Source organism: Pseudoalteromonas sp. APC 3250 (genome assembly GCF_030407915.1).
GTDB lineage: Bacteria > Pseudomonadota > Gammaproteobacteria > Enterobacterales > Alteromonadaceae > Pseudoalteromonas > Pseudoalteromonas tetraodonis.
The window spans coordinates 115,344-230,686 of sequence record NZ_JASDCM010000003.1; the positions used below are offsets into that span (position 1 = coordinate 115,344).

Sequence of the window (115,343 nt, forward strand, 5' to 3'; positions counted from 1 at the left end):
AATTTACACACCACTACTTGATATCGATGGTACCTTGGTTATTGTTGGCCAAGTAGGCCCAGTAGATGAGCTAAACACAGTTCCTCTTTTAATGGGTCGTCGTCGTGTGGCTGGTTCGTTAATTGGCGGCATTGCAGAAACACAGCAAATGCTTGATTTTTGTGGTGAGCACAACGTACTGCCAGAGTGTGAAATGATCAACATAGACGAAATTAACACCGCTTATGAGCGTATGGAACGCTCTGATGTGCGATACCGTTTTGTTATTGATATGTCATCTATTAGCGTTTAATACGCTAAAGAGTAAAATGTAAAAAGAGCCGCTTAGCGGCTCTTTTTGTTTTTATTAACAAGGCTGTGCCTGTTTAGTTTTGTTGCCGCTAATTTGTATATAACTAAGCAGCCACATTAACAGCCCACCTAAAAATAAAGCCGCAGCAACATAGCCTGTTTGATTTGGCGCTGCCCCTTTTGCAATAGCAATGCCGCCAACCCAAGGGCCAATAGCATTTGCAATATTAAACGCACACTGCACTAATGCCCCAATCATGGCGTGGCCGTCAGGTGATACATCCATTAACAGCGTTTGCACTAAGGTTGATAGCCCTAAGCTGCAGCCAATAAAAAATATAACCGCATACAGCAGATAAATATTATAGCTGGCACTGACATATGCAAATGCAAAAACAATGGTAGAGGCAAGCGTAAATCCGGTGGTTTTTATCGCTGATTTATCGGCAGCTTTACCAAGTACGTAGTTACCGAGCGTAGAGCCAATACCAAACATCACCATAGCAATTGAAATTGTATAGGGCGCGCTCTGAGTGACCTCTAAGATCGTATCGGCTACATAGGTATAAATACAAAATACGCCACCAAAGCCAATAATAACAATCCCTAATATTGACCAAACCAGTTTGTTTTTTAGCACCCCTAATTCGTTGAGTAAGTTAGATGTATGGGTGTTTTTAACATTAGGCACCACGTTATACACAAAAATAAAGGCAATAAACGCCAACACCCCAGCCGCAGCGAGGCAATAACGCCAACTAAGATTTTGCCCAACCAATGTCACCACCGGCACACCAACGATAGTGGCTATGGTTAAGCCCATAAACACTTTTGACATAAAGCTAGCGCGTTTTCCTTGCGGTGCTATATCAGAGGCCAGTAATAACGCGGCACCAAAATAAGCGCCATGGGGAAGGCCACTTAAAAACCTAAACAGCACCAGTTGTTCTAACGAGGTCGCTAATGCACTTAAACTGTTTGAAATACACATTAAGCTTAAAAATAATAATAGCGCTCGTCGTTTTCGCATATTTGCCGTTGCCAACATTAAAATGGGTGCGCCAACCACCACCCCAAGAGCATAAGCACTAATAGCATAACCACTTTGTGACGGGGTACTGCCAAATGCCTCACTAATTAATGGCAACATAGGCATCATAGAAAATTCAGATAACCCCAAAATAAAAGTACCCAACGCCAGCACAATTAAAATAGCGGTTCTATTGGGCTGACCCGACGGCGATGTAGTATCAACGGCCATATAAAATCCTTGAAGATAATAAATAAAATTTAATAACAAACTAAATGCCAGTGCGTTTAAAAATAAAGCACACACGCTTATTTAGTTGAATGTGGAAATGAGGAGTAAAGAGGCGTGCATTTTAAATTAAAAGCTCTCTTTCGTCATGGACTAAACCATAATTTAAGATGAATAAAATTTAACTTAAGCCAACCAAAGGATGGTTAAGTAAGTTCAGCAAAGTATTAACGCAATCAAAAATAAGCAGTGTTAAATTTAAAATGTAATGTTAACTTGACTTTTTGTAAGGTATGAATGATATTTGTAAAGTAAGCATTACTTTTAAAAACAGGATAAAGGCAATGAAAGCAGAATTAAATTTAAAACAACGCCAAATTAAAAATACCAGTTACCTAGCTAAATGGACCTTAATATGGCTTTTTACTTTAGCTATTTGCAGCTTTGGCCCCACTTTAATCTGGGATCGTTCAGCGCTAATTAGTGGCTTTTTTATTATTATAAATTTGGCTGCTGGCGTAGGGATGATTTTAGCCAACAAGCGCTATTTGCAAGGCATGGATGAATTAATGCAAAAAATACATCTCAGTGCCATGGGGTTTACCTTAGGTGCAGTGTTAGTAGGCGGGCTGGCATACACCAATTTACAATTGAGTGGTTTAATTGATTTTAAAGCGCAAATACCCGACTTAATGTTTTTAATGGGGGCGGTGTATTTAATTAGTGTGTATGTGCTTAATAAACACTATTGCGCAGGTGATGAATGAAAAATAGATTAAAAGTGTTAAGAGCCGAGCATAATTTCACTCAAGCAAAGTTGGCCGAGCTGTTGGATGTATCGCGCCAAACGATTAATGCCATTGAAAAGGGCAAGTTCGATCCCAGCTTGCCACTGGCTTTTAAGGCCGCTAGGTTGTTTAAACTTAAAATAGAAGACATTTTTGATGACGAACAGGGTTAAAAATTAACAAAGTGCGACAATATGTCGCGCTTTTTAACTTGCCGCAGCACGTATAATTTACCCACAAAATTTTTGTGGTAAATCAATAATGACTGATAAAAAAAATCCCCTAACCTCCTATTTAGTATCGCCTTTGGCACTTGTTATAAGTGGCGTACTATCGCCTGTTGCCTTTGCAGATGACGCCTCAATTGAAGTGATTGAAGTACACGGTCAAGCACAAAACAAACACCTATCGTTAGGTTCATCTGAATCGTTATTAACTGATTTAGGTGTGGACTTTTCAGCCGCCGGTGGCATGGCTAACTTACCTGTTTTAAATGGTTTAATGGGCGATAGAGTGGCGGTACTGGTCGATGGAGCGCAAATCACCGCCGCCTGTGCCAATCAAATGAACCCGCCACTGTCGTATATTTCAGCCAATCAAATTAGTAGCTACAAAGTGGTTGCAGGTATTTCTCCGGTAAGCGCGGGAGGCGATAATATTGCAGGGGTGATCGCGGTTAATTCTATTTCACCTCAGTACAGTGAAAGCAAGCAACTTGGCTGGCACTCTGGCTACGTATCAGCCCAATACAATACGCTAGATAACGCCAAAAAGGTAGGCGCGGGCATGCGCATTGCCAGCGACGTATTCAGTTTTAATTATCAAGGTGCGTTTAGCGATGCTAACAGTTATGAAGATGGTAACGGCGATTTAGTGCTCGATACCCTGTACCGCGCGCAAAACCATAGTTTAAGTGCTGCCATGCGCGATGATAAGCAACAATTAGTTGTTAAGCTAAGCCATCAAAAAATACCCTATCAAGGCTTTGCTAACCAATATATGGATATGACAGATAACACCAGCTATGGCGCTGTTGCCCAGTATAAGCGTGCTTTTACAAACAGTGAGCTTGAAGCGCAGTTAAATTGGCATAGCGTAAAGCATGAAATGGGCTTTTTCAGCGCAGAAAAAACCGGAAAAATGCCAATGAAAACCGACGCCGAAGATATAAGCACTCAGTTAAAATGGCGATTAGCGCTTGATAACAACAGCCAGTTATTACTCGCCCAAGAGTACCATTATATGAATATTGATGATTGGTGGCCTGCGGTTGAAGGCTCAATGATGATGGGGCCAAATGACTACAACAATATTAATAACGGCCGGCGTCAGCGTATTGCCCTGCTTGCTGAATATGAAAGCCAACTAAATACTCGCTGGTGGTTAAATGCAGGCGTTCGATTTGAAAATGTAATAACCAATACCGACGATGTACAAGCATACAACGCAGGTATGGCCGCTATGAGTGCGATGGCCATGGCGATGCCAAGCGATGCAATGGCCGCTAAAGAGTTTAATGGTCAGAACAAAAAACAAACAGACAACCTAGTCGATGCAAACGTGCTGATTAACTATCAACTAAGCAATAATGACGAATTACAAATTGGTTTAGCTCGTAAAAATCGCGCACCTAATTTATACGAACGTTACAGTTGGGGTGTGGGCAATATGGCCACCACCATGATAGGTTGGTACGGCGATGGTAATGGCTATATTGGTAACATTGCCCTTAAACCTGAAACCGCACATACGCTTAGCACTACGTATACCCGTATGGCTAAAGACGACAGCTGGCGTATCAGTGCTAATGCGTGGGTGAGCGATGTAAATGATTATATTGACGTCAACAGAGTAAGAAGCTTTAACCGCACAGCGCTTGCTGCCAATACTCGTAATGTACTTATGTTTAATAACGTAGATGCCACGCTTTATGGAGTAAAGCTAGATGCGGTTGCTATTCTGCACGAGTCTAAGCAGTATGGTAATTGGTCGTTAAAAGCTAACATTACCAATACCCGTGGTAAGCGCGACGATACCAATCAGCCGCTTTATCAAATTAAGCCACTGCAAACCTACTTTGCGATTAACCAGCAAATAGGCCGCTTTGAAAACGCACTCACGTGGCAGTGGGTCGATAGTAAAACCCGCGTAGATAGCAACCGCCTAGAAAACCAAACCGAGCAGTATCATTTACTTAATTTAAGCTCAAAAGCCAGTTGGGATGCATTGACTGTGAGTGTTGATATTACCAACCTGCTTGATGAGTATTATGAATTACCACTGGGCGGCGTAAGCATTGCTGAGTTTAAACAAGATTCAACGCAGGGGTTCAATCAATTAGCAGGACAGGGTCGTTCTATTAATTTGGCTATGAGTTACGCGTTTTAAGATGAGAGAGTAAGTTAGTGTGAGCTGTCAGATTCGATTTTTGGTTAATCGAATCTGACAGTTAATGACTATTAATTTTTTAATTCTGCTTGTGACAAAAATCTATAAACTGCGTTAGCAGCGGATTTTTGTATTTGTCTTTATGCATCACTAACCAAAACTGTCTTTGCATGGAGTGGTTTAAGTTAAGCTGCGTAACGCGGCCATCGTTTAAAGCGTACTGTGCCGCGAGTGACGATAAACATCCCAGTCCTAACCCTTCTGCAACGCTGTTGATCAATGCCTCTGTGGTATTGAGCTCAAAGCTTTGGCTCCAATTATCGATATGCGTAGCAAGGTTTTGTAAAAAGAATGAGCGTGAGCCAGAGCCGGTCTCTCTTAATACCCATTGACTGTTTGCTAAGTCATTAAAACTAAGCTGTGGTTTTTTAGCTAAAGGGTGGGATGGCGGCGTAATTATGCACATGGTGTCTTGACTAAACACGGTTGAGACTAAGTCACTTTGCTGGGCATGGCCTTCTATTAATGCAATGTCGAGTTCAAAGTCGCGCAGTTTTTGACAAATAAGCTCAGAATTTGAAATAAAAACCTGCTGAGAATAATGCTGCTGTTGTTGGCGAAATCCACTGAGTATAGAGGGTAACACATGATTACCAATGGTATCGCTGGCACCTATTTTTAACGTGCCGCTGGCTTTTGCGTGGGACGAAAAAAGCGTATTAATATCATTTGCTCTGTGCAGTAATTCATCTGCCAAGGGCAGTAATTTTTGCCCTTCTTGATTTAAAATTAAGCGATGATTTACCCGATCAAACAATGGGTGACCTAACTGCTTTTCAAGCTCGCTAAGCGCCATACTGAGTGCCGCTTTAGACAAGTAAAGTCGCTCTGAGGCTGCGCTAAGCGTTGTATGCTGGGTAATACCTACAAACACTTTAAGTTGTTTAAGAGAAATATTCATGAGCTTGGTGTTTAGTTTTTCTGAACGTGTGTTCTATATAATTAGATTTAACTAAACAAAATGCAAGGTTAAACTTCTTTATAAGATAAACAGTGAGAGTGGAGTATAAACATGTTTAATTATATAAAAGCCAAAGTAATAACCGCACCCACCCCAATGGGCGGATTAGCATTAGGCATAGCCAGCCTTGGTTGGGCTTGGGAAAATATGTTCAATGTAAATGGCGCAGCGCAATACACTGGGGCGGCAATTGCAAGCGTATTATTGTTAATACTTGGCTTAAAATTTTTACTGCACCCGCAATTACTAAAAGCCGACTTAGCGCACCCTGTTGTAGGCAGTGTGGTGCCTACTTTTGCTATGGCAACGTTGGTGGTATCTAATTCGTTAGAGCACGTTAATCCATTAGCAGGGGATGTGCTTTGGGTAGGCGCATTTTTATTGCATTTGGGATTTTTACTGAGCTTTATTATTCATCGTGTTCGTGAGTTTAAAATTGAACACATGGTGCCAAGTTGGTTTGTACCACCGGTGGGGATTATTGTTGCCGATGTCGCGTTCTCGGGTAATCCTGCACTGCTATTTTTAGCGCAAGGGGCACTTTATTTTGGCATGTTAATGTACGCAGTTATGCTGCCGATAATGATTTATCGGATAATATTTGCTGAGCAAATTCCTGATGCTGCACAGCCTACACTGGCTATTTTAGCGGCGCCAGCAAGTTTATCGTTAGCGGGGTATTTCACTGTGGTGACCCAACCGTCACCAGTGATTATTGGGGGGTTATTTGGTATTGCCATACTAATGACACTCATTATTTACACTGCCTTTTTTAAATTACTGCGCCGCACATTTTGCCCAGGGTTTGCTGCATTTACCTTTCCCATGGTTATTGGTGCTACGGCGTTATTTAAACTTGCAGATTGGATGCAAACGATGAATATTGATATGCAGTTTATAAATCAAATACACCATTTAGCGGTATTTGAATTGCTAGTAGCAAGCGCTGTGGTTGGCTATGTAGCGATCCGTTATACGCATTATTTTAACCCTTTGGCTTCAAAGTGGCTTGAATATAAAACGAATAGGTAATTATCAGGTTTTTGTTTATTTAATTATTATTTTTGCGACAGTTAAAAAAGAGCCCAAAGGGCTCTTAACTGGGGGGATTAATAAGGATTGATAGGGGAGTAGAAGTTGTTGTTATTACCATTAATGCTCACGTCTAGTTGCATACCATTATGAGTGTGGCTAACCACATTGTAATTATCACCAGGTAGTAGCTTTACTCTATTAATATTTTGATAGTTAACAGCACTGCCACATTGCAATGTCACTCTTTGCGTATTAGCGGTTTCTTTGAAGATGTAAACTTCATTGCTGCCGTCAACAACACCTGTACCAGAGGCCTCGATGAACAGTGAGGTTGCCTCACTGGCTGCAATAGAAAAGTACTGATTGCTGTGATGGCCTAAAGACACGATGGCGCGCCCCATTCTGTCTCGTTCTTGGAAGTGCGTATCGGTTAAGCTATTGTCTAAAACAGGCACATCAATAAAGCGACTGCTGAAGTTAAGTGTCTCATGGCAAAAGTCAGTGACTACTTCATCGGATACTGCACCAGCAACACCATCCGGGTCGTACACGCTGTTTGCCATTAATGCCATGCCTGCAGACGTTCCGCCAACGACACCGCCCTTATCAAAAACGTGTTGCACAGCGGTTTGTACTTTTGTACCTTGCCATTGATTAAGGTAATCAGATTGGTCACCGCCTGCAATCCATACAAATTCGGCACTGCGGATAGCCCAGTCAACATAGTCATCATTTGCTTTGTTGCGAGTATCAATGATCAGTGTTTCTACTGAGTCGGCATTAATTAAGTTCAGTAAATAATCGTTGTAGGCGTCAGTACCTGAGGTTCTAAGCACAACAACATCGGCACCGCTGCCAACATGGTTGGCAACGCGATTACTAAATGCTTGATCAACATCGCTGCCACCACCCATAAGTAATACAGCACCTTGATCAGCTGTTAATGTGCTACATGAATCAGCACTGCCACCTTGTAAATATGCTTGTAATGAACCTGGTTTTGCAGGGCGAGAACTATAGCCACAATCACCGTTACCACTTCCGCCACCGGTGTTACTACCTTCACCAAAATTGACTGTTAGATCGTACCAACCTGTACCCGAGTAACGCGTTACTTTTACATAATAAGTACCCGTTGATTGCGCGTTATAACTGCCTGTTTCTGGTACATTACTGGTCGCTCCTTCGGCTAGGGCCGAACCCGTTTCTTGATATAATGCCCAGTCAAAGTCATCACGAGTATGATGATCAAGATTAACTTCAATAGGTCCGGTTTGCGTTAGTTCGAATCTAAACCAATCAGTATCATTTCGACTCAACGAGCCTGCAACGGCGGTATTACTACAAAGTGGGGAATTTGCATTGCTTTCAGTGTCGTTTGATTCAACTTCGTTTATTAAACAAGCATTACTTGCAAACGAAAAAAACATGCATGCGGCTAGTGATCCATTAAGAATTGAGAGTTTTCTTTTCATTATTGTTACCTGAATTTTAATTACATAGAAGCCTTCCTACTGCGAGGCATTATTGCTTTTAAATTATTCAGGTTTTTTTATTCGTCGAACCATTCACTTAAATGATAGTTGACAGAACATTCTTGAGGAGCACTAGGAGTGATAATAAATAGTTTGTTCATTTATGCCTCCTAAGTGATTATTGGTGTGTTTCAGCATTATTGCTGAATGTTCAATATTACAGTTAGGTGTTTAGTTTGCAACTATTTATTAACTTTTATTTCACTTTTGTTCCAGGCTTTTGTTTTTATTGATTTATAAACATGTTTCATCGTTTATAGACTCTATTTGCTGTTCTTGAGCCAGTAATGCTAATTTTTCACGTTCAGCTTTAGACACATAAGCAGGTTTATTACTTTTATGTAATTTTGCATTTGCGCGCTTATCTTTGTTATTAAACTTTGTAATGATCTTTTTTCTGCGATTCATGATTAACCCCGTAATTTTAAGGTGCGCATTATACAGGCATCTTTAGTAAAGCTGTTAGATAAATATAGTGGCGGTTTTACGCTCTGTCGCAAAGCGTTGTTTGTTATTAAACAAGGGCGTTATAATTATGGTTCTTAGTTGTTAATTAAATGGGATTTGTTTTGAAAAAGTTAGCTTTAGCTAGTATCGCTTTATTGGCCTTTAATACTCATGCACAATTAAATAAAATTAATGACAGCGTGGCTGATTACGCTGTAAATACCTACCAAAGTGCGCAAGTACATACACTAACAAATTTGGTGTCTTTTCCAACGGTCAATAAAAGTGATGTTTGCGCACCACAAAATCCCGACTTTATTGGCTTTAAAGCGTTACTAAAAATGAAAGCGGCTGAGCTTGGTTTTGATTATCAAGATTTAGGTTACACCGTACTTATTGGTATGGGGCAACAAACTGAAAAGGTAACCATAGTAACTCATGGCGATGTACAACCTGCTAATGCCAGCAAATGGAAGCAAAGCCCATTTATTATTGACACCTCAGAGGTGGGTAAGTTGGTTGGCCGTGGTACCGAAGACGACAAAGGCGCTATTGCGACTGCAATGTACGCCATGAAGGCGATAAAAGATAAAGGCATAGCGCTTGATAATCGTATTGAATTAATGATTTACCTAGCGGAGGAGTCTGACTGGGGGCCGTTAACTGAGTTTATGAAAACTTATCAGCAACCAAAGTATGCGGTAACCATTGATGCCTCATACCCTGTAGTGGTTGCTGAAAAAGGCTGGAGCTTAATTGCGCCAACATTTGATGCAACATCACCACAAACAGGTGTGTATGTCAGTGATGTAACCGGCGGCGCATTTGCCAGTCAAATCCCTGAAGATGCCAGCCTATTACTACATAACGCCAACGAAACATTAATTAATCAATTAAAAGCAAAAGCTAACACACTTAAGCAAGTTGAATTTAATTTTACAGAGCAAAATAACGCGCTGGCCATAAGTGTTAAAGGCATGTCGGCTCACTCATCTGAACCGGAATCAGGCGTTAACGCCATTGCTTATTTAGCTGAAATATTTAAAAACGTTGAGCTTGAAAACAATAGTGATGGCCAGCTCATTGATTTTGTTAATCAGCTTATTGGTTTAGATATTCACGGTAAACAGTTTGGCGAAATTGCTTATGAACATGACTTTATGGGGCCAATGACCGTAGCGCCTACGGTTATTGAACGTGAGGGTAATGCGCTTACTTTAGCGGTCAATGCTCGCCGTCCGGTTGGTAAAGATGAGACGTTACTTAAACAACAAATTGATACTGCGCTTGCTAATTGGCAAACGGTTAATCAGGTTACGTTAGCTAACATTAAAACCACCATTGGTACGCCCATGCTTTTAGATAGCGCACCCCATGCGCAAAAGCTACTTGATATTTTTAAGCATTATACGGGTGATAAAAACGCTGATTTTGTTTCAATAGGGGGCGGTACAAATGCCAAGCTATTTGATAATGCCGTGTCGTTTGGCCCATCTATGCCGGGCAAACGCTACACCGGGCACTCAGAACATGAGTTTATTACCCTTGAGCAATTAGCACTTAATTTACGTATGTACACCGCAATGATGATAGAGCTGGGGAATATGTAATTTTGGATATATAACCTATATCTAATACGAAAAAACCGCCGTAACGGCGGTTTTTTTTATAGCAACGGTGTGCTATTGAAAATCAACTTCTGGCAAGCATTCAAATCCAGGTTTTGCAAATAAATAACCTTGCATTAGCTCAATACCTGCGTGTTTTAACCACTGATATTCTTCAACGGTTTCAATGCCTTCAGCCAGAGCTGTAACATTTAGCGCGCTAAACATGTTTAAACAGTGAGTTACGATTGCCTGGCGATTTTTATCTTTGTCGATATCTCTGATCAGCGCCATATCAAGCTTGATAATATCAGTTTGAAAATCGGCTAATAGGTTTAATCCAGAATAGCCTGAACCAAAGTCATCGGTGGCTGTTTTAAAGCCTAATTCTTGGTAATAGCTCACAACACGTTTTACATGTGCGCTGTCTTCTATTTTTTCGACTTCTGTAAATTCAAACATAATATTTGTTGTAGGGAAGTTATACTTTTTAGCGGCTTCTAGGGTGGTACGAATACAACGCTCTGGCTTGTAGATAGCGTTTGGTAAAAAGTTAATACTAAGCATCGAATCTACACCTAGCTTTGATGCAAGTGCAATCGCTTTAATTCTGCATAACTGATCAAACGTATAGCGGTTAGTATCGTTAACACGAGAAATAATAGAGTAGGCCGATTCATTATTTAAACCACGGACAAGTGCTTCATATCCAAAAATAGTATTATTTTGACAATTTACAATAGGCTGAAATGCCATGGTAAAGTCAAAATCTAGTTCATTCGAATCAACGCAATTGCTACAAGATACTTTTTCGCAATTTAGTGATTTATCATTCATTCATCGTACCCTTTGTTTTAACCTACAAAATAAGGTGTGGTTAAGCCTGCCCTTAATCCTAACAAAGTATTGATATTTTACATAATCTATTTAACTGTTTTTGTTTAACCTTTTTGTAACTCACTGCGATTAAACAGTGCCTTTATTTCTATGATTAATGAAAAAGTAGCAATAAGGTTATGGCTTTTTTACATGCGCATAACCTTACTTTTCATGAGCTTTAAGCGCTTTGCGCCTAGCTTAATACACTAGGTATTTACTTAAGTGTGGCGTTAAGCGAAATCTCAGTATTTAATAATTTTGAGATAGGGCAGCCTTTTTTGGTTTGTTCGCACAATGCTTGAAATTGCTCATTTGAAATATCTGCAATGGTTGCATTTACTTCAAGGGCAATGTGCGTCACGGCAAAGCCATCATCCACTTCGTCTAAACTAACCACTGCTTCGGTGTTTATGTTCTCAGCGGTAAAGCCCGCTTCACCAAGTGCCAGCGATAAAGCCATACCAAAACAGGCACTATGTGCTGCACCCACTAATTCCTCAGGGTTTGAGCCTGGCTTATCTTCAAAGCGGGTATTAAACCCATACGGCTGGTTATCTAATGCGCCACTTTGCGTTGAGATATAACCTTTCCCTTTTTTAATATCACCAGACCATGTTGAACTTGCAGATTTTTTAATCGTCATTATGTTCTCCTTGTTGAGGGTGTAGGCTTTTTAGGTTAATTAGTCATACCGTGTAGTGTTTGCAATACGTTGTAAACACTACACGGTAAAACAGCTAAAAAGCGTTATTTACATAGATAGTTGCAAAATAGAAGCCAAATAATTGAATAAACAAGGTTCACGTTATGTTTGGGATTATTTATTATCCCGAATTTAGGTTATATCAGCTATTTGCAGGTGATAAGGCGGGGCGCTTTCACGGTTTTGAAACGCTAAAATAGCGTTGTTTTTAATTATTCCGTGTTCAATATTGATAGCGCGGCGAATGGTTTCGTCTTTTTGCCATTGCTCTGGACCGGCTAAAACAGTTGGCAAGTATACAATGAGCGCGGCAGAAATAGAGCGCGTTGCACTTTCCCATAAGTAGCTAGGGGTATGATCAACCGCGTAATAATCCGTGGTTTTATAGCTAAACATCGGGTGTTTAAATGTTGTTGGCTTTGCAAAAAAGAATCCCATTCCTTCATCACAACTTACATCTATTATAAGGCTATTGGGTTTTAAGCAATCGGCTTCAGATTCAATCACAAAATTGACGGGGTTTGCGGTTTCTTGGTAGGTGCCATTAACAATAATGTCAGCTTCGCTAATAAGCTCAGTAAGCGGGCGCTGCGACCCATCGTGCTCAACCACTATCATACGAGCTTCGCCTTCAATGCCTGGGCGTACTTTAACATAATGACAATCAAGTACTTCTTCACGCACTTGATGATCGGGGCGCTGTATACAAATTGTAATATCTCTAAAACCATGAGCTTTTAATGCATAAATAGCGCCTCGGCTAACAGCGCCAAAACTAAAAATAATGGTTTTACGTTGATTACCGTAATGGCCATCAATGCCTTTTAGTTGCAGAGCATGTAACACCGCACAATAACCAGCCATTTCATTGTTTTTATAAAAAGTATGACGGCCCACATTCCCCTGTGGTGACCATACAAACATGTCTTCAAAGGCAATAAGAGTAAGCTTTCTATCAAGGGCAGCTTGGGTAATTGCTTGTTGTTGTACGCAATGTACATAGCCCCAAATTGTGCCGCCTTCTTTAAGCTCTTGTAAATCAGCAAGCACTGGTTTGGCAATAATGACGGTGCCTAATTGGGTTAAAATATCACTGCGGGTGGCAATGCCGCCTGTCAGTGCTGCAATTTCTTCGTCGCTCATATTAAATGCCGCGCCATAACCTTGCTCAAAAATCATTTTTTTTCTGAGTTTTTCAGGTATACGCATTAAATGCGCAGGATGAATAGGGTAGCGTCTTTCATATGTTTTACGTGATGTTCCAATTACGCCAATAGTTAATTCACTCATGCTATATCCTTGATTAAAGTATGCTGAGTTTATAAACGAATAATGCTACATCGCTAACAAACAAAGAGGGGTTTTACAGGCAAGCTCACGCCATGGCTGTAAAATAAGGCTTGGTAAAGGGTGTTCTTTTAATTAGCTGTGCTAGGTATAATGAATGTTGAGCAGGCAGAGGGTAGAGTGTTAACTTGCATTGAATAACAAGTTGAAACGTTAACCACTATAACAGCTATGTAAGATATAAAGTGAGATTAAAGCGAATATGCGTGTATTGGTTTTTATAAGCGGCTATTTGCTGCGTTTGCACCGCTCTGAGCAATAAATAACGTTATCCCAATCTCGTTGCCACTTTTTACGCCACGCAAACGGCTTATTGCATACTGGGCAAATTTTTTGCGGTAAGTTAAGTTTTTTGTGCGCCATAATTAGGTGTTCTCTTTATTGCTGTTACTGCGAGTTTTGCGTTTTACACGGGTGATTTTTTGAGTCGGAGCTACGTGTTTTTTAAGAATTTTACCTATGGCGCGTTTTACATCGGGCCGCTCTCGGTATTGCCATAGCCGTTCGCGGGCTTCTTTTGAGGCGGTGGTTAAATCAAGCATCGGCTCAGGGTAGTCTTCACCTAGTTTAAAGTCGTTAAATAGCGCTTCCATGGGCGTTTGCTCCCAAGGTTGATGTAAATATTCAATGGGGAGCTTTTCAAGTTCAGGGCACCATTTTTTTATAAACGCACCGGTTGGGTCTTGATCCTCCGATTGCTTTATTGGGTTGTAATGACGAATAGTATTAATACCGGTGACAGAGGCTTGCATTTGAATTTGTGGGTAATGAATTCCCGGTTCAAAGTCTAAAAAGTAATTAGCCAGCGGAAAACTTGCTTGTTGCCAGCTGATGTTTAAATGATGCGTTACAAAGCTAACTAGCATAGCGCGCATTCTAAAATTAATATAACCGGTGGCTTTTAAACAGCGTATGCAGGCATCAATAATAGGAATACCAGTTTGCCCCTGTGCCCAGCGTTCAATATCGCTAGTAACCTGGGCGTCATCACGATACGGAAATGCATGGTAACCCGGATTTAGCGCTTTAAATTCCATGGTGCATTCGCTTTCAAACTTTTGCATAAAATGGCAATGCCAATGCAAGCGCGATACAAACGCGGCAAGTGGGCGCTTCCAGCCTTTTTTATCAGCAGAAGTGCTATGGTATGCGTCAATCGCCATTTGATACACTTGCCTCAGGCTGATATTTCCCCACGCTAAATAGGGCGATAACCTAGAGCAATGCGTACGGCTTAAGCTTGGGCTGGATATTCCTTTTTGATAACTCTTACCGCGTTCAGCAAAAAAGCTTTGCATTACTTCACGGGCAAGTCGAGGGCCCCCGTGCTGAAAATGTTCATTATCTTGCGTGTAGGCGCTCGGCAGTATAGGTGCTTGATAATCAGTAAGGGTAAGTGGTTTTATTTGCTTCCAATTAGGTATAGCAATAGGTGCTTGCATGGTTTGTTGCCAGCGCTCGTTCCAATTACTGCGATTTCTTTTGCCACGTATCACAGCCCCCGTTGGCGACTCTAACCAGTTAATGTGATGGTGTTGGCACCAGGCTTTAATTGCTATGTCACGCTCAAAGGTATTGTTTAGCCCTATTTCTTGGTGGCTAAAGAGGTTTGTGATTTCAAACTGCGAGTGAAGCGATTCAAGCAAGGTTTGCATATCTTCATTAAATATATATACGCGGCTGTTAAAGCGATCCAACTGAGTGTTTAAGTCGCAAATAGATTGATATACAAAGCGCCAATGCCGCTCGTTGTAATGCGCATCGTTAAGCAGTAAAGGTTCGAAATTATAAATTAAGAGGGTAGGCAGGCCGTTACTAAACGCATTTTTTAAAGGCTGATGATCGCTTAGGCGTAAGTCACGTTTAAACCAGACTATGTTTATTTTTATGCGCATGGATTCAATGTATTATTTAAAAATGCTATGAAGTAATTATTTAACTTGTACGCAGCGTAGCGATTTTCCGATTTAGTTTTTTAAGATTAAAAGTGAGAAACCATGTTTTTAGATTTAACCGATAATAGCAATCACTCTGTTTATAGCTACTTAGTGGGCGGTATAAGCCCAAGACCGATTGCGTGGGTAAGTACGTTAAGTGAGGAGGGGGTTGCTAATATTGCGCCTTATTCGTTTTTTACTGTTGCTAGTTGTAACCCGCCGGTTTTAAGCGTCACGCAGGTAAACCCTCGCGATAATGCAAATAAAGATACGTTAAATAATTTACTCGCTACCAAAGAGTGCGTAGTTAATATTGTTAGCCATTCGCTTGTTGATCAAATGAACCAAAGCTGCGCTAACTATCCACGTGACGTGAGTGAATTTGATGCTGCAAATATACAGCGTACCCCCAGCCAATTAGTCAGTGTGCCAAGTGCTGCTGCGTCAAAAGTGCGCTATGAATGTAAGTTGCGAGAGGTGATTACTATTTCAGATGAGCCAAGCGGTGGGCAAATGATGCTGTTAGATGTGGTGGGTATTTTCCTCGACGACACCGTTTTAGTGAACGGATATATTGATCCAACGCGTTTAGATGCGGTGGGTAAAATGGGCGGCGATTATTTTAGTACCACGAAAGACAAATTTGCACTAAAGCGCCCACAGTTATAAAGCAATGTTGGTAACCTATTATTCGGTTTGTGGTAAAAAGAATGCACTTATAGCACCTAAAAAACCAAGGGTGCTGTAAAGTAAAATTAGCTCAGCGGTTGATAAAAAAGCCTCGAGTAAACCTATACTACCCAGAAGTAGTAATAACACCCCAATTACCGTGTTACTTACCGATACATAATCGGTGCGTTTATTGCCCTCAGCCATATCAACAAGGTAAGTTTTTCGCCCTAAACGCACGCCTTGGTGTGCGACTGAGAGTAAAAAATACAATATAGGCATAACCCACCAATTTAGCAGTAGTGCGCTATACCAAGTGGCAATAACAAATACGGCTAAGCCATTAAATGTGACTAATATAGCGCTAAGCACTAAAACACGCTGGCTAGATAAATCACTGAGCCTGCCCCAAATAGGCGCCGAGACTAAACTAGCAAAGCCAGAAACGGCAATAAAAGTGGCAAGCAGAGAAAATTCAAAAGACTGTTTACTGGCTAAAACTATATAAAAAGGGGCACTTAGAGCTGAGCATAAAAGTAGCGCACGGGTAACAACAAAATGGGCAAATTGTTTATCTTTATAAAGCAGCTTAAGTTTAGAAAACGCATGAAGCAAGCCATTTTCACCGCCATCGGTTGCCCCTTTATATTCATTTATTTTGCTGTAAAAAAAAGCCGCGATCACCCACATTATTGCACCGAGTGCTAAGGCTATAATGACGGTGTTTTGATCTTTTTGTTGTGAAAAAAACCACATGAGCAAGCCAAACGTTAAGGTGGCAAAACCGGCAATACTGGCAGCTAAGCCACTAATATTACCGCGCTGTTGCTTAGGAATAACTTTTCCAAGCACATCTTTTGCGGCCACCGAGTTAAACCCTCTAGCTAAGCTAAATAAAATTAATAAACCAATAATGGCGTAACCCGCAAGCTTGCCCTCAAGTGTAAACGCGATACCAACCATAGCCAAAATACATAAAGACTGCACAATAGCGCCAATAACCCACACCCATTTACGAATAGGCAATTGGCGGATAAAGCCAGCAATGGCCAACTGCGGCAGTAGTGAACCCGACTCTCTAATAGGTACTAGCCAAGCAATAAAACTCGCTGGCACGTTTAAGCTTTGCATTAACCACGGCAGCGTTACTTTGGGGTTGAGTAGCGCATCAGCAAACTTACTAAACAGTTGGCTTAGCAGTAAAGTAATAAAATTACCGGGGACTTCTTGGCATGCGTTATCGTCAATGGCCTTACACGCGCGAGCATCTTCTTCGTTATTTAAGCGTTTATAAATTTGCTCTTTTGTTAGTTTTTTCACACTATTTTACCGCTGTATAAGTACAAATATTTATATATATTAAGATGATATGGTTAACATATCTACTTTACTCATTGTTTTTAAGCTCATATGGCAACCATTTTAGGAGTTTTTTAAATAATATGTCTTGCGCAATGGGCTTAGAAATATAGTCGTTCATTCCAACCTGTAAGCACTTAGCTTTATCGCCCACCATAGCGTTTGCTGTCATAGCAATAATAGTAATTGGAGGATTTTTACTTCCAGCTTCATTTACTCTTATATGGGTTGTGGCTTGGTAACCATCCATCACTGGCATTTGGCAATCCATTAAAATGAGTGAGTACGGGTTATGGGAAGTTGTTTGTTTTAAATATTCGAGCGCGTGCTGGCCATTTTCTGCAATATCAATGCTATTAATTCCTATCTTTTTAAGCGTGGTAGAGGCGACGATTTGATTAATGTTGTTATCTTCAACCAGTAAAATACGAATACTTTTGTCCCACACAATATCATCGCTCGACAAAGGCAGAGTGTCAGATAAATCCTCAGTAATGAGGCTGCTATTACTTTGCTGTTTATCGCTAAAGCAGGTCGATAGCATCTTAAAAAGATTTTGTGTGATTATGGGCTTTGTAACAATGGCTGAAAACCGAGGCGCTTGATATAAATCGCGCTGTTTATTTAGCTCACTCGTGGTCATTAAAACAACATGCGCAGCCATAAGATCTACTTCTTTATCAAGGGTTTTACTTAAGGTTAAAGCATCGCCGTCACTTAGCTGCATATCAATCATAATTAAATCAAAACAAAGGTTTTGTTTTTCGATATATTGCTGACATATTTGCACAGCCTGCTTTGCGGATGGGCTGATTACGGCTGTTGCTCTCCATTTAGTAAACTGCTTGTGTAAAATAGAAGATTGAGTTTGATTGCTGCACACAATTAAAATATTTAACGATGACATATCTACAGGAGGTAATACTTTTTGTGGGTTTTTACTGCGTTTTAGAACAACATTAAAGCTAAAGTTACTGCCCTTATTTTCTTTAGATTGTACCTGTATATCACCTTCCATTAGGTGGCATAACTTTTTAACAATCGCTAAGCCTAAGCCCGTGCCTCCATATTTTCGTGTTGTTGAAGAGTCAACTTGAGAGAATGATTTAAATAGCTTGGCTTGTTGGGCTGCAGAAATACCAATGCCAGAGTCTATTACTTGGCAGTTAAAACGCATTTGATTATTGTTAATCGGTGTGAGTTTAGCAATAACTTGCACTTCGCCTTTATGAGTAAATTTAAGCGCATTATTTACTAAGTTTGTTAAAATTTGTTTGAGGCGTCCGGCGTCACCAATGACAAAAGCGTATTCAAGATGCTCTATATCTAGCATTAACGGAATATTTTTACTGTGGGCATGAATTGCTATTGTTTCGATAAAATCGTCGAGCATGTTACAAAGGTTAAACTCTAACTCCTCAAGCTCAAGCTTACCGGCATCCACTTTTGAAAAGTCTAAAATATCGTTAATAATATTTAATAAGGAGTTTGCACTATTGAGTGCAATGCTTACCTGATGGTGTTGTTTTTCATTTAATGAGCTATCTAAAATCAAATTAAGCATGCCTAATACGCCATTCATAGGCGTGCGAATTTCATGACTCATTGCTGCTAAAAACTCGCTTTTGGCAATGTTAGCCTGTTCAGCCGAAGCTTTTGCTTCAATTAATAATTGATTCGCTGCTTTTTGCTCAGTGATATCTTGCTGAATTCCCACATAAGCTGTGAGTTGTTGCTGCTCGTTAAAAACAGGCGAGATTTGTAGGCTATTCCAAAATTCCGTGCCATCTTTTTTATAATTTAGTATTTCTATACGTTGAGTTTTTAATGTTTTTATTGCATTAGTAATAATATCTATTGCGTTCTTATCGGTGTTTGGCCCTTGAAGTAAGCTGCAATTTATTCCTAGCATTTCCTCTTTACTATAGCCTGTTATTTTTTCAAATTCAGAGTTTAAAAAGACTAAAGGAAAGCCTTGCACACTCGCATCGGCTATAGAAATACCCACATTACACGATTCGATTGCCTGCGCTAATAAATCATTTTGCTCTTTTGCTTGTTTTAATGCTTTTTGAGAACGTTTTTGCTCAGTAATGTCAGTTACAGAGCCTGCCATTCTAATTGCTTTATTATGCTCATTGCGCAGTGCCATCCCTTTTACTGTAAAATAACGATAAGCGCCTGATTTAGTCTTTAATCTATAATCGTAATTAAAGGGAATGTTGCTAATTAAGTGATTTGCTATTTGCTTTTTATGCTTGGTTATATCATCAGGGTGAAGTAACTTATAAAGTGCATCAGCACAGTGAGGCAAAGCGTTTTTATCGTTTTCGTCGTAGCCAAGCAATACGCTAATACGGGGAGAAAAATATACTTCATTTGTAACAATATCCCAATCCCAAATACCATCATTACTGCCCTTAACCGCCAGTTCGTAACGCGCTTCACTTTGCTTTATAGCTTCTCTTGAGGATTCTAAAAGCTTAAACGGGTTTAGTAGTAAGTGCCGACCAAATACAAACAGGAATAACGACGATAAAGCCATACTTACAATAATTGATATAGCAATATCGATTATGAAGCGAGTAGTTTTAGCAGCAATTAAATTGGCAGTAATGTAGTAGTTTAATGTTATATCTGTATTGCCAATGAGGTTTTGGTTAATACTGACATACTCGTCACCTTGATTTAAATTAGAATAATAAACCCATGGGCCTGCTAAAGTCAGTCCATGGCTTTCACGGTCAAAGTCGGTCGGTAGTAACTGGGTCATTGGCGTATTAAATTGCACCATAAGCACGCCCTCAGTAAAGTTATTATATTTTATAGGCACCGCAATGGTGAATAGGTCGGTATTGGTTGGCTTATTTAATATCACCGCCTTTTCTGTTTGCTCTTCAAGTAAGCTATTTATCCATGGTTGCTCAATTATACTCAGCTCGTTAAGCGAAGGGTCGTTACTAAAAACCACCTCTTTTAATACGTTTATAATCGTTATTTTTTCGGTGCTACCCATTATTTTATATTGAAAAAGGTAATCTTGGAGTAGCGCTTTTGAGGTGTCTGAACCCATTATGGCGTTAGATAAAATAGGTTGACGAGCAAGGTCATTAAGAATTTGTGTTCTTGTTTCTAAAAATAGTGTGAGGTAGCTGGTGGTGAGTTTAGATTCAATCTCAAGACTTTTACTTTGCAAATCATAGATAGCTGTATTTGCACGATGACCAACAAACAGTAAAGAAATAGTCACTGATAATATTAAGCTCAATGCTAAAAAAGTATAAAAAGCATTATTTGTTGAGAGCTTAAATTTTTTATTTATTAATGCTCGCATTACTCAATATTGCCTATTGGGTTTTCGATAATGTGTATTTTTCCATCTGGCTGATAATTTGCCATGCATAAATCGTCAAAACCAAGTGCTTCGTGGGCATCAATATTATTAGCTGACCACACAGCAAAAGGACGTTGGTATTGTTTTATTAAGCCATTAACTGGCATGGTTAAGTTCTCAAGCGCATTTTTAATTTTTGCTCTGTTGTGCTCTGTATTATCGGTTAAAGTTATTTGTGATATGCCCTGTAACAATAGTTTTGTTAAGTCGTAGGCATGAATAAATCCAGCCGGAGAAATTAACTCAGTGGGTGCTACAGGGGTAGGCTTGAGGGATAAGCTTTGTGCTATAACATTTTTAGTTAAAGCGGTTTGCGGCGTTTTTAAAAATGAAAAACAGCTTTGTATAAAATGTAAGCTCAAGTTTGATTTTATGGCTTGCTCAACGTTGGCAAAAATACCCCCACCCGTTATTCCCCAATGACTAACAATAGGAAGGCGTTCATTTTTGGCAAAACTTGCCATCGCATTTATAAATACAGCCCCCTCAATGGCATTTCCAACAAATAAAATACACTCTGCAGGTGTATTTTTTATTTGATGTAGCATTAATTTGGCGTTATTTATTTTTGTGTTCCAGTTAAACCATTTTACTTGTGGTTTTATATCACCAAAGGCCTTAAGCATGGTGTTGTTGTTTGATTTTCCCCATGGCGTGTCTTCTAAAAGTAAGAGCGGATTTTTGCAATTTAGAGTTTGCGTTGCAAATTGGGCCATTCTATAACCGGCTTTTGTATCATCTACCGAGAGCCTAAATACCCAGTTATCATCGCTAGGGTATCGGGTAATAGACCCTCCGGCAGCCCAAGGCAGTAGTAGTAATAGTTTGTTTTTATTGATGAACTCTCTATTTTTTATATAGGGCGGGGAGTGCAATCCACCAATAAAAACCAGTGCATTGGGGTCTTTTAGAAACTGCTGCATGTGCAATAAGCTGCGATTCGCATTACCTCGGTTGTCTTTTTCAATCAGTGTGAGCTGATAATCTTGCACGTTATTATTAATCTCTGCTAAAGCAGTCAGCACCCCCATCTTCATTGCATAGGCCGATTCGTAATGGTTTGAATAGTCTGAGTCATGGTAGAGCGTTAATGTTTTCAGATCTTCGCTGCGTGCACTTAAAGGAAATGCTGCAATATAAAGTACACTTAAGAGGAGTACACAAACCAAAGATCGCATAATAAACTTTATGTTAGTAATTTTTATTAAAGTTAGTCCATTTTGGCGTGTTTTCCTGTTTTAAAAGGAAATTATTTAATTTTTTATAAAATATGAAACTGAAATATGATTCAGTATTTTTTTAATAATGGACATAAAAAAGCCAGCTAAGCAGCTGGCTTATTGAACTGTTTTGACTTTTATTTAAAGTCTTGGGCCGTGTGGCGCTCTGCCATTTGCTCTTCTTCCGGGCCCCACGTACGATTAACGCGACGACCTCGTTTTACGCCTGGGCGTGCAGCCACTTGTTTAGCCCAACGAACCACATGGGTATAAGATGCAACATCTAAAAACTCTGCCGCGTCGTATAGGTCACCTAAAACCAGTGAGCCATACCACGGCCAAATAGCAATGTCGGCAATTGAATATTCACTGCCTGCCATGTATTCATTGTCACTTAAATGGCGGTTTAGTACATCAAGCTGGCGCTTAGTTTCCATGGTAAAGCGGTCAATCGGGTATTGCATTTTACTCGGTGCATAACTGTAAAAGTGGCCAAACCCACCGCCTAAGTAAGGTGCTGAGCCCATTTGCCAAAATAGCCAGTTACGACACTCTGTTTTGGCTTTGAGATCGTTAGGAATAAAGGCATCAAATTTTTCGCCTAAGTATTGTAAAATAGCACCTGACTCAAATATGCGTGTTGGCGGTATGGTTGAATGATCCATCAGCGCGGGTATTTTTGAGTTCGGGTTGATATCAACAAAGTCAGAGCCAAACTGATCGCCTTCACCAATATTAATTAAATACGCATCGTATTCGGCATCGGTTAAGCCAAGCTCTAAAAGCTCTTCAAACATAATACTAACTTTTTGGCCATTGGGTGTTGCCAGCGAATAAAGCTGAAATAGATGTTCGCCAATCGGTAATGTTTTGTCATGAGTAGCGCCTGCAATGGGGCGATTTATACTAGCAAATTTACCACCACTTTCATTGTCCCATGTCCATACTTTAGGCGGGATGTATTTGTTGTTTTCACTCATAAATAACCTCTATCTTTATTAAACGCGTGTTTTAGTTGTTGCTTGCTGATTTTTTAATTTATCTGCTTTTGCTAGTTTATAACCTAAAAACAATCCACTTAATGCACCAAAAAAATGGCTCTCAAACGAGATATGAAAACGCTGCGGTAATACGCCCCAGATAAAGCCACTGTATAAAAATGCTACGATAACAGCGATAAAAATCGATTTAAATGAACGTCTTACAATGCCATAGCATAAAATAAAGCCCCACAAACCATAGATGACACCGCTTAGACCCACATGAATATTACTGCGGGCAAACATCCAAACTAATAAGCCACCTACTAAAGCGGTGAATATAAATACACTATAAAAGCGCTGTACGCTGTACTGGCAAACTAACCAGCTTAATACAGCAAATGGCAACATATTACTGGCAAAATGCCACCAGCTACCGTGTAAAAAGGGAGCACAAAGAATACCAACCAACCCTTGAATACTTCTGGGATAAATACCTAAACCGTTTAAATTAATGCCAGGTAGGCTATTAATAAGCTGCAATACAAAACAAATAATAATAATGCTAAAAATAGCAAAACGGGTACTGGTAATAAGTGAAAGCGTGTTTGGTTTAGTGGCCATAGTGTGATCCTAATTTACCGAAAGTGTTGCCAGTATAGGAATTGTATAAGGTAATGAAAAGCAATTAAAAAAGCACAGCATAAAATGCTGTGCTGATTTGAGTTGTTGGCTGCTATTAACCTAGTTTAGTTAATAGCTTTTTAGCTGCAAGTTCTGAGCTTGCTGGGTTTTGACCGGTGATCAATAAACCATCTTCTAGAGCAAGTACGCCCCAGTCATCGGTTTTTTGGTAATCGCCACCTTTTTTGATAAGTTCGTCTTCAACTAAAAATGGAACTATGTCAGTAAGTTGTACAGCAGCTTCTTCGCTGTTAGTAAAGCCCGTTACTTTTTTACCGGCGACTAATGCATTGCCATCAGCGTCTTTAACATTTAAAAATACCGCACTTGCATGACACACGCCAGCGACTGGTTTTTGCTCTTTAATAAAGCTTTCAATGAGCGATACAGAATCGGTGTTATCGACTAAATCCCATAAAGGGCCGTGACCACCAGGGTAAAATACGGCGTCGTAATCAGAAGAGTTTACTTCGCTTAAAACCTTGGTATTTGCCATCAGTGTTTGTGCACCACTGTCTGCATCGTAACGTTTGGTTGCCTCAGTTTGAAAATCATCAAGTGTACTAGTTGGGTCAATCGGTGGCTGACCGCCGTTTGGAGAAGCCAATGTTACTTCAATACCTGCATCAACAAATGCGTAATAAGGGGCTGCAAATTCTTCTACCCAAAAACCAGTTTTTTCGCCTGTGTTACCAAGCTCTGCATGTGATGTAAGAACCATTAGTATTTTTTTAGCCATGTAAGGTATTCCTTATGATGATTTAAATTAATTAATCTTGCTTGGTAAATACTATATGCACTAAGAGAGCTTTAAACAACGATGATAAATTTAACTTAATTGATTCAATAATTGATACAATAAGAGGGTTGAAGTTAAAACCGCATTGGAGCACCTATGAAAGTCTCGTTTGAACAGTTAAAAAGCATGGTGGTATTTGCACAAATTGTAGAGCAGGGCAGCTTAACTGCAGCGGCAAAACAATTAGGGCTGACCCGTGCCGTAGCGAGTTATCACTTAAAAAAATTAGAAACACAGCTCGAAGTGACGCTACTTAACCGTTCTACCCGCACTATGGCGTTAACCGAAGCCGGAATGGCCTATTATGAGCGTTGCCGTGTTATTACAGAGCAAGCTAATGCCGCTAATCAGCAAATAGAAAATATAAAAAGTGAACCTCAAGGGCTATTAAAAATAAGTTGCCCAGTAAATGTAGGGATGCAGTTAATTGTACCGGCAATAAATACCTTTAAACGTCAGTACCCTAAAATTGATATAGATTTACAGCTAACTGATGATGTGGTGGATATTATTAAGCACGGGTTTGATTTTGCAATTAGAGGGGTTGCACTGCGCGATTCGAACTTACAAGCCACTAAGCTCACCACTATGAGTACCTGTATTTGTGGTGCGCCCGATTATTTTGCGCATTTTGGTAAACCCACTACACCCGATGAGTTGGCAAAGCATCAATGGGTGGTTTATCAATTAGGCAGTAAAACGCTGACCTTACAAAAAGAAGGAAAAAAGGTCGATATTACAATGCAAGGTAGTTTAAGCACCAATAACGCTGCTGCACGCACTGCGTTTGTAGAGGCGGGGCATGGTATTGGTCGTATTCCACTTTATGATGCATGGCCAAAAGTACAAGCGGGTTTGCTGCAAATTATACTCGATGATTATAAAAGCAAAGACATTGAGCTTTATGGGGTGTTCCCGCCTGGGGCGGCGGGCTCTAAAAAACTGCGTTTGTTTATTGATTATTTAAAAGCGTATTTTGTAAAGCAACATACCGCATTAGGTATGCTTAAATAATAGCGCTTAAAGCACTCGGTTAAACAAAGCAACGGCTTGCTGATACATGGTGATAGCAAGTGCTGCATCGTACCGCTCGCCTTCATCACGCATAAAGGCATGTTGCGCGTTCACTTCTTGCCATTGGTAATTAATACCCGTACTAACCGCTTGTTGATAAATTTTGTCGCGACCTTGTTGTGGCACATGAGGGTCTTGTTTTCCCCAAATAAAGTGGATTTCACCTTGTATATCGGCCATACGTTCAAATGAATTATTCCCTTTTTGTGCGGGAAGTGTATCGCTATGAATATCAGTGGCATATAAGCAAAAAGCAGCTTTTATTGCGGGGTTTAATGCGGCCCTATACGCTAAATGCCCACCAATACAAACACCCATTGCACCCACAGAGCCAGTACAGTAATCGTGTGTTTGCACAAAGTCGATTAACGCTTGGGTATCGCTGTCGTGAGATTCAAGCGGTTTTGCCCATTTATCGTTATTGCCTTTATCTTTACCCGCATCATCATAAGCAAGCACTGTCCCGATAGGGTTAAGCTCATGAAATACTTCTGGCACAAGTACCACAAAACCATGACTTGCTAAAATAGCGGCGCTGCGAGCAATAGGCGCGGTTTGCTGAAAAATCTCAGAGTAAAAAATAATGGCTGGGAATTGCCCGTGAGCGTGTGGGCGATAAACCGTAGTGCGCATTAACCCCGTTGGGGTAGGCAAGTCAGCATGGTGATGTTGGATGATCATAAAAGTGCTCAGTTAAATAATATATAAAATATATGGTAACTGAGCGCGATAAAATAAACACGCCTTAAAGTTTAAATACTTGCAGGCATGTTATTACAACTAGCATAGTAACTTACGGTTGCAGGCCAATCGGAAAAGATACCCATTACACCTACGTCTTGCGCTAACACATCAACCACAGTGAACATATCGCCATCGTTATCTATAACATCACTAATTGACTGATAATAATAACCGCCACCTTGATTTAGAGGGCCTGAGCGCTCAAGACTCCATGCAATGATATTAAGCCCCGCGGCTTTAGCGTCAATGGCATACTGTGAGGGGACAATATTACTGTTGTTATCTATGCTTAATAGCATCCATATGGGTGGCGCAATAATTTTAACGCCGTCGTTTACGAGCTCTGCCATAGATGGCTGCCATGTTGCAGCGTTGTTTGGATCAAACCCTGCATTGCTGTCGCGCCCATCTAAATAGACACTCTGCGCTGCAAATTCAGGATTAGTATTAATCCAATATTCTACGTCGGCTAAATTAAATGATTGCGGATACACTCGCGAGGCGGGTACATCCATTTGCGTGTATTCATCCAGCATTTTTTGTGCGTATTGCGTTTGGGTCATACCGTTAAAAGGCATACTTACTTGAGGGGATTTAAGCTCTGGGGTCATTTTTACTCCCAGCTCTTTAAAGAGTGCAATACTTTGTTTGTGGGTCATGAGTGTACCAGAGGTGGCGTATAAGTCAGTGCGCCAACTGGGTGTACCTTTCATGTAATCGCTAACATTGGTGGCACTGGTGTTTGCGCCATCCATCTTGCCCTCAAGAGTTAAAAATTCTGCCAAACTAATATCACTGGTACAACATTTAGCTGAAGCAGGCGTGCCACTGTTAGAGTTTGCTGGGGTAAATGGCTCACTACATTTAGCAGCCAATGTTGGAATGGCTAAAATATTGGTGGTGGTGTGCAAGTCGCACTGAGAATGACGACATACTAGCTCTTTATCATTGGTAAAGGTTACATCGCATTCGACAACACCTGCTCCCATGCGAGCGGCTGCAATATAAGATTCTTTAGTGTGTTCTGGGTATTGCATTGGAGCACCGCGGTGACCAATTGAAAAATCAGTACGATAAAAAGGACCATCCTTGCACGATTCTAATTTTGTTTTTAGTGCGCTGCTAGCCATATCGTCAACTAGGTAGTCTGGGCGAGTACCTAGTTGAATATTAGTGCCTTGTGCTACTTCAACAATAACCGGGGTAGGTACTTCAACAATTTCAACGTCAGTGTTGGTAACAACCACTTCTTTTTCGACTATTTTTACATCGTCATCACAGCCAGTAAGTGAGCTTAATAATAAAAAAGTTGTTAGAAAAGGTATGCGCTTCATTATTTGTCCTTAAAAATAAAAGTGGACGCTACCTTACTAATTATTAATGACAATTTCACTACAGAGTGATTAATTTGCTGATTTAGTCATTATTTGGTTTACCACTAAGGCAACCAGCATCACTCCCCCGCCAATGCTTAATCTAAGTAGGTCAGCGTCTCGATTCCAAATAAGCACATTAACAATTATACCGGCAGGAATAAGTAAGTTGTTCATCACCGCCAGCGCACCAACATTGACAAGCGTCGTGCCTTTATTCCACATAAAGTAGCCTAAACCAGAGGCCACAATACCTAAATAAATCAGTATACTCCATTGAGTTGAGGTACTTGGTAATTTGTTAAGATCACCAAATAAGGCGTAACAGGCGCTTGCAACAATTAGTGCGCCAATAAAAAACCAACCAAATACGGTTTTATCATCGAGTTGTTTATTAAGCATTAATCGTTTGTAGGTTACTTGGCCGATGGCAAAACTAATATTAGCGCCTTGAACCAGTAATAATCCGACTAAAAAGTTACTGTCTAAGTTTTCATAACGAATGGTAATAGCCCCTAACACGGCAATAAACGCGACGATAAAAAACTGCGGATTAAACTGTTTATTTAGCGCATCGTTTAAAAGCGTAATGTAAAGCGGGGTCATTACAGTAAATAATAGCACTTCAGGCACACTTAAAAACAAAAATGAGTGGTAATAAAAGCCATACATAACCCCCAGTTGCAGTGCGCCTATCAGCATGAGTTTACATGCAAGCGGGGTGGGGATTTTCTTTAAAAAAGGCAAAAATACTAACGCTGCTAAAGCCACACGAATTAGCACACTAAACCACGCATCAACTTGGCCTGCTAAATACACACCAATTAAACTAAACGAAAACGCCCAAAGAAGGGTAACTGCAAATAAATAGCCCATAACACTCATCTTGTCTTAAGTAAGGGTGTCAGTTTATCTGTTATATATTGTTCTATAAACAATAAAAGCCCGCAAGCGGGCTTTTATATCAGTTGATTAAAAATATTAATTAATCAACTAAACCACGGCGCTTAAGCAATGCATCAGTCGTTGGTTTTTGGCCTCTAAACTCAATGTAGCTTTGCATTAAGTCACGGCTATTACCTTTTGATAGGATCTCTTTACGGAACTTATCGCCATTTTCGCGCGTTAAGCCACCGTTGTTTTCCATGTGAGCAAACGCATCGGCTGCAAATACTTCAGTCCACAGGTAAGCGTAGTAACCTGCTGAGTAACCACCTGCAAAAGTATGGCTAAAGTAGTTTGATTTATAACGCGGCGGAACAGGGTAGTAATCAATACCATGTGCCTTTAATGCGTCACTTTCAAACTGCTGTACGTCAGTTATTTTCTTATCAGAACCAAATGAATGCCATTCCATATCCAGTAGTGCTGCTGCTAAATATTCAGTGGTACCAAAACCTTGGTTGAACTTTTGCGACTCAAGTACTTTATCAAGTAGTGCTTGAGGAATTGGCTCTCCAGTTTTGTAATGTTTAGCGTAGTTAGCAAGTACCGTTGGTTCAATCATCCAATCTTCGTGTGCTTGTGATGGAAATTCAACAAAGTCACGTGCTGTTGCAGTACCTGCTAGGCTTGGGTATTTAACGTCAGAGAATAAACCGTGTGCCGCATGACCAAACTCGTGGAACATAGTTGATACTTCGTCAAACGTCATGAGCGTTGGCTCGCCTTCAGCCGGCTTTGGAATGTTTTGTGCGTTGTAAATAACAGGTTTAGTGCCTTTTAAGCCGCTTTGGCTTACGTATGCACTCATCCATGCACCACCACGCTTACCTTCACGTGCATATGGGTCCATGTAAAATAAACCAATGGCGCTGCCATCGGCGTTAAATACTTCAAATGCCATTACATCGTCGTGGTAAACCGGCAGGTCTTTACGCTCTTTAAAGGTAATACCGTAAAGTTTTTCCATAGCGAAGAACAAGCCGTTATGGATAACCGACTGCATTTCAAAATAAGGCTTAACTAAGGCTGGATCTAGGTCGTATTTCTCAGCGCGTACTTTTTCTGCGTAGAAAGACCAATCCCATGGTTTAAGTTCAAAGTTTTCACCCGAATCATTAATTACTTTTTGAATTGCTTGTGCTTCTGCTTTCGCTTTTTCAACGGCTTTTGGCGCTAGGTCATCTAAAATACCGTACACGTTATCAGTAGTTTGCGCCATGCGTGAAGTCATTACATAAGAAGCCCAATCTTTAAAGCCTAACAGTTCTGCTTTTTGTGCGCGCAGGTTAGTTTCTTTAATAATGATAGGGCCATTTGTTTTAGCAGCACGATTGGTTGATGCTTTAAAAATTTGCTCACGTAGTTCGCGATTTTCAAGGCTTGCTAAAATAGGTTGTTGCGTGGTGTTAACTAAGGTGATCATGTAGCCATCTTTGCCTGCTTTTTTAGCAGCGGCTGCAAGACCGGCAATTTCACCTTCAGATAAACCCGCTAATTTGCTTTTATCTGTTACTAAAATGACATCTTCTTTAAACGATTTTAATACGTTTTGAGAAAACTCAGTTGATAGTTTTGCAAGCTCTGCGTTGATTTCACGCATTTTTGCTTTTTCAGCATCGTTTAATTTTGCACCGGCTTTTACAAACTGTTTGTAGTAAAAATCGACTAGGCGTTGATCTTCAGCGCTTAACTTATCCTTATTGTCGTATACCGTTTGTACACGTTTAAACAATGCACCATTTAAATAAATGTCATCAGAGTGAGCCGAGAACACAGGCGCCATTTTTTTATCAATGCGTTGGTACTCATCGTTAGAGATAAGACCTGATAAGTTGTAGAATGCAGCTGATGCGCGGTTTAATAACTCACCAGCAAGTTCCATTTCTACCAAGGTATTTTCAAAAGTAGCTGGTTCTGGATTATTGGCAATTGCCAAAATTTCTGCATTATGTTGTGCAATACCTGCATCAAATGCAGCTTCGTATTCAGTGGTACCAAACTTATCAAACTCAGGAGCCATGTATTGTAATGGGCTTGGTTTAAATAATACATTGCTTGCGTTGATATCTTGCACTTGTGCTGTGCTTTGTTGTTTTGTTTCTTGGGTGCTTTCAGAAGAACAGGCAGATAATAAAAGTGCACTAGCAATCGTAGTGGCAATCAGTGTTTTACGCATAATAACTCCATAAAAAATAGTAGCCGAAATAGGCTTTTCGAGTCGAAAACCCAGTTAACTTACCAAATTTTGACTTATATACAACAAAGTTTATCGATTTAAAGCGGGATTTAAACGCAAATTAGGTGATAAAAACTCGGTATGTAAATAAAAAAGTAGAAAAATACAGCAATTATGCAATTAGCTTTAAATTTGTTGCTGCGTATTTAAGCTAACCGCATGCTAAACTTGGGGTATTATTAGCGCATAAAAATAATCGTTTGTGTGCGACCTTACACATGGAAAATCAATGAACTTAGAACAAATTAATCACATTCTCGCCTTTGTATTGTTTAGCTACAACGACATTCACATTACCGTGGCAAAAGTAATTCAAGTGCCGCTAATTTTGTTTACTATGTGGGTTGTGGTGACTCAGATTGGCAAGTTAATTAAAAAGTCATTACTTGCACGAAAAATGAGCCCAGATGCAGTGCATTTATTCACGCGTTTTTATTTTATTTTAAGTATTGCGATTTTACTTTTTACCTCCCTTGAGGTGCTCAACATTCCACTAACCGCATTTGCCTTTGTATCGGGTGCTATTGCCATTGGTGTAGGGTTCGGTGCACAAAATATTATTAATAACTTTATTAGTGGCTGGATATTAATGTGGGAGCGGCCAATCCGTATTGGTGACTTTTTAGAGGTTGGCACTGCAAAAGGGGTGGTTGAAACCATTAATACTCGCTCTACTCGTATTCGCAGGAACGACGGTGTTCATATGCTAATACCCAATAGCCAGTTATTAGAAAACACTGTAACCAACTGGACGCTTATTGACGGTAATGCGCGCTCATCTGTGAGCGTAGGCGTAGCTTATGGCTCTGATGTATTACTGGTTAAAAAGTTAATTCAGCAAGTATTAGATGAACATGAGGCAATATTGGCAACGCCTCAATCAACCGTATTGTTTGATGACTTTGCCGACAGCTCGCTGGTCTTTAATGCTATTTTTTGGGTGTGCGCTGAATCTGAAACTCGCTTAAGACAAGTGCGCAGTGATATTCGCTTTAGTATTTATGAAGTGTTTGAACAACACGATGTGGTGATTGCATTCCCGCAGCGAGATATTCATATTGATGGTGAAATTGCACTGACGCGTTCTTTAGTGAAAAAGTAGTATCTAGAAAGTACCGCTTTATTTATCTATATTTTTTAACAATTCATTGTAAGGACATATGTCCGCTTTTGGCTGTTTAGTTGCTAAAAGTACACTAAAAGTCGGGATAGTGCGCTTAAGTGTTAAAAATAAGTTTATATTTTTAACGCTCAGTATGCGGTAAATTAATTACAGCATGGTATAATCTCGCGCATTCAGTCAGCCTTATTTATGCCGTTTTTGTACTCTCGGTAATAAGGTCCGCGCCGCATAGAGCAAGTCGCGAAAAATTGACTGAATCCGTAATTATGTAATTGCGCAACACATCAACCGTTGAACAAGAGTGCACTAAAAAGGTTAACCCCGACATGAAAGCAATGAAAAGATCTACGTTAGCAACCCTTATCAATGCAACGTTGTTCTCTGCCGTAGCAGGTACTTCAATTTCAGCCCTAGCTGCTGAGCAAGAAACTACTGCTAAGAAGAACCAACTAGAAGTTATTCAAGTAACTGCTCGTAAACGAGTAGAAAACGCTCAAGAAGTACCTGTTGCTGTTTCAGCCCTGCAAGGCGACAGTTTAGATGCTTACAGCTCAGCTGGTATGGATATTCGTTTTATGAATGCGAAAATCCCAAGTTTATCTATTGAATCTTCATTTGGTCGTTCATTCCCACGCTTTTATGTACGTGGTTTAGGTAACACTGATTTCGATTTGAATGCTTCACAGCCTGTGTCACTTGTGGTTGATGAAATTGTACAAGAAAATGCTATTTTAAAAGGTTTTCCTGTATTTGACGTAGCGCGTGTTGAAGTGCTTCGTGGCCCACAAGGTACGTTGTTCGGCCGTAATACGCCTGCTGGTCTAGTTAAATTTGATACCGTTAAACCAAGTCAAGAATTTGAAGGTTATGGCTCTGTATCATACGGTAGCCGTGGCGCAGTTGATTTTGAAGGTGCTGTTGGTGGTTCATTAACAGACCGTTTATCAACGCGTGTTTCAGTACTTTGGCAAGACAAAGACGATTATATTGATAATCGTGCACCGGGCTTTGAACAAAAAGATGCCTTAGGTGGTTACACTGAACAAGCTGCACGTATTCAATTTTTATATGAAGGTGACGATTTCACTGGATTATTTAACTACCATGTCCGTGATTTAGATGGCTCTCCAATTGCCTTTCGTGCCAATACTATCAAACCTGGCACTAACGACTTAGTTGATGATTTTGAAAATGATGTGGTTTACCACGATGCCGCATCGCGTGCGACGCAACAAGTGGAATCACAAGGTGCAAGCCTTAAACTTGAGTGGGACTTAGCTAACCACACAGTAACGTCAATCTCTGGTTGGGAAAGTGCAGAAATTTACTCTCGTGCTGACATTGATGGTGGTTACGGTGGATTCTCTATCAATGATGTTCCAGTAGCTATGGGTCCTGGTTTTATTCCTTTTTCTTCAGAAAGTGCTGATGGTATTCCAGACCAAGACCAATACACGCAAGAGTTACGTTTATCAAGCAACTTTGCTGGCGATGTAAATTACCAGGTGGGTGTTTTTTACTTCGACGAAGCATTAACGATTGAAAACTTTAGCTATGATACGGCTAATAATGGCGTATTAAATGGGTTTGTTAGCCAACAGCAAGACACTAAAGCATGGGCTGTGTTTGGCTCAGTTGATTACACCATTACTGATGATTTAAAAGTAACCGCGGGCCTTCGTTACTCTGACGATGAGAAAGAGTTCTCAGCAAATCGTACGCTTAGCCCTGTAGGTGGTGCTGCTACTTACATTGAAAAAAATGTAAGCGATGATCACGTAAGCTGGGATTTATCGGCTAACTACAAAGTCAATGATGACGTAAACTGGTATGGCCGCATTGCTAACAGTTTCCGTGCACCGAGTCTTCAAGGTCGCATCTTATTTGGTGATGAAGTAACCGTTGCTGATTCAGAGACTGTTACTTCGTTTGAAACAGGTATTAAATCTGATGTATTAGATGGCCAAGGCCGTGTTAACGCAACGGTATTTTATTACACCATGGACGACCAACAGCTAACGGCTGTAGGTGGTGGTGCTAACTTTAACCGCTTATTAAATGCTGATAAAACAACTGGCTACGGTTTCGAAATTGATTCTGAGTGGGTGTTAACGGATGAGCTAAATGCCACGTTTAACTTAAGCTACAACAAAACCGAGCTTAAAGACAAAGATTTAGCCGTTGCTGTGTGTGCACAATGTACTGTTACTGATCCTACGTTCCAAGTACCAGGTGCATTTGGTCCTGAAGACCGTGCTATTTTAGATGGTAACAGCTTACCGCATGCTCCAGAGTGGATCTCTAACATCACACTTCGTTACACTAAAGAACTCGCTGAAGGTGAATTCTTCACTTACGCTGATGTGTCGTACCGTAGTGAAATTGACTTTTTCTTATATGAATCAGTTGAGTTTGAAGGTAAGCCACTAACAGAAGTAGGCCTACGTGCTGGTTATGCATGGGCGCAAGGCGACTACGAATATGAAGTATCGGCATTCGTGCGTAACCTATTTGACGAGCAACAAGCAATTGGTGGTGTTGACTTCAACAACAACACAGCAATGGTTAACGAAGAGCGTTACATTGGTGCTGAATTTAAAGTTAACTTTTTCTAATCGAAAAATTTAACGTTAAATTGTAATTTTTGATAAAAGCCTGCCTAGTGCAGGCTTTTTTATTTTTGTAGAGCTGCTAAAGTAGCGCTCATATGTTTATTAAAGAGAAAAAGTAATGGCTGGATTTTGGAATTATCGTGTAATTTTTTGTGAAGCAACCAAAGATGAAGCGGCGCAATATCAAATACATGAAGTGGAATACAACCTAAATGGTAAAGTAACTAACTGGTCAGAAACGGGGGCAGCGCCGTTTGGTACCACGTTAGATGAGCTAAAAGATGATGCTGAGCGCTTAAAAACCGCATTTGAAAAACCCGTACTTAAAGTGATGCGCAAAGCCCGTGGTTACGAGTTAGTTGATGTAGACACAGGTGAAGACGCTTATGCTGAGCCACCAGCAGGCTTGACCGAGTAACATAAATTAATTAAAGGTGCTTAGGCACCTTTTTTATTATTCAGAGCATAGGCTGATTAGCTAAACAGCTAAACAGCTAAACAACAAGGAGAAAGTATGTCTATTGAAGCGGTATTATTTGATATGGATGGCACGTTAGTTGATTCTGAAAGTGTGCATTATATCTGCTGGAGCCAATTACTTGCGCCTTTTGGTGTGCGTTATGACGAAGATGATTTTTGCCAGCGCTTTTCAGGGCGCCCCACGATTGACGCCGCAAAGGAAATAAAACAAACCCATAACTTGTCTGTGAGTAGTCGCTATTTAGCGGATGAAAAATACCGTTTGTTTAGCAAATTCGTTAAAACCAATTTACCGCCTTTAATGCCTTATGCTGCAGATATTTTATTCGCGGTTAAAGAGCAAGGCTTAAAAATGGCGTTAGTAACAGGCAGCGCACGCCATGAAGCTGAGCCAATACTAAAAGGATTAGGGTTTTATGATTTATTTGATACGGTGGTTACAAAAGACGATGTAACCAATCCAAAGCCTGCCGGTGATCCCTATTTATTAGCACTTAAAAATATGCAGGTCGCTGCAAAAAATGCGATTGCTGTTGAAGATACCTTCACTGGCGTAACAGCAGCAAATAATGCAGCCTTAGCCGTTGTAGCGATTGCTAATAAGCACACCGAGCAGCACGACTTCAGTAAAGCAACACAGCAAATGCATAACCTTGAAGAATTTTGGCAATGGCTTCAATCTCAACTATAGTTTAAGCCATATTTAAATTTGCAAGGATGCAGTAATGGTGATGATTAAAACAACGCTATTTATTTTTTTAACGCTTTTTAGTGCGAGTTTATTAGCGCAATTGCCGCAGGTGCAACTCGCTGATGTTTATGATGAAACTAAGCATAACGATATTCGCCAATATTTGGTGAGTGAAAAGTTTGACGGCGTTAGAGCAATATGGACGGGGAAACAATTTGTTACCCGCCAAGGTAATCCAATTAATCCTCCTAAGTGGTTTACCGCCCCTTTGCCTGATGTTTGGTTAGACGGTGAGTTATGGACCCAGCGGGGTCAATTTTCTGTTCTCAGTGGTATTGTTAGAACAAAAATACCCAACGACTTACTCTGGCAAACAGTGACTTATCAAGTATTTGATATGCCAGATACAAGCACGCCTTTTCATCGTCGCTATCAAAATTACCTGTCACTCATTACTAAGTTAAATAGCTCACATATTAAGGCGGTTAAGCAATATCAATTTAGCGACAATCAGCAACTAAGTGATTACTTTAATGAGATCACCAAACAAGGTGGCGAGGGCGTTATGCTTCATTTAGCAGAGGCTAAGCATACGAGTGGTCGCTCTAGTGCATTGTTAAAACTCAAACCTTATTTGGATGCTGAAGCGCTAGTTATTGAATATTTACCAGGTAAAGGTAAATACACAGGTATGCTCGGGGCATTGCGAGTGCAAACCAAGCAAGGCGTAACCTTTTCTATTGGCACGGGCTTTAGTGATGAAGAACGCAAGCGTCCGCCAGCCATTGGTTCAACAATCACTTATCGATACCACGGATACACTAAAAATGGTTTACCGCGTTTTGCTAGCTTTTTGCGAGAAAGACCCGAAAAATAAAGAGTTTAGGCCAATTCAGTATATATTTTTTAGCAATTATGCTAAATTGCGCGGCCTTTTTGGTAATGTTTGGTGATCTATGTTTGTTGGTTTTGATTATGGTAGTTCTAATTGTGCTATGGGTGTTTTAAACGAAGAGCGTGTTCAGCTTATCCCTTTAGAGCAAGGCAAACATTATCTTCCATCAACTTTATACACTCATCATAGCGCCTTAGTCGTTGATTTTGTTGCGCAGCATTTGCAGGGCTCAGAGCATGAGCATGCCTATAAAACCGCGCGCCAACCCTTGCTTAATACGCTCCCGCGAATTAAATCAGACCTAGACTTACAAGCCGGCGACGACACTCTATTTATTGGCCGTGAGGCAATTAGTGAATATGTACAATTTCCTGAAGAGGGTTATTTTGTAAAATCCCCTAAATCATTTTTTGGCGCAACGGGCTTAAAGCAAGGGCAAATCAATTTTTTTGAAGATATTGCCACAGCAATGATTTTAAAAATAAAACAACGTGCTGAATTATCGTTAGGGTATACGCTGAGCCAAACTGTTATTGGGCGCCCAGTGAATTTTCAAGCGGTCGGTGGTGAGCAGTCAAACCAACAAGCCGTGGGTATTTTAACACGCGCAGCAAACCGAGCAGGCTTTAAAGATGTTGAGTTTTTATATGAGCCACTCGCGGCTGGGATTGATTATGAAAGTGATTTAAAGCAAGACCAAAAAGTATTGGTGATTGATATTGGCGGTGGTACCAGTGACTGCTCATTTGTACAAATGGGGCCAAGCTTTAGAGGAAATAGCCAGCGAGATGCAGACTTTTTAGCACATAGTGGTAAACGTGTTGGCGGAAACGATTTAGATATTGCTTTGAGCTACCATGGTTTAATGCCGTTACTCGGGCTTGGCAGTACGTTTAAATCAGGTTTACCGCTACCTAATCAACCATTTTGGCAAGCTTGTAAAATTAACGATGTGAATTTACAGAGCCAGTTTTATAGTGCTCAGCATTATCGTGAACTCAGTGCGCAGTTACGCGATGTCAGCGCCCCTGAACTTTACAAACGACTTATTCACTTACAGCAAAATAAGCAAGGTCACCAATTAGTTCAACAAGCTGAAGCGGCTAAAATTGCATTAACATCCGCAAATAGTTTTAATTGTGATTTAGCCTTTTTAGATAACTCATTAAGCAAAGATATTTCAGTCGCTGATTTAGCGCTTGCTGTTGACGATAGCATTAGTCAGATTGTTACCTTGGCTAAACAGGCAATTACTGATGCCAATACCACTCCCGATGTGATTTACTTAACGGGAGGAAGTGCACAGTCTCCATTAATTAAAGCAGCGTTGAGTGAGCATTTAGGCAACATAAAAATGGTGAACGGTGATCACTTTGGTAGTGTAACTGCTGGCCTTACTAAATGGGCCAGCATACTTTATAAGTAAGCTACTATAGAGATATTTGTCGGGTTGCGAGGTATTTTTCGTAATCTGGCAATGTTCGCTCAAGCTCTATATCCATTAATGGTGAGCTAAGTAGCATATCGGCACTCACTTCATTACACGCCACAGGAATATTCCACACAGCAGCTAAACGTAGCAGAGCTTTAACATCGGGATCATGAGGTTGCGAGGCTAAAGGGTCCCAAAAAAAGACTAATACATGTATTTCATGCTCCGCTATTTTCGCCCCGAGTTGTTGATCGCCGCCCATAGGGCCACTTAATAATTGAATAACATCAAGCCCTGTTGTTTTCTCTATTAAATGCCCAGTAGTCCCTGTGCCATATAAAGTGTGTTTACTTAGAATGGCCTTATGTTTTTCGCACCATAACTTAAGCGCGGCTTTTTTTCCGTCATGTGCTACTAAGGCTATATTTTTTTGCGCAGGTAGAGATTGTATTTTTTGATCCATGCTGATTCTTATTAGTTAGAGTAATAAATTGATAGCCAAGGCAATAAATACAATGCCTGTGAACCTATCAATCCAAAGCTGGCTATTTGGGTGATTTCTAAAAAATTGAGCTATTTTATCGCCGAAATAAATATACGTGCAGTCAATCGGAAAAGCAAAGATTGGATAAAGTAGCCCAAAAAATGCCAGCTGAAAGGTTGCAGATGACAAGCTAGGGTCAACAAATTGTGGGATAAAAGCAATAAAAAACAAAGCCACCTTAGGATTAAGCACTTCTGTCATCATGGCTTGAAACATGACATTTTTGTTTTTATTGGTTGTAACATGCGGTTTATCGCTTTGCTCACAAGATGGTGGCATAAACGTGCCTTTAAGCATCATAAAACCTAAGTAACATAAATAGGCTGCACCTGCATATTGTACGCTGGCATAGGCTGTTTCAGAGGCTTTTAAAATAGCACTTAAACCGACAACCGCAAAAAATGTATGTACTACGCCACCTAAGGCAAAGCCAAAAGCACTTTGCATACCTGCTTTTCGCCCGTTAGCAAATGTTTGTGCCATTAAAAACGCGTTTGATGGCCCAGGCGCAACGGCCATGAGAAAACTGGCGAGTAAAAATGAGAGCAAAAAGTCAGGGTTGATCATTAAACAGTACGAGAAAGAAGTGATGAGTGATTTTATCAAGCAAATACAAAAATAAAAAGCGGGCATATTGCCCGCTAAGTTGAGGATACTAAGTTGTTATAAAACTAGCCGTTATGCTTTTAAACATAACGAAGTGCTAAATTTATTAAAAACTAACGGTGATATTATTTGAGCACACCGTAGTGCTCAGCGCTTCACATACTTGATATGTATAGATGCCACCCCCTTTAGTATTAATGCTGTCGGTGTAGGCATTATTATTTGCAGTGGTAATGACTTTGCTACCATTGCGGTAGATATCAACTTGGCTTGTTGCTGCGCCATTCCAACTTAAATCAACAAATTTAGTGCCTTTTGATTTGTAACTTGAAGCGCTAAGAGAGATATCATCTACGCCTGGCTCTGGATCAACACCACCAGTATCGCCACCCGCACAGCCGTTTGCTGTAAGGTAAGCATCAGCGTCTGCCGCTTATACAATACCATAGCCAAAGTAATCATCACGACCAGCAGCCCTTTGATCTTGCGCTGTTGCTTTTAACGCATCGCGAATTTCTGTGCCTGTACAGCCGCTATGGTTAGACCATACTAGCGCAGCAATACCTGAAACCGCAGGCGTTGCCATTGACGTTCCACTCATAAAACCATAATCAGTTGCGCCAATATTAATTGTCACGTTTGTACTAGCAACTAATGCGCTACGATCTTCAAATGCAGCGCCTACAGCAGGAATTGAAGTATTGTTGGTATCACCTAGTGTTCGTATAACATGCCGGCTTCATTGTTAATAATAACCGCACCTAAACCGCCTGAGTTTTCACAGTTAGCAACTTTGTCGTAAAATGAAACAACGCCGCGGTCAATCATACATACTTTACCAGCCGCTGCTGGATCAACTGTTTCGCCGGTCCCCATAAAGTAGACACTCGCCGTGACTTGACCTGCATTTTCCATTGCTGATGAATTTTATGCTGTGCCATCGGCTGACATACTCGCTGCTGTAGCCATACCTGCAGGGTAGGTTGATAGCGTATCAACACCACCGGCTGTTACTTCTACACAAATGGTTTCATCGTTTGTTGCACGTTTACCACGACCTGATGAACAACTTGGGAATTGTGAAAAATCAGCAATTTGATTATTGGCATCATTAGCACCAACCATCATTACCCGCGGCAGCAACAACAAGGCCGCCTGCATTAGTAAAGTTAGCAAACGCATTTGATTCTGTACTGTTTGAGTCGCCGCCCCCTAAGCTCATACTAATAATGTTCGCACCTGCTTGAGAACATAAATCTGCTGCTTGAGCCAAGTCAGATGAGTAACCCCAGCCTGATTCGTTAAATACTTTAATAATGTGCATTGCCACACCCGGTGCCATACCTACCACACCAAGGACGTTGTCTGCAGCACCAATTGTACCGGCTACGTGAGTACCATGTGGGCCGCCATTATCAAACCAATTACCGGTGCCACTGTCGTTATCACCGGTGATGTTGCCCCAAATAAAGTCAGGGTTTGATCTATCTAAGCCGGAATCGATAACACAGACTTTCATGCCTGCATTGGCATCAAAAGTTACTTGATCAACCTGTGATTGATAAACGGCATAAGGCGTAATTTGCTGCTGCATTGCATCGCCTACATCATCGTTAAATAATGACATAGGTACACGCTTATGATCTTCTTCAATGAGTTTAATATGTGGGTTGTTGAGTAGGCCTTTTAAGCTACTTAAATCTTGACCAGTAAATTTTGCGGCAATAAATCAATTACCATCTACTTTAATCTCACCACCTAGTTTTTTAGTAAGCGCTTTAACAACACCTTTTTTATTATTATCAACTTGAATGATGAAGCGATCGTTTGCAGCATGGGCAGTTCCGGCTGCACAAATACCAGTAAGAACTAATGCTAAGGCGAGTTTATTCTTTTTCATATTATAATATCCTAGAATTAATTGGTTAACTTTATGTTAACTTAAGCCGGCATTAAAATAATAAAAAGCAAAAAACAAGGTATTTTATCTACAAAAACGAAATTGTTTAACTAAAAATTAATTATTTTCAAACAAAAAATATATACTTTGTTTGGATTAGGGGCGGCTAATCAAGTAGCACCTGAATTAGCCAAAATGAGAGAAGTATTGAAAATGCGTTAGTGGCTAAGCATATTTAGCATAACGAAACAGTAAATAACAAAAAGGAATTAATAATAGAAAGTGCGTACCAATAAGCTCTGGGGTTGATAAGTTTAAGTATTGAGTAATAAAAACCAATAAGCTTGCTCCACTCATTTGCATTGCTCCCAAAAGAGCAGAGGCGGTGCCTGCTTGTTTAGGAAATAAACTCAAAGCACGCCCAGCGGCAGAGCCAAGTGTCAAGGCAAAACCAAATGCTGCAATGAACATAGGGATCATTAATGCCAATGGCGTTTTATATTGGCTTAATAACAACATAAGTAAGCCGGCACTCACTAGCACTAAAAGGCCTATTTTTAAGGCTCTTTTAGGTTGACGTTTAATGTAAATAGGCATAATAAAACTAGCAAGAATACTAAGCACTGCATTGAGCGAGAACCAAAAGGTAAAGTCGGCTACGCTGCCACCTAATTCAGTAATGAGCCAACCGGGAGCCAGTGTTACAAACACCAATATGGCTGACATAGTGACCATACATAACAAGCTATTAAATAAAAATAATGGAGTTGAAATGATGGGGAAAAAGCGTCTTAAATCTAAAATATGCCCCTGGTAATGACTGTCTGCTGGTCGTGTTTCCCTAAACAAGAATAAGGTGACAATAAACCCCAGTAATGCAAAACCGGTTAAAAATAGAAAGTTCATTTGCCAACCAAACTGTACGGTTAGCCAAGCACCTAAAATGGGCGCTAATGCTGGAATAAAGCAAACGATACCGTTTAGATAGGTAATTATTTGGCCACTGCGTTCACTACCAAACTTATCTCTTACTATTGCAAAAGCGACAACAAAGGTAGCGCACGCGCCTAACCCTTGAATAGCACGAGCAAACATCAGTACTAAAAAGCTAGGAGCATAATATGCACCCAATGCCGCCAGTCCATACAAAGCGACCCCAGTTAAGGCAACGGGCTTTCTGCCAAAACGATCAGCGAGTGGACCTGCAATTAATTGCCCTAAACCAACAGTAAGCATAAAAATAGCCACCGTTTGCTGTACTTGCTTTTCGCTCACTGAGAATTGCTCTGCGATAGTGGGAAAGGCAGGCAGGTAAATATCAATGCCCATCGGACAAAAAATGACGAGTAACGCTAAGATAAGTAATAAAGTAAAATTGGGTTTAGCGGGCTGTGTATGCATCAGGTCTCCTTTTGTCGGTATTTTAAGTGGCGACTGATGAAAAAGAAAGGGCTTATGGCCGATGTATCAGCCAAGTTACCTACTTTTAACCTTATTATGATTATTTTTGTTTAAGTATCACACTTCTTTAAACTGATCCGATGTGTTAATTTGCTTTTTAAGCAAAGACAATGGAAAAATAATAATGAGTAATGAGTCTGCATTAATTAAAACATGGCATAAATTTAAAAAGTGGCCATGCGGTAACTGGCTTTTCAGTAAAGCCGTGTGTTTCAAGGCACCTTATTTTGGCTCTATGAAACCCACTATTTTAGATTTAAAAGCAGGGCACTGTAGTGCTGTGGTTAAAAACACACGCCGTGTACATAATCATATTGGAACAATTCATGCGATTGCTCAATGTAATTTGGCTGAGCTGTGTGCGGGAGTGATGGTGGATGCGACGGTACCGTATAAAACACACCGTTGGATACCTAAAGGTATGACAGTACAATATTTAGCTAAAGTAGACACAGACGTTACCGCGATTGCTGAAATTGAGTTACCTCATCAATGGATTGATAAAGAAGATTTAGTGGTGCCGGTAAAGCTTTACAATACCCGAAATGAGTTGGTGTTTACTGCAGATATAACCATGTACATCACAAAGAAGAAGTAATTGCTAAATTATATTTTTTATATAAAGCATTAAAAACAATGGTTTAGTTTATTGACTAAACCATTTTTTGTTCAGGTTTAACTTTTTGCAGTAGACGACTTGTTTACAAACGAAAGGCCACTGTCTTCATTATCAACAATGGCTTTTACATCGTTAACCGGTTTTGGTTTATCTTTAGCATGCTCAATGACTTCTTTTTCAAAGCGCTGCTTTAAACTACCTTCAATAATCGCACCGGCTTCTATGCTTAGTGTGTCATGAAAAATATCGCCAAGTACATGGGCATTATTTTCGATCTTCACTTCGCTTGCATTTAAAGAGCCTATGATTTTACCTTTAACAACAACGCTGCTCGCCTCAACAACGCCTTCAACAACACCGGAGGAGCCGATAACTAAATGCTCAGCTTTAATATCACCGTCAATACGTCCATCGAGTTGCACTTCACCTTGGCTAACTAAAGAGCCTGTAATACGCACATCGTTAGAAATAATTGAGGGAGTATGACTCACTCGCTTGATTGATGAGTCCGTTTTTGCTTGTTTATTTTTACCAAACACGAGAAAGCGCCTTTGTTATTTTTAGTGGATTGACATGCTTGTCGTCTATTAATACTTCATAGTGTAAATGAGTACTTGTACTTCTTCCGGTACTGCCCATTAAACCAATGACATCATGCTTTGCAACAACTTGGCCTTTTTTAACATTAACTTTGTTTAAGTGACCAAAGCGCGTTACAACGCCATTTTTATGTTCTAATTCAATAAAGTTACCATAACCACCATTGCGCCCAGCTCGGCGTACCGTTGCATCGGCAGGGGCAAAAATTTCTGTTTTATGCCAGCCAGCTAAATCAACGCCTTTATGAAATGCGCGTCTTTTATTCATGGGATCTTTTCGAAGCCCAAAGTTGCTCGAAATATAATATTTTGCGGCAGGTAAGGGTAATGTGTTCGGCAAGTCGGTTAAAAAGTTTTCTAGCTGATTTAAAACAAGCAACTTATCGGCAATAGCTAAAAATGTATTGGGTATTTTACTTTCATCAAGTATGTCCAGCGGGCCACCTTGCGCCGTTGTTTGTGCCGCTAATGCGAGGTGCTGTGCAAGTGCATTTTCGAGACCTGTGTCTTGCAATATCTCTAAAATAGCGTCGTGCCGTTGATTAATTTGCGCAGCTAATAAGGTAAAATTAGTATCGTATTGCTGATTTAGTAAAGTATAGCGCTGCTCAAAACTGGTGGCGCTATTATGGGCATGTTTGTTTTGTGACTTGTCATCTTCGAGCGGCTCATGGAATTCGCTCTCACTCTCATTTATAGGGGAGGAGTCAAGCTCACCCTCTAATTTAATGGCGTCTTTGCTAATAGAAGCAGGCAATGATTCAATCATACCTTGTAATAAAGCTTGTTTTTGTTCTAGTTCAGCTAACTGTTCTTGTTGTAATGCATAGCGTTGCTGCTGCTGCTTTACTTTTTGTTGCCACTGCGCTTGCTTATCAAGTTGAGTTTGTTCGATATGAGATATTTGGTGTGTTTGCATATACACACGAATACTAGAGACACTCATCCACACAATAGCGGTGATAATAATAGCGAGTACAGAAACTTGTAACCATGGTGCCAAAACCACATGCTTTACTTCGCCATTTTGGCGAATAAGCAGCTGGCGAGCTGGGAAGTTTTTATGAAAAAAAGATTTTATGAATACAAACATGTCACATATTTACTGGCTATTAACGGATTCAAGATAGCAATTTCAACTAAAAAAGCCAGAAAAAAATTGTAACTATGGCTTAATTAATAAAAAAGGGCGGCTTATTCGGCCACCCTTTTTTACTAGTTTATTGATTTTACAATTATTTTGCTGGCAATACCGTACTCTCTACGCAGCCGAAGCCAATACGTGCAAAACCTTCTTTTTCACACCAGCCACGCATTATCACGTTGTCGCCGTCTTCCAAGAAGCTACGCTGTTCGCCGTTGCTTAAGGTGATTTTTTCTTTACCACCACGAGAAAGCTCAAGTAATGAACCGGCTTCTTCATGAGTTGGGCCTGATTGCGTTCCAGAGCCCAGCATGTCGCCTGGCATAAAGTTACAACCGTTTACCGTATGGTGAGTCACCATTTGTGCCACAGTCCAGTAAGAATGCTTAAAGCTAGATTTAGACACTTGTGTTGGGTTGTAGCCTTCATCACGCATTTTTTGCGTTTGAATTTTAACATCCATTTGAATATCAAATGCGCCTTGATCACGGTTAGCCGTTGATTCTAAATATTCCAATGGTTGCGGATCATTTTCATCACGCGTCCAGCTTGTTCTAAATGGTGCAAGTGCTTCGGTAGTTACAATCCATGGTGACACGGTTGATGCAAAGTTTTTTGCTAAAAATGGACCAAGCGGTTGGTATTCCCATGCTTGTAAATCACGTGCTGACCAATCGTTGAAAACACAAAAGCCAAACACATGTTTTTCAGCATTTTCAATGGCAATAGCATCACCCAGCTCATTACCCTTACCCAAGTAAATACCCAGTTCAAGCTCGTAATCAAGACGCTTACACGGACCAAATGAAGGTACTTCTGCGTCTGGCGCTTTAGTTTGTCCTTTAGGGCGATGGAACTGCTGACCAGATACGCCAATAGATGACGAACGACCGTGATAACCAATCGGTACCCACTTGTAATTCGGTAGCAGTGGGTTATCAGGGCGGAATAAACTACCTACGGCCGTAGCATGATAAATCGAGGTGTAAAAGTCGGTGTAATCGCCAATGCGACATGGCAGAGCAAATTCAATCTCGCTTTGCGCAATAAGTGCGTGTGTAAGTTGTTCTTGATGCTCAGAACCTTCACGTAATGCTTTCGATAATGCTAAACGTAGGGCTGACCAATATTGCTCACCCAGACCCATAAACTCATTTAGTGTAGGATTACTTGCTGCAGCAATGGCGACTTGAGCATCGCCACTAAAAATAGCGAGTTCATTTACTTTTGCTAAATCAATAACCTGATCGCCAATGGCAACCGCGCCACGGAAAGCTTCGTTGCTATTTTTGCGACGTACTTCGGCAAAAGGTAGATTTTGGATAGGGAAGTCACATTGTGCATCATTTGCTGATGCAACCCAGCTAGTTAAATTTATATCATGGGTTTCGTTAATTAAACTCATTACATTTCCTTTGGTTTAGTTGGTCGCGCATATCAATTTATTAAATAAGAACATCGCACCAGCAAGTTTTAAATATCTACTAGTTATATGGTGATGAAAAGCGCGATTTAAACACGCAAAGAGAGATAAGCTCTCTTAGCTACGATTAAACGACAAAAAGCAGCGAAATACGCTGCTTTTTAGAGTCATAATTTTAATTATAAAACGCCGCGGCGTTCTTGATCTCGCTCGATTGATTCGAACAGCGCTTGGAAGTTACCTTCACCAAAGCCACCATCGTCAACACGTTGAATCATCTCAATGAAGATTGGGCCAAATAAGTTTTTAGAGAAAATTTGCAATAAGTAGCAATCTTCGCTTTGGCTATCAACCAGGATTTGATGCTCACGAATCTTTTCTTTGTCTTCTTTAACCCATGGTACACGGTCAAAAATAGTATCGTAGTACTCAGGGATAATATCTAAAGTGGCGATAGTTGATTTATCTAACTTATCAAGTGAGCTCACTAAGTCATCAGTTAAAAAGGCTAAATGCTGTACACCTGGGCCATTGTATTCGCCTAGGTATTCATCAATTTGGTTATTGTCGTTACCTTTACCTTCATTGATTGGAATAGAGAAAGTGCCACAAGGTGATTTTAACGCATAAGAGAGTAAGGCTGTTTTTTGGCCTTTAATATCAAAGTAGCGCACTTCGGTAAAACCAAACACGTCTTTATAAAAGTTAGCCCATGTTTCCATTGTGCCTTTATAAACGTTGTTAGTTAAGTGGTCTATACGTAAGAACCCTTTATCATTGACGACGTTTTGCTCAGCTAAATCTTCAAAGTCGTTTGCGTAGATAGAGCCTTTATCGCCAAACTGTTCAATAAAGTATATTAAGCTGTCGCCAATGCCGTAAATGGCAGGGTACGGTAAGTCTTTATTTGCTGCATCAGTAGCAGGCTTAGCGCCACGCTCAACCGCTGCTTCAAAAGCCGCTTGAGCGTTCTCTACGCGCCAACCCATAGAACAAATTGCTGGGCCATGATTTTTAGCAAATTCAGCTGAAAAACCATCGCGTTCATTATTTAGTAAAAAATGAATATCGTTTTGGTTGTAATAAACAATGTCTTTACCTTTGAATTTTTTTAACTTTGAAAAACCAAAATCGGTAAACACTTTATCCATGTAATCGGCATCGGGTGTTGCGTACTCGGTAAATTCAATACCAACCAAACCTAAAGGGTTATTTACTTCACTCATTATAATTACTCCCGCAATTAAGCACTGCGATTATTAGTTATCGTATTGCCTGCATGATTAACCAGATTGGTGTTTTGGGGAAGAGGGTGTTGTTATTTAGTAAATAGCGCGTGTGTAAATTTTACGAGACGGTTATCAAAGTATGTTGTTTATTTACATACGAGCAGGTGAAAGTAAAAATTAGGTAGCGAGATAAAAGTGTAGGTTTTCTTGTTAAATTATTGATTGTTAATAGTTTAATTTAATTTATTTATATGTGTTTTTAGTTTTTTTGCGCTTAAAAAAGTGCAGTTTTTGTATTTTATTATTTACACTTTTAATGAGTTTGGTTAGCTGCGATATATATAAAAACAAAGAGTATTGATGGTTTGCTGCTATAAACTCGTTTATGCACAGTGATGAGGTATAAATAATAAACGGCTGAATGTAAAAATTGTGGGGTTTAATCAAGCGGCCATAAAAATACCCCCTGCAGTTAACTACAGGAGGTATTTGATATCATTTATCAAAGCTCATAATTATGCGTGTGATAAATCTAAATTATTGTGTTGGTGCGGTTTGTTCTAAACCTTGTTTTTCCCATATTTTAGCTTTAAAACTCATCAGTACTAAGATGATACCTACACCGATACTAAATAAGGCAATTTGTAGGTAAAGGTTCGGGATTTCTTCAACATTGTTAGGATCAAAGTTACCAGCAAGTAATCCTGAAATAACGTTACCGATAGAGTATGTAAGTACGAATACCCCCATCATTTGACCAGTAAAGCGGCGAGGCGATAACTTACTTACAGCGCTCAATGCAACTGGGCTTAAACAAAGCTCACCCACTGTGTGTAAGAAATACGTAGTAACAAGCCAATAAGGTGCTACTTTTAAGCCTTCAGCGGCATAGTGTGCTGCCATAAACATTACTAAAAAGCCTGAAGCCATAATAACGAGGCCCAACGCACATTTTACGCTGTAAGTAGGCGAGACCATTTTTTTAGATAAATTAATCCAAAAAGCGGCAAAGAATGGTGATAGCGCAATAATGAACAATGAATTTAGAGATTGGAACCAGGTCGTTGGAATTTCAAATGTGCCAACCAGACGGTCTGTGTAGTCACGAGCAAACAGATTTAATGAAGAACCGGCTTGTTCAAAGCCAGACCAAAAACAGGCTGAAGCGACACAGACTAAAAATAGCGCCCACATTCTTTGTTTTTCAGCATCGGTTAGTTTGCCTTTGAAGTATATAAGGCCAAAGTAAACGAAAAAGATAACAGTAAATATAACTGCGGTGTACCCTGCAACAATCGATGGGTTAATGACAATAGCACCTGTCATCGCAGCAGCGGTAACACCGGCGGTCGCGATAACAAATGCAGCAATACCACCCCATGCGCGCGAAGTACCTTTAGGACTTAATGGGTTAGCAGGTAAGGCGCTGTGATCTGGTAAGTTTTTAAGTGTACGCTTGTATTGAATTAAACCAATACCCATACCAACAGCCGCGGCACCAAATGCCCAGTGCCAACCTACGTTTTCCATAAAGTAACCACACACGTAGTAACCAATTAAAGAACCTAAGTTAATACCCATGTAGTAAATAGCGAAACCACCATCACGGCGCTCATCTTCGTCAGTATAAAGCTGACCAACCATGGCACTTATATTAGGTTTAAGTAAACCAGTACCTGTTGCAACAAAGATCAAACCAATGAAAAATGAATATTCATGTGGCACGGCTAAAATAATATGGCCACACATGATAATAATACCGCCATACCATACTGCTTTTTGGCCACCAAACAATCTATCTGCTAACCAACCACCAGGTAAACCTAAAAAGTATACTGAACCTGTGTATAAGCCATAAATTGCAGCAGCAGAAGCAACGGTAAATCCTAGGCCTTCTTGTTGTAAACTTGCTGTCATAAATAATACGAGCATCGCTCGCATACCGTAGTAACTCATTCGTTCCCACATTTCTGTGAAAAACAGGGTTGAAAGTCCTTTAGGGTGACCAAACCAGCCACTGTCAGAATTTGAACTCATATTTACTTCCTAATTCATTATTGTTTTGATGACCTTGTGGTTTTTTATTTAGCTAAATTTTTACTCATAAAAAGTATAATAAATGCTCGATCATCAGTGTTTTTATGCAGCTAAGGTAATGGTTTGCTAAACGCAGCTATACGTTTAGGTAAGAGTCACACCCTTATCCTAGTTACAATTGCGCCTAAGTATACATAGACCTTTGTGCGAGGGGAAGCGTTGAGCGCGCTATCATACATCGGTTATGTAATTGTTAAATACCAGTGTGTGAACCCCTATTTGCTGCAGTAAACACCTAAACTTATCAAAAAATATCTTTAACATCATAGGTAACATTGTCATACCAACGTTATCTTTAACACTGTTTAAATACAGCTTGAAAAATAAATAAAAGCTTTGTTTTACGGGTAGTTACAGCTACTAAATTTTTAATAATAGTTAACCTTTACTACTTTAATTTAATAATCACCACTTAGATTAAACATGAGCGAATATTGGCGTATGGACAGTAATGATTCGCTCATTGCAGCATATAATTTATACAAGGCCAGCTTGACTAAATTGAGTTGCAATAACCCCGACTTTTAGTGAACAGCCAAGCTTGAATGCGTTAAGTGCTTGAAAAAGCCCTCTAGTTAGTAAAAAAACATTTTTTCGTCCAAATTTCTTTACAATAAACTATGCTCGTAAACAGAGTTAGCGTATTATTCACGCCAACTAGTTTTTCCTTACCTGAGGGTGTATGCGTTTAGATATTCACTGTGCAGACCGAGTTGGTATTGCTCAAGAGATTCTTAATATTTTAGTTAGCTACAATGTTGACTTAAAGGGGATTGAAGTCGACTCAGTAAATTGTCGTATGTATGTGAGTTTTCCTGAGATTGAATTTGAACAATTTCAAAAAATCATGCCGTCTATTCGCTTAATCGATGGTGTACATGATGTACGCACAACCGCGTTTTTACCGTCTGAACGTGAGCACAACGAACTTAACACCTTATTAAGAGCACTTCCTGATGGCGTTATATCTATTGATGCTAAAGGGTGGGTGCGCCTGTGTAACGACGCAGCCTGCAAAGATTTACAACTCACAGAAAAAGAAGTCACCGGTGCTAATATTAATAATTTGCTCAAAGGCTTTAACTTTACGCGTTGGTTAGAGGGCAAAGAAGTACTGGGGCAAACCACGCGTGTTGAAGTAGCAGGTGAAGATTTTATTGCTGATATTCTGCCTATTGCGGTCCCTCAAGGCAGCGAAGGCGATGTGTTAGCGGGCGCGGTAATTAATATAAAATCGCAAAGCCGTTTAGGTCAGCAAGTGAGTGCTTTTAGGCGTTATGGCCAAGAAAGCTTCGCGACTATTCATAACTTTAGCACGGCGATGCGCCGTGTGGTTCGCGAAGCGCGAAAAATGGCGCAACTTGAAGCTCCCATTCTTATTACGGGTGAAACGGGGACGGGTAAAGAGTTGCTAGCACGAGCTTGTCACTATGCATCTAACCGCTCAGTAAAACCATTTATTGCTTTATCGTGTGCCTCGTTACCAGATGATGTTGCTGAGTCCGAACTATTCGGTTATGCCGGGTATGAAGAAAACGCAGCGCCTAAACGTGGTGTACTCGAACAAGCGGATGGTGGAACGGTATTTTTAGATGAAGTAGGTGAAATGTCGACGCAGCTACAAACTAAATTGCTACGTTTTTTACAAGACGGTACATTTAGAAAAGTTGGCGACGAAAACGAAGTTAAAGTGAACGTGCGTATTATTGCTGCCACGCAAAAAGATTTACCAGCAATGGTTCAAGAGGGCGTATTTAGAGAAGATTTATACTACCGAATTAATGTATTAACACTGGAAATTGCGCCGCTTAGAGATCGTAAAGCGGATGTTGGGCCACTTGCTGAACACTTTATTCAAAAATATGCGCAGCAAAATGGCCATACAGTCCCCGAGTTATCTGAAGAATGTTTAACGTTTTTACAAGATTACCCATGGCCTGGCAATGTACGCCAATTAGAAAACGCGATTTACCGTGCGGTATCGTTGTTAGAAGACAGTGAACTGCGCGTTGAACATTTACAGTTACCTACGTTTACCCATGATTTAGGCTATTTAGAGTCTGATTTTGAGGGCTCGCTTGATCAAGCGGTTAAGCGTTTTGAAGCCACCTTACTGCGTAAGCTTTATCCTGCCTATCCTAGCTCTCGTCAGTTAGCTAAACGCTTGGGACTGAGTCATACTGCTGTGGCTAATAAATTGCGTGATTACGGCATTAACCGCAAAACGGTTAAAGTTTAAAAATAGATACCCAAATATCCTCATTTAGTGATTGATTCCTTGGTTTAAAAACAACCAAAGGAGTCAATCGCTATGATACACTGATAAAAACTCAACTGGTAAGACCTCTACTGTGAACTTATATTTTAGACTACTGCTGTTATTTTTTAAAATTAAACGTAATCGTGACTATCAATCGTTGTTAGATACGGTTGATATAGACTACAAAGCATTACCAAGTGACTGCGATATTAATTTGCATTTAACCAATTCACGCTATTTGGCGATGATGGATTTATCGCGTACCTGGATGACTGAACGGGTTGGTTTGCTTAAGCAAATAATGAAACGTCGTTGGTTTCCTATTGTTAATGCGACAGCTATTACCTACATCCGCGATATTAAGCCAATGCAACGTTTTACTATTAGTACGCGTTTGGTTGGCTGGGATCATAAATACTTTTACATTGAACAAAAGTTTCATTCAGAACGTGGCTTACATGCCATTGCTTATGTGCGCGGCGTGTTTAAAAGTAAGAAAGGGGTGGTCAGTGTTGAGCATATGCTCGAGGTTGCAGGCTTTGACGGGGTTGCCCCCATTTTACCGGCTGAAATAATTCACTGGAAAGAAATGCTTGAGCAAAAAAAAGTAAATAACTTACCTCGCTAAACACAGGCAAAAAAAAAGGCCTAACGGCCTTTTTAACACACACATAAACGTTATTAAAACGAGTATTTAAGACCAAACATGGCAACAACAGGGTCAAGTGACACGGTTGATGTTAATGCTTTTGCGCCATTAGCATAAACAGTCGCATCAGTATCAATATCCATGATAGATACCATAGCGTGTAGGCCCCATTTTTCATCAATCTTGTAGTTAGCACCTACTTGAGCAACAAAACCAAATGAATCATCTAGTTTTACTTCTACATCGTTAGTTCCTAACGTTGCTTTAAGTGCTGCAGAAGGCTGTTCGTCAAAGAACGTCGTATAGTTAATTCCCACACCTACAAACGGACGAAGTGCATAGCTGCTATCTAAAAAGTGGTATTGTGCAACCAGTGATGGTGGTAAATGTTTAATATCAGCAATTTTATTACCAGCTAAACCACCAGTACCTTCTACATCATGAGAAAACGGCGTTGCTGCAATAAGCTCTAATACCCATTGGTCGTTAAATGCGTAATCTACAGTAATACCTAACTGAGTATCTGAGTCGCCTTTTAAGCCTAGAGTAGGTGCTTCGTTAATTTTTGAACCATCGTTATCTGGATTAACATTAATTGCGCCAACATTAACACTAAAGTTAGCGTGTGCTGCAGGAGAAAGAGCCAGTAAAGAAGTAAGTATTGCAATGCTTAGTTTAGTTTTCATGTTGTTCTCCGTGAACTACTGTGTGACTATTTGTTGATTGAGGCTATTATTGCTCGAGGTTAAAAATAAAAACCTGTTCTAGATCAAAGTTTCAAAAGCGGATGAGTAAAGAGCCTCTATTTATTGATTTAGATTAAACTTTTACTTAATTAGTGCTTAAAAATTATTGACTGATCACTTAAATACAAGCCGCAAACGAAGTATTCATAATATAATCAGCTAGTTTTGTTAAACTAAGGCTATGTTCACGGTTTAATAAAAGAAAGCGACCTCATGACTCCCTCTGGTCAACTATTTCTTCAAGGCTCCATTGCTAAAGCGCTGTTGAAATTAGGTATTCCTATTATCCTCATTAATATATTGCAGTCGGCTTATCAGCTTACGGATGCATTTTGGGTTGGGCGATTAGGAGCAACCCAAGTCGCTGCAGTGTCTATTAGTACCCCGATCACTTTTTTAGTCATTGCTATAGGCTCTGGGCTTGCAATGGCCGGTGCTATTTTATCGGCGCAATACATGGGCGCAGGTCAGCAAGATAAAGTGAACCATGTTGCAGCGCAAACGGTGTTAATGGTTGCATTTACCGCCTTAGTGTTAGGGCTACTTGGTTATGTACTTTCCCCATACTTTTTAAAACTGCTAGGCGTTGAGCAGGCGGTTTACAGTGATGCGCTTAAGTTTATGCATGTGTCCTTTATTGGCGTTATTTTTGTGTTTATTTACGCCATGTTCCAATCACTAATGCGGGGCATTGGGCAAACTAAAGTACCTTTAATCATAGTTAGCACCACCGTGTTACTTAATTTTATTCTCGATCCGCTATTTATTTTTGGTTATGGCCGTTTTGAAGGGCTTGGCGTTATGGGCGCTGCGCTGGCGACTTTGGTTACACAAAGTTTAGCGGCGCTGGCGGGAATTATTATATTTTTACGCGGTCGCCATGGCATTCAATTACAGCTAAAAAGCTTCTATCCCGATTGGCAATATATGAAACGGGCTTTTTTCTTAGGAGCGCCTGGTTCTATTGAATTATCAACACGTGCTTTTGGCTTGATCATCATGTCATTTTTAGTGGCAAGCTTTGGAACCGTTACCATTGCGGCTTATGGCGTGGGCTCTAATATTTTGCAAATGGTGATGATCCCTGCCATGGGTTTATCAATGGCGGTATCAACCTTGGTGGGGCAAAATATGGGCGCCGGCAATATTAAACGGGCTGAGCAAATAACGAAGCTTGCCAGTATGTGGGGATTAATAGGCCTTTCTTTTGTTGGGGGCATTGCTTACTTGTATGCTGATACGCTGGTAGCATTTTTTATTCCCGAAGATAACAGTGTAATAAATAAAGGCGCGCAGTTTGTTCAAGTGATGTGTTTAAGCTGGGGGGGAATTGGTGTTCAGCTTTGTATTGTTGCTGCTTTTCGTGCCTCTGGGAATATGCTTAATGCCATGATTATCGCGTTATTATCCCAATGCGTGGTGCAGTTTCCTGCCGCTTATATTCTTTCTAATCACACTTTGCTTGGCGATCAGGGAATATGGTATTCGTTTGCAATTACGAACATAACCATCGCACTGATAGCGTTCGCTTGGTTTATGCGTGGCGCATGGAAAAAAACCAGATTAACCAAAGAAGATAAACACATTGTGCAGGTGACACGAGAAACATTAATAGAAGAGGGCACACGTTAGCCTGTACTTTCATAATGCGGTCATAAAAAGTCGTTGTAATAAATACACTGCTAAAACGAGGTGTGTTTATTATGACAAAAGCTATCAACAAAAAAGTACCCGCGCCGTACTTAACTATTCCACAGTTAAAAACGCTCAGTCACTTACAAACGCTGATCCGATTTAAGTCAATTACGCCTAATTCGGCAGGTGGTATTGAGTGGCTGGCACATCAGCTAACTGATTTAGGTTTTAGCATTGAGCAGTTTAGTGCCCATAATGTCACTAATTTAATTGCTAAAATATCTTTTGGAGCAGGCCCTGTGGTGGCATTTTCTGGTCATATTGATGTGGTCCCTGCTGCGCAAGGTGGCTGGTTAGCTGATCCGTTTGATGGAAAAATAATTAATGATGCGATTTATGGGCGTGGTGCAGCTGATATGAAAGGAGGCATTGCAGCCATGCTCAGTGCAACGCAGTCGCTAATACATAGTGCGCAGCAAAAGCAGGGCTCCTTGTATTGGTTAATCACCTCTGATGAAGAAGGTGAAGCAGAGCATGGCTCAGTGTTGATTGCGAAACGCCTAGCGCAACAAGGTGTTGTACTTGATGGCTGTATTGTTGGTGAGCCTACAAGTCATTTGCAAGTGGGCGACACCATAAAAAATGGCCGACGTGGCGCGCTGTCAGCGCGTTTAACTATTCAAGGAAAAGCAGGACACGTGGCCTATCCTGAAAATACCATCAATGCTGCGCATATCAGCGCTGAAGTAGTGAATAGATTAACCCAAATTGATTGGCTTTTAGATGAGCCAAGCTCAAAAACAAGCTTGCAAGTTACCGGTATTAATATTGATAACGTGCTTGATAATTTAGTGCCTGCTCAATGTGATATTACGTTTAATATTCGCTACAGCCATGGGTATAAAAGTACAGATGTGAAACAGCTGGTACTTACTGCACTGAATGATTTAAACGAATATTTAACGGTGCAATGGGAGCGTCCATGTGAGCCTTATTATACAAGCCATAGGGCAGAGCGCTGCTTACTCGCCCAGCTAGAGCAGGCAATATTTAACGTGACCGGAAGCTATCCAGTACTTAGTACCAGCGGCGGGACTTCAGATGGGCGGTTTTTTGCAAGTAAAAACACGCAAGTGATAGAGTGCGGGGTTTTAAACCAGACTATTCATCAAGTAAATGAACATGTGCCCATTAGCGACTTGTTACAAATAGAGAAAATATACACCCAACTATTAGTACATATATTTAGCCAATCTAATAATGAGGAGATTAGATAAATATTAAATTGCCTAAGTTTAAGTATTTAAGTTTAAGCGCCCAAGCTTAGGCGCTTAAGTTAATATTTTAACGGCAAAGCTTAGTTTATTGAGGCGGTGTCTTGCGCTCCCAAATAGCGTTTTGCTTTACTCGGTTTTACTTTCTCAAGGTCGACCAATACCAATCCATCAATACAATTATTAAATTGCGGATCAATACTAAAACTTAAAAACGTTACCCCATTTGGCTCACATAGCTCGGTGTATTGTTTAAATAGTGTGGGTACATGGGTGCCCATATTAGCCAGTATGTGTTTAAGTTCTACAAAGTCTTCTTTGATGTTGTTACCCATAAACAAATTAGTGCATTGAATCTGTTGCTCACGGGTGTGACGAAATGCATTGTTAGGCGTTGCGAGTGACTTTTCAGAGCCATAATAGTGCTGATAATAATGCACCAGTAAGGATTTTGCTTGCTCTGGCAGTGCGTTTGACACACTCACTGCACCAAATAAGTAACGATACTGAGGGTAGCGATTAATAAAAGCACCAATGCCATACCATAAATAGTCGAGGCTTTTTCTGCCCCAGTATTTGGGTTGTACAAAACTACGGCCTAATTCTATGCCTTGCTTGAAGTATGGCGTCATCTCTTGGGTATAATTAAATAAGCTATCGGTATAAAGCCCACGTTGAGAGTGCTGTTCAATTACATCCTGCGCGCAGGCTAATCTGTAAGCGCCAACTAGTTCGAGTGATTGTGCATCCCATAAGACTAAGTGTTGATAATGCATGTCGTATTTGTCTATATCACGGCGATTGCCACTGCCTTCACCTACTGCACGAAAGGCAATTTCCCGTAAGCGACCCAGTTCACGAAATAACGGTGAGCTGCCTTGGTATTGGTATAAATAAATAACCATGCCATCACTGGTTTTACCTAAATGTTCACAGCTTTCGATGGCTTTTTTTAATTCTTTTTTACACTCTGGTGAGGCAATAGGGGCATGAGTTTTTAGTGGCAGTGTTTTTTTAGTGGTTAAACGGTACAGCTGTTTTCGTATAAGCTCGACCACTTCCTTGTCTTTTAAATCGGGTATTAAATAAGATTCAGGAGCAATGGAGGCGCCTATTTCAAATTCGAGCGATTTTTGGCGCTGTTTAAACATTTCTTTGACTAGTAATAAACTGGCAAGCGGTTTATATAGCATAGAGGCACCGTAAAAAAGCGGGCTGTTTCTGGCTTTTATATGTATGGGTAAAATTGGGCTATTGGCTTTTTTAGCGATACGTAAAAACCCGCTGTTCCATTTACAGTCTTTGATCCCTGTTGGTCGAAGTCGAGAAACTTCACCCGCAGGGAAAATAAGTAATGCTCCTTCATTTTTTAAATGCTGGTGGATATTACTAAGCTCTTGTTTTTTACTTTGCCCCGACAAATTATCAACGGGTAGTAATAATGAATGCATTGCATCAACGGTCATTAGCATTCGGTTAGCCACGACTTTTAAATCGGCACGCACCGTCGATAACACATTAATTAATGCAAGCGCATCTAAGGATCCAATTGGATGATTAGCAATAATGACAATTTTCCCTTCACTGGGAATATTTTCTATTTGTTTTGCTTTGTATCGAGTGTCAAAATCAAGTTCATCAAGTACTTGCTCGACAAATTCTATTCCTTGAAGATGGGGATAAGTTGTTGCAAAGTTTGTAAACTCTTGTTCATGTAATAAGTAGCTAAGGCTCTTTTTTACCAGTTTTTTTATTTTAAATGAGTTAGTTAACTGTGGTAAGTTAGTCGCAATTACTTTATCTACACTGATCATACGCACCTCTTTTTTATACTAGGCTAAAGCCAATATGTTTAGCTTAGAGTGCGGATATGACAATACGCGGTCAGTTGTGTGACTTTTTAAAACCGTTTACATACTATTGAATTGAACCATATCAGTACTATTATTCAGGGTTACTTTTTAAGGAATCATCATGTCAGTTTTGGTGGCTATAACAGGCCGGGACAACACAAAATTAATAGCAAAAATGCAATCACGATTGCCTAGTATTCGAATTGAAGAACTTGATGATTGCCAAAATTTAGAGAGTGTAGAGTTCGTTTTAGCGTGGAATGCGCCTGCATCACTGTGGCCCACGTTACCAAACCTAAAGGCTGTGTCATCATTTGGCGCTGGCGTTGATAGCATTGATTTAAGTTTATTACCTGCGGATGTAGAGGTCGTGCGTATTGTTGATAAACAGTTAGCCAACGATATGGCTGAATACGTACTTACCCATGTATTAGCACAAAAATTGCGATTAAAAGAATATGCAATAAAGCAACAGCAAAGTATATGGAAACCTAAAAGAGCGCATAAACATAATCAAGTAAGCATTTTAGGGTTTGGCGAACTAGGTCAAGCATGTGCACATAGGCTGGTTAATAACGGTTTTAACGTAAATGCTTGGAGCCGAAGCCCTAAAACATCAAACATTGCGACACTCTATCATGGTGATGACGGCTTAACACAGATGCTTGCGCAAACCGATTATTTAGTATGTTTATTACCGCTTACCAGCAGTACCCAAGGCATTATTAATAAACAGTTACTTGAGCAACTGCCTGAACATGCTGTGGTGATTAATGTGGCCAGAGGTGGGCATATAGTAGAAGCTGATTTACTTGATGCACTTAACAATACACGTATACGCGCAGCAACGCTTGATGTGTTTGCCAGTGAACCACTGCCAAGCGAACACCCTTATTGGTTGCATCCAGGTATTACTTTAACACCGCACTGTGCTGCGTTGTCAGATCTGGATAGTGTTATTGAACAAATAGCAGAAAACATTTTGCGTTTAAAAGCGAAACAGCCATTAATAAATTGCATTGATAAGCAGCAAGGTTATTAATTGGCAGTTGTTGGCCTTCAAGGATTAAAATTTGTTTAATTTTTAACAGAAACAGCTTGTTAACATTTGTAATTTTTATTATTGTTAAAAACAGTTCTAACAATAATAAAAAAATAGGATGAATTATGAAACCCAATCAAGGGGGCGCAAAAATTAGCATCGTGGTTGTATCTATCATTATATTAGGAATATCTGCCTGGTTTAATCAAGCCAATGCGGCAGCGCTGCTGATCTGACCCTTATTTTCACAGCAAGATTTAGCTACGCTTGCTGTGTATTTCTCTGTTTTGATGCTTTTTATCATCACTTTTCTTCAATAAAACATACGTCGCACCACTTCCTCCATGCTGCCTAAGTGCAGTATGAAACGCTAAAACGCATGGAATTGTTTGTAACCACTGATTTACGTAACTTTTTAATATCCCTGGCTTGGTTTTATTTTTAATACCTATGCCATGGCGAACGAGTACCATTCTTATATTTCGCTGATGGCAGTCTTGAACAAAGGCTAATAATGATGCGTGTGCATTTTTTAAAAGTTGCCCATGTAAATCAAGCGTCGCATCAAGCTGATATTTCGCTAATCTTACATTTTTAAAAACCGCGCTTTGTACGCCCTCTTTTTTAAAGCTTAATATGGCAAGTGGATCGAGTAATTCAAGTGGTTCATCCAACGGATTGAACTGTTCAGAGACTAAATCTGATTGTGCTGCTTTATTTTTTTCTTGCTGGGCGATGACCGCTTTATGGTTTTTAGGTGGTAAGGTCACAGTGTCATGCGTTATGGGGGTAACATCTTCCATAGAAGTTAAGAATAAATCGAAATCTGACAATGGCATGGGCTTATCTCAAATTAGGCAAGGGTCTGTTGACCTTTGCGGATTAAAATTTGTTCAAGCTAGGGGCGGTTTAATCGCGGCGCGAGGTTTGTAACCTAGTGGGCTAAGTAAAAACCGAGCAACAAAGAGTAAATCGCCCCTAGGTAGAACCCAAAGGGCAGCGCCTGTTTGGCATTGATGCTGCGTTATCACCTATCTATGGGGAATAACCACACCACATAGGCTCTGCCTTGCCTAAATACCAAACAGACTGCTGCAAATTTAACCTTGAAAGGTCAACAGACCCTATTACGAGATAAATTTTAACTTAGTTCAAACTAAGACCCAAGATCTTTAAAGCTGCAGCAAAAAAAAGCCCAGAAAAACTGGGCTATAAAATATTCTAAGGGGAAGTAATTAATGCTGAGATACGCTAAATTGCCCAAACGTATAAACTTTGAACAAGTAAAATGTGTTGATCAACACTAAACTCATATTTGAAATAATACTCGACGACATAAGATCTAAGCTAAATGATAGGAATAACAAACCACACGCACTAATCGCAGCAACGCGAAGCAGTGTCAGTTGGTTGATAAAGAATGCACCTAAACCTAGTGCAAGTAGTAATGTATTTAAAAGCCAATCTAGCTCGTTTAGCATGGTCGTTTCAATAGTTCAGTTGTTGAAAAAAGGAGCGCCATTATGTTGATCTTTTGCACAGCTTTCAACCAAGTAATTTTAAATTTTCAGATTAGTTTTTTTAATGCTAAAGGTGGGTCATTAATACCGAAAATAATCCCTCTTCAGCAATAACATGATATTTTTGGCAGCTTTGTGGTTGCTGAAGATCTACACAGAGGTATAGTGTTCTGCGATGCTTATCTAGTCTAGGGTGCAGCGTTGAATCCAGTAGCTTTGGTTTATTGGCAAATAGCCCTGGCCAATAAATACTTTTGCTAACCATGGCTGATTTTTTATAGGTGAGTAAACTAGGCTTTGGCGCTAAAACAAATATAAGTAATAATATCGTGAAAATAAAAAATGCGGTTAGTTTGGCGCCACGTTTTACACTTACTGCGCGCGGGTTTAATTGTAAGCCAAGGTTTGCAGGCTTGTTACTAGGTATTGGTTTAACATAGGCCGCTTTATTTTTTTTGCGACGACTCTTTTTTGTGTTTTTCGACATAAAGCAAATCTGGCCTTTTTGGCTTAGCTCTCTATAATAAAGTAAATATTTGTATTTTAAGCAAATCACCAATTTCGCAGACACGGCTTTTAGCCTATAAGGATTATATATGAATACGCAGCTATCTATTTTAATAGTTGATGATGTTAGCACGGTGCGTAGCTTTCTAAGTCAAACATTGATGCATTTAGGGATAGAGAATGTAAAAGAAGCGTCTACGGCCGCGCAGTGCATAAGTGAATGCCGTGCAGCAAACTTTAACATTATATTTTTAGATATAGAGCTACCTGACGGTGATGGTAAAGAGCTTATTGCGCAGATAAATGAGTTATCACCAGAGACAAACGTGGTGATGGTGTCGGCGCATTCAGGCGTTGAAAATGTGAAGGATGCAATAGATAGAGGGGCAAAAGGATTTGTGGTTAAGCCATTTTCTCCGAAGAAAATTGCGGCGATGCTGAAAAAGTTTTATCCAGAGCTCGATAACGTTTAAAAAGCGTATTTATTTTGGGCAAAAAAAAACCGGCAAAAGCCGGTTTTTTTAATCTTGCAAAAACAAATTATAGCGCTTTAATTTTAGCAGCTAAACGGCTCTTATGACGAGCAGCTTTGTTTTTGTGGATTAGACCCTTAGTTGCGTAACGGTCTAGGATAGGTGTAGCAACAGAAAAAGCTTGCTGTGCAGCTTCTTTATCGCCAGCTTCAATAGCTACGATTACTTTTTTGAAGTAAGTACGCATCATTGAACGACGGCTTGCGTTGTGCTGACGGTTTTTTTCGCTTGTGATAGCGCGTTTTTTTGCAGACTTGATGTTAGCCAAGGTTTGCTCCTAACAATCTTAAATAAAGCTTAAATTAAAGGCCGTGGAATATGCCTGTTTTTATCATGAATGTCAATTTAATTTTAACAATCCAAGAAAAACTGCTCCTTATAACGAACATCAATTTGCCGCTTTAGCAGTTAATGGCGCTATTGTAACAAAGCAAGGGGTTCGAGCCTAGTGCTTTAAAGCGATTTATAAAAAAGACTATGGCATAATTAACTTAATTGCTGATTTTTAATATGGATTTATAGTGTCAAAAGGTTTGTTTCGTTCCGGGATGATTGTAAGTGCAATGACAATGATCTCGCGTATTTTAGGGCTAGTGCGTGATGCTGTTGTTGCTAACTTGTTGGGGGCAGGGGCTGCTGCCGATGTGTTTTTATTTGCAAACCGTATTCCTAATTTTTTACGCCGTTTATTTGCTGAAGGGGCTTTTGCACAGGCGTTTGTACCTGTATTAAGTGAAATCAAAGAACAACAAGGCGATGATAAAGTCAGAATATTTGTTGCGCAGGCGGCAGGTACACTCGGCACAATTTTACTACTCGTTACGCTTTTTGGTGTTGTGGCATCCCCCGTTATCGCCGCTTTATTTGGTACTGGTTGGTTTATTGATTGGTGGCAAGGTGGCCCTGACGCAGAAAAGTTTGAGCTTGCCAGTTCACTATTAAAGCTGACCTTTCCTTATTTATTTTTTGTAAGCTTAGTGGCGCTTAGTGGCGCAGTAATGAATGTGTACAACCGTTTTGCAGTTGCCGCATTTACTCCCGTATTACTTAATGTTTCTATTATTGGTTGTGCCATTTTATTGCATGACCAATTTTCTGTTGGTGCATATGCATTAGCAATAGGCGTATTTTTAGGGGGCGTGGTACAGCTATTATTTCAACTGCCGTTTTTATATAAAGCAAAAATGTTGGCGCGCCCGCGATGGGGTTGGCAAGACGAAAATGTTAAAAAAGTGCGTAAATTAATGCTCCCAGCGTTATTTGGTGTATCAATTAGTCAAATTAACTTATTACTCGATACGGTAATAGCTTCATTATTGATGACAGGCTCTATCGCTTGGCTGTATTACTCAGATAGACTGATTGAATTCCCACTTGGTTTATTTGGTATTGGTATTGCGACGGTTATTTTACCTGCGCTATCAAAATTACACAGCAGTAAAAAAAGTAGCGACTTTCAACATACCCTAGATTGGGGAGTGCGATTTGTGATTTTTTTAGGGCTCCCGGCCATGATAGGGTTGATGATTATTAGCCCGTTGATTATTACCGTGCTGTTTGATCACGGCGCGTTTAAAGAGGCTGGCATTGATCACGTTAAGGCAGTGAGCTTAGGGGTGGTTGCCTACTCGGTGGGATTAGTCAGTTTTATGTTAATTAAAGTGTTGGCGCCTGGGTTTTATTCTCGCCAAGATACGAAAACACCGGTGCGCATTGGTATTGTCACTTTAGTGCTTAACATGGTGTTTAATATTATGCTGGCGCCCTTTATTGGCTATTTAGGCTTAGCCCTGGCAACCTCTATGTCGGCTAGTTGTAATGCCTACTTACTGTACCGACAGCTTAAAAAAGAGAATGTTTACCAGTTCTCCAGCATGAGTGGCTACTTCACTTTGAAGTGTTTGCTGGCGAGTGTGACGATGGGCGCACTAGTGTGGTTTACCAGTAGACATTATGATTGGGCTAGCTGGCACTTTAGTGAACAAGTTATGTTGTTGGTTGTGTTATTAATTATTGCGGTTGTTAGTTACTTTTTTATGTTGTTTTTGATGGGCGTTAGACTAAATACGATAAAAAGTGTAGCAATTACTGAATCAAATTAAAAAAAAGATTATAATCGGACACTCTGCGACCCAAGGTCGCATTTTATCGCTCGCTGAAAAAGGCATTAGGTGGCATGGAGTTAATTAGAGGTATACACAATATACGCCCACAACACTTTGGTTGTGTGCTAACCATTGGTAATTTTGATGGTGTTCATTTGGGTCATGCTGCCGTATTAAAAGGGCTGTTAGCGGATGCCAAAGAAAATAATTTACCCAGCACTGTAATGTTATTTGAGCCTCAGCCACAAGAGTTTTTTGCAAAAAACAATGCCCCGGCTAGGCTTACTCGACTGCGTGATAAACTTCGTCTATTGAGTAACTTGGGGATTGAGCGCGTTATTTGTATTAGCTTTAATCAAGCGTTTGCAAATATGCATGCAGAGCAGTTTGTGAGCGATATTTTAATTAAAAAGCTGGGCGTTAAAGCATTAACGGTTGGCGATGATTTTAGATTTGGTAAACAGCGCCAAGGAAATTTTAGCCTATTGGCTAATATGGGTACTCAAGCGGGAATGAGTGTTAAAAGCACTGCCAGCTTTAGGCAATTAAATGCTAGAGTAAGCAGTACCTTAATACGAGAAGCGCTTGCTGAGGGTGACTTGGTTAGTGCAAAAGTCATGCTTGGGCATAATTATGCGATATCTGGGCGAGTTATTCACGGCTGGAAAAAAGGCCGAGAACTAGGTTTTAGAACGGCAAATATTGCGCTAAAGCGTCAAGTTTGTCCGGTTAATGGCGTATTTGCGGTTCAAGTAATGATCGCAGGGAAACACGTTTTTGGGGTAGCTAACATTGGAAACAAACCCACATTTAATGGAACTCGTGCCTTATTAGAAGTACACCTTTTTGATTTTGCACAAGATATTTATGGACAATTTATGCATGTGGAGTTGATTGAAAAACTCCGCAACGAGAAAAAATTCGAGACATTAACACAACTGACGGCACAAATAGCAACCGATGTTGCCGCCGCTAAGCAGTGTTTTGGTTTAAATTAGGTAGCCGATAGAGACGGAAAGTAGGATTAATGAGCGACTACAAACATACTTTGAATTTACCGGAAACAATGTTTCCAATGCGTGGCAATTTGGCACAACGTGAACCAAAAATGCTTAAAGCATGGTATGAAGACGACCTGTATGGTCAAATTCGCAGCGCAAAGAAAGGTAAAAAAACTTTCATTTTGCATGACGGCCCTCCGTATGCAAACGGCGATATCCATTTAGGCCATTCAGTAAATAAAATATTAAAAGATATTATTGTTAAGTCTAAAACCTTATCAGACTTCGATGCGCCATACGTACCGGGTTGGGACTGTCATGGTTTACCAATCGAGTTAATGGTTGAGAAAAAAGTCGGTAAACCCGGTGTTAAGGTAACTGCTGCAGAATTTCGCGAAAAATGTCGTGCCTATGCTAAAAAGCAAGTGGAAGGTCAAAAAGTAGACTTTAAACGTTTAGGCGTTTTTGGTGATTGGGATAAGCCTTACCTAACCATGAACTTTGACTTTGAAGCCAATGCAATTCGTGTACTAGGTCGCATTATAAAAAATGGCCATCTACATAAAGGCGCAAAACCTGTGCATTGGTGTACAGATTGTGGCTCTGCATTAGCAGAAGCAGAAGTTGAATACCAAGATAAACAATCGCCAGCTATCGATGTACGTTTTACTTTTGCTGATCAAGACGCAGTAGTAAATGCGTTTAACTTAGCTGATGGCCATCAAGGCACTGGCAGTGTAGGGACTGTTATTTGGACTACGACACCGTGGACTTTGCCAGCTAACCGTGCGGTTGCTGTGCATGCTGATTTAGAATACGCGCTAGTACAAGTAGACGATGAAGGTGCTCAGCAGCGTCTGATTTTAGGTTCTGAGCTTGTTAAAGATGCGATGGATCGTTTTGGCTTTAACCACTTCCATATCCTTGGCTATGTTAAAGGTGCAGCACTTGAAAACTTAATCGTTGCACACCCATTTTATGACTTTAACGTACCGGTTATTGTAGCTGAACACGTAACCACAGATTCTGGTACGGGTGTTGTACATACTGCACCTGGTCATGGTCAAGAAGATTTCGTGGCAGGCCTTGAGTATAATCTTGAAGTAGCTAACCCAGTTGGCGCAAACGGAGTGTACTTACCTGACACTGAATTATTTGCCGGTCAACATGTGTTTAAAGCCAATGCGAGTGTAATTGAGGTATTAAAAGAAAATAATGCCTTAATGCATCATCATGCATTAACTCATAGCTACCCACATTGTTGGCGCCATAAAACGCCTATTATCTTCCGTGCCACACCACAATGGTTTGTTAGCATGGATCAGGCTAACTTACGCAAAGATTCACTGGCTGAAATTAAAAATACTCAATGGTTACCTGAATGGGGCGAAAGCCGTATTGCCAACATGGTTGAAGGCCGCCCTGATTGGTGTATTTCGCGTCAACGTACGTGGGGTGTACCTATTGCATTGTTTGTTGATAAAGACACGGGTGCATTACACCCAAATACTCAAGAGCTGATTGAACAAGCTGCAGTACTTGTGGAAAAATCAGGTATTCAAGCATGGTATGACCTAGAGCCTGCTACTTTGCTAGGTGAAGAAGACGCTAAACAGTACATGAAAGTACAAGACACGCTAGATGTGTGGTTTGACTCAGGTGTGACTCATGCTTGTGTAGTTGATGCGCGTGAAGATTTAGTTGGTCCTGCAGATTTATACCTTGAAGGTTCTGATCAACACCGTGGTTGGTTTATGTCATCAATGATGACTTCAGTGGCAATTAATGGTCATGCACCATACAAGCAAGTGCTTACGCATGGCTTTACGGTTGATGAAAACGGCCGCAAAATGTCTAAGTCATTAGGCAATGTTATTTCGCCACAAAATGTGATGAATAAACTGGGCGCTGATATTTTACGTTTATGGGTAGCATCAACTGATTACACGGCAGAAATGACTGTATCCGATGAAATATTCAAACGTTCGGCAGATCGTTACCGTCGTATTCGTAACACCAGCCGTTACTTACTTGCTAACCTAAGTGGTTTTGATCCAAAAACGGATCAAGTTGCTGTTGATGATATGGTTGAGCTTGATAAGTGGATTGTAGGGCGCGCAGCACAGTTACAAGATGATATTTTAGCGGCTTACGATAGCTACCAAATGCTATTAGTAACGCAAAAGCTAATGAACTTCTGTACCGGTGAGCTTGGTTCGTTCTACTTAGACGTTATAAAAGACCGTCAGTACACGGCAAAAAGCGACAGCCATGCACGTCGTTCTTGTCAAACAGCGCTTTATCATATTGCTGAAGCAATGACGCGTTGGATGGCACCAATCATGAGCTTTACAGCGCAAGAAATTTGGGAAGCACTTCCAGGTGAGCGCAGTGACTACGTGTTTACTTCAACATGGTATGAGGGATTACAAGCACCAACAACGACCAAGTTTAGTAATGAAGACTGGCAAGCTATTTTAAATGTGCGTGACGAAGTGAACCGTCTGTTAGAAGCTGCACGTAAAGAAGAAGTGATTGGCGCAACATTACAAGCAACCGTAAACCTGTTTGCCAACAAAGAGCTTGCAGCAAAACTTGCGGCGTTAGGCGATGAGCTACGTTTTGTGTTGTTAACCTCTGCGGTTAACGTTACCGAGGTAGATAGTCAACCTGCAGATTCACAAACTACTGAAATTGATGGTTTATACATTAGCGTATCAGCAACAGATGCTAAAAAGTGTGAGCGTTGTTGGCATTACAGTGAAGATGTAGGTGTTGAGCCTGCTCATCCCGAAATTTGTGGTCGTTGTGTAAGTAACGTTGACGGTGAAGGTGAAAAGCGTCAATTCGCTTAGGAGTTGTTTTTAGTGAGCAAACTAACCCAAAAAAGTGGTTTAGTGTGGCTTTGGTTGAGTCTATTACTGCTTGTAATAGACTTTGCCAGTAAAACACTGGTTGTAAACACCATGGCGTATGGTGAGTCAATTAATTTACTGCCTGTTTTTAGCATCACTTATGTACATAACTACGGTGCAGCCTATAGCTTTTTAAGCGAAGCGGGTGGCTGGCAGCGTTGGTTTTTAAGTGCAATAGCAATCGCGATTAGTTGTTTGTTGGTGTGGTGGTTAAAACGTCTTCCAGCGTCTAATAAAGTATTATGTGGTGCTTACTCGTTAGTTTTAGCCGGTGCTATTGGTAACTTGTACGACCGCATTGCTTATGGTTACGTTATTGATTTTTTACATGTGTTTTACGAAGACTCACATTTTCCCGTATTTAATATTGCAGACTGCGCTATTTGTATTGGTGCTGCATTATTACTATTTGACGCCTTTACCGGCGAAAATCCAAAGGAGCATAAAGCATGAGCCAAGCTGTAATTGGTGAAAACTCAGACGTTATTTTTCATTTTTCTATTAAACTAGAAGATGGCTCTGCCGCTGACTCAACGAAAGTGCATAACAAGCCTGCTAAGCTCACTATGGGTGATGGCAGCTTAACCGCTAATTTTGAAAAATGTTTACTTGGCCTAACGGCCGGTGAGAGCAAAACATTTGAACTTGAGCCGGAAGATGCCTTTGGTCAACCAAACCCAGATAATATTTATTATGTAGATCGTAGTAAGTTTGGTGTAGAAACGCCGGCTAAAGTAGGTGCTATTATTGCGTTTACTCAACCTGATGGCACCGAGCTTCCGGGTTTGGTGCGTGAAGTGCAAGGCGAGTCAGTTACTATCGATTTTAATCACCCATTAGCGGGCCAGCGTTTAACGTTTGAAGTTGATATTATTGAGGTGCAAGGTTAATGGAAATATTATTAGCTAATCCACGAGGCTTTTGCGCCGGTGTTGACCGCGCAATTAGCATTGTTGAGCGCGCTTTAGATATTTTTGAAAAACCAATCTATGTGCGCCATGAAGTGGTACACAATCGTTATGTGGTTGATGGCTTAAAAAATCGCGGCGCTGTGTTTGTTGAAGAGCTTGATCAGGTACCGGATGACAGTATTGTTATATTCAGTGCACATGGTGTATCACAGGCTGTACGCAGTGAAGCAAAACGCCGTGAGCTTAAAGTATTTGATGCAACCTGCCCGTTAGTGACTAAAGTGCATATGGAAGTTACCCGTGCCAGCAGAAAAGGCATTGAATGCATTTTAATTGGTCACCATGGACACCCCGAGGTTGAGGGCACTATGGGTCAATACGACAATCAACAAGGTGGCATTTACCTAGTTGAAACCGTTGATGACGTGCTAAAGCTTGATGTTAAGAATGCAGATAACCTTTTTTATTGCAGCCAAACAACCTTATCGGTAGATGATACTGCGGATGTGATTGATGCCTTACGCAGCAAGTTTCCTGCTATTGATGGTCCGCGTAAAGATGATATTTGTTATGCAACTCAAAACCGTCAAGATGCAGTACGTGACTTAGCAGACAAAGTCGATGTGCTATTGGTTGTAGGCGCTAAAAATAGCTCTAACTCCAATCGTTTACGAGAACTAGCTGATAAAATGGGCACGCGTGCGTACTTAATTGACGATGCCAGCAATGTTGAAGCGTCATGGTTTGATGGTATCAATAGTGTGGGGGTTACCGCAGGCGCGTCAGCACCTGAAGTGCTAGTGCAGCAAGTGATTACCCGCTTAAAAGAGCTCGGTGGTAACCAAGTAACAGAAAACCCTGGTGAAGAAGAAAACATTGTTTTTGCTGTACCAGTAGAGCTGCGTTAATTTAGAGATAAATCATAAAAGGAGGGTCGAATGGGTAAGCAACTGTCACCAGATGCGTTACTTTTTTCGGCCCTTTTTAATGAGCGTGGTGTGCTTGCATCCCTCGTAGTAACACAGGTTGTGGCTATTATATTAGCTTTTGCTCCTAATGCTGGCGATGACATATGGCTGCATTTGGGGGCGATCAGTTTGTTTCTCCATGTAACTGTGCTGGTCAGTACCTCTTTTTTATATCTTTGTCGTCGATTACTCGCAAAACAGACTCAGTTTATTCAGATCAGTTTTTTTATTGCTTCATATAGTCTCAGTACTGCTGTATTTAGTCTGGTGTTTTCTCATATTGCTTTTGATATTGAAAACGAAAAACAACTGACGTTTTTTGTGCTGCGTAATTGCATTATTGTATTTTTGCTTACCTTACTGTTTGTACAATTTTTGCTTATTCATTTTGAAAAAGAGCAGCAAACCAAAGCACTTTCTCGTGCAGAACTTGATGCTTTGCAGGCACGGATCCGACCCCACTTTTTATATAATAGCTTGAATACGGCGGCAGAATTAACGCATCATGACGTTGAGGCTGCAGAGCATGCAATTTTAGCACTAGCAGCGCTGTCTCAAGCTGCAATGCGTTCAGGTCAAAGTGTATTACTCAGTGATGAAATAACATTAACTAAACAGTATATTGCGCTTGAATCATGGCGCTTTGCAGAGCGCTTAAAGGTTGAGTGGTTATTACCAGAACATCTCCCTGCGCTATATATTCCATATCTAACATTACAACCTTTGGTAGAGAACGCAGTATGTCATGGCATTGAGCCAAGCCAAAGTGGTGCTACTATAAGTATTGAACTGCATGTGACAACACATTATTTAACCTTAATTGTAACTAATCCTGTACCTACTGAAACTGAAAATACTAGAGAGCATAACGGTATGGCTCTTGATAATATTCGTTCTCGTTTAAGTATTTATTATAAAGGTCGGGCGCAACTGACAATAACCAACAAAGATAATCAATTTAGAGTCAAAGTAGTCATCCCAAAACAAGCAGAGAATACGTTATGAATGTATTGATTGTAGATGATGAACCCTTAGCAAGGGCACGATTGAAGCGTTTACTCGCTGAGAACCATACATCCATTCATGTGCAAGGAGAGGCTAGTAATGGCAATGACGCTTTAACACAAATGAAAAAGCAGCAGCCTGATTTAGTGTTTTTAGATATTGATATGCCAGGCTTAAATGGCATCGAAGTGGCCAATCAACTCAATGATCTAGCGGTACCTCCGGCGATTATTTTTATAACCGCTCATCCTGAGCATGCACTTGATGCGATGCAGTTAAATGCAGCCGGATATTTGGTAAAACCTATATCAGAAAAAAGTTTGCAACATGCATTACAACAGCTAGGACGTTTAAACAGAGTACACCTGCAACAACAACAAACAGAAAAAATAACCTATCAATTAGCAGGCACCGTAAGAAGTATAAAAATAGAAAATGTTTTTTATTTTTATGCACAGGAAAAGTATACCAAAGTTGTGTTCGATGGTGGGGAGGCTCTAATTGAAGACAGTTTAAAGCAACTTGAAATGCAATATCCTCGTCACTTATTGCGAATTCATCGAAATACCTTAGTGAATAAAAATAAAATTTTGGCACTCCATACACTTAAAAACCATCAACATGTTATTGAACTCAAAGGGTGTTCACCTTTTTTAGCTGTTAGTCGTCGAGCGCTCAAAAGCGTAAAAAGCGTACTTTAGCACACCGACCTATTAACCGCTTATCAACATAATTAACCGTTGGTCGTGGTCCTAGTTGAATCTATTTTTTTATTGCATACACTTAGTATCAGATAATTATTATTTGGTTTTACTATGTCTTTGAGCACGTTTAAATTGCAAAAAGGTTTTACCCTTATTGAGGTCCTGATTGCGTTTATTATTCTTAGCTTTGGTTTATTGGGGGCTGTAGCCCTGCAAGCAAAAGCAAAGCAAGCAAGCTTTGATTCAATGCAACGTGCTGCTGCTGTTGCGCTTGGTAATGATATTATCCAACGTATTCGGGCTAACGATACATCGCAACTAGCTACATTATACGACCTTGAGTTTACCAGCGAGACAAGTATTAATTCCTCTACAACCTGTTTTACAAGTTCATGCAGTAATGCACAAATTGCGAGTTTAGATATAGAGCAGTGGAAGCGTGCTATTCGTGCCCGCGAAAATACGGGATCACTTGATGGTGCCACCGTATGTATTAATCCAGAGTCGGTAGCAGGCTCTGGCGGTAAGGCGTTTAATATTGAGGTCATTGTTTCTTGGCAGGGTCGTCAAGAATTTAAGGCGAGTGAGGCAACAGGCAAAATTAGCTGTGGTGTAGCAGATAAAAGGCGCCGTTTAGTTGTACTTACTAGCTATATTTACGTTAGGAGCTAAGATGAAGCAAGCCGGTTTTACACTCATTGAAATGATGATCTCTTTATTTATAGGGGGATTAATTTTGGGTGGCGTAATGTTTACCTATATTGGTATGAAAGTGACGACCCGCGATACGATGACAATAGGTGAGCTGCAAGAGTCTGGTCGATTAGCCATTAATATCATGCAACGCGATATAGAACAAGTAGGCTTTTGGGGAACATTTTATGATGATTCGTTTACTGCAATAAATACATCATCATTAACAAATCCTACGGGTGATTGCTTTGAAGGTCTCAACAATGGCAGCTTTCCTGATTTAACCAGCAGCAGTAATTTTAAAACCCTTTATGCAAAAACAGCGGCAAGTTCAAGTGAACTTAATTGTGTTAATAACCCTTTAGCGGGTACTGATATTTTACAGGTTAAGTTTTTACAAGGTCACCAACTAGAAGTTGATGCCGCAGGTGTTAATGAAACGCAAAGTGATGAGAATTACTTTATTGCTGAGCAAGAAAATGCACGCTTTGTTCGAGGTGTTATCGACCCTGATAGTTTAAATGTTAATGCCAGTGTTTGGCCTTACAGCCATCATAGTTATTATATTGCTGAGCAAACTTATACAGTCAATAATAAAAGTATTACTGTACCCGCACTCATGCGAAAACGTTTAGTAGCTGGTTCTATGAATACAGAAACTATAATGGAAGGCGTGGAGAATATGCGTTTTGTGTTTGGTTTAGATACCACCACCGACAGTCGCGTGGATACCTATAAAAGCATTAATAACATGACAGCCACAGACTGGGAAAACCGCAAAGGTATTTTAACGGTACAAGTTTTTTTATTGATTAGAGCACTGCAACCGGACCCAGGTATTACACTCAAAAACCAAACCTATGTATTAGGGGAAGATGCTAATAAACGCACCCTTACTTTTTCAGATAACTTTAGACGTACTGTATTCACAACAACTATCCGTTTAAATAACGTGGGAGCAAATTTATGGCGTATTTAATCCCGATGAAAAATAAACAGCAAGGTGTGGTGCTTATCACTGCACTAATAATGGTCATAGCCGTTACAGGTATTGCAGTGACGTTAATGAGTAGCAGTAGTATAGATATTAAAATTACTAATTCAGCACAAGAGCGAGAAGTTGCCGAAAATGAACTTATCGGCGAAGTGCAGCGCATGATTGCCGATGAAGCGAGCAATGGTGCAACAAATCAATTTTTCTTAACGCCAGAGGAAGTAACTACCATGGCGTCTGGCAATGAAAAAGGCATGGTTATAGCCGAACATAATGATATGCAAAGTAGAATGATTAACTTAAATAAAGGCGTGCTTGATTTAGAATGTCCTCGTCGTTTTAGTTTTACAGCTGGGATCTCATGCAACATGGTACAAGTTTCAACAACTATTGAGTATGGCTCTAAAAGTAAGCACCAACTAACAATTGTGACAGGCGTAGCCCAAGAGATGGCTAGCCTAAGCAAGGGGATTTAAAATGAAACTGATACTAAATAAAGCACTCATTTCTTTAATAGGAATAATGCTTAGCATGTCAGCAGGCGCTGAAGATATAGAGCTGTATGTTAATCATAATGTACAAACCAATGAAAAGCCTCGCGTAATCATGATTTTTGATACATCGGGAAGTATGGCATGGGATGTAAATGATGGTGATGCCTGTTATAAAAGAAGCGGTAATAGTTATTACGAGGTTGATTGCTTTGAAAGTAAAGACAGTTATAAACGAAATGAGCAATGTTATAAAAGAACTAGTTACTACAATTATGAACCCACATGTAGTGATAGCCGCTTAAGAGTTGCGCAAAATGCTATCACCCAATTAGTGAACGATAACGATGATATTGAATTTGGTTTAATGCGCTTTAATGGTAGTAATGGTGGGTATGTTTTAGCCAGAGTAGGGGCTGAAAAGTCATTTTTACTAAATAAAGTAGAAGAGTTACCTGCAAGTGGTTCAACTCCATTAACAGAAACACTCTGGGAAGCCTACCTGTATATCACGGGACAAAACGTATATTACGGGGGAAATACTAATGAACGAGATTTTACAGCAGAGTCATCAGGGATATATAAATCACCCTTTGCGCCTGTTACTGGCGAGCCACTTAGGTGTGATAACAGTATTAATATTATTTTAATGACAGACGGCGATCCAACCAACGATTCAAATAGAAATAATGATATATACAACCTTCATAATAGTTATTTCTCTGGTAATCCGCCTGCTGTTAGTAACAGCTATTTGGCGGCGCTAGCAAAAATTATTCACGGTACAGATGATGTAAAAGTTGACTTGTATAGTAAAACTAAGAACGTACTTGATATAGGACGTGTATTTCCTATCGGTTTTGGTACGGGTATGAGTGACTCAGGTAAAAACTTACTTACTGAGACTGCAGATTACGGTGGTGGGCAATACTTACATGCGAATACAGCTGCGCAACTATCTGATGCACTTAAAAATACGATTTCTCGTATTCGTGAAGTAAATGACAGTTTTTCATCGCCGTCAGTGGCGAGTAACAATGTAGATCAAACTCGAAGTCGTGATGCTATTTATTTTGCTATGTTTTATCCAGAAACCGGGGCGCGCTGGCGTGGTAACCTGAAAAAGTTAAAGGTATCGGGCAGCCAAATAGTCGATGCAACCAACAAACAAGCCCTTAATAGTGACGGTTTAATTTCAAAAGAGGCAAAAACATTTTGGTTACCTGCGGGCCAACCCGCTGATGGTAACGCGGTTGCGCAGGGGGGGGTAAACCATTATTTAAGCACCATAGATCCACTTGCTCGTAATTTATTTACGGAGAATCAAGGCTCGATTGTTAGTTTTGATACTTCGGCTGTTAGTGACATTCTCAGTGGCATTGTTAATAACCCGCTGACCTTATCCACTCAAGATGTTAATTGGGCAAGAGGAGTAGATGTTGATGATGAGGACAAAGATGGCTCATCACAAGACCAACGCGCTGATATATTTGGTGATCCGTTGCATTCAAAACCAATTGCAATTGATTATGGTAATGATGATATTCGCATCCTCATAGGGACAAATGCTGGCTTCTTACATATGTTTAAAGATGCCGGTGAGACTGTAAGTGAAAGTTGGGCATTTATACCTTCAGCACTGTTTGACATTATTAAACCACTTAGAAATAAACAAGCAGATAGTAAAGTATATGGTATGGATGGCCCTATCAGTGTCTACTTTAGTAATAAAAGCTTAAATAGTGAAGGTTTGAATGACGGTATTATAGATGCTAGCAAAGGAGACGAGGTATGGGCTTTTGCAGGAATGCGCCGTGGTGGTAAAAACTACTATGGTTTAGATATTACAAATCCTAATCAGCCAAAACGTCTTTGGAGCAAACCAATTGAAGGGGGTAAAGGCGACTTTACTGAATTGGCACAAACGTGGTCAAAGCCACAAATAGCTTATATTAAAGCTTTTGGTAATAAGCCTTTGCTTGTGTTTGGCGCGGGTTACGATACAAATAAAGATGCGGCAATAAGAGCAGAGGACTCAAAAGGGCGTGGTATTTATATTGTTGAGGCAAAAACAGGCAGCTTAGTTTGGGCGTTAACCCCAGACAGTAATGGCTTTAAAGGTAAACACAGTATTGCTGCTGATTTAACTACGCTTGATTCAGATTATGATGGCTACATTGATAGAATTTATGCCTCAGATACCGGTGGTAATATTTGGCGAATTGATATGCCTGGAGAAGATAGCAGTGAGTTTAGCCATTTCAAACTTGCAGAGCTAGGTAGTAATCAAGATACTCAAGATAGACGCTTCTTTTATAAGCCATTGGTTGCGCGTACTTTGTTTAGTAAAGTAACAGAGACCACGGTTAATGGTAATAAAGTGATTACTCGTTTAGATACTCCTTATGATGCAGTTGTTATTGGCAGCGGTAACCGTTCAAAACCGACGAATACAAACGAGCAAGATCAATTGTTTATGATCCGTGATGAGAATACTCTGACGCGTTCATTTAAAACTAATGCTCCTGCGCCAATTGTGCCTGCAGATTTAATGGTGATGAATAGTGACCCCTTTGGTAATACTTTAGATGACTTAGATGGTTTCACCCTTGTTGAAGCTGAACTGGCGAAAAAGAAAGGGTGGCGTTATGAGCTAGCGAAAGGTGAAAAGTCATTAGCTGCAGCTACCGTTGTTGGTGGGGTTGCTTATTTTACCTCTTTCACGCCAGCATCTGATGAAGTTGTAGAGAATCAATGTTCTTTAAGTGGCGGTGGCGGCGCACTTTATGCTTTTCATTTGCATTACGGTACTAAAGTGTATGAACAACTAAAATTTGCAACCAGTTATGATGTGCCAGATACACCACAGCTTTATTTTGGTGCGACTAATTCCTGTGCTGATTCTAACAATGATGGAAAATGTGATGATAATCCAGAGGAAGATGTTATCGAAGAGAGCCAGTTTTTTCTAATTGGTCCTGGGATCAAAGGGGAACAAGCTGAAAATCCACTTAAGCCAATAGAAATTACAGGACCTGGCTTAAAAGTGGTAGATGGTAAAATTAAGCTAGTGAATGATAAACAACCCATTGGCTTTGGTTTTAAAACGCAGCAAACATATATTTATAAGCGTGAAGAAAACGATGAGATCAACAATTAAGGGCTGTATATGAATAAGACACAACAAGGATTTACATTAATTGAGTTAATGATCACCGTTGCGATTGTTGGCATCATTGCCGCCATTGCAGTGCCTAATTACAGTGAATATATAAAAAGGGCATCACGCGCAGAAGCCGCTTCTGCGCTTTTAGATGCGGCAAACAAGCAAGAGCAATACTTTGTGGATAACCGAGCATATTCAACTTCGTTTAGCGACTTAGGTATTCAAAGTAAAACTGAAAACGGTCATTTTGAGCTAACAATTAATGTGGTTAATAGCAATGAATTTACAATCACTGCTAAACCCATTGCTGGTGCTGTGAAAGGGGATGCTGATTGCACGTCATTAACCATTAATGACGTTGGCTTAAAAGGAGCAACGGGTAGTAAAGGCAATACCGACATCAACTATTGCTGGGGTAGATAACATTAGTTATTTTTGGCATTTGTTAGTAGATTTTATTCGTATTCGCCCAGTTTGACTTATTGACAGAGCAAGCCCCTCAAGGCTTGCTTTTTCGTTATTTGGGCAATAGATAAAAGTACCGTTTTGAAAGCCGTTTAAAGAGCCATCGGGTCTAAAAGTGATGGCATCCCGAGGATACTCTAAGCTATCAGAGGGATGGATATGTTCAAAGGTACTAATAAGGCGCTCGTCATCATCTAAAGAGGTTGACTTGTCGTTATCAATAAAAAGTGACACCTGATTGTCCCAATCATCTTCTAAACACTCATTATTTTTCAAGGCACATAGAGTGACGTAGCTATTATTTTCTATTGCATAAAGACGTGCATAATTAATGTTTCTGTGTAATAGATTAATCTGGTTATCTGCGCGATTGAGCGCCAAGAAATCAGGAAAAAACCATAATGAGAGTTGGCTTAGTATCGCTATAACTGAAATGGTTACTAGTAATTCTAATAATGTAACGCCACCATTTTTGTGAGCACTTATAATTAACTTCATCCCTGAAGCCTTTCATTGAACAGTCCATTATATTAGTTTAGTAAACAATCAAAAAAACGACAAAGTATGAAATGGCTTTTAACCACAGCTCTCTGTGGTATCCCCTAAATAAAAAGCGGTGCCTGATTGCGTTAATGTTAACGCTTTTTGGTTTTTGTTGTCGCCGTTAGGACAAAATATGAAGTTCCCAGGATTTGTAGTTATACGTCCGCTGGTATTAAATCGTATACGGGTATCTGTAAATGAAACGCGATCATTAGGACTAATTTCCTCCATGACTCTGATCAAGCTATCTGTTTCATTATTATATTGGCCATTATTATTAGCATCTATAAAGGTAATAATTATTTGATCAACATCCCATTTACTTGAGCAAGTTAGGGTTTTATCATCACTTTTTACTTTTGTACCTGGAGCAGCGCACACAATTACGATCTCATCGGTACTAGCCGCTTGTGAGCGTGCAAAGCTAATATTACGTTTAAGTTCTAATAAAAAATTTTCACCTCGGTTTTCTTCCAGCATATCGCTACTGTTCCACAACGCAATAGTGGCTATAATGCCAACAATGGCCACGGTGACCATTAACTCTAATAGGGTAAATCCACGGTGCTTAGTTTTCATATAAATCTCATTAACTCGGTGATGTTTTAGTATAGTTATTTTTATTAAAATAATCATACCATGATTATTTTTCACCGGTGCTATTCAATCTCTTTGTTTGCTATGAACCTCATGATTGTCTAAAATCGAGGCAACTGAAGCTTTCAAAAGTAATTACTATGAAAAAAATAGAAGCAATCATTAAACCGTTTAAGCTCGATGATGTGCGTGAAGCATTATCTGATGTAGGCATTACGGGTATGACAGTAAGTGAAGTAAAAGGGTTTGGGCGTCAAAAAGGCCACACAGAGCTATACCGTGGTGCTGAGTACATGGTTGACTTTTTACCTAAAGTAAAACTAGATATTGTGCTCGGTGATGAAGACGTAGAACGTGCTATTGATGTTATTGTTAAAACAGCACAAACTGGCAAAATCGGTGATGGTAAAATATTTGTCACTGACGTAGAACGTGTGGTTCGAATTCGTACTGCAGAAGAGGATGAAGAGGCTATATAGTCGAGTAAACCTCGTAAAAAAGGCGCTAATTTTATAACTAGCGCCTTTTTCGTGTTATTTATTTCTGCTATTAAATTTACGCGTTTGCTCTGCATGCTGACTTAGTTCAGTCAAGCCAAGCTTCTCGTAACTTTTTTCCATCATGGCGAGTGCCGCATCAAGATAACTACTTTGTGAGTAGTGCTCTACCACATATTTACCGCGATTTGCGGCTGCTAAATAGGCTTCACGTTCGTAATAGTAAGTTGCCACTTTTAACTCATAACGTGCCATGCGGTTTAATAACCAAACTAAACGACGTTTTGCTTCTGGCGCATAATCACTTTCTGGAAAACGTTTAACCAAAGTTGATAAGTCGGTATAAGCAACACGGGTGCGTTTAGCATCTCTGTCAGCTCTGTCTACACCAAAGTATTCTTGGAAAGCATTTTTATCCGCCTTAATATTAACCAAGCCACGCATGTAGTACATGTAATCTAAATCTTTGTGGTTTGGGTTTAAGCGAATAAAACGGTCGATTGTAGCAAGCGCTTGCTCTGTATTACCTGATTGGTAATGTGCATACACTAAATCCATTTGGACTTGTTTTGAAAACGGACCAAACGGGTAGCGAGAATCAATTGCCGTTAATAATTCAATTGCACGAGCGTATAAACCAGAATCAAGCGTTTGTTTTGCATCTTCGTATAGTGCTTGTGCCGATCTGTTGGGTACGCGTTGAATATCTTCTTGGTCAGGTGCAGACGAGCAGGCCCCTAAACTAAGCACTGAAACTGAAAAAACAATGGCGAATGCACGTTTCCCTATTTTATTTATCATTTTATTTGTTACCTTCGATGTCTTCGGCTAGGCCAAGTGGGTAAAACCGAGTAAACTATGCGTATTATGTTATGCTTTTATTAAAAGCGATTCTAACCCAGTCAAGCAAAGCTTGCACTGGTAAATTGGGTAAAGTTACTAATGTCAGAGCAAATATCTCTCCAAGCCGAGGTCCCAACAGACTTAGGTGGTAAACGTCTAGACCAAGTATTAGCACAATTGTTCCCTGATTATTCACGATCACGGATAAAAACGTGGATTTTAGATGATAAAATCACCGTTGATGGTGAAATTTTCAACACCCCGCGTGAAAAACTACTCGGTGGTGAAGTTGTAGCTGTTGAAACAACAATAGAAGCACCTCGTGAATACGAAGCACAAGATATCAAATTAAACATCGTTTATGAAGACGATGATATTTTAGTGATCAACAAACCAATGGGATTAGTGGTTCATCCTGGCGCAGGTAACCCTGACGGTACGGTGTTAAATGCTTTATTACACTACTACCCAGAAATTATTAATGTGCCACGAGCAGGTATTGTGCATCGTTTAGACAAAGATACAACAGGTTTAATGGTTGTTGCTAAAACGATTCAGGCACAAACACATTTAGTTAAAGCACTGCAAAAGCGCGAAAACTTCACACGTGAATATGAAGCGTTATGTAATGGCACTATGACAGCCGGTGGTATGGTTGAAAAACCAATTGGTCGTCATGCAACGCAGCGTACGCATATGGCAGTACATGAAATGGGTAAACCAGCTATTACGCATTACCGTGTTGCCGAAAAATTCCGCGCCCATACACGTTTGCGTTTACGTCTTGAAACAGGGCGTACACACCAAATTCGTGTGCATATGGCGTACTTAAACCACCCATTAATTGGCGATCAATCTTATGGCGGTCGTCCTCGTCCACCAAAAGGGGCAACGCCTGAGTTATTTGAGTTACTGCGTAGCTTTAAACGCCAAGCGCTTCATGCCGTTAAATTAAGTATTGCGCATCCAATCACCGGTGAAATGATGACCTGGCAAGCGCCTATCCCTGATGATATGGTGGCGATGACTCAAGCACTGCGTGAAGACACAAAAGCAAACCCTGATATAGCGAGTTAACAATGTTTGGCTTATCAGCTACATGGCAATCTCTTCATGGTGTAGATACATTGAGTACTACACGTGAAGGGGGGGTATCTCAGCCTCCATTCGATAGTTTGAATTTAGGGTTGCATGTAGGTGATAACAGCCAAGATGTATTAAATAACAGAGCACGTGTAAATGCTCATTTGCCTAAACCGGCAATTTGGTTAAATCAGGTTCATAGCGCTGATGTAATTACAGTGGATGAGCGATTTGACCCCAACCAAACACTCACAGCCGATGCGCTATATACGCAATTACGCAATCAACCTTTAGCCATAATGACTGCTGATTGTTTACCTATTTTACTCTCATCGAGTGACGGGCAAGAAGTGGCCGCAATTCATGCTGGTTGGCGAGGGTTAGAGCAAGGGGTGATAAACAATACGCTGGCATGTTTTAAAAATGCCTCGGCGAATATACATGCTTGGTTAGGTCCTGCAATAGGGGCGAATCAATTTCAAGTCGGCCAAGAGGTAGTCGAGTTATTTACAGCAAATAACCCACTAATGCACAGCGCGTTCAAAGCTCAAAATAATGAAAAGTATTTAGCTGATATCTATCTAATAGCAACTATTTTACTTAATCAACAGGGCGTTATAAACATTAGCGGGGGTGAGCATTGCACGGTTTCTCAAGCTAACTTGTTTTTTTCTTATCGGCGCGATGGCCAAACCGGTCGTATGGCAAGTTTGATCTGGCGCAAGTAAATAATCATTAGGTGATTATTTTTCCCACAATACCTTGAACAAACCCGCTAACATACCCATCTATTAAGTAATTCGTTTTTTTATAGGTAAACCCCCATGCGTTTAGATAGATTTACAAGTAAATTTCAGTCTGCGCTTTCAGATGCGCAATCATTAGCGCTAGGTCGCGATCATCAATTTATTGAACCTGTGCATCTAATGTACGCTTTGTTAAAACAAAGTGGCTCAAGTGTGCGTGCACTATTTGCACAAATGAGCATCAGCGTTGATGAACTCAACACTAAATTATCACAAGAGATAGAAAAGTTATTTAAAGTGGAAGGCGTTGGTGGCGATGTACAGTTGTCAAATAACATGGTTTCACTGATAAACCTATGTGATAAATACGCCCAAAAGCGTAAAGATAAATACATTTCAAGTGAGTTGTTTGTATTAGTTGCGTGTGAAGATAAAGGCCCGCTTGGCAGTGTTTTTAAAGCACTTAACATTACGGCGAGTAAGGTTGAAACGGCAATTGAAGCGATTCGTGGTGGCCAAAAAGTTGACGATCCTAATGCGGAAGAAACACGTCAAGCACTTGAAAAGTACACCATCGATTTAACTGAGCGTGCAGAGCAAGGTAAGCTTGACCCTGTAATCGGTCGTGATGATGAAATTCGCCGCACTATTCAAGTATTACAACGCCGTACCAAAAATAACCCTGTGTTAATTGGTGAGCCAGGGGTGGGTAAAACAGCCATAGCTGAAGGGCTTGCACAGCGTATTATTAATGGTGAAGTGCCTGAGGGCTTAAAAAACAAGCGCGTATTATCACTTGATTTAGGCGCATTAGTTGCTGGTGCAAAATACCGAGGTGAATTTGAAGAGCGTTTAAAATCAGTACTTAATGAGTTGGCTAAAGAAGAAGGCCAAGTTATTTTATTTATTGATGAAATTCATACCATTGTTGGAGCGGGTAAAAGTGATGGCGCTATGGATGCGGGTAACATGTTAAAACCTGCCTTAGCACGCGGTGAACTCCATTGCGTAGGTGCAACCACTTTAGATGAATACCGTAAATACATTGAAAAAGATGCTGCGCTTGAACGCCGTTTCCAAAAGGTATTAATAGAAGAGCCTTCAGTAGAAGACACCATTGCTATTCTGCGTGGCTTGAAAGAGCGTTACGAATTACACCATTCAGTGGAGATCACCGACCCTGCAATCGTTGCCGCAGCGCAGTTATCGCATCGTTATATTAGTGATCGCCAATTACCCGATAAAGCAATCGATTTAATTGATGAAGCGGGCTCTTCTATTCGCTTGCAAATTGATTCAAAGCCAGAAGCTTTAGATAAATTAGAGCGTCGCATTATCCAATTAAAAATTGAAGATAACGCATTGGCCAAAGAGAAAGATGAAGCAAGTCAAAAGCGCCGTACAGAAATGGTCGAGCTGATCACTGAGCTTGAAGGGCAATACCGTGAACTAGATGAAGTATGGAATGCAGAAAAAGCGTCTTTACAAGGCACACAGGTTATTAAAGCTGAGCTAGAGCAGGCACGACTTGATTTAGAAGTGGCTCGCAGAGCAAGTGACTTGCAGCGTATGTCTGAACTGCAATATGGACGTATACCTGAGCTTGAGCGCAAACTCGATTTAGCATCACAAGCAGAAATGCAAGAAATGAGCTTGCTTAAAAATCAGGTGGGCGAAGATGAAATTGCAGAAATTTTATCACGTTGGACCGGGATCCCAGTGGCGCGTATGCTTCAAGGTGAACGTGAAAAACTATTACAAATGGAAGAGCAGTTACATAACAAAGTCATTGGTCAAGATGAGGCCGTCGTGGCGGTGGCTAATGCCATTCGTCGTTCGCGTGCAGGGCTTGCTGATCCCAATCGTCCAATTGGCTCGTTCTTATTTTTAGGGCCTACAGGGGTTGGTAAAACAGAACTTACCAAGGCACTAGCGGGCTATATGTTTGATACCGAAAGTGCCATGGTGCGTATAGATATGTCTGAGTTTATGGAAAAACACTCAGTCGCACGTCTAGTCGGTGCGCCTCCAGGGTACGTAGGTTACGAAGAAGGTGGTTATTTAACCGAAGCTGTTCGTCGTAAACCTTATTCGGTTATTTTGCTTGATGAAATAGAAAAAGCGCATCCAGATGTGTTTAATATTTTATTACAAGTCCTTGATGACGGGCGTTTAACGGATGGCCAAGGGCGTACGGTTGATTTTAAAAATACGGTTATCATTATGACCTCCAACTTGGGCTCAGATATCATTCAAGAGCAAGCGGGAAGTAATGACTATGACGAGCTTAAAGCAAAAGTCATGGGTGTTTTACATAATGAATTTAGACCCGAGTTCATTAACCGTATTGATGAAACTGTGGTATTTCACTCACTTTCACATAGTCATATTAAAGAAATTGCAGATATTCAGTTAAGCAAATTACGTCAACGATTGACAGAGATGGGGTATTTACTTGAGTTGACAGATGCTGCTCTTGAGCGAATTGCTGCCAGTGGCTTTGATCCTGTCTATGGCGCTCGTCCACTTAAACGGGCAATACAGCAAACCATTGAAAATCCATTAGCACAAAAACTGCTTAATAATGAATTTCAACCAGGTTGTATCATTGTCATTGATGCTAACGAAGACGGCTTAGTGTTTACGAGTCGATAATCTGAGCACAGCAAAAAGCCGCTGTTTACAGCGGCTTTTTTGTTTCTATTTTAGGGCGTTTGTTAAACTTTAAAAGTCAGTAATAAGTCATTCACTTTTCTTGAGCCTTCAACTAGTTCAGCCGCACCGTGCGCTACGCTAAAACTCAATTGTAAATTGTCATCCCCTAAGCCTTTAATCTTTTCAACATTACTACCAATGTCTTTACTTACAACCTGCTGCTGTTCTGCTGCGGCTGAAATATCCGTGGCGAGCTGTGAAATTTCACTAATTTGAATAAAAATACTATCAAGCTCTTGTTGTGTTTGTCCTGTTGTATTAACACAGTCATCGGCTTGTTGTTTTGTGCTCTGCATGATTTTAGACCAGCTAAACAAGGTATCTTGAATTTCTTTAATTGAGCTATGAATTTGTGCTGTGGCGTTTTGAGTTCGTGACGACAGCGCTCTTACTTCATCGGCAACGACTGCAAAACCACGCCCATGCTCACCGGCGCGTGCCGCTTCAATAGCCGCATTGAGTGCCAATAAGTTAGTTTGTTCAGCAATCCCTTCTATTTCACTCATGACTTGGCCAATTTTATCCGCTTCAGAGGCAAGCCCCGTTGCTGTGGCGGCCGCTTGCTCAACTTGTACAGCTAAGTCAGACACCATTTTACTGTTATCTGCAATATGATTCTTGATATCAGAGCAGCTTTGATAAGTAATGCCCACTTTATCAGCCGTGTTATTGGTATTGTTAGAGATTTCACCAATCGTGGTACTCATTTGTGACATGGCTGAAGCAATTTGTTCTAGCTGAGTGCCTTGAGAAGAAATACCTTGCTCGGTCAACGTCGATTGTTGATCTAACCCTTGGGCAATCGTATTAAAACTCAAGGTTGAATCTTTTACCCGCCCTAGTACCGTTCTTAATTTAGCACTGAGCATCTGCTCTCTATACTCACTAATGCTGTGTGGGTGCGAGCCACTAAACACATAACGAGATACAGAGTCTGCTTGGTTTTTTTGTTGTTTGAGGGTTGCAGGTGTGATTACCAGCTCATCATAATTTAAAACTAAAATAACAATACATACTAATAAGTTAATCGCGGCAAGCGAAAGAGAGCCCCACATTGCGACACTGGCTAACCAAATTAAAATACCCGCAATGCTCAAACCTTGTCTTAATGATGTGCGTTCGCGCCAGCTAAATAATGATTTATTAGCGTTAATTTTGGCATAGAGCTTTTGCGCTCTGCGTTTTGCGCGTTGCTCTAGTTTTATTCGTACAGACTGATAACCAATAAGTTGGCCATGCTCAAAAATAGGCGTTACAAATGCATCAACCCAATAATAGCGGCCGTCCTTACATAAGTTTTTTACCGCGCCACGCCACGAATGGCCTTGTTTTAAAGTGTCCCACATTTCTTTAAATGCAGCTTTTGGCATATCAGGGTGGCGAACGATATTGTGATTTTTATTTATCAGTTCATCCATCTCGTAGCCTGCGATACTACAAAACTCATGATTGGCATAAGTAATAACACCGCGTAAGTCAGTGGTTGAAACCAACTCTTGTTGTTCTTCGAAGTTAACTTCTTCATCTATTAAGCTTTGATTACGACGCATAGTGACTCTTTATCATTCTTTATTATGGCGGCTATTGTAATTACTAAAACTAATGTATGTTAGTGATATGTGTAAAATAGCAGGAATAAGACATTTTTTTGATATTTATATGATCTTTATCAATATTAAGCGTAATTGAATTTTTCAGTTATGACAAACTTTTAGGGTTTAACTCTATCTTATCAAAGCGTTTTAAAACGCCATGTTGTCAGCGGGGGGTTATGGCAAATAATATGTAAAAGAAATTGTATATTCGTAGTGGCAATGGCAAGATTATCTTTTATAGCGTGAAACAAAGCGTGTTTAAAATCCAGTAAAAACTATATCTAATAAATTCATATAGTTTTTTCATCGTTTAATCTTGAGTAAAGGTAAAAAGACCCCATAACCTTATGATTAAGCCACTTGGCTCGAGGAAACTTTTTTTTGACAACTTATAATTTAAAGAACACGCTCAACGCGCTATCTAATGCAGATAATCAACAGGCTATTAAAGGCATTATGCGCGGTATTGAGAGAGAATCATTAAGAATTAACCACGATGGTTCTATTTCTAAACAGGCTCATCCTCAAGGTGTGGGCTGTGCGCTCACCAATGGGCATATTACCACTGATTTTTCTGAGTCTTTACTTGAGTTCATTACACCGGTTAGCGAGTCATCAAAGCAAACTTTGCAGCAGCTAAAAGATTTACAAAAGTTCACCCTAGAACATATGGGCGATGAATTATTGTGGCCAATTAGTATGCCGTGCTTTATAAATCATCAAGACGATATTGTATTGGCACAATTTGGCGACTCTAATGTCGGTAAAATGAAAACCCTATATCGCGAAGGCTTGAAGAATCGTTACGGCAGTATGATGCAAGCGATTGCTGGCGTGCATTTCAATATTTCTTTTCCACAAACGCTATGGCAGTCACTGCACTCATTAAAGCAAAGTAATGCGAAACTTGAAGATTTTATATCGGATAGTTACTTGGCGTTAATTCGTAACTTTAAACGCGAACTGTGGTTAATTAGCTACATGTTTGGCGCATCACCGGCATTATGTAGTTCTTTTTTACAAGGGCGTAAAAGCGACTTACCGTTTAAAAAACTCGGTAAAGGCACTTTATATTTGGAAGTGGGTACCGCATTGCGTTTAGGTAACTTAGGCTATACCAATAGCGCACAATCGTCGTTACGGGTAATGTATAACTCATTAGATGAATATGTTGCAGGACTTAAAAAAGCCATAAATACACCTTCAGATATTTACGGCAGTATTGACGATTACACCAGTGCTACGCCAAAGCAATTAAATAAAAACATTTTGCAAATAGAGAACGAGTTTTACTCGCCAATTCGTCCTAAACGTAATGCAAAAAATGGTGAAACGCCCACCGATGCATTGCTAAGAGCGGGTATAGAGTATATTGAAATTCGTGCATTGGATGTTAACCCGTTTAGTGAAGTTGGCATTGACTTAGAGCAAATACACTTTTTAGATGTGTTTTTAACTTATTGTTTATTAAAAGATTCAGCACCTATGGATTGGCAAGAGCAAACTCGTAGCACTGAAAATCTTGATACGGTGGTTAACCAAGGTAGAGAACAAGGCTTGATGCTTAATTTTAATAATGAGCAGCGCAGCCTAGAATCTTGGGGTGATGAAATATTTAGTCAGCTGAGTGATGTTGCTCAGTGGATGGATACTGCTTACGATGTTGACTACTACTCAAACACCATTAAGCGCATGGCGACTTGGATTCATGATCCGGCATTAACGTATTCTGGTCGTTATGTTGAGCAGTTAAAAGCATCAGGGTTAGATAATGGCCACTTTGCACTGTCACTTGCTCAGAAGTACAAACAAAGCCATGAAACAGCAAGTTATACTGAATTTTCAAAATCGTGGCTAGAGCAACAAGCTGCAGAGTCGTACCAAGCCCAAAAGGCAATTGAACACGCTGATAAACAATCATTTACCGCATTTTTAGATACGTATTTCAGGGTCTGTTGACCTTTGCGGATTACAATTTGTTCAAACTAGGAGCGGTTTAATCGCGGCGCGAGGTTTGTAACCTAGTGGGCTCGATAACTGCTCCTGCGTTATTCTACTGGCTTACATCCATGTAAGAATAAGTAAAAACCGAGCAACAAAGAGTAAATCGCTCCTAGGCAAAACCCGAAGGGCAGCACCTGTTTGGCATTGATGCTGCGTTATCGCCTATTTATGGGGAATAACCACACCACATAGGCTTTGCCTTGCCTAAATACCAAACAAACTGCTGCAAATGCAACCTTGAAAGGTCAACAGACCCAAGTAAGTAGCAGGCAAAAAAAAACGCAGCTCATAGTAGCTGCGTAAATATTCTTTAGGGATGAAACAATGCTGTACTGCTGCATTCATAGATTCAGACCCACACTTTTTTAAAAAGTTCAGTGAGATCTTAAAAAATGAAAAAAAATATTATTACCTTATCTTTGCTGCTCACTATAGCTGGGTGTGCAACAGCTCCCCCAAAGCAACCAGAAGATATTTGTAAAATTTTCGAAGAGAAATCTGACTGGTATTTTGATGCCAAAGACGCGCAGGAAAAGTGGGGCTCCCCAAAACATGTGTTAATGAGCATGATGTATCAAGAAAGTTCTTTTCGCCACGATGCAGCACCGCCTATGGAATACTTCTTATGGATAATCCCTACTGGTCGTGCAAGCGATGCCTATGGCTATTCTCAAGCTAAAACGCCTACTTGGTCTGATTATATTCGTGAAACAGGTAACAGTGGCGCCGACAGAGACGAATTTGAAGATGCGATTGATTTTATGGCGTGGTTTGTTTATAAAACCCATAAAGTTAATGGTGTGTCTAAGTGGGACGCCTACGCACAGTATTTAAATTATCATGAGGGATGGGGCGGTTATAAACGAGGCACCTATCGTAAGAAAAAATGGCTAATGAGCGTTGCCAATAAAGTAAAACATCGGGCAAGCCGTTATGGCGCACAGCTAAGACGCTGCGAAGATGATTTAGATAAAGGTTGGTTAGAGCGATTGTTCTTTTAGATTAGATTAAAAAGGAGCCAGCAGGCTCCTTTTTTATTGGTTTATTTTTTACGTTTGTTTGGTTGAATTTTAACTTGTTTAATCATGTTTTCTTTTACCTCAAGTACTTCAACCGGATAGCCTGCAATACGAATACTTAAATTAGCATCGGGGATATCTTCTAAGTACTCAACAATCAAGCCACTCAATGTTTTAGGGCCGTCTAATGGGAATTCCCAGCCCATTTCTTTATTTAAGTCGCGAACGTTAGCACCGCCGTCGACAATGTAAGAGCCATCGTTTTGTGTGGTTACTTCTTCACTCGGTGTCCGAGTTTGAGTGGTAGTAAAATCACCCACAACTTCTTCAAGAATATCTTCAAGAGTGACTAAGCCCTGAATGTCGCCATATTCATCAACAACAATACCAATACGTTCTTTTGATAACTGAAATTTTAGTAGCTGAGTGTTCAGCGAGGTGCCCTCAGGGATAAAGTAAATTTCACGTACCGCACGCAATAGCGAAGGCTTATCAAACTGCTCTTTAGTTAAAAGGCGAAGCGCATCACGAGAGTGAATAAAGCCAACAGCATCATCAATATTGTCGCGGTATAAAAGCACCCGAGTATGTTGAGCGTGAGTAAGTTGTTTACTGATTATTTTCCAATCGTCATTAATATCAATCGCCACAATTTCATTGCGAGGGATCATAATATCTTCAACGGTAACTTGCTCTAAATCTAAAATAGAGGTCAACATACTTTGGTGACGAGCGGGGATCAGCGCCCCCGATTCATTTAGCACGGTTTTTAATTCTTCTTTACTCATGCTGTGCTCATCTATTTGTGCAGCGCTAATACCAAATAAGCGCAATATACCATTGGTCATCCAGTTAACAACGACAACAAATGGGAAGAGAATTTTTAGTAACCCTTTGAGTATCACCGAACTTGGAAAAGCGACTCGCTCAGGATAGAGGGCGGCCAGTGTTTTTGGCGTTACTTCAGCGAAAATCAGCACCACAAGTGTTAATGCACCTGTTGCTATAGCAATACCTAAATCACCATACAAACGAATACCAATAATGGTGGCAACTTGGGCAGCCGCAATATTGACAAGGTTATTACCAATAAGGATAAGACCTATCAACCTGTCAGGTCGACTGAGTAATTTACTAACGCGTTTCGCAGCACGATGATTCTCTTTAGCGAGGTGTCGTAAACGAATACGGTTGATTGACATGATTCCGGTTTCTGACCCGGAGAAGTAAGCAGAAAAAAGTACCAATAAACCTAAAATGATAAACAGCGTACTTGTCGATATGTCGTCCAACGATGGATCCTTTTTTTATAAACCAATGCGTATTAAGCTAGAGTGAGCTTTCAGAGTCAAGTTAAAACTTATTTAGAACCACTTCTTGTATAAAACGGCTGCCAAAATAAGCGAGTGTGAGTGTAAATGCGGCAATCATAATACTCACTACCACCATTTTCCCTCGCCAACCTCGTTTTACATGGCCAACGGCAATCGTAGCAAAAATAGCCCAAGCAACTAAAGATAAGATTGTTTTATGAATAAACTCTTTGGCAAACATGCCATCAAGAAATACAAACCCTGTAATCAGCGCCACGCTTAATAATACTGTGCCTAAATTTAATAGTTGATAAAGTTGACGCTCTACCACCATTAGTGGCGGTAAATGGCTATGTACTATTGCTAAATCTTTACGTTTCAGACGTTTATCAATAAAGTAAAATTGTACGCCGTAAAGGGTGGCAATAATTAAGATACAGTAGGCTAATAACGACAGTGAAATATGCGCAACTAACGCAAGCTCTACATTAATGCTATGAAGTAAAACGTGATGAGGAATAAACAGGCTAGCAATAGTTAACAGGGCAGCAAAGCCGTATACAACAGGTAATAGCAGTGTCGCAGGGAACTTCAAAGAGACGGTGGTGACACAAAGCACTATTACCCAACAAGTCAGTAATGCAACATTAACAATACTTAAATCTTGGCCATCGGCTCTAAACACCGAGTTTACTAAAAGCAGCATATGCGCCAAAATAGCGACAGTGCTCAGTATTATAGTAATTTTTTGGCTTGGTCCCTGACGATGAAACAATCGCGAAAGCACGTGAGACGTTGCTAACACATAAAATAAACTGGCAATAATAGTTAAACTAATAATCAGCATTTTGCTTTGGCCACTTAATTGAAGTCAAATAATTCGTGTTCGTTATCTGGTCATTGTATTTTATAGCAACGCAAATGCATAGACCCTGTAAAAAGAAACTCAATAAGCAGCACTTCAGCACTGTATTGTATGCCACCATTTACGGTATACTATTTTCAATTGAATTTTAATAGCATCGACCTTATTAATAGAGTTGATATAAACGTCTTTTCGGAACCGTTACATGTTTGAGAACCTCCAAGAACGATTAGGTAAAACCCTAAAAAATATTAGTGGCCGTGGTCGCTTAACTGAAGACAACATTAAAGATACACTTCGTGAAGTGCGAATGGCATTTTTAGAAGCCGATGTGGCGTTGCCTGTTGTTCGCGAGTTTGTAAAGCAAGTTAAAGAGCGTGCGGTTGGTGTTGAAGTCACCAAAAGCTTGAGCCCTGGCCAAGTATTTATAAAAATTGTTCGTGAAGAACTTGAAAAAGCCATGGGTGAAGCCAACGAAGAGCTAAGCCTTAACGCACAGCCACCGGCGGTAGTGATGATGGCTGGTCTTCAAGGTGCGGGTAAAACCACCAGTGTGGGTAAGCTGGCTAAGTTTTTAAAAGAGCGCAAGAAGAAGTCTGTGCTAGTGGTAAGTGCCGATGTGTATCGTCCAGCAGCAATTAAGCAATTAGAAACCTTAGCAACAGAAGTTGATGTAGAATTTTTCCCAAGTGATATTTCGCAAAAACCAGTTGATATTGCAACTGCCGCCATTTCTCATGCGAAAAAGAAATTTATTGATGTTGTATTAGTCGATACTGCGGGTCGTTTGCATGTTGATAGCGACATGATGGATGAAATTAAAGCCTTGCATCATGCAATTAATCCAATCGAAACGCTATTCGTTGTTGATGCAATGACAGGTCAAGATGCGGCAAATACAGCAAAAGCATTTGACGAAGCTTTACCGCTGACCGGTGTGATACTGACTAAAACAGATGGTGATGCCCGAGGTGGTGCTGCTTTATCTATTCGTCATATTACTGGTAAGCCAATTAAGTTTATGGGTGTGGGTGAGCGCACTGATGCCCTTGAGCCTTTCCACCCAGACCGAATTGCTTCACGTATTTTAGGCATGGGTGATGTACTTTCATTAATCGAAGAAGTCGAGATGAAAGTAGACAAAGAACAAGCGGCAAAAGTAGCACAAAAAGTATTTAAAGGTGATGGCTTTACGCTGGATGACTTTGCTGATCAACTAAAGCAAATGAAAAACATGGGTGGCATGATGTCGATGCTCGATAAACTGCCTGGCATGCAAAACATCCCAGATGCGGTTAAAGGGCAAATGGGTGATAAAACCTTTATTCAAATGGAAGCGATTATTAGCTCTATGACCAAAAAAGAGCGTGCACGCCCAGAAATCATCAAAGGTTCGCGTAAAAAGCGTATTGCTGCGGGCTCTGGTACTCAAGTACAAGAGATCAATAAACTGCTTAAGCAATTTACGCAAATGCAAAAAATGATGAAGAAGATGAAAGGTAAAGGTGGCATGCAAAAAATGATGCGTGGCATGAAAGGGATGTTACCACCTGGCATGATGGGTGGCGGTGGTCCAAAATTTTAATAATTTAACCTTTAATACCTCCAATACGAGATAAAAAGTAATCAATAAAGAGGCAAAATGCCTCTTTATTGTTGAATAAACTATGCACAGAATAGCTTATTCATATACTTTTTCATCTTGGATCACGGTTTAATCTACTAAACTGGCTTTTTGCATCACTTCTTACTTGCATTGTTGCTAAAAACTCGTACAATTCACCGGCTCCCCATACTGGGGAGTAAATCTTATTAATGAAAACAGTCAATCTATTTAGAGGACGGTATGGTAACTATTCGTTTGCAACGTGGTGGCGCTAAAAAACGCCCTTTCTATCAAATTGTGGTTGCGGATAGCCGTTTCTCGCGTGACGGTCGCTTCATCGAGAAAGTAGGTTTCTTTAACCCAATTGCTTCAGGTCAAGAAGAAAAACTTCGTTTAGATTTACCACGTGTTGAACACTGGTTAGGTCAAGGCGCAGGTCTTTCAGATCGTGTAGCTAAATTAGTTAAAGACGCTCGTAAAGCGGCTTAATAGGCGTAAGTGTAACCATGAGTCAAGAGAACACCTCATCAATAATTGTCGTAGGAAAGCTCGGCGCCCCATATGGTATAAAGGGCTGGCTTAAGGTGCATTCATTTACTGATGATCCCCAAGGGATCTTCGATTTCAGCCCGTGGTTGATAGGGCAGCAAGGTAAATGGCAATCCTTAGAAGTGGTCGACTGGCGTCGCCACAACAAAGGCTTTATCGCTAAGTTTGCGCAAGTAAATGACAGAGACCAAGCAATGGCTTATACCAATGTAGAAATTTCTGTTGATTCAGCGCAGCTACCAGAATTACCGCAAGGTGAATTCTATTGGCGAGATCTCATCGGCATGTCGGTTGTAACTGATAAAGGTTATAACTTAGGCATTGTTGATGACCTTATGGAGACAGGCTCAAATGATGTACTGGTTGTGAAAGCAAACAGTAAAGATGCATTTGGCCAAGCAGAACGTTTAATTCCTTTTTTAACTGATTCAGTTATTCAAGAAGTTAAATATGATGCGAAAGAAATTACTGTAGATTGGGATCCAAGCTTTTAATGAGTCAAACAAGTTCGTTGTGGGTAGGGGTTATCAGCCTTTTCCCGGATATGTTTGATGCAATTACAACGCAAGGTGTAACCGGTCGTGCTGTTAAAAATGGCTTAATCGATTTTAACTGCTGGAATCCACGTGACTATGCAACTGATAAGCATAGAACCGTAGATGATCGTCCTTACGGGGGCGGGCCAGGCATGTTAATGATGGTTGAACCATTAAAACAAGCCATTCTTGAAGCCAAACAGGCTGCAGGTGATGGTGCAAAAGTAATTTATATGTCGCCACAAGGGCGCAAATTAGATCAGCAAGGGGCTAGCGAACTCGCAAACTCTGAAAAACTGATTTTAATTGCCGGTCGCTATGAAGGTATAGACGAGAGAATAATAGAGTCGTACGTTGACGAAGAATGGTCAATTGGTGATTTTATTTTGAGTGGGGGTGAACTACCTGCCATGGCATTAATTGACGCAGTTGCGCGATTAGTGCCAGGGGTGTTAGGACACAACCAGTCAGCAGAGCAAGATTCATTTTCGGATGGCTTGCTAGATTGTCCTCACTATACACGGCCAGAAACATTGGACGACAAACAGGTGCCTGCTGTATTACTCAGCGGAAACCACCAAGAGATAGCAAAATGGCGGCTTATGCAGTCATTAGGTAGAACTTGGCTTCGCCGTCCTGACTTGTTGCATAACCTAGCTCTGACTGAGGAGCAAGCGGTATTACTCGCGAAATTTCAGCAAGAGTACCAAAAAGCTTGTGGCTAGAAGACAGTTACACCTAGGAAAGTGAGAAACATAATGGCAAAAGTAAACCAAAATATTATTAAAGCGCTTGAAGATGAGCAGCTTAAAACAGACGTACCTGCATTCGGCGCTGGTGATACAGTAGTTGTACAGGTAAAAGTAAAAGAAGGTGCTAAAGAGCGTCTACAGGCCTTTGAAGGTGTTGTAATCGCTAAGCGTAATCGTGGTCTTCACTCAGCATTCACAGTTCGTAAAATCTCGAACGGTGAAGGTGTTGAGCGTGTATTCCAAACGCACAGCCCTCTTATTGATAGCGTAACAGTTAAGCGTCGCGGTGCGGTTCGTCGTGCTAAGCTTTACTATCTACGTGAGCGTTCTGGTAAATCTGCACGTATTAGAGAAAAACTTAACTAATACGCGCTGTTTATCAACGCAAAAAAACGGGTTGCAACCTTTGGGTTGCAACCCGTTTTGGTTTTAATGCTATTGCAATTTTTATATCGCTACATTTAAAAACCAATACACACCTTAACTAGCATGCGTTAAAGTGTGGTTCACTTCAAAGCACAATATCTTCTCACTTCTTGCAAAAAATGATGTACAAAAATGAATGATAAAACGATAGTTACGCACAACGGCAATTTTCATGCAGATGATGTTTTTAGTATCGCTGCGCTTAAAATTATTTTCCCTTCTTTTACCCTTATCCGCACACGCGATAATGCGATTATTAATGACGCTGATGTGGTTATTGATGTTGGCGGCCAATATGACCCAGAAACTGACCGGTTTGATCATCATCAGCGCGGCGGTGCCGGTGCTCGCGAAAATGGGATTCCTTTTTCGTCATTTGGCTTGGTGTGGAAAAAATATGGCTTAGCAATATGTGATGATAATCAAGATGTGGCGAATGCAGTTGATGCAGGGCTTGTATCAACTATTGATGCCATTGATTGTGGTCATGTTGAAGGTGTTGCCACAGGAATTAGTTTAAGCCAAACAATTTCTATGTTTAACCCAACATGGGAAGAAGAAAGTAATTTTGATGCTGCTTTTGATCAAGCGGTTGAATTTGCACACACTTTGCTGCTTCGTTTTGTTGCCTCAGCGCAGGGTGGTTTAAATGCTAAAAAGATTGTTGCTCAAGCAATTAAACAGGCAGACGATCCACGATTAATCGTACTAGAGCGTTATACGCCGTGGAAAAAAACCGTACATAGCTTATCAGAAGAGGCGCTATATGTAGTGTATCCATCGCATTCTGGTAAGTGGATAGTGCAAACGGTACCTGCAGAGCTAGGCTCGTTTGAAGACCGAAAGCCATTACCTGCACCGTGGGCTGGATTATCTGATAGTGAATTTCAAGCAGTGACCGGTATAGATGATGCTATGTTTTGCCATAATGGCCTATTTATCGCCGGTGCAGAATCATTTGAAAGTGTTATGTCGCTTGCGACTATGGCATTGGAATATTAGATAAAAAGTGCTAATTAAAGTGGCTATTAAGCCACTTTAATTTTCATTGTTTAAACTCGGCATAGACTTACATTTTTATATGCTTTTTAATTCACTTTACGCAAGCTGTGCTCTATTCATTTAATTATCCTACCTTGGTCGCAGTTGAGTGACTCATACTGATCTTTTCACTAATTAGCCTTTTAACCCCTAACGTATCCTGTTAGTATTTATCGTATTGATTAGTTTACTTTTTTGTAATTATTAATTTACGATTTTGCTTTTTTGGATGGAATGAGAACGTGGCAGAGATAAGTGATTTAGCGCAGCTAAGAAAAGGTATAGATGAATGCGATGCGCAACTGGTTGCCTTACTTGCAAAGCGCAATGGTATTACTCAACAAATTGGCGCAATAAAACAACAAACTGGCGCGCCACTACATGCACCCGATAGAGAAGCTGATTTATTAGCTGCACGACGCCAAGAGGCAATTAATCAAGGTGTAAACCCTGATTTAGTCGAAGACATTCTCAGGCGCATGATGCGTGAAGCTTATCAAAATCAACAGGCCAAATTAGCTTGTGCCGACTCACAACTATCTCCGATTGTCATTGTTGGTGGTGAAGGGGCAATGGGGCAGCTATTTGCAAAACAATTTCAGCGCTCGGGTTACGAAGTTAAAGTTTTAGATAAAGCCCAGCAATCACAGGCAGCAGAGATTTTAAAAGGCGCAAAACTGGTGATGATCAGTGTGCCAATTAATGCCCTCGAAACGGTTGTTAACGCGTTACCTAAACTCGATGATGATTGTTTGCTGGTTGATATTACATCGGTTAAACAAGCGCCGTTAAATGTGCTCAAAAAAGTTCACAATGGCGCTGTTGTTGGCTTACACCCCATGTTTGGTCCTGATATTTCTCATTGGGTGAAACAAACCGTGGTGGTATGTGAAGGGCGTAATCCTGAAATGACACAAGGTTTATTAAAGCAGCTACAAATTTGGGGCTGTCAGTTAGTAGAACTTGATGCTAAAAAACACGATGAAGCGATGCAAATCATTCAGGTTATGCGCCATTTAACCACCTTTGTATACGGTCAGTTTTTAGCGAAACAAGGACATACACTCGCAGAGCTGCGTAGTTGTTCATCACCTATTTATCAGTTAGAGCTGATGATGGTCGGTCGTCTCTTTGCGCAATCGCCAGAGCTGTATACTGATATTATGCTGGCGCAATTTGATAATGTAGAAAGCTTATTAGCGCAGTATCAGTGTTTGTTCTCAGAGACGCTTAAAAAGTTAAAAGCAGGGGATAAGCCAGCCTTAATCGATGCCTTTGCTGATGCAAAAGCCTACTTTTCTGACTCCACAGCGCACTTTTTGACACAAAGTCGCAGTTTATTAAATAAAGCGAACGACGCCAAAGTACTCGATTAAACGTGACAGATTAATTAAAACTAAAAAAGGGCCCGCAGGCCCTTTTTTAATGTTGCTTTAGGCTAGCTTTGTACGCTCACTGCTTGCAGTGATTCGCTTTGATAACAGCCTAATACGCGTACGTACTGGGTATGCTCTTTAAGCTCTTCTAACGCATGTTTCACTTGGCTATCAGCAAGGTTCGCTTCTAAATCTACATAGAATACTTCTTCCCATGGATTTCCTGGTACAGGACGAGACTCTAATTTTACTAGATTTATATTATGCTGTTTAAAAATCATCAGCGCATCGGCGAGTGAGCCTGCTTGCTGCTTAGTTGCCATAATTAAACTGGTTTTAGTGGGGATTTGTTTAGATACATGTAGCGGTTTACGTGCAACCACAATGAAGCGACTATGGTTTTCTTTTTGATTAGCAAGATTGGCCTTAATGACTTCAAGCCCTACATTTTTACCTGCTTGTGCAGAGCCAATAGCCGCACTGTTAGGTGTTTCAAGTGCTGATTTTAATGCACTCGATGTTGAATCGCAGGCCTCATGCTGCAAATCGCCAAGCCCTTGTAAAAAACGGCTACATTGAGCAAACGGTTGCGGGTGAGCAAACACTTTGGTTAATTGGTTAAGTTCTGTGTCTGGGGCGGCTAATAAACAATGCTCTACGCTGTGAGTGACTTCGCCGACAATAGAGACTTGCGCGTGCTGGAGTAAATCAAATACTTCATTAATACTGCCTGAGCTGGTATTTTCAATCGGTAACAAGCCAAAGTCGGCTTGGCCATTTTCTACTTTACCGGTGATCTCATCAAAAGAACTACAGCCAATTTCAATTAATTTGCCTGGTCGGCGACTAAAGTACTTATGACACGCAAGTTGACTGTAAGATCCTTGTCCGCCTAAATAGGTTACTCGATGGGTTTCACTTAGCGCATCAGGGTTGAGGTTTTTTTGCAGCATAGCTTGTTGATGTAATACTGAGTCTTCTAATATGGTTTGAAAAACATTATTTACATAGTAGGCATCTAAACCAAGAGATTTACCATAACCGATTAATTTTTCGAGTAATGCTAATTCACGTGCTTCATCACGAATTGGTTTATTATTCGCTATCTTATATTCAACAACACCATGGCTAATACGGCGTCGCTTCGCTAATAACACAAGTAGGTCAGAATCGATTTCATTTATATCGTGCCTAAGCGTGTCTAAAACATCATTGCTCATTTGGTTTTCCTCATTCCAAAAATGTCACTGTATTTAACAGCGTAAACAAAAAAGCCTCCCAGTTGGGAGGCTTTACTATTCGATTGATTTTATCTCACAAACAGGGAAGCCTCTTCTATATAAAGAAGCTAAAAAAAGATAAGAAAGTAAGTGAGTATTTTATATTCATGCCCTTAATGTATGAAGAGTAACCTCTAATGTCAACAAGCACTTATATTAAATAGGTTTTTTACCTGATATATATACAAAACATATTGTTTTTTAAAAACTTTACAAATAATTTATAATTCTGATTTGAGATCTGGTATATTTCTACTACTCGCAAAAATAATAATTATAAATAAGGTTGGCCTTTTGTGTATCGACGCCCTCCATCTCGATTTGGAATAAACTCACTTAGTGTCAAGTTATCACTGTTGATCTCTGGCATTTGTTTAGTTGCAGGTATTTGTGCGGCTGCTTTAATGCTCAAATCAGAAGAGAAACAGCTTGTATTTGAAGAGCATGAGGTATTAAAGCAATCAAATGAATTATTAATAAACCAGTTTAATAATTTGATAGCGACCAAAGTTAAAATAGCTGAGCAAGCTAATATTGTTGTTAGCGAGCAGTTATTTGAGGGGCAATTATCATTTAAGAATAACAATGCCCCGACTATGCAAGTCACCAATGATGGTTCAGTGCGCAGCGCATCTGCCGATGGCTTATCTGCGGCGTTCATTCCCGAAAATGCTTATTCTCCTTTTTATAAACAGTTAATTGCAGATTCTGAATCGCTTTGGAAAGTGATTTCCCCCACGTTAATTCAAGATTTTTATAATTTTTACCTGATCACCAAAGATAATTTTATCCGTGTTGCGCCACCAAATTGGGCACTTAATGTCCCCGGAGATTACACCTTTAATCAAAGCAAAAGTTTTAATTACGCAAAATCGTTAACAAACCCACAACGCGAGCCGCTGTGGTCACGAGTGTATTACGATGGCGTTTGGAATAAGTGGGTCGTTAGTTTAATTGTACCTATTTATAAAAATGATGAGTTTTTAGGAGTTACGGGTAGTGATATTTCTCTCGACTCTCTCATATCGCAATTGCCCGTCGGCGGAAAAGAAAAACATTTAGTGGTGTTCGATAAGCAAGGGCAGCTATTGGCGCACCCTAATTTAGGAGCCGATAGTTATACACAATACGGAGAGGCGGGAAAAAAGTTGCTACCTGGCGATTTTATTTCTCCTGAGCTAAAGCGAGTTATTGATAATGCAGGGCAAATACAATTGCCGGAATATGCCGACTCGTTTTCATTAAATGGTGAAGACTACATTATAAATATCCATAAAGTTGAAGGTGTAAATTGGTACGTGGGCGTATATAAAAAGCGCTCTTCTACACTATCGGCACTGAAAGACTTAAAACTGAAGTTTTTTGGCTTGTTTATTCTGTATGCCATTTTAGTTGCTTTGTTATTACACCAAGCACTTTATCAACTAGTTTTAAGACGCCTACATTCACTGGTTTATGCGGTTACTAACTTTGGTAAAGGCCAGTTAGAAATTGATTTTCCAAAAGAAAATAAAGATGAAATTGGCACGCTTAATGGTTCATTCAAAGATATGACCATTGAAATCCGCAAACTCATCGATGGCTTAAACCAGCGCATAATAGAAAAAGAAATTGCAGAAAAGGCTGCAAATCGCTTGTCTAAAGCGGTTGCCTTCTCGGGCACGGGTGTGGTGATCACTGATGAAAACTTTGTGATTGAATATGTTAATCCAAAAATGCTGGAAATGACCGACTTTGCAGAAAGTGATTTCCTGCGCCAGCCACTTCTGACTATTATTGCTAATGAAATGACCATGCTGGTAGAGGACATTGATATTGATTTGCGCAACCGTAATTACTGGCGAGGGGATACCCTTATTGAAGCGCAAAACAAGCCACCCATATGGGTATCGCTGAGTGTGTCACCTATTCGTGAAGATGGTGGAAAAATCACCAGTTACGTTGCTTCAGCGCAAGATATTTCATTTGTAAAAGAAAGCCAACGCAAAATGGAACAGCTCGCTTACTTCGACACATTAACCGGGCTTGCTAATCGTACATTCTTTAGAATGCAGCTTAGAAAGTCGATGGCGCTTGCTGAAAGAGGGCGTTACTCGTTTGCTTTATTTTATTTTGATCTGGATGAATTTAAGCGTATTAACGATACTTTAGGTCATGATGCAGGCGATCAACTATTGGTTGAAGTGGCAACACGCTTAAAGCAGCGCTTACGAGCAGAAGATACTATAGCCCGTTTAGGCGGTGATGAGTTTGCGGTATTACTCAGTGGTATTGAGCATCAAAAAGAAGCATCGGAAGTCGCTGACACCATTCAAAAAACGTTAAATCAGCCAATAAAATTAGGTAGTAACGAAGTGATTGTTAGTGCCAGTATTGGTATTACCTTGGCGCCATTTGATAGCCTAGAAGAAGATCAGTTATTAAAACATGCCGATTTAGCCATGTATGAAGCAAAAGCGAAAGGGCGCAATACGTTCCACTTTTACAGCCAAGATCTAAATGCAGCCGCCAATGAGCGATTATTCCTTGAAAATGAGTTGCGCCATGCAATTAAAGAAAAGCAACTCACACTGCATTATCAGCCACAAGTTGATTGTCGAGATAATAGTGTAGTGGGATATGAAGCATTGCTTCGCTGGTTCCATCCTACGCAGGGATTCATTCCACCTACTAAATTTATTCCTATTGCTGAGGCAACGGGTTTAATTGTGGAACTTGGTAAGTGGGTGTTACAACAAGCATGTGAGTTCACTAAACGACTAGAGCAACAAGGTAGAGCGAGCAACATGTCGATAAACCTGTCAGCAAGGCAGTTTAAAGACGCAAGCTTAGTACCTATGCTGAAAAAAATAATCATAGAGACGCAAATTAATGCTAAAAGCCTGCACCTTGAACTGACTGAGAGCATGCTAATGGGTAATGTTGAGGCGGCTATTGATCAGCTACATCAATTGAAAAAGCTGGGTATTTCAATTTCTATTGACGATTTTGGTACGGGCTATTCTTCGTTGAGTTACCTTAAACGTTTTCCTGTTGATATTCTTAAAATTGACCGCTCGTTTGTTAAAGATATCCCTGAAGATGATAATGATATGGAGATCACCGCTGCGATTATTGCGATGGCACAAAAGCTCAAGCTTGATGTGGTTGCTGAAGGGGTTGAAACAATAGAGCAAGTTGAATTTTTACAAAACAATAATTGTTTTATTGTGCAAGGCTATTACTTTAGTAAGCCCGTAGCCGAAGCCGATATCCCTGTGTTGTTTGATCAATTAGCTGCGTTAAAAGTCCCTGAATAGAACAAAAATTGCGGGTTAACCACCCGCAATTTTTACCTTAAACTTTAATCCTTCTAAAATCGCCTTTAACTTATCGCGATCATCACCTTGTACTTCAATAACTCCTTCTTTTACTGCGCCACCTTGGCCCATCTTACTTTTTATTGTTTTTGCTAACTTTTTTAAATCGTGCTGTTGGGGATCTAATCCTACAACTAGCATTACGCCTTTACCTTTTCGACCTTTGGTTTGACGCTCTATGCGAATAGACCCGTCTTTAAATAGTTTTACATCCAGTTCTTTTTCTGGCTTTGGCTGGTCAATTCGCCCTGTTGCTGTTGAATACACTAAGTGATTATCACTCATAATTAACCTATCTAAGATTGAATCTAATATTGGGCTAAATAATAACAAATTTGTGACGCAAAGGCGTAATTTTTGCGCCTAAGCTGAACACCTTTTAATCCCGCAAAGATAAACATCCTCTGTTTAAGTACCGCAATAGTGCTTATGAATAAAAGTGCTTAAGGATTTTAAAAAGCGCTTTAAATTGGCTAGCGCTATAAAAATATCCATGCTACTATTTCGGCATTATAGATGTATGGATGGCCAAATGATAAATTCTTATTTAGAGCAAGCTCAGCTTAATGTAGAGCAACAGTTAATTTATGCTGAGCTAGAAAAGCTTGAGCAGTACTTAAATAGCAATGCTGCACCGGCCGTGCGTTGGCAGTATCAAATTCCAGAACTCGGTGAAGGTGGCGCATGTAGTTTATTCGGCTACTTGCAAGATGAGCCGTTTAATTTAAACGATTACGTTAGCCAAAATACGCAAACAACAGCAAAGTTAGCGCAACTTCAGTTGATTGTTGACTATGTAATCGAAAACACTCGGTTAGATTGGTATGGCATCTATCAAAATACGGCCACCCCTGAAGGCGAGCAGTTATTAAAGCTCGCTTATTTTGGTGCACCGAGTCGCCCTTTATTTCCGCTCACCGCTGAATTTGCAACCGGCAGTAATAATGTGCAAGTGGCACTCAGTGGCAAAGGACGCGTCATTAATAATATTGAGCAATATTTAGCCGCGGGTGGCGAGTATTATACCTGCGACCCCAAGGTAAAAGCAGAGGCCTGCTTACCACTATTTAATGCGCAAAAGCAGTGCATTGGCATTGTCGATGGCGAAGCTTTTAATACTGATTTTTTTGATAAAGCGACGCTCGCGTTATTAATAGCGTGCTGTATTAAAATTCCTCACTTTTTAGTGTAAATAACACTAGTCAATCAAGTGAGTTTTTATGTTAAGCTTAGCGCAACAGCTAACCCCTAAATAACGAAGAGATAGCCAATGTTCTCAGTATTAAAACCATTACCAACAGACCCTATTCTTGGCCTTATGGCGGCCTACAAGCAAGATACTAACCCAAATAAGATTGACTTAGGGGTTGGTGTATATAAAGACGAGCAGGGGAATACCCCGGTATTAAAGTCAGTAAAAAAAGCAGAAGCGTTTCGTTTAGAAAATGAAATGAGCAAATCTTACATTGGACTTGCTGGTAACTTAGATTACTGTCAACAAATGGAAAATCTTCTTCTTGGTGAGCACCCGGCATTATTAGCTAATCGCGTACGCACAGCACAAGCACCTGGTGGTACAGGCGCACTTCGTGTTGCAGCAGAATTTATTGTACGTTGTAATCCAGGCGCTACTGTATGGGTTACTAACCCAACGTGGGCTAACCACATTAGCTTATTTGAAGCTGCAGGCTTAACGGTAAAAGAATACCCATACTACGACTACGAAAACAAAGATTTATTGTTTGATGAAATGGTTGAAACACTAACACAGGTGCCTAAGGGCGATGTGGTGTTATTACATGCATGTTGTCACAACCCAAGTGGTATGGATTTAAACGAAACACAATGGAATACTATTGCTGAACTTGCAAAAGATGTGGGTTTTACGCCATTAATTGATATTGCATATCAAGGTTTTGGCTCTTCTTTAGAAGAAGATGCGAATGGTTTACGTATTTTAGCCAATGCGGTTGAAGAGTTGATCATTTGTTCATCATGTTCTAAAAACTTTGGCTTATACCGTGAGCGTATTGGTGCGTGTTCAATTATTGCAAAATACAGTGCAACCGCTGATATTTCAAACTCGGTATTATTAAGTGTGGTACGTAGCATTTATTCTATGCCGCCAGCGCACGGTGCAGACATTGTAAACACCATTTTAAGCAGCACAGAGTTAACGCAGTTATGGCACAGTGAACTTGATGAAATGCGTAACCGTATTAATGGTTTACGTAGTTTAATTAAAGACAGCCTTGCAGCCAAAGACATTGCTCAAGACTTCTCATTTATAGACCGCCAACACGGTATGTTCTCTTTCTTAGGTATTAATAAAGAGCAAATCGAGCGTCTACAAAAAGACTACGGTATTTATATTGTGGGCTCTAGCCGTGTAAACGTGGCGGGAATTAGTCAAGCAAACATCGATTACTTTGCTAACGCTGTTGCTGATGTATGTAAGTAACCAATAATAAGTTTTAGCTTATTAGCAATAAAAAAACCGCACACTCGTTGCGGTTTTTTATTGTTTGTAATACCCATCCCCTTATATCAATCTGCTTAGATATAAGGGAGTTTAATTCGTTAAATTGTTCAAATATTTATACAAATTGGTATTACAGCCAGCGAATAGCGCCTGCAATACGTTCATTATACATATCAACCGGTGAGCCTAGGCTTGCTATTAGTACAGTATCAGCTTGTTTTCCTCGGCTTATATGACCTACATAGCGAGAGTCACTAAAGTCACCCGAGCCAATTTCAAAGACTTTGTTATCACTAGGAACAATAAACACGGTCATAGGGCCAAAGTCCGATTCAAACACTAAATGGATGCCTTCCTCGCCTTGAAAATCGCAAAAGTTAACATAAGTAACTTTCCCAGGTAGATCATTAAGTTGACCGCCAAGTAAAGCCAGCTTTTCATTGACTGTTTGTAAGCTGATAGGTTGAGTTTTATTTAACGCGTTAAGTTCATGATAAACATGCGCCAATGCATGCTCGCCAGCCGCATGATTCAAGTTTTGCTCTGTGCTAAACATAAACGCACTTACCGCAATCACAAATGAAGCAGCGAACGCCAAATATACACGGTCAAACTTAAAGCGTGAGCGTGAATCAATGACATTGTCTTTTTGTTCAAGCTCATCTTTTCTGGCTTTTTCTTTTAACGAGGTGTTTAAAATAATCCGTTCAGCAAGGTTGTCAGGCACAGGAATATCAAGCGCATCATTGAGTTGCTTATCAAATGCTTTATTTTCATTTAAAAATTGTTGTCTATCGGGACTGCTGTTTGCAAATTCCAGTAGTTCTTTGTCTAGCTCGTTTGGCTGTGCAATCGTGCGGCGACGAAACTCAAGTTCATCCATTATTTTGATGCCCCTTTAAGTTGTTCATCATCACGGCTTAGTGCCTCTTTAAGTTGATTTTTTGCTCGAAATAAACGTGTCATAACCGTATTTTTGTTTAAATCGAGTATGTCTGCAATTTCATCCCCAGAGCAGCCCATAACCACTTGTAATAGTAGCGGCTCTTTGTATTCATCGGCCAACAACGAAATTTGCCGTTGAATAACGGTTTGCTCCATTTCATCATCTAAAGAATGACTGGTTTGATCCACTAGCGTGTCGTTATCTACATCACTGTAATCAAATTGCTTGCGCTCAAAGCGCCTCGCATTTTCGCGTCTTAAAATTGTTAGCAACCATGGTTTAGCTGCTTTTTGATCGAGTAACGAGTCAAGCGAGCGCCAAGCACGTAAAAAGGTTTCTTGCACTAAGTCATCTGCAATAGTCGGATCGTTACATAACCAGTAAGCGAAGCGATAGAGTTCCTTATGATAAACGTGAACCAGGGCTTCGTAGCGTTGTTGTTTTTCAGCCATATTTAGTAAGACCCGATCATTCGATTTTTTATTTCCAAACATAAGCACTTTTTAGTTAAAATTATTATAGGTCAAAAAAGCAAAATACTATTGAGATCAAGAATACAGCTCTTTTAACGCAGGTGATGAAGGCTTAGCTGTTTGCGATTGATGTGCCTTTAACATGCTAACTATAGCGTCTAAGTTGGCGCTAGCCGTTTGATTACTGTACAACTGTGCTTGTAAATTGTTTACCTGCGCGGTGAACTCTGAGTTGTTTATCATAGCGCATAAATGGGATAGCGCCCCTACCTTTTTACCTGTAAGGGTTAGCGCATACTGATTAAGCGCATCGTAAAATGCTTTTTCGTCATGGCTTTTAGCTAATACCAGCAGGGCTTTTAAAGATGGTTGTTGATTTGTTTTATTAGTTGTTTGAGCCGCTTGTTGCACTTCTTTAGCTGGGCGTTTAATAAAGTAAAAAATCACCGTCGCAATCCATAAAACATAACCAAGCGAGGCCACAATAATTAGCCACAGTGGTGTGACAGTTTGTTGTTGCACTGTAACTGCTTGCTCCGTTGACTCTGCCATAGTGTTATTTAGGTTGTTTTCAGCTGGCGGATTAAGCGTTTGCACTGGCGCTGTTGTACTGGGGGTTACTGTAATAGTACGCTCAGGTAAGGTCGCATAACTAATTCGATTTATTTTGGTGTTATACCAAGGCAAGCTAATTTCAGGCAATGTGTAAGTGCCAGGTGTTTGTGGCAATAGCGCAAATGAGGCGCTTTGCTGTGATACCACTCGACCATCACGTACCGCATTATTGGTTTCTTTTTCATCAGGGTAGCTGCGAATACCATTAATAGTAGGCATATCAATTTCGGGTAGTTGCTCTTTAGTCACCCCTAGCGCGGTGAGCATAATTGTACGAGTTATCGGCGTACCGGCTTCAACGGTATTATCCTCTGGCTGCCATTGCTCGGTTAAGCTCACCAGTTCACTGGGTAACCAGTCTCCTTGATAGTTTTCAGGGATAGGTTTAATTTCAATTTGCTGCTCATCGCCAAGCGCTGACACTTCCAATTGGCGATAGTTTTGCTGAATACGCCCCTGAAAAACGGGAGCTGCAATAGTGTAGGCGCCACTTTTTTGGGGCTGAATTAAATAATTACGGGTGATCACTAAATAACGTTTACCGTTAACCAGTTCATAATCTTCGCTTTGTTTACCGAGTTGGGTAAGTTGGGCATCTTCCATACTTGGCGCACTTAAGCTGCCATCAAGAAGCTCTTTGGCTAAGTAAAGCTTAATGGTGTAAACGCCAGCCTCTTGTACAAATAAGCTGTTGTTTGAGAGCGAGGTTTTTAAAAATATATCGTTATTTTTATCTGCGTCGCTGCTGCGCTCTTTAACCGATAAACTAATTGGTTGCGAGTTTAGCCCTGCAACACTAAAACTGGGAATGGTGTATTCACCCGCCTTGCGGGTCATTAGTTTAACAGACCAAGAGGTTTGTTTTTTTATACTGCCATTAATAATGTTAGTGCGGCTACTTAAGCTCATAGGGCCGACTACAAAATCTTTTAATAATGCTGAGGTGTCGGGTTGTTGTCCTTTTATTGAATCATCAATGCTAATATTAAGCATAAAAAATTCACCCGCTAATACTGGGTTTTTATCAACGCTTGCCTCCAAAGTGGTGGCGGCCATTAATGGCATGGCAGTTAATAGCAATAAACAGCAAAATAATCGCATTACCATGATTTTTCTACTCCTGTTGGACGGCGTTGATATTGTCTTTTTTGGGCTTCTAATTGCATTTTGTTTCTTAATAAAATAGCGGGATCGTCGGGCACTTTTCTTAATAACTGATTTAGTTGCTGTGCTTTTTCTTTTTCTTCATTAGTGAGCTCAGCGGCTTGTGTCTGCATGGCTTGTTGCTGTGCCTGCTGTTTTTGCTCATCAGAGGGCGGTTGCTCACTCATTTCATTAGGTTGATTTTGAGGCTCATCTTGCTGCGGTGTATTCTCGTCTTTATTTTCATTTTGTTGGCTTTGTGACTGAGCTTGCATGTCAGGCTCATTCTGTTTGTCTGATTGCTCACCAGATTGGCCTTGTTGATCTTTTGATTGTTCCGAGGACTGATCTGATTGCTGTTGCTCACTATTTTGGCTGTCCTCTTCGCTTTTATCTGCGTTGTTTTTCTCGCCATTTTTTTGCTGATCTTGTTTTGATTTATCTGCATCATCTTGACTTTGCTTATCTTGATTTTGCGAATCATTGCCTTGCTGATTTTCTTGGTCTTGCTGTTGATTCAGTAACTGCTCAACAAGCGCTTGATTCTCAGCGGCTTCACTAAAGTTATCTTGCTTTACTTGCGCTTGTTTATACGCGTCAATGGCAGCCTCTAATTGTCCTGCTTTAGCCAAGGCGTTGCCATAGTTATAATAACCGGTTGCTGACTTATCTTGGCTAAACTCATTTAAGGCAGCATCAAATTGCCCTTGCTGATAAAGTGCAGCCCCTTTGAGAGCGCTTGAGCGAGCCTGGGCTGCTTGTTGATACTCTTTGTTGTTGTATGCCTCTAATGCCCGTTGATCCGTATTTTTAAACAGGGTTGGCAGCTCTGCGGCATGCGCATTTTGTTGAGGTAAAAAGCTAAGTAATAGTACTGCGCTAACTAATGCAGAACGTCTAAATAAATACAAAGCTAAAGGCAGTAAAATAAGCAAACCATAAATACCGGCGTCAATTCGCCATAAGGCTAAATTTTGTTTTTCACTTTTTAATACTTCACTGTTTGCTTGCGGTGAAAAAACGGCAATATCGCTATTGCTTGGCTGATAATCGGCAAACTGCCCACCACTATTTTTTGCAAGTCCTTCAAGTAATGATGCATTGAGGGTTGGCACCACAATTTGACCATAATTATCTTTTAAAAACCCGCCTTCAGGTAACTTTATAGGAGCTCCTTGCGCTGTGCCTACGCCGTAAATATTAAGTCGATATTGGCTACTGTTGGTAAAACGGCTTACATCGCTTTGCTGTTGTTGTTCAATACCATCGGTGATCAAAATAATATCGCCATCGAGGTAGCCGGCTTGGCTTAGTAGCTCTTGTGCCATATCTAAGCCAGCGAGTACGTTTGAGCCTTTATCTGGCATAATTTCAGGGCTTAAACTAGGAATAAGGTTGGCAAGAGTCTTAGCGTCGTTGGTCAGTGGTGAAATGGTATAGGCAGTGCCTGCGTAAGCCACTAACGCGGTATCGCCTTCTTTAAATAGCTCAACCATATCGAGGGCTTTAAAACGTGATTGCATTAATCGATTGGGAGCAATGTCGGTGCTATACATAGAGTAGGACATATCCATGACAATAACGCGGGCACTTTTACTTTGAAATACGGGTACTTGTTTCTCTTCAAAGCTTGGCCCTGCACTAAATATAATCGCTAAATTGCAAAATAACGCAACCAGCCACAGCGGCTGGCGAGCTTTATTGTTTGATTCACTCATTACAAATGGTGCCAAATGCGGCGCAATAAGCGGCGCTGACTGGGTTTTTTTATGTTTTAGTAAGGCGATAAAAAATAACCCTGAGGCAGGGAGTAACAGCCATAAAATAGCAGGACGAATAAATTCAAAATCCATTAGTCTGGCTCCTTCATTGCGCGCACCGTTTTTATCAATGCCATTGCACTTATGAGTAAAATGGCCAGTAATAACGGATAATAGAACAAGGCTGTTTGTGGGCGAAAGGTTTGCTCATCGGCACTAATTGGTTCAAGCTTATCAAGCTCAGCGTAAATCTGTTGCAGGCCAGCGACATCTTTTGCTCTAAAATATAGACCGCCTGTTTGCTCAGCAATTTTTTTCAATAAGCCCTCATCTAGGTTACTGCCCCCAGAGCCCATATTAAATAAACTAAAGCCGCGCGGGTTATCTGAACCGACTCCGATGGTGTACACTTTTATACCTTCTTCACGGGCAAGTAGCAGCGCATCTTCTGGGTTTAAATTTCCTGCGGTGTTTTGTCCATCTGTAAGCAACACCACAATACGGTTACTTTCTTTTTTACTGGCAAAGCGTTTTACCGATAAACCTAAAGCGTCACCAATCGCCGTGGCACGTCCTACTAAACCAATTTGCGCCTCAGAGAGCATTTTACTGACGGTTTTCACATCACGCGTCAATGGGGTTTGTAAAAAAGCGGTATCACCAAACAATATAAGGCCGAGTCTGTCGCCTTGGCGCTGCTCTATAAAGTCACTTAGTACTGCTTTAACCATGGTTAAACGGTCAACATATTGGCCATTGTAAGCCATGTCTTGTTCGGTCATTGACCCTGACAAATCCACAGCGAGCATTATATCGCGGCCTTCGTTGGGTAGCGATATGGGCTCATCTAACCACGTTGGATTTGCTGATGCGGTCACTAATAATAACCACAGCAACCACTCGATAATATTCAATTTACGCGCACTTGGCTCTATGCTTTGATTGCTTAAATTATGTGATGCAAAACTTGGAATGCGCAGACGCGTGTTGGCATCATTGGCGGCGGGTTTTAATAGTAACAATATTAAAGGTAGCGGCAGTAATAAAAACAGCCATGGCCAGCTAAATTCAAACATGCAGCGGCTCCTTTAGTTTAAATTGTTTAATGGCTTGGCGAAATTTATCACTGAGGGCTGCCTGTGTTTGATTAGCGTTATATAGGCTTAAAATTTCTTCTTCTGTAAAGCCAATAGCTGAAAGTTGGTTTAATGTGTTGCACCAATGCGTTGTTGATTGCGCGGCCAAACGCGGATCGTAATAGGTGATCACTAAACGCTTTAAAATGACATGTAATTGCTGCGCTGACTGTTGTTGATTAGCTAATGCAATGGCATCACGTTTTGGCTTTTTAAAGCGATAATTTTTATAAATTATGACAATTAAGCTACACAATAAACACACAGCAATTGCAATAACAACCCACCAAGCAGGAGCGAGTGGCCACCAGTCGACTTGGGTGGGAGCAATAATATCGTGTAGACCATCAAGTGGAGAGGTTTGCATGATTTATTTTCTCACTAATTGCAGTTCCAGCGCAGTGGCTGCATCAAATGATAATAGGGTGAGTCCAGACTTTGTTAAGCGATTAATGCGCGCACTAAATGCGTGCTCGGCATTTTTGGCAAATCGTTGTCTAAAGCTCTTGTCCATTAAGGGCAGGGCAAATTGCTGATTATTAGCACTGACGGTTACCGTTTGTTTAAAAGCAGGTAATTGATGTTCAAAGGGGTCGCTAATATGACACCCAATCAGTTCACAATGACGCGCTAAAAGTTCCAGTTGCTTAAAGCTGGCGTCATCCAAGGCGTTAAAATCAGAAACGATATAAACCAAACTACCGGGCTTAGCTAAGTGATTTAAACGTTTGAGGTTATCGCTAAAATTATTCGCGGCCGGCTTATCAATGTTTTCAAGAGCCAGCTGATGCGCATCGCATAAATTATGGCATAGTTTTAATACCGCTTTTTCACGAGCGCTGGGTTTTAGCTCTAAATGCGAGTGCTGATTAAACACAATACCGCCAATTCTGTCGCCACGCTGACACGCTGACCACGCAACTAAGGCGCTAATATGTGCCGCTTGCACCGATTTTAACAGTAATTGCGAGCCAAATAGCATTGAGTTTGAAAAGTCAGTAAACACAAATACCGGGCGCTCTTTTTCCTCTTGAAAAAGTTTAGTGTGGGTTTCGCCTGTGCGTGCGGTAACGCGCCAATCAATAGAGCGTATATCGTCACCGTTTTGATAATGACGCACTTCGGCAAACTCCATACCCCGGCCTTTGTGGGGCGCAAGGTATTGCCCCGCCAAGGTGTTTTTTATTTTAACTTTAGGTGCCAGCTCAAGCAGTTGCGCTTTTGCTTTATAATACATCAGCTCTTTAAGCGATAAATTAACACCATGGCTATGGCTTAATTTAAGCCATGCCTGAGAATCAACGTGTGTTTGCATAACTTAAGGTACTGCGACTAGTTCAACAATACGGCTAATGACCTGATCTTTAGTAATACCATCGGCCTGTGCTTCGTAACTTAGAATAATGCGATGGCGTAATACATTATGCACAACAGCTTGTATATCGTCAGGTGATACAAAATCACGGCCACTTAGCCACGCATGAGCGCGGGCACACTTATCCAAAGCAATCGTGGCACGTGGACTGGCGCCGTATTCAATCCAGCGGCCAAGTTGCTCATCTAAGTTTGCGCCTTCTCGAGTAGCAATAATCAACTGAACTAGGTACTGCTCTAATGGCTCGGCCAAATACAGACCTAAAATTGCTTTTCGCGCAGCAAACAAATCGGGTTGTGAAATTTGCTCAAGCACTGGGGCTTCATCATTAAGTGCTTCACCACGGGTCAAACGTAAAATATCAAGCTCATGCTCAGCACCTGGGTAATTAATACTTAGGTGCATTAAAAAACGGTCTAATTGCGCTTCTGGTAGCGGGTAAGTACCTTCTTGCTCAAGCGGATTTTGTGTTGCCATCACTAAAAACAGGTCACTGAGTGGATAGGTGTTTTTGCCTACCGTGACTTGGCGCTCGGCCATTGCTTCTAATAATGCCGATTGTACTTTTGCTGGTGCTCGGTTTATTTCGTCCGCTAAAATGAGATTATGAAATAAAGGGCCTTTTTCAAACACAAACTCACTGGTTTGTTGGCGATAAATATCGGTGCCGGTCACATCGGCTGGTAATAAATCTGGGGTAAACTGAACACGCTGAAACGAGCCTTCAATACCTTTTGCTAAGGCATTAACAGCGCGTGTTTTTGCAAGCCCCGGTGGGCCTTCAACTAATAAATGACCATCGGCTAAAATAGCAATTAATAGTGCTTGAGTGAGCGCAGGCTGGCCAATAATTTGGGTGTCTAAATACGTTTTTAATTGTGAAAATGCGTTAGCTGCCATAATAAGTGGACTGTCCTCGTCAGCTTAAATAATACCTAAATTGGTTAGGTAACAAATACTGAGCTAGTTATAAGGTTTATAAGTGGATAACTCAAGAGTTAGACTGATTTTTTAAAAATAGTTCGTTATTTTTTAACGATTTTTTAGCCTAACATAAAACTTTGTAAAACCAGCTAAAAAAGCCTATTGTATTACCCTCATACAATGTATGTAGTGATTTACAATGGCGCTTTTGTATTAATTTACCTTTATCTATTGGCTTTATTACACGGGTTGTTTAGAATCGGAGAAAATATACAGGTCTGACCTGTCAGCGGGAGAGAATAATAAATGTCTGAGCAAAACATACTTAAAACACCAAAAGGCGACCGTATTGCCATCGTAAGCGGCTTACGTACTCCTTTTGCTAAGCAAGCGACTGCGTTCCACCATGTACCAGCGTTGGATATGGGTAAGTTAGTAGTTAATGAAATGCTTGAGCGATTAAATTTCGACAAGTCAGAAATCGATCAATTGGTTTTTGGGCAAGTAGTACAAATGCCAGAAGCGCCAAATATTGCGCGTGAAATTGTATTGGGTACTGGGATGCCAGTATCGGTTGATGCGTACTCTGTATCGCGTGCTTGTGCGACGAGTTTTCAAGCGATAGCAAACGTTGCTGAATCAATTATGGCAGGCTCTGTAAGCGTAGGTATTGCCGGTGGTGCCGATTCATCATCTGTATTGCCAATTGGTGTAAGTAAAAAATTAGCGGGTAGCTTAGTTGATTTAAACAAAGCACGTACGCTTGGTCAGCGTTTAAAAATATTCTCAAAGCTACGTTTAAAAGATTTATTGCCAGTGCCGCCAGCGGTTGCTGAGTACTCAACGGGTTTATCAATGGGACAAACAGCCGAGCAAATGGCTAAAACCCATAACATTAGCCGTGAAGATCAAGATGCTTTAGCGCATCGTTCTCACTCACTGGCAACTCAAGCCTGGGCTGATGGCAAGCTTAAAGATGAAGTAATGACGGCTCATTTACCGCCTTATAAAAGCTTTATTGAAGAAGATAACAATATTCGTAAAAACTCAACGGTTGAAGGTTATGCCAAGCTTAAGCCGGTATTTGACCGTCAACACGGCTCAGTCACTGCAGCCAATGCAACCCCATTAACCGATGGCGCAGCCGCAGTATTAATGATGAGCGAAAGCAAAGCAAAAGCATTGGGTTACGAAATTTTAGGCTACGTACGCAGTTTTGCGTTTTCAGCGATTGGCGTAGAAAAAGACATGCTAATGGGGCCGGCTCACTCAACGCCTATCGCACTTGATAGAGCAGGTATTACGTTAGCCGATTTAGATCTAATTGAAATGCACGAAGCGTTTGCATCGCAAACCTTAGCGAATATGAAAATGTTTGCTTCAGATAAATTTGCACAAGAGCACTTAGGGCGTAATAAAGCCATAGGTGAAATTAACATGGATAAGTTCAACGTGAACGGCGGCTCGCTTGCATATGGTCATCCATTTGCGGCAACCGGCGCGCGTTTAATTACACAAAGTTTATACGAGCTTAAGCGTCGTGGCGGTGGTTTAGCGTTAACGACTGCCTGTGCTGCGGGTGGTTTAGGTGCAGCCTTTGTATTGGAGAGTGCGTAATGACAGATTCAGTATTTAATTTAACGGTTGATGATAACAAAATAGCCGTAGTGACCATTGATGTGCCGGGTGAGAAAATGAATACCCTGCGAGATAGCTTTGCTGATGATTTAAAAGCATTATTAGCACAAGCTAAAGAGCACGCAGTTAAAGGTATGGTATTTATTAGTGGTAAAAGCGATAACTTTATTGCTGGTGCCGATGTTAAAATGCTAGACAGCGTGCAAAAGCGTGAAGATGCATTAGCTATTAGCGAATTATGCCATCAAGCATTTTTTGATATGAAAAAGCTTCCGTACACCACAGTTAGTGCTATACATGGTGCAGCGCTTGGTGGCGGTTTAGAATTTGCTTTAGCCTGTGATTACCGCGTAGGTACAGATAGCGCTTTAACTAAAATTGGTTTACCAGAAGTACAACTAGGTTTATTACCTGGCGGTGGTGGTACACAGCGCTTAACTAAAATCGTGGGCATTCAAAAAGCCCTTGAGTGGATGCTAACCGGAAAACAAATTCGTCCTAAACAAGCTAAAAAAGCCGGTGTATTGGATGATTGTGTACCACAAAGCGTACTGCTAAAAGTGGCCAAAGAGTTTGCGGCAAAGAAAAAGCCACAAGCTAAAGAGCCTAAACTTGATAAAATTAGTCAGCTATTAGAGTCAAACCCATTTGGTCGTAACTTTATCTTTAAAAAAGCTAAAGAAAACGTTCTTAAAAAAACCGGTGGTCATTACCCTGCGCCGCTTGCAATTATTAAAGCGGTACGTGCAAGCGTAGAGCTTGATGAAATGAAAGCATATAAAACCGAAGCAGAAGGTTTTGCCACATTGGTAATGAGTGATGAGTCTAAAGCGCTGCGCGGTATTTTCTTTGCAACCACTGAAATGAAAAAAGAATGGCGCAATGATGATGCTCCCGCGATTAGTAAAACTGCCGTGTTAGGTGGTGGCTTAATGGGCGCAGGTATTGCCCATGTGAGTGCGGTCAAAGCTAAATTGCCGGTGCGAATTAAAGATGTGGCAGAGCAGGGCATAAGTAATGCCATGAACTACACATACAAAATTTTAGATAAGCGTCTTAAACGCCGTATTATGTCTAAAGCCGATATGCAGTTAACGATGA

At 40.4% G+C, this 115,343-nt stretch carries 102 protein-coding genes, 1 pseudogene and 1 other annotated feature (2 of these 104 cut by a window edge); of the genes and pseudogenes, 52 read left to right on the forward strand and 51 right to left on the reverse strand.

Features of this window, described 5'->3' with window-relative positions:
* A protein-coding gene (locus QL986_RS04445; protein WP_013464412.1) for an NAD(P)-dependent alcohol dehydrogenase crosses the window boundary here: on the forward strand, positions 1-292 show its end. Its footprint begins 755 nt before the window's first position; only the last 292 of its 1,047 coding nucleotides appear in the window; its start codon lies off the left edge, out of view; the stop codon is at positions 290-292.
* Positions 293-346: 54 nt separating this feature from the next.
* Here the strand turns inward: QL986_RS04445 and QL986_RS04450 are convergent, their stop codons facing one another.
* Positions 347-1,552 (reverse strand): MFS transporter, encoded by a 1,206-nt coding sequence (locus QL986_RS04450; RefSeq protein WP_013464413.1) that lies wholly within the window; start codon positions 1,550-1,552, stop codon positions 347-349.
* A 341-nt stretch (positions 1,553-1,893) separates the two neighbouring features.
* Between QL986_RS04450 and QL986_RS04455 the strand changes: the two genes are divergently transcribed.
* The 3 genes from QL986_RS04455 (at position 1,894) to QL986_RS04465 (ending at position 4,725) form a co-directional block, all read left to right on the forward strand.
* Positions 1,894-2,316 carry a hypothetical protein gene (locus tag QL986_RS04455; protein ID WP_028835426.1) on the forward strand — a complete coding sequence of 141 codons (423 nt, stop codon included), beginning with the start codon at positions 1,894-1,896 and terminating at the stop codon, positions 2,314-2,316.
* Complete coding sequence (locus QL986_RS04460; protein ID WP_013464415.1) at positions 2,313-2,510, forward strand: helix-turn-helix transcriptional regulator; 198 nt, start codon at positions 2,313-2,315, stop codon at positions 2,508-2,510. The genes QL986_RS04455 and QL986_RS04460 overlap by 4 nt, the downstream gene beginning before the upstream one ends.
* An 88-nt stretch (positions 2,511-2,598) precedes the next feature.
* Positions 2,599-4,725 carry a TonB-dependent receptor gene (locus QL986_RS04465; RefSeq protein ID WP_290191256.1) on the forward strand — a complete coding sequence of 709 codons (2,127 nt, stop codon included), beginning with the start codon at positions 2,599-2,601 and terminating at the stop codon, positions 4,723-4,725.
* A gap of 79 nt (positions 4,726-4,804) precedes the next feature.
* Here the strand turns inward: QL986_RS04465 and QL986_RS04470 are convergent, their stop codons facing one another.
* The gene (locus QL986_RS04470; protein ID WP_290191257.1) at positions 4,805-5,686 is read right to left on the reverse strand and encodes a LysR family transcriptional regulator; all 882 of its coding nucleotides are present in this window, start codon (positions 5,684-5,686) and stop codon (positions 4,805-4,807) included.
* A gap of 111 nt (positions 5,687-5,797) precedes the next feature.
* Here QL986_RS04470 and QL986_RS04475 point away from each other — a divergent pair, with 111 nt between their 5' ends.
* Positions 5,798-6,778 (forward strand): TDT family transporter, encoded by a 981-nt coding sequence (locus QL986_RS04475; RefSeq protein ID WP_290191258.1) that lies wholly within the window; start codon positions 5,798-5,800, stop codon positions 6,776-6,778.
* A 77-nt stretch (positions 6,779-6,855) separates the two neighbouring features.
* Here the strand turns inward: QL986_RS04475 and QL986_RS04480 are convergent, their stop codons facing one another.
* Both QL986_RS04480 and QL986_RS04485 read right to left on the reverse strand, forming a co-directional pair.
* Positions 6,856-8,256, reverse strand: coding sequence for a pre-peptidase C-terminal domain-containing protein (locus QL986_RS04480; protein WP_290191259.1), 1,401 nt, complete (start codon positions 8,254-8,256; stop codon positions 6,856-6,858).
* Positions 8,257-8,550: 294 nt separating this feature from the next.
* Positions 8,551-8,724 (reverse strand): DUF2986 domain-containing protein, encoded by a 174-nt coding sequence (locus tag QL986_RS04485; protein ID WP_013464421.1) that lies wholly within the window; start codon positions 8,722-8,724, stop codon positions 8,551-8,553.
* A 161-nt stretch (positions 8,725-8,885) separates the two neighbouring features.
* On the opposite strand from QL986_RS04485, the gene QL986_RS04490 reads away from it, so the two are divergent.
* On the forward strand, positions 8,886-10,373 hold the full coding sequence (locus tag QL986_RS04490) for a dipeptidase (protein ID WP_290191260.1): 1,488 nt from the start codon (positions 8,886-8,888) through the stop codon (positions 10,371-10,373).
* A gap of 72 nt (positions 10,374-10,445) precedes the next feature.
* On the opposite strand, the gene QL986_RS04495 is transcribed toward QL986_RS04490, so the two are convergent.
* The 5 genes from QL986_RS04495 to QL986_RS04515 form a co-directional block, all read right to left on the reverse strand.
* Positions 10,446-11,207: an EAL domain-containing protein gene (locus QL986_RS04495; protein WP_058154340.1), complete on the reverse strand. Its 762-nt coding sequence runs from the start codon at positions 11,205-11,207 to the stop codon at positions 10,446-10,448.
* 256 nt (positions 11,208-11,463) lie between these two features.
* A complete protein-coding gene (locus QL986_RS04500; protein ID WP_013464424.1) occupies positions 11,464-11,892 on the reverse strand; it encodes an OsmC family protein in 429 nt (142 codons plus the stop codon).
* 192 nt (positions 11,893-12,084) lie between these two features.
* Positions 12,085-13,242 carry a N(5)-(carboxyethyl)ornithine synthase gene (locus QL986_RS04505; RefSeq protein WP_290191261.1) on the reverse strand — a complete coding sequence of 386 codons (1,158 nt, stop codon included), beginning with the start codon at positions 13,240-13,242 and terminating at the stop codon, positions 12,085-12,087.
* A gap of 285 nt (positions 13,243-13,527) precedes the next feature.
* A complete protein-coding gene (locus QL986_RS04510) occupies positions 13,528-13,662 on the reverse strand; it encodes a DUF2256 domain-containing protein (protein WP_010391223.1) in 135 nt (44 codons plus the stop codon).
* 2 nt (positions 13,663-13,664) lie between these two features.
* Positions 13,665-15,194, reverse strand: a complete 1,530-nt coding sequence (locus QL986_RS04515) for a deoxyribodipyrimidine photo-lyase (protein WP_290191262.1) — start codon at positions 15,192-15,194, stop codon at positions 13,665-13,667.
* Positions 15,195-15,296: 102 nt separating this feature from the next.
* Here QL986_RS04515 and QL986_RS04520 point away from each other — a divergent pair, with 102 nt between their 5' ends.
* Positions 15,297-15,905 carry a flavin reductase family protein gene (locus tag QL986_RS04520; protein WP_290191263.1) on the forward strand — a complete coding sequence of 203 codons (609 nt, stop codon included), beginning with the start codon at positions 15,297-15,299 and terminating at the stop codon, positions 15,903-15,905.
* An 18-nt stretch (positions 15,906-15,923) separates the two neighbouring features.
* On the opposite strand, the gene QL986_RS04525 is transcribed toward QL986_RS04520, so the two are convergent.
* From QL986_RS04525 to QL986_RS04550, 6 genes are all read right to left on the reverse strand, one after another.
* Positions 15,924-17,225, reverse strand: a complete 1,302-nt coding sequence (locus tag QL986_RS04525; RefSeq protein ID WP_290191264.1) for an MFS transporter — start codon at positions 17,223-17,225, stop codon at positions 15,924-15,926.
* A 67-nt stretch (positions 17,226-17,292) separates the two neighbouring features.
* Positions 17,293-20,598, reverse strand: a complete 3,306-nt coding sequence (locus QL986_RS04530) for a PAS domain S-box protein (protein WP_290191265.1) — start codon at positions 20,596-20,598, stop codon at positions 17,293-17,295.
* Positions 20,598-21,836, reverse strand: a complete 1,239-nt coding sequence (locus QL986_RS04535; protein ID WP_036956826.1) for an ABC transporter substrate-binding protein — start codon at positions 21,834-21,836, stop codon at positions 20,598-20,600. The genes QL986_RS04530 and QL986_RS04535 overlap by 1 nt, the downstream gene beginning before the upstream one ends.
* 179 nt (positions 21,837-22,015) lie before the next feature.
* A complete protein-coding gene (gene yghU, locus QL986_RS04540) occupies positions 22,016-22,858 on the reverse strand; it encodes a glutathione-dependent disulfide-bond oxidoreductase (protein WP_036956827.1) in 843 nt (280 codons plus the stop codon).
* Between the two features lie 18 nt (positions 22,859-22,876).
* Positions 22,877-23,482, reverse strand: a complete 606-nt coding sequence (locus tag QL986_RS04545) for a rhomboid family intramembrane serine protease (protein ID WP_036956828.1) — start codon at positions 23,480-23,482, stop codon at positions 22,877-22,879.
* 115 nt (positions 23,483-23,597) lie between these two features.
* Positions 23,598-24,281, reverse strand: coding sequence for a type 1 glutamine amidotransferase domain-containing protein (locus QL986_RS04550; RefSeq protein WP_036956829.1), 684 nt, complete (start codon positions 24,279-24,281; stop codon positions 23,598-23,600).
* A gap of 156 nt (positions 24,282-24,437) precedes the next feature.
* On the opposite strand from QL986_RS04550, the gene QL986_RS04555 reads away from it, so the two are divergent.
* Positions 24,438-25,355 (forward strand): LysR family transcriptional regulator, encoded by a 918-nt coding sequence (locus QL986_RS04555; RefSeq protein WP_033103835.1) that lies wholly within the window; start codon positions 24,438-24,440, stop codon positions 25,353-25,355.
* Positions 25,356-25,361: 6 nt separating this feature from the next.
* Here QL986_RS04555 and QL986_RS04560 read toward each other — a convergent pair whose 3' ends face one another.
* The 4 genes from QL986_RS04560 to QL986_RS04575 form a co-directional block, all read right to left on the reverse strand.
* On the reverse strand, positions 25,362-26,096 hold the full coding sequence (locus QL986_RS04560) for a dienelactone hydrolase family protein (RefSeq protein ID WP_028835409.1): 735 nt from the start codon (positions 26,094-26,096) through the stop codon (positions 25,362-25,364).
* A 71-nt stretch (positions 26,097-26,167) separates the two neighbouring features.
* Positions 26,168-27,493, reverse strand: a complete 1,326-nt coding sequence (locus QL986_RS04565) for a glycerophosphodiester phosphodiesterase family protein (protein WP_290191266.1) — start codon at positions 27,491-27,493, stop codon at positions 26,168-26,170.
* A 69-nt stretch (positions 27,494-27,562) separates the two neighbouring features.
* Entirely contained in the window at positions 27,563-28,417 is an 855-nt protein-coding gene (locus QL986_RS04570) for a DMT family transporter (RefSeq protein ID WP_290191267.1), read from the reverse strand.
* Between the two features lie 100 nt (positions 28,418-28,517).
* The gene (locus QL986_RS04575) at positions 28,518-30,653 is read right to left on the reverse strand and encodes a M3 family metallopeptidase (protein WP_024602853.1); all 2,136 of its coding nucleotides are present in this window, start codon (positions 30,651-30,653) and stop codon (positions 28,518-28,520) included.
* Positions 30,654-30,942: 289 nt separating this feature from the next.
* On the opposite strand from QL986_RS04575, the gene QL986_RS04580 reads away from it, so the two are divergent.
* The 6 genes from QL986_RS04580 (at position 30,943) to yegD (ending at position 37,940) form a co-directional block, all read left to right on the forward strand.
* A complete protein-coding gene (locus QL986_RS04580) occupies positions 30,943-31,815 on the forward strand; it encodes a mechanosensitive ion channel domain-containing protein (protein WP_016899418.1) in 873 nt (290 codons plus the stop codon).
* Between the two features lie 347 nt (positions 31,816-32,162).
* Positions 32,163-34,451: a TonB-dependent receptor gene (locus QL986_RS04585; protein ID WP_028835403.1), complete on the forward strand. Its 2,289-nt coding sequence runs from the start codon at positions 32,163-32,165 to the stop codon at positions 34,449-34,451.
* A gap of 115 nt (positions 34,452-34,566) precedes the next feature.
* Positions 34,567-34,866: a hypothetical protein gene (locus tag QL986_RS04590; RefSeq protein WP_024602851.1), complete on the forward strand. Its 300-nt coding sequence runs from the start codon at positions 34,567-34,569 to the stop codon at positions 34,864-34,866.
* Between the two features lie 96 nt (positions 34,867-34,962).
* A complete protein-coding gene (locus QL986_RS04595) occupies positions 34,963-35,619 on the forward strand; it encodes an HAD family phosphatase (protein WP_024602850.1) in 657 nt (218 codons plus the stop codon).
* A gap of 34 nt (positions 35,620-35,653) precedes the next feature.
* Positions 35,654-36,496, forward strand: a complete 843-nt coding sequence (locus QL986_RS04600; protein ID WP_024602849.1) for a DNA ligase — start codon at positions 35,654-35,656, stop codon at positions 36,494-36,496.
* Positions 36,497-36,575: 79 nt separating this feature from the next.
* The gene (gene yegD / locus QL986_RS04605; RefSeq protein ID WP_024602848.1) at positions 36,576-37,940 is read left to right on the forward strand and encodes a molecular chaperone; all 1,365 of its coding nucleotides are present in this window, start codon (positions 36,576-36,578) and stop codon (positions 37,938-37,940) included.
* A 4-nt stretch (positions 37,941-37,944) separates the two neighbouring features.
* On the opposite strand, the gene QL986_RS04610 is transcribed toward yegD, so the two are convergent.
* From QL986_RS04610 to QL986_RS04630, 5 genes and pseudogenes are all read right to left on the reverse strand, one after another.
* Positions 37,945-38,409 carry a methylglyoxal synthase gene (locus tag QL986_RS04610; RefSeq protein ID WP_024602847.1) on the reverse strand — a complete coding sequence of 155 codons (465 nt, stop codon included), beginning with the start codon at positions 38,407-38,409 and terminating at the stop codon, positions 37,945-37,947.
* Between the two features lie 15 nt (positions 38,410-38,424).
* Positions 38,425-39,057, reverse strand: coding sequence for a LysE family translocator (locus QL986_RS04615; protein ID WP_024602846.1), 633 nt, complete (start codon positions 39,055-39,057; stop codon positions 38,425-38,427).
* Positions 39,058-39,202: 145 nt separating this feature from the next.
* A pseudogene (locus QL986_RS04620) lies at positions 39,203-40,822 on the reverse strand (S8 family serine peptidase).
* 3 nt (positions 40,823-40,825) lie between these two features.
* Positions 40,826-40,996, reverse strand: coding sequence for a hypothetical protein (locus QL986_RS04625; protein ID WP_249365177.1), 171 nt, complete (start codon positions 40,994-40,996; stop codon positions 40,826-40,828).
* 225 nt (positions 40,997-41,221) lie between these two features.
* Positions 41,222-42,397, reverse strand: a complete 1,176-nt coding sequence (locus QL986_RS04630; protein ID WP_013464448.1) for a multidrug effflux MFS transporter — start codon at positions 42,395-42,397, stop codon at positions 41,222-41,224.
* Positions 42,398-42,581: 184 nt separating this feature from the next.
* On the opposite strand from QL986_RS04630, the gene QL986_RS04635 reads away from it, so the two are divergent.
* Entirely contained in the window at positions 42,582-43,055 is a 474-nt protein-coding gene (locus tag QL986_RS04635; protein WP_016899426.1) for a hotdog fold domain-containing protein, read from the forward strand.
* A gap of 77 nt (positions 43,056-43,132) precedes the next feature.
* Here QL986_RS04635 and QL986_RS04640 read toward each other — a convergent pair whose 3' ends face one another.
* The 5 genes from QL986_RS04640 to QL986_RS04660 all read right to left on the reverse strand — a co-directional run bounded on the left by QL986_RS04640 (position 43,133) and on the right by QL986_RS04660 (position 49,508).
* The gene (locus QL986_RS04640) at positions 43,133-43,615 is read right to left on the reverse strand and encodes a polymer-forming cytoskeletal protein (protein WP_013464451.1); all 483 of its coding nucleotides are present in this window, start codon (positions 43,613-43,615) and stop codon (positions 43,133-43,135) included.
* On the reverse strand, positions 43,605-44,768 hold the full coding sequence (locus QL986_RS04645) for a M23 family metallopeptidase (RefSeq protein ID WP_290191268.1): 1,164 nt from the start codon (positions 44,766-44,768) through the stop codon (positions 43,605-43,607). The genes QL986_RS04640 and QL986_RS04645 overlap by 11 nt, the downstream gene beginning before the upstream one ends.
* 142 nt (positions 44,769-44,910) lie before the next feature.
* Positions 44,911-46,224, reverse strand: a complete 1,314-nt coding sequence (fahA, locus tag QL986_RS04650) for a fumarylacetoacetase (RefSeq protein WP_013464453.1) — start codon at positions 46,222-46,224, stop codon at positions 44,911-44,913.
* 197 nt (positions 46,225-46,421) lie between these two features.
* Positions 46,422-47,468, reverse strand: a complete 1,047-nt coding sequence (gene hppD / locus QL986_RS04655) for a 4-hydroxyphenylpyruvate dioxygenase (RefSeq protein WP_016899429.1) — start codon at positions 47,466-47,468, stop codon at positions 46,422-46,424.
* Positions 47,469-48,008: 540 nt separating this feature from the next.
* Complete coding sequence (locus QL986_RS04660) at positions 48,009-49,508, reverse strand: peptide MFS transporter (RefSeq protein WP_013464455.1); 1,500 nt, start codon at positions 49,506-49,508, stop codon at positions 48,009-48,011.
* Positions 49,509-50,250: 742 nt separating this feature from the next.
* Here QL986_RS04660 and tyrR point away from each other — a divergent pair.
* Together tyrR and QL986_RS04670 are read left to right on the forward strand one after the other, a co-directional pair.
* Positions 50,251-51,807 (forward strand): transcriptional regulator TyrR, encoded by a 1,557-nt coding sequence (gene tyrR / locus QL986_RS04665; protein ID WP_013464456.1) that lies wholly within the window; start codon positions 50,251-50,253, stop codon positions 51,805-51,807.
* Between the two features lie 112 nt (positions 51,808-51,919).
* Complete coding sequence (locus QL986_RS04670) at positions 51,920-52,456, forward strand: thioesterase family protein (protein WP_016899430.1); 537 nt, start codon at positions 51,920-51,922, stop codon at positions 52,454-52,456.
* 53 nt (positions 52,457-52,509) lie between these two features.
* Here the strand turns inward: QL986_RS04670 and QL986_RS04675 are convergent, their stop codons facing one another.
* Positions 52,510-53,163, reverse strand: coding sequence for an OmpW family outer membrane protein (locus tag QL986_RS04675; RefSeq protein WP_013464458.1), 654 nt, complete (start codon positions 53,161-53,163; stop codon positions 52,510-52,512).
* A gap of 273 nt (positions 53,164-53,436) precedes the next feature.
* Between QL986_RS04675 and QL986_RS04680 the strand changes: the two genes are divergently transcribed.
* Both QL986_RS04680 and dapE read left to right on the forward strand, forming a co-directional pair.
* Positions 53,437-54,855 carry an MATE family efflux transporter gene (locus QL986_RS04680; RefSeq protein WP_028835397.1) on the forward strand — a complete coding sequence of 473 codons (1,419 nt, stop codon included), beginning with the start codon at positions 53,437-53,439 and terminating at the stop codon, positions 54,853-54,855.
* A 71-nt stretch (positions 54,856-54,926) separates the two neighbouring features.
* A complete protein-coding gene (gene dapE / locus QL986_RS04685; RefSeq protein WP_024602839.1) occupies positions 54,927-56,135 on the forward strand; it encodes a succinyl-diaminopimelate desuccinylase in 1,209 nt (402 codons plus the stop codon).
* Between the two features lie 80 nt (positions 56,136-56,215).
* Here dapE and QL986_RS04690 read toward each other — a convergent pair whose 3' ends face one another.
* Positions 56,216-57,946, reverse strand: a complete 1,731-nt coding sequence (locus tag QL986_RS04690; RefSeq protein ID WP_024602838.1) for a lysophospholipid acyltransferase family protein — start codon at positions 57,944-57,946, stop codon at positions 56,216-56,218.
* 160 nt (positions 57,947-58,106) lie between these two features.
* Between QL986_RS04690 and QL986_RS04695 the strand changes: the two genes are divergently transcribed.
* On the forward strand, positions 58,107-59,027 hold the full coding sequence (locus QL986_RS04695; protein ID WP_024602837.1) for a glyoxylate/hydroxypyruvate reductase A: 921 nt from the start codon (positions 58,107-58,109) through the stop codon (positions 59,025-59,027).
* Between the two features lie 257 nt (positions 59,028-59,284).
* Here QL986_RS04695 and smrA read toward each other — a convergent pair whose 3' ends face one another.
* The 3 genes from smrA to QL986_RS04710 all read right to left on the reverse strand — a co-directional run bounded on the left by smrA (position 59,285) and on the right by QL986_RS04710 (position 61,034).
* On the reverse strand, positions 59,285-59,866 hold the full coding sequence (gene smrA / locus QL986_RS04700; protein ID WP_024602836.1) for a DNA endonuclease SmrA: 582 nt from the start codon (positions 59,864-59,866) through the stop codon (positions 59,285-59,287).
* A gap of 396 nt (positions 59,867-60,262) precedes the next feature.
* Positions 60,263-60,508: a hypothetical protein gene (locus QL986_RS04705; RefSeq protein WP_013464466.1), complete on the reverse strand. Its 246-nt coding sequence runs from the start codon at positions 60,506-60,508 to the stop codon at positions 60,263-60,265.
* Positions 60,509-60,614: 106 nt separating this feature from the next.
* Positions 60,615-61,034, reverse strand: coding sequence for a hypothetical protein (locus QL986_RS04710; RefSeq protein WP_029750472.1), 420 nt, complete (start codon positions 61,032-61,034; stop codon positions 60,615-60,617).
* Between the two features lie 109 nt (positions 61,035-61,143).
* Here QL986_RS04710 and QL986_RS04715 point away from each other — a divergent pair, with 109 nt between their 5' ends.
* A complete protein-coding gene (locus QL986_RS04715; RefSeq protein ID WP_008114419.1) occupies positions 61,144-61,527 on the forward strand; it encodes a response regulator in 384 nt (127 codons plus the stop codon).
* A gap of 67 nt (positions 61,528-61,594) precedes the next feature.
* Here the strand turns inward: QL986_RS04715 and rpsT are convergent, their stop codons facing one another.
* A complete protein-coding gene (gene rpsT / locus QL986_RS04720) occupies positions 61,595-61,855 on the reverse strand; it encodes a 30S ribosomal protein S20 (RefSeq protein WP_008114420.1) in 261 nt (86 codons plus the stop codon).
* A 253-nt stretch (positions 61,856-62,108) separates the two neighbouring features.
* Between rpsT and murJ the strand changes: the two genes are divergently transcribed.
* The 13 genes from murJ (at position 62,109) to QL986_RS04785 (ending at position 76,963) form a co-directional block, all read left to right on the forward strand.
* Positions 62,109-63,689, forward strand: coding sequence for a murein biosynthesis integral membrane protein MurJ (gene murJ / locus QL986_RS04725; RefSeq protein ID WP_024602834.1), 1,581 nt, complete (start codon positions 62,109-62,111; stop codon positions 63,687-63,689).
* 74 nt (positions 63,690-63,763) lie between these two features.
* On the forward strand, positions 63,764-64,690 hold the full coding sequence (ribF, locus tag QL986_RS04730) for a bifunctional riboflavin kinase/FAD synthetase (RefSeq protein WP_024602833.1): 927 nt from the start codon (positions 63,764-63,766) through the stop codon (positions 64,688-64,690).
* 29 nt (positions 64,691-64,719) lie between these two features.
* The gene (gene ileS, locus QL986_RS04735; RefSeq protein ID WP_024602832.1) at positions 64,720-67,548 is read left to right on the forward strand and encodes an isoleucine--tRNA ligase; all 2,829 of its coding nucleotides are present in this window, start codon (positions 64,720-64,722) and stop codon (positions 67,546-67,548) included.
* A 12-nt stretch (positions 67,549-67,560) separates the two neighbouring features.
* Complete coding sequence (gene lspA, locus QL986_RS04740; protein ID WP_013464471.1) at positions 67,561-68,061, forward strand: signal peptidase II; 501 nt, start codon at positions 67,561-67,563, stop codon at positions 68,059-68,061.
* Entirely contained in the window at positions 68,058-68,498 is a 441-nt protein-coding gene (gene fkpB / locus QL986_RS04745) for an FKBP-type peptidyl-prolyl cis-trans isomerase (protein ID WP_013464472.1), read from the forward strand. Before lspA ends, fkpB begins: the two co-directional genes overlap by 4 nt.
* Positions 68,498-69,427 (forward strand): 4-hydroxy-3-methylbut-2-enyl diphosphate reductase, encoded by a 930-nt coding sequence (gene ispH / locus QL986_RS04750; RefSeq protein ID WP_013464473.1) that lies wholly within the window; start codon positions 68,498-68,500, stop codon positions 69,425-69,427. The genes fkpB and ispH overlap by 1 nt, the downstream gene beginning before the upstream one ends.
* A gap of 30 nt (positions 69,428-69,457) precedes the next feature.
* On the forward strand, positions 69,458-70,492 hold the full coding sequence (locus QL986_RS04755) for a histidine kinase (protein ID WP_013464474.1): 1,035 nt from the start codon (positions 69,458-69,460) through the stop codon (positions 70,490-70,492).
* A complete protein-coding gene (locus QL986_RS04760; protein ID WP_024602831.1) occupies positions 70,489-71,193 on the forward strand; it encodes a LytTR family DNA-binding domain-containing protein in 705 nt (234 codons plus the stop codon). The genes QL986_RS04755 and QL986_RS04760 overlap by 4 nt, the downstream gene beginning before the upstream one ends.
* A 114-nt stretch (positions 71,194-71,307) precedes the next feature.
* Complete coding sequence (gene pilV, locus QL986_RS04765; RefSeq protein ID WP_024602830.1) at positions 71,308-71,868, forward strand: type IV pilus modification protein PilV; 561 nt, start codon at positions 71,308-71,310, stop codon at positions 71,866-71,868.
* Position 71,869: 1 nt separating this feature from the next.
* The gene (locus tag QL986_RS04770) at positions 71,870-72,868 is read left to right on the forward strand and encodes a PilW family protein (protein ID WP_013464477.1); all 999 of its coding nucleotides are present in this window, start codon (positions 71,870-71,872) and stop codon (positions 72,866-72,868) included.
* A complete protein-coding gene (locus QL986_RS04775) occupies positions 72,856-73,359 on the forward strand; it encodes a hypothetical protein (RefSeq protein WP_016899436.1) in 504 nt (167 codons plus the stop codon). Before QL986_RS04770 ends, QL986_RS04775 begins: the two co-directional genes overlap by 13 nt.
* 1 nt (position 73,360) lies before the next feature.
* Positions 73,361-76,534, forward strand: a complete 3,174-nt coding sequence (locus tag QL986_RS04780; protein WP_138687093.1) for a PilC/PilY family type IV pilus protein — start codon at positions 73,361-73,363, stop codon at positions 76,532-76,534.
* 9 nt (positions 76,535-76,543) lie between these two features.
* Positions 76,544-76,963, forward strand: a complete 420-nt coding sequence (locus tag QL986_RS04785; RefSeq protein ID WP_013464480.1) for a type IV pilin protein — start codon at positions 76,544-76,546, stop codon at positions 76,961-76,963.
* Between the two features lie 6 nt (positions 76,964-76,969).
* On the opposite strand, the gene QL986_RS04790 is transcribed toward QL986_RS04785, so the two are convergent.
* Together QL986_RS04790 and QL986_RS04795 are read right to left on the reverse strand one after the other, a co-directional pair.
* Positions 76,970-77,503 (reverse strand): GspH/FimT family pseudopilin, encoded by a 534-nt coding sequence (locus tag QL986_RS04790; RefSeq protein WP_013464481.1) that lies wholly within the window; start codon positions 77,501-77,503, stop codon positions 76,970-76,972.
* Between the two features lie 78 nt (positions 77,504-77,581).
* Positions 77,582-78,127 (reverse strand): GspH/FimT family pseudopilin, encoded by a 546-nt coding sequence (locus QL986_RS04795; RefSeq protein WP_013464482.1) that lies wholly within the window; start codon positions 78,125-78,127, stop codon positions 77,582-77,584.
* Between the two features lie 158 nt (positions 78,128-78,285).
* Between QL986_RS04795 and QL986_RS04800 the strand changes: the two genes are divergently transcribed.
* The gene (locus QL986_RS04800; RefSeq protein WP_013464483.1) at positions 78,286-78,624 is read left to right on the forward strand and encodes a P-II family nitrogen regulator; all 339 of its coding nucleotides are present in this window, start codon (positions 78,286-78,288) and stop codon (positions 78,622-78,624) included.
* Positions 78,625-78,678: 54 nt separating this feature from the next.
* On the opposite strand, the gene QL986_RS04805 is transcribed toward QL986_RS04800, so the two are convergent.
* Positions 78,679-79,443, reverse strand: coding sequence for an outer membrane protein assembly factor BamD (locus QL986_RS04805; protein ID WP_013464484.1), 765 nt, complete (start codon positions 79,441-79,443; stop codon positions 78,679-78,681).
* Positions 79,444-79,584: 141 nt separating this feature from the next.
* Here QL986_RS04805 and rluD point away from each other — a divergent pair, with 141 nt between their 5' ends.
* From rluD to clpB, 3 genes are all read left to right on the forward strand, one after another.
* Complete coding sequence (gene rluD / locus QL986_RS04810) at positions 79,585-80,562, forward strand: 23S rRNA pseudouridine(1911/1915/1917) synthase RluD (protein ID WP_028835384.1); 978 nt, start codon at positions 79,585-79,587, stop codon at positions 80,560-80,562.
* Between the two features lie 2 nt (positions 80,563-80,564).
* Complete coding sequence (pgeF, locus tag QL986_RS04815; protein ID WP_028835383.1) at positions 80,565-81,296, forward strand: peptidoglycan editing factor PgeF; 732 nt, start codon at positions 80,565-80,567, stop codon at positions 81,294-81,296.
* 96 nt (positions 81,297-81,392) lie between these two features.
* The gene (clpB, locus tag QL986_RS04820) at positions 81,393-83,969 is read left to right on the forward strand and encodes an ATP-dependent chaperone ClpB (protein ID WP_013464487.1); all 2,577 of its coding nucleotides are present in this window, start codon (positions 81,393-81,395) and stop codon (positions 83,967-83,969) included.
* Between the two features lie 62 nt (positions 83,970-84,031).
* Here the strand turns inward: clpB and QL986_RS04825 are convergent, their stop codons facing one another.
* Positions 84,032-85,579: a PAS domain-containing methyl-accepting chemotaxis protein gene (locus QL986_RS04825; RefSeq protein WP_290191269.1), complete on the reverse strand. Its 1,548-nt coding sequence runs from the start codon at positions 85,577-85,579 to the stop codon at positions 84,032-84,034.
* Positions 85,580-86,005: 426 nt separating this feature from the next.
* Between QL986_RS04825 and gshA the strand changes: the two genes are divergently transcribed.
* On the forward strand, positions 86,006-87,583 hold the full coding sequence (gshA, locus tag QL986_RS04830; RefSeq protein WP_058154368.1) for a glutamate--cysteine ligase: 1,578 nt from the start codon (positions 86,006-86,008) through the stop codon (positions 87,581-87,583).
* A gap of 437 nt (positions 87,584-88,020) precedes the next feature.
* Positions 88,021-88,629: a transglycosylase SLT domain-containing protein gene (locus QL986_RS04840; protein WP_013464490.1), complete on the forward strand. Its 609-nt coding sequence runs from the start codon at positions 88,021-88,023 to the stop codon at positions 88,627-88,629.
* 41 nt (positions 88,630-88,670) lie between these two features.
* On the opposite strand, the gene QL986_RS04845 is transcribed toward QL986_RS04840, so the two are convergent.
* Both QL986_RS04845 and ccsA read right to left on the reverse strand, forming a co-directional pair.
* Positions 88,671-89,939, reverse strand: a complete 1,269-nt coding sequence (locus tag QL986_RS04845) for a CNNM domain-containing protein (RefSeq protein ID WP_013464491.1) — start codon at positions 89,937-89,939, stop codon at positions 88,671-88,673.
* Positions 89,940-90,000: 61 nt separating this feature from the next.
* The gene (gene ccsA, locus QL986_RS04850; RefSeq protein ID WP_013464492.1) at positions 90,001-90,807 is read right to left on the reverse strand and encodes a cytochrome c biogenesis protein CcsA; all 807 of its coding nucleotides are present in this window, start codon (positions 90,805-90,807) and stop codon (positions 90,001-90,003) included.
* Between the two features lie 223 nt (positions 90,808-91,030).
* On the opposite strand from ccsA, the gene ffh reads away from it, so the two are divergent.
* The 7 genes from ffh to tyrA all read left to right on the forward strand — a co-directional run bounded on the left by ffh (position 91,031) and on the right by tyrA (position 97,111).
* Entirely contained in the window at positions 91,031-92,410 is a 1,380-nt protein-coding gene (gene ffh / locus QL986_RS04855; protein ID WP_008464738.1) for a signal recognition particle protein, read from the forward strand.
* Between the two features lie 261 nt (positions 92,411-92,671).
* Positions 92,672-92,920, forward strand: coding sequence for a 30S ribosomal protein S16 (gene rpsP, locus QL986_RS04860; RefSeq protein WP_008114468.1), 249 nt, complete (start codon positions 92,672-92,674; stop codon positions 92,918-92,920).
* Positions 92,921-92,937: 17 nt separating this feature from the next.
* Entirely contained in the window at positions 92,938-93,474 is a 537-nt protein-coding gene (rimM, locus tag QL986_RS04865; RefSeq protein WP_008114470.1) for a ribosome maturation factor RimM, read from the forward strand.
* A complete protein-coding gene (trmD, locus tag QL986_RS04870; RefSeq protein ID WP_024602822.1) occupies positions 93,474-94,241 on the forward strand; it encodes a tRNA (guanosine(37)-N1)-methyltransferase TrmD in 768 nt (255 codons plus the stop codon). The genes rimM and trmD overlap by 1 nt, the downstream gene beginning before the upstream one ends.
* A 33-nt stretch (positions 94,242-94,274) precedes the next feature.
* On the forward strand, positions 94,275-94,634 hold the full coding sequence (gene rplS, locus QL986_RS04875; protein ID WP_011327636.1) for a 50S ribosomal protein L19: 360 nt from the start codon (positions 94,275-94,277) through the stop codon (positions 94,632-94,634).
* A gap of 192 nt (positions 94,635-94,826) precedes the next feature.
* Positions 94,827-95,696, forward strand: coding sequence for an MYG1 family protein (locus QL986_RS04880; RefSeq protein WP_013464495.1), 870 nt, complete (start codon positions 94,827-94,829; stop codon positions 95,694-95,696).
* A 281-nt stretch (positions 95,697-95,977) separates the two neighbouring features.
* The gene (gene tyrA, locus QL986_RS04885; RefSeq protein ID WP_128583232.1) at positions 95,978-97,111 is read left to right on the forward strand and encodes a bifunctional chorismate mutase/prephenate dehydrogenase; all 1,134 of its coding nucleotides are present in this window, start codon (positions 95,978-95,980) and stop codon (positions 97,109-97,111) included.
* Positions 97,112-97,173: 62 nt separating this feature from the next.
* Here the strand turns inward: tyrA and QL986_RS04890 are convergent, their stop codons facing one another.
* Entirely contained in the window at positions 97,174-98,331 is a 1,158-nt protein-coding gene (locus tag QL986_RS04890) for a chorismate mutase (RefSeq protein ID WP_290191270.1), read from the reverse strand.
* Positions 98,332-98,375: 44 nt separating this feature from the next.
* Positions 98,376-98,498, reverse strand: a sequence feature (Phe leader region).
* 189 nt (positions 98,499-98,687) lie between these two features.
* Between QL986_RS04890 and QL986_RS04895 the strand changes: the two genes are divergently transcribed.
* A complete protein-coding gene (locus QL986_RS04895) occupies positions 98,688-101,690 on the forward strand; it encodes an EAL domain-containing protein (RefSeq protein ID WP_033103858.1) in 3,003 nt (1,000 codons plus the stop codon).
* 15 nt (positions 101,691-101,705) lie between these two features.
* Here QL986_RS04895 and QL986_RS04900 read toward each other — a convergent pair whose 3' ends face one another.
* Positions 101,706-102,035 carry a translation initiation factor gene (locus QL986_RS04900; protein ID WP_008464752.1) on the reverse strand — a complete coding sequence of 110 codons (330 nt, stop codon included), beginning with the start codon at positions 102,033-102,035 and terminating at the stop codon, positions 101,706-101,708.
* A 247-nt stretch (positions 102,036-102,282) separates the two neighbouring features.
* Between QL986_RS04900 and QL986_RS04905 the strand changes: the two genes are divergently transcribed.
* The gene (locus tag QL986_RS04905) at positions 102,283-102,942 is read left to right on the forward strand and encodes a GAF domain-containing protein (protein ID WP_290191271.1); all 660 of its coding nucleotides are present in this window, start codon (positions 102,283-102,285) and stop codon (positions 102,940-102,942) included.
* Positions 102,943-103,020: 78 nt separating this feature from the next.
* The gene (locus QL986_RS04910; RefSeq protein WP_290191272.1) at positions 103,021-104,211 is read left to right on the forward strand and encodes an amino acid aminotransferase; all 1,191 of its coding nucleotides are present in this window, start codon (positions 103,021-103,023) and stop codon (positions 104,209-104,211) included.
* 151 nt (positions 104,212-104,362) lie between these two features.
* Here QL986_RS04910 and QL986_RS04915 read toward each other — a convergent pair whose 3' ends face one another.
* From QL986_RS04915 to QL986_RS04950, 8 genes are read right to left on the reverse strand one after another with little or no spacing between them, the layout of a single operon-like run.
* Complete coding sequence (locus QL986_RS04915; protein WP_290191273.1) at positions 104,363-105,115, reverse strand: DUF3379 family protein; 753 nt, start codon at positions 105,113-105,115, stop codon at positions 104,363-104,365.
* Entirely contained in the window at positions 105,115-105,672 is a 558-nt protein-coding gene (locus QL986_RS04920) for a sigma-70 family RNA polymerase sigma factor (RefSeq protein WP_290191274.1), read from the reverse strand. Before QL986_RS04920 ends, QL986_RS04915 begins: the two co-directional genes overlap by 1 nt.
* Positions 105,673-105,726: 54 nt before the next feature.
* A complete protein-coding gene (locus tag QL986_RS04925) occupies positions 105,727-107,373 on the reverse strand; it encodes a BatD family protein (protein WP_290191275.1) in 1,647 nt (548 codons plus the stop codon).
* Positions 107,367-109,262, reverse strand: coding sequence for a VWA domain-containing protein (locus QL986_RS04930; RefSeq protein WP_290191276.1), 1,896 nt, complete (start codon positions 109,260-109,262; stop codon positions 107,367-107,369). The genes QL986_RS04925 and QL986_RS04930 overlap by 7 nt, the downstream gene beginning before the upstream one ends.
* Entirely contained in the window at positions 109,262-110,245 is a 984-nt protein-coding gene (locus tag QL986_RS04935; protein ID WP_290191277.1) for a VWA domain-containing protein, read from the reverse strand. The genes QL986_RS04930 and QL986_RS04935 overlap by 1 nt, the downstream gene beginning before the upstream one ends.
* Positions 110,238-110,672, reverse strand: a complete 435-nt coding sequence (locus QL986_RS04940) for a DUF4381 domain-containing protein (RefSeq protein WP_013464506.1) — start codon at positions 110,670-110,672, stop codon at positions 110,238-110,240. The genes QL986_RS04935 and QL986_RS04940 overlap by 8 nt, the downstream gene beginning before the upstream one ends.
* Positions 110,673-110,675: 3 nt before the next feature.
* Positions 110,676-111,620, reverse strand: coding sequence for a DUF58 domain-containing protein (locus QL986_RS04945; protein ID WP_290191278.1), 945 nt, complete (start codon positions 111,618-111,620; stop codon positions 110,676-110,678).
* 3 nt (positions 111,621-111,623) lie between these two features.
* Complete coding sequence (locus QL986_RS04950) at positions 111,624-112,580, reverse strand: MoxR family ATPase (protein ID WP_013464508.1); 957 nt, start codon at positions 112,578-112,580, stop codon at positions 111,624-111,626.
* Positions 112,581-112,910: 330 nt separating this feature from the next.
* Between QL986_RS04950 and fadI the strand changes: the two genes are divergently transcribed.
* Both fadI and fadJ read left to right on the forward strand, forming a co-directional pair.
* Positions 112,911-114,221: an acetyl-CoA C-acyltransferase FadI gene (gene fadI / locus QL986_RS04955; protein ID WP_013464510.1), complete on the forward strand. Its 1,311-nt coding sequence runs from the start codon at positions 112,911-112,913 to the stop codon at positions 114,219-114,221.
* Positions 114,221-115,343: the 5' portion of a fatty acid oxidation complex subunit alpha FadJ gene (gene fadJ / locus QL986_RS04960; protein ID WP_290191279.1), read on the forward strand. The gene runs 1,070 nt beyond the window's last position; only the first 1,123 of its 2,193 coding nucleotides appear in the window; its start codon is at positions 114,221-114,223; its stop codon lies off the right edge, out of view. The genes fadI and fadJ overlap by 1 nt, the downstream gene beginning before the upstream one ends.

Excerpts from the sequence above, each read along its gene's own strand:
- QL986_RS04705 (WP_013464466.1), bottom strand. The coding sequence starts at position 60,508 with ATGCTAAACGAGCTAGATTGGCTTTTAAATACATTACTACTTGCACTA.
- QL986_RS04460 (WP_013464415.1), top strand. The coding sequence starts at position 2,313 with ATGAAAAATAGATTAAAAGTGTTAAGAGCCGAGCATAATTTCACTCAA.
- QL986_RS04755 (WP_013464474.1), top strand. The coding sequence starts at position 69,458 with ATGGGTAAGCAACTGTCACCAGATGCGTTACTTTTTTCGGCCCTTTTT.
- clpB (WP_013464487.1), top strand. The coding sequence starts at position 81,393 with ATGCGTTTAGATAGATTTACAAGTAAATTTCAGTCTGCGCTTTCAGAT.
- QL986_RS04800 (WP_013464483.1), top strand. The coding sequence starts at position 78,286 with ATGAAAAAAATAGAAGCAATCATTAAACCGTTTAAGCTCGATGATGTG.
- QL986_RS04565 (WP_290191266.1), bottom strand. The coding sequence starts at position 27,493 with ATGAAGCGCATACCTTTTCTAACAACTTTTTTATTATTAAGCTCACTT.
- QL986_RS04840 (WP_013464490.1), top strand. The coding sequence starts at position 88,021 with ATGAAAAAAAATATTATTACCTTATCTTTGCTGCTCACTATAGCTGGG.
- QL986_RS04630 (WP_013464448.1), bottom strand. The coding sequence starts at position 42,397 with ATGCATACACAGCCCGCTAAACCCAATTTTACTTTATTACTTATCTTA.
- QL986_RS04695 (WP_024602837.1), top strand. The coding sequence starts at position 58,107 with ATGTCAGTTTTGGTGGCTATAACAGGCCGGGACAACACAAAATTAATA.
- dapE (WP_024602839.1), top strand. The coding sequence starts at position 54,927 with ATGACAAAAGCTATCAACAAAAAAGTACCCGCGCCGTACTTAACTATT.
- QL986_RS04485 (WP_013464421.1), bottom strand. The coding sequence starts at position 8,724 with ATGAATCGCAGAAAAAAGATCATTACAAAGTTTAATAACAAAGATAAG.
- QL986_RS04450 (WP_013464413.1), bottom strand. The coding sequence starts at position 1,552 with ATGGCCGTTGATACTACATCGCCGTCGGGTCAGCCCAATAGAACCGCT.
- QL986_RS04615 (WP_024602846.1), bottom strand. The coding sequence starts at position 39,057 with ATGATCAACCCTGACTTTTTGCTCTCATTTTTACTCGCCAGTTTTCTC.
- QL986_RS04575 (WP_024602853.1), bottom strand. The coding sequence starts at position 30,653 with ATGCGTAAAACACTGATTGCCACTACGATTGCTAGTGCACTTTTATTA.
- QL986_RS04880 (WP_013464495.1), top strand. The coding sequence starts at position 94,827 with ATGAATGATAAAACGATAGTTACGCACAACGGCAATTTTCATGCAGAT.
- QL986_RS04715 (WP_008114419.1), top strand. The coding sequence starts at position 61,144 with ATGAATACGCAGCTATCTATTTTAATAGTTGATGATGTTAGCACGGTG.
- QL986_RS04645 (WP_290191268.1), bottom strand. The coding sequence starts at position 44,768 with ATGTTTGTATTCATAAAATCTTTTTTTCATAAAAACTTCCCAGCTCGC.
- trmD (WP_024602822.1), top strand. The coding sequence starts at position 93,474 with ATGAGTCAAACAAGTTCGTTGTGGGTAGGGGTTATCAGCCTTTTCCCG.
- QL986_RS04610 (WP_024602847.1), bottom strand. The coding sequence starts at position 38,409 with ATGGATCAAAAAATACAATCTCTACCTGCGCAAAAAAATATAGCCTTA.
- QL986_RS04465 (WP_290191256.1), top strand. The coding sequence starts at position 2,599 with ATGACTGATAAAAAAAATCCCCTAACCTCCTATTTAGTATCGCCTTTG.
- ileS (WP_024602832.1), top strand. The coding sequence starts at position 64,720 with ATGAGCGACTACAAACATACTTTGAATTTACCGGAAACAATGTTTCCA.
- QL986_RS04515 (WP_290191262.1), bottom strand. The coding sequence starts at position 15,194 with ATGCGCATAAAAATAAACATAGTCTGGTTTAAACGTGACTTACGCCTA.
- ribF (WP_024602833.1), top strand. The coding sequence starts at position 63,764 with ATGGAGTTAATTAGAGGTATACACAATATACGCCCACAACACTTTGGT.
- QL986_RS04625 (WP_249365177.1), bottom strand. The coding sequence starts at position 40,996 with ATGAAAAAGAATAAACTCGCCTTAGCATTAGTTCTTACTGGTATTTGT.
- QL986_RS04560 (WP_028835409.1), bottom strand. The coding sequence starts at position 26,096 with ATGATCATCCAACATCACCATGCTGACTTGCCTACCCCAACGGGGTTA.
- QL986_RS04505 (WP_290191261.1), bottom strand. The coding sequence starts at position 13,242 with ATGAGTGAATTAACTATTGGCGTAATTGGAACATCACGTAAAACATAT.
- QL986_RS04555 (WP_033103835.1), top strand. The coding sequence starts at position 24,438 with ATGAAAGTCTCGTTTGAACAGTTAAAAAGCATGGTGGTATTTGCACAA.
- QL986_RS04770 (WP_013464477.1), top strand. The coding sequence starts at position 71,870 with ATGAAGCAAGCCGGTTTTACACTCATTGAAATGATGATCTCTTTATTT.
- QL986_RS04545 (WP_036956828.1), bottom strand. The coding sequence starts at position 23,482 with ATGGCCACTAAACCAAACACGCTTTCACTTATTACCAGTACCCGTTTT.
- yghU (WP_036956827.1), bottom strand. The coding sequence starts at position 22,858 with ATGAGTGAAAACAACAAATACATCCCGCCTAAAGTATGGACATGGGAC.
- QL986_RS04675 (WP_013464458.1), bottom strand. The coding sequence starts at position 53,163 with ATGAAAACTAAACTAAGCATTGCAATACTTACTTCTTTACTGGCTCTT.
- QL986_RS04890 (WP_290191270.1), bottom strand. The coding sequence starts at position 98,331 with ATGAGCAATGATGTTTTAGACACGCTTAGGCACGATATAAATGAAATC.
- smrA (WP_024602836.1), bottom strand. The coding sequence starts at position 59,866 with ATGCCATTGTCAGATTTCGATTTATTCTTAACTTCTATGGAAGATGTT.
- ispH (WP_013464473.1), top strand. The coding sequence starts at position 68,498 with ATGGAAATATTATTAGCTAATCCACGAGGCTTTTGCGCCGGTGTTGAC.
- QL986_RS04530 (WP_290191265.1), bottom strand. The coding sequence starts at position 20,598 with ATGCGAGCATTAATAAATAAAAAATTTAAGCTCTCAACAAATAATGCT.
- QL986_RS04595 (WP_024602850.1), top strand. The coding sequence starts at position 34,963 with ATGTCTATTGAAGCGGTATTATTTGATATGGATGGCACGTTAGTTGAT.
- fkpB (WP_013464472.1), top strand. The coding sequence starts at position 68,058 with ATGAGCCAAGCTGTAATTGGTGAAAACTCAGACGTTATTTTTCATTTT.
- QL986_RS04660 (WP_013464455.1), bottom strand. The coding sequence starts at position 49,508 with ATGAGTTCAAATTCTGACAGTGGCTGGTTTGGTCACCCTAAAGGACTT.
- QL986_RS04690 (WP_024602838.1), bottom strand. The coding sequence starts at position 57,946 with ATGATCAGTGTAGATAAAGTAATTGCGACTAACTTACCACAGTTAACT.
- ccsA (WP_013464492.1), bottom strand. The coding sequence starts at position 90,807 with ATGCTGATTATTAGTTTAACTATTATTGCCAGTTTATTTTATGTGTTA.
- QL986_RS04930 (WP_290191276.1), bottom strand. The coding sequence starts at position 109,262 with ATGGATTTTGAATTTATTCGTCCTGCTATTTTATGGCTGTTACTCCCT.
- QL986_RS04710 (WP_029750472.1), bottom strand. The coding sequence starts at position 61,034 with ATGTCGAAAAACACAAAAAAGAGTCGTCGCAAAAAAAATAAAGCGGCC.
- QL986_RS04905 (WP_290191271.1), top strand. The coding sequence starts at position 102,283 with ATGATAAATTCTTATTTAGAGCAAGCTCAGCTTAATGTAGAGCAACAG.
- QL986_RS04920 (WP_290191274.1), bottom strand. The coding sequence starts at position 105,672 with ATGTTTGGAAATAAAAAATCGAATGATCGGGTCTTACTAAATATGGCT.
- QL986_RS04585 (WP_028835403.1), top strand. The coding sequence starts at position 32,163 with ATGAAAGCAATGAAAAGATCTACGTTAGCAACCCTTATCAATGCAACG.
- hppD (WP_016899429.1), bottom strand. The coding sequence starts at position 47,468 with ATGAGTGAAGTAAATAACCCTTTAGGTTTGGTTGGTATTGAATTTACC.
- QL986_RS04910 (WP_290191272.1), top strand. The coding sequence starts at position 103,021 with ATGTTCTCAGTATTAAAACCATTACCAACAGACCCTATTCTTGGCCTT.
- QL986_RS04915 (WP_290191273.1), bottom strand. The coding sequence starts at position 105,115 with ATGGATGAACTTGAGTTTCGTCGCCGCACGATTGCACAGCCAAACGAG.
- rplS (WP_011327636.1), top strand. The coding sequence starts at position 94,275 with ATGGCAAAAGTAAACCAAAATATTATTAAAGCGCTTGAAGATGAGCAG.
- QL986_RS04535 (WP_036956826.1), bottom strand. The coding sequence starts at position 21,836 with ATGCGATCTTTGGTTTGTGTACTCCTCTTAAGTGTACTTTATATTGCA.
- tyrR (WP_013464456.1), top strand. The coding sequence starts at position 50,251 with ATGCGTTTAGATATTCACTGTGCAGACCGAGTTGGTATTGCTCAAGAG.
- QL986_RS04680 (WP_028835397.1), top strand. The coding sequence starts at position 53,437 with ATGACTCCCTCTGGTCAACTATTTCTTCAAGGCTCCATTGCTAAAGCG.
- QL986_RS04550 (WP_036956829.1), bottom strand. The coding sequence starts at position 24,281 with ATGGCTAAAAAAATACTAATGGTTCTTACATCACATGCAGAGCTTGGT.
- QL986_RS04900 (WP_008464752.1), bottom strand. The coding sequence starts at position 102,035 with ATGAGTGATAATCACTTAGTGTATTCAACAGCAACAGGGCGAATTGAC.
- QL986_RS04495 (WP_058154340.1), bottom strand. The coding sequence starts at position 11,207 with ATGAATGATAAATCACTAAATTGCGAAAAAGTATCTTGTAGCAATTGC.
- QL986_RS04805 (WP_013464484.1), bottom strand. The coding sequence starts at position 79,443 with ATGATAAATAAAATAGGGAAACGTGCATTCGCCATTGTTTTTTCAGTT.
- QL986_RS04945 (WP_290191278.1), bottom strand. The coding sequence starts at position 111,620 with ATGCAAACACACGTTGATTCTCAGGCATGGCTTAAATTAAGCCATAGC.
- QL986_RS04510 (WP_010391223.1), bottom strand. The coding sequence starts at position 13,662 with ATGGCGCACAAAAAACTTAACTTACCGCAAAAAATTTGCCCAGTATGC.
- QL986_RS04785 (WP_013464480.1), top strand. The coding sequence starts at position 76,544 with ATGAATAAGACACAACAAGGATTTACATTAATTGAGTTAATGATCACC.
- QL986_RS04635 (WP_016899426.1), top strand. The coding sequence starts at position 42,582 with ATGAGTAATGAGTCTGCATTAATTAAAACATGGCATAAATTTAAAAAG.
- QL986_RS04795 (WP_013464482.1), bottom strand. The coding sequence starts at position 78,127 with ATGAAAACTAAGCACCGTGGATTTACCCTATTAGAGTTAATGGTCACC.
- QL986_RS04580 (WP_016899418.1), top strand. The coding sequence starts at position 30,943 with ATGAACTTAGAACAAATTAATCACATTCTCGCCTTTGTATTGTTTAGC.
- QL986_RS04940 (WP_013464506.1), bottom strand. The coding sequence starts at position 110,672 with ATGCAAACCTCTCCACTTGATGGTCTACACGATATTATTGCTCCCACC.
- QL986_RS04925 (WP_290191275.1), bottom strand. The coding sequence starts at position 107,373 with ATGGTAATGCGATTATTTTGCTGTTTATTGCTATTAACTGCCATGCCA.
- QL986_RS04470 (WP_290191257.1), bottom strand. The coding sequence starts at position 5,686 with ATGAATATTTCTCTTAAACAACTTAAAGTGTTTGTAGGTATTACCCAG.
- QL986_RS04935 (WP_290191277.1), bottom strand. The coding sequence starts at position 110,245 with ATGTTTGAATTTAGCTGGCCATGGCTGTTTTTATTACTGCCGCTACCT.
- QL986_RS04825 (WP_290191269.1), bottom strand. The coding sequence starts at position 85,579 with ATGCGTCGTAATCAAAGCTTAATAGATGAAGAAGTTAACTTCGAAGAA.
- QL986_RS04570 (WP_290191267.1), bottom strand. The coding sequence starts at position 28,417 with ATGAGTGTTATGGGCTATTTATTTGCAGTTACCCTTCTTTGGGCGTTT.
- fadI (WP_013464510.1), top strand. The coding sequence starts at position 112,911 with ATGTCTGAGCAAAACATACTTAAAACACCAAAAGGCGACCGTATTGCC.
- pilV (WP_024602830.1), top strand. The coding sequence starts at position 71,308 with ATGTCTTTGAGCACGTTTAAATTGCAAAAAGGTTTTACCCTTATTGAG.
- ffh (WP_008464738.1), top strand. The coding sequence starts at position 91,031 with ATGTTTGAGAACCTCCAAGAACGATTAGGTAAAACCCTAAAAAATATT.
- QL986_RS04775 (WP_016899436.1), top strand. The coding sequence starts at position 72,856 with ATGGCGTATTTAATCCCGATGAAAAATAAACAGCAAGGTGTGGTGCTT.
- QL986_RS04790 (WP_013464481.1), bottom strand. The coding sequence starts at position 77,503 with ATGAAGTTAATTATAAGTGCTCACAAAAATGGTGGCGTTACATTATTA.
- yegD (WP_024602848.1), top strand. The coding sequence starts at position 36,576 with ATGTTTGTTGGTTTTGATTATGGTAGTTCTAATTGTGCTATGGGTGTT.
- QL986_RS04950 (WP_013464508.1), bottom strand. The coding sequence starts at position 112,580 with ATGGCAGCTAACGCATTTTCACAATTAAAAACGTATTTAGACACCCAA.
- QL986_RS04500 (WP_013464424.1), bottom strand. The coding sequence starts at position 11,892 with ATGACGATTAAAAAATCTGCAAGTTCAACATGGTCTGGTGATATTAAA.
- QL986_RS04475 (WP_290191258.1), top strand. The coding sequence starts at position 5,798 with ATGTTTAATTATATAAAAGCCAAAGTAATAACCGCACCCACCCCAATG.
- rimM (WP_008114470.1), top strand. The coding sequence starts at position 92,938 with ATGAGTCAAGAGAACACCTCATCAATAATTGTCGTAGGAAAGCTCGGC.
- fahA (WP_013464453.1), bottom strand. The coding sequence starts at position 46,224 with ATGAGTTTAATTAACGAAACCCATGATATAAATTTAACTAGCTGGGTT.
- QL986_RS04455 (WP_028835426.1), top strand. The coding sequence starts at position 1,894 with ATGAAAGCAGAATTAAATTTAAAACAACGCCAAATTAAAAATACCAGT.
- QL986_RS04480 (WP_290191259.1), bottom strand. The coding sequence starts at position 8,256 with ATGAAAAGAAAACTCTCAATTCTTAATGGATCACTAGCCGCATGCATG.
- QL986_RS04600 (WP_024602849.1), top strand. The coding sequence starts at position 35,654 with ATGGTGATGATTAAAACAACGCTATTTATTTTTTTAACGCTTTTTAGT.
- QL986_RS04590 (WP_024602851.1), top strand. The coding sequence starts at position 34,567 with ATGGCTGGATTTTGGAATTATCGTGTAATTTTTTGTGAAGCAACCAAA.
- QL986_RS04780 (WP_138687093.1), top strand. The coding sequence starts at position 73,361 with ATGAAACTGATACTAAATAAAGCACTCATTTCTTTAATAGGAATAATG.
- QL986_RS04520 (WP_290191263.1), top strand. The coding sequence starts at position 15,297 with ATGTTTTTAGATTTAACCGATAATAGCAATCACTCTGTTTATAGCTAC.
- pgeF (WP_028835383.1), top strand. The coding sequence starts at position 80,565 with ATGTTTGGCTTATCAGCTACATGGCAATCTCTTCATGGTGTAGATACA.
- rpsP (WP_008114468.1), top strand. The coding sequence starts at position 92,672 with ATGGTAACTATTCGTTTGCAACGTGGTGGCGCTAAAAAACGCCCTTTC.
- rluD (WP_028835384.1), top strand. The coding sequence starts at position 79,585 with ATGTCAGAGCAAATATCTCTCCAAGCCGAGGTCCCAACAGACTTAGGT.
- QL986_RS04760 (WP_024602831.1), top strand. The coding sequence starts at position 70,489 with ATGAATGTATTGATTGTAGATGATGAACCCTTAGCAAGGGCACGATTG.